This is a genomic window from Pleurocapsa minor HA4230-MV1 (genome assembly GCA_019359095.1).
In the GTDB taxonomy this organism is placed as follows: Bacteria; Cyanobacteriota; Cyanobacteriia; order Cyanobacteriales; family Xenococcaceae; genus Waterburya; species Waterburya minor.
The window spans coordinates 1-114542 of sequence record JAHHHZ010000027.1; the positions used below are offsets into that span (position 1 = coordinate 1).

Annotated in this window: 118 protein-coding genes, 2 tRNA genes, 1 pseudogene and 1 riboswitch; of the genes and pseudogenes, 63 read left to right on the plus strand and 58 right to left on the minus strand. The window is 39.6% G+C overall.

Annotation, left to right across the window (positions count from 1 at the left end; all coding sequences use genetic code 11):
* Nucleotides 1–368: 368 nt before the first annotated feature.
* The 3 genes from secA (at nucleotide 369) to KME09_18735 (ending at nucleotide 6996) form a co-directional block, all read left to right on the plus strand.
* Nucleotides 369–3218 (plus strand): preprotein translocase subunit SecA, encoded by a 2850-nt coding sequence (gene secA, locus KME09_18725; GenBank protein MBW4535975.1) that lies wholly within the window; start codon nucleotides 369–371, stop codon nucleotides 3216–3218.
* 343 nt (nucleotides 3219–3561) lie between these two features.
* Nucleotides 3562–5808, plus strand: a complete 2247-nt coding sequence (locus tag KME09_18730) for a glycoside hydrolase (protein MBW4535976.1) — start codon at nucleotides 3562–3564, stop codon at nucleotides 5806–5808.
* A 108-nt stretch (nucleotides 5809–5916) separates the two neighbouring features.
* Nucleotides 5917–6996 (plus strand): ATP-dependent 6-phosphofructokinase, encoded by a 1080-nt coding sequence (locus KME09_18735; protein ID MBW4535977.1) that lies wholly within the window; start codon nucleotides 5917–5919, stop codon nucleotides 6994–6996.
* On the opposite strand, the gene KME09_18740 is transcribed toward KME09_18735, so the two are convergent.
* Nucleotides 6993–7142: a hypothetical protein gene (locus tag KME09_18740; GenBank protein ID MBW4535978.1), complete on the minus strand. Its 150-nt coding sequence runs from the start codon at nucleotides 7140–7142 to the stop codon at nucleotides 6993–6995. The genes KME09_18735 and KME09_18740 overlap by 4 nt on opposite strands.
* A gap of 72 nt (nucleotides 7143–7214) precedes the next feature.
* On the opposite strand from KME09_18740, the gene KME09_18745 reads away from it, so the two are divergent.
* Both KME09_18745 and KME09_18750 read left to right on the plus strand, forming a co-directional pair.
* A complete protein-coding gene (locus tag KME09_18745; protein ID MBW4535979.1) occupies nucleotides 7215–7436 on the plus strand; it encodes a type II toxin-antitoxin system HicB family antitoxin in 222 nt (73 codons plus the stop codon).
* A 32-nt stretch (nucleotides 7437–7468) separates the two neighbouring features.
* The gene (locus tag KME09_18750) at nucleotides 7469–7681 is read left to right on the plus strand and encodes a type II toxin-antitoxin system HicA family toxin (GenBank protein ID MBW4535980.1); all 213 of its coding nucleotides are present in this window, start codon (nucleotides 7469–7471) and stop codon (nucleotides 7679–7681) included.
* 26 nt (nucleotides 7682–7707) lie between these two features.
* On the opposite strand, the gene KME09_18755 is transcribed toward KME09_18750, so the two are convergent.
* Both KME09_18755 and KME09_18760 read right to left on the minus strand, forming a co-directional pair.
* Nucleotides 7708–8367 (minus strand): Uma2 family endonuclease, encoded by a 660-nt coding sequence (locus KME09_18755; protein ID MBW4535981.1) that lies wholly within the window; start codon nucleotides 8365–8367, stop codon nucleotides 7708–7710.
* A gap of 89 nt (nucleotides 8368–8456) precedes the next feature.
* Entirely contained in the window at nucleotides 8457–9086 is a 630-nt protein-coding gene (locus KME09_18760) for a M23 family metallopeptidase (GenBank protein MBW4535982.1), read from the minus strand.
* Nucleotides 9087–9443: 357 nt separating this feature from the next.
* On the opposite strand from KME09_18760, the gene KME09_18765 reads away from it, so the two are divergent.
* Nucleotides 9444–9842 carry a hypothetical protein gene (locus KME09_18765; GenBank protein MBW4535983.1) on the plus strand — a complete coding sequence of 133 codons (399 nt, stop codon included), beginning with the start codon at nucleotides 9444–9446 and terminating at the stop codon, nucleotides 9840–9842.
* Between the two features lie 70 nt (nucleotides 9843–9912).
* On the opposite strand, the gene ndk is transcribed toward KME09_18765, so the two are convergent.
* On the minus strand, nucleotides 9913–10362 hold the full coding sequence (gene ndk, locus KME09_18770) for a nucleoside-diphosphate kinase (protein MBW4535984.1): 450 nt from the start codon (nucleotides 10360–10362) through the stop codon (nucleotides 9913–9915).
* A gap of 118 nt (nucleotides 10363–10480) precedes the next feature.
* Between ndk and KME09_18775 the strand changes: the two genes are divergently transcribed.
* A complete protein-coding gene (locus tag KME09_18775; protein MBW4535985.1) occupies nucleotides 10481–11149 on the plus strand; it encodes a CDP-alcohol phosphatidyltransferase family protein in 669 nt (222 codons plus the stop codon).
* Between the two features lie 4 nt (nucleotides 11150–11153).
* Here the strand turns inward: KME09_18775 and KME09_18780 are convergent, their stop codons facing one another.
* Complete coding sequence (locus tag KME09_18780; protein MBW4535986.1) at nucleotides 11154–12278, minus strand: D-alanine--D-alanine ligase; 1125 nt, start codon at nucleotides 12276–12278, stop codon at nucleotides 11154–11156.
* Nucleotides 12279–12373: 95 nt separating this feature from the next.
* A complete protein-coding gene (locus KME09_18785) occupies nucleotides 12374–13606 on the minus strand; it encodes a CCA tRNA nucleotidyltransferase (protein ID MBW4535987.1) in 1233 nt (410 codons plus the stop codon).
* Between the two features lie 95 nt (nucleotides 13607–13701).
* Here KME09_18785 and KME09_18790 point away from each other — a divergent pair, with 95 nt between their 5' ends.
* A complete protein-coding gene (locus tag KME09_18790; protein MBW4535988.1) occupies nucleotides 13702–13950 on the plus strand; it encodes a Ycf34 family protein in 249 nt (82 codons plus the stop codon).
* A 144-nt stretch (nucleotides 13951–14094) separates the two neighbouring features.
* Nucleotides 14095–14724 (plus strand): DedA family protein, encoded by a 630-nt coding sequence (locus KME09_18795; protein ID MBW4535989.1) that lies wholly within the window; start codon nucleotides 14095–14097, stop codon nucleotides 14722–14724.
* An 18-nt stretch (nucleotides 14725–14742) separates the two neighbouring features.
* Here KME09_18795 and KME09_18800 read toward each other — a convergent pair whose 3' ends face one another.
* From KME09_18800 to KME09_18810, 3 genes are all read right to left on the minus strand, one after another.
* A complete protein-coding gene (locus KME09_18800) occupies nucleotides 14743–15138 on the minus strand; it encodes an FHA domain-containing protein (protein MBW4535990.1) in 396 nt (131 codons plus the stop codon).
* A 211-nt stretch (nucleotides 15139–15349) separates the two neighbouring features.
* Complete coding sequence (locus tag KME09_18805; GenBank protein MBW4535991.1) at nucleotides 15350–15673, minus strand: phasin family protein; 324 nt, start codon at nucleotides 15671–15673, stop codon at nucleotides 15350–15352.
* Between the two features lie 94 nt (nucleotides 15674–15767).
* Entirely contained in the window at nucleotides 15768–16946 is a 1179-nt protein-coding gene (locus KME09_18810) for a transposase (GenBank protein ID MBW4535992.1), read from the minus strand.
* Nucleotides 16947–17175: 229 nt separating this feature from the next.
* Between KME09_18810 and KME09_18815 the strand changes: the two genes are divergently transcribed.
* Together KME09_18815 and KME09_18820 are read left to right on the plus strand one after the other, a co-directional pair.
* Nucleotides 17176–17496, plus strand: coding sequence for a TIGR03792 family protein (locus KME09_18815; protein MBW4535993.1), 321 nt, complete (start codon nucleotides 17176–17178; stop codon nucleotides 17494–17496).
* 200 nt (nucleotides 17497–17696) lie between these two features.
* Entirely contained in the window at nucleotides 17697–18062 is a 366-nt protein-coding gene (locus tag KME09_18820; protein MBW4535994.1) for a zinc ribbon domain-containing protein, read from the plus strand.
* A gap of 14 nt (nucleotides 18063–18076) precedes the next feature.
* Here the strand turns inward: KME09_18820 and KME09_18825 are convergent, their stop codons facing one another.
* The gene (locus KME09_18825) at nucleotides 18077–19300 is read right to left on the minus strand and encodes a TetR family transcriptional regulator (GenBank protein ID MBW4535995.1); all 1224 of its coding nucleotides are present in this window, start codon (nucleotides 19298–19300) and stop codon (nucleotides 18077–18079) included.
* Nucleotides 19301–19739: 439 nt separating this feature from the next.
* Between KME09_18825 and KME09_18830 the strand changes: the two genes are divergently transcribed.
* The 3 genes from KME09_18830 (at nucleotide 19740) to KME09_18840 (ending at nucleotide 22750) form a co-directional block, all read left to right on the plus strand.
* On the plus strand, nucleotides 19740–20582 hold the full coding sequence (locus tag KME09_18830; GenBank protein MBW4535996.1) for a fatty acid desaturase: 843 nt from the start codon (nucleotides 19740–19742) through the stop codon (nucleotides 20580–20582).
* 372 nt (nucleotides 20583–20954) lie between these two features.
* Nucleotides 20955–21947: a phosphotransferase gene (locus tag KME09_18835; protein ID MBW4535997.1), complete on the plus strand. Its 993-nt coding sequence runs from the start codon at nucleotides 20955–20957 to the stop codon at nucleotides 21945–21947.
* Between the two features lie 182 nt (nucleotides 21948–22129).
* Nucleotides 22130–22750, plus strand: a complete 621-nt coding sequence (locus tag KME09_18840; GenBank protein ID MBW4535998.1) for a precorrin-8X methylmutase — start codon at nucleotides 22130–22132, stop codon at nucleotides 22748–22750.
* 58 nt (nucleotides 22751–22808) lie between these two features.
* Here KME09_18840 and KME09_18845 read toward each other — a convergent pair whose 3' ends face one another.
* Complete coding sequence (locus KME09_18845) at nucleotides 22809–23507, minus strand: phosphate ABC transporter permease (protein ID MBW4535999.1); 699 nt, start codon at nucleotides 23505–23507, stop codon at nucleotides 22809–22811.
* 81 nt (nucleotides 23508–23588) lie between these two features.
* Entirely contained in the window at nucleotides 23589–24764 is a 1176-nt protein-coding gene (locus KME09_18850) for a cysteine desulfurase (GenBank protein ID MBW4536000.1), read from the minus strand.
* Between the two features lie 233 nt (nucleotides 24765–24997).
* Between KME09_18850 and KME09_18855 the strand changes: the two genes are divergently transcribed.
* Nucleotides 24998–26035, plus strand: a complete 1038-nt coding sequence (locus KME09_18855; GenBank protein MBW4536001.1) for a hypothetical protein — start codon at nucleotides 24998–25000, stop codon at nucleotides 26033–26035.
* 45 nt (nucleotides 26036–26080) lie between these two features.
* Here the strand turns inward: KME09_18855 and KME09_18860 are convergent, their stop codons facing one another.
* Entirely contained in the window at nucleotides 26081–26578 is a 498-nt protein-coding gene (locus KME09_18860; GenBank protein ID MBW4536002.1) for a hypothetical protein, read from the minus strand.
* Nucleotides 26579–26716: 138 nt separating this feature from the next.
* Nucleotides 26717–27565 carry an S-formylglutathione hydrolase gene (gene fghA / locus KME09_18865; GenBank protein ID MBW4536003.1) on the minus strand — a complete coding sequence of 283 codons (849 nt, stop codon included), beginning with the start codon at nucleotides 27563–27565 and terminating at the stop codon, nucleotides 26717–26719.
* Between the two features lie 295 nt (nucleotides 27566–27860).
* Here fghA and KME09_18870 point away from each other — a divergent pair, with 295 nt between their 5' ends.
* Both KME09_18870 and KME09_18875 read left to right on the plus strand, forming a co-directional pair.
* Entirely contained in the window at nucleotides 27861–29576 is a 1716-nt protein-coding gene (locus KME09_18870; GenBank protein MBW4536004.1) for an NAD-binding protein, read from the plus strand.
* Between the two features lie 271 nt (nucleotides 29577–29847).
* Nucleotides 29848–29991, plus strand: a pseudogene (locus KME09_18875) (hypothetical protein).
* A gap of 115 nt (nucleotides 29992–30106) precedes the next feature.
* Here KME09_18875 and KME09_18880 read toward each other — a convergent pair.
* The 3 genes from KME09_18880 to KME09_18890 form a co-directional block, all read right to left on the minus strand.
* On the minus strand, nucleotides 30107–30721 hold the full coding sequence (locus KME09_18880; protein MBW4536005.1) for an alpha/beta hydrolase: 615 nt from the start codon (nucleotides 30719–30721) through the stop codon (nucleotides 30107–30109).
* A gap of 110 nt (nucleotides 30722–30831) precedes the next feature.
* Nucleotides 30832–31554, minus strand: a complete 723-nt coding sequence (locus KME09_18885; GenBank protein ID MBW4536006.1) for a hypothetical protein — start codon at nucleotides 31552–31554, stop codon at nucleotides 30832–30834.
* A gap of 29 nt (nucleotides 31555–31583) precedes the next feature.
* Nucleotides 31584–32597, minus strand: coding sequence for a hypothetical protein (locus tag KME09_18890; GenBank protein ID MBW4536007.1), 1014 nt, complete (start codon nucleotides 32595–32597; stop codon nucleotides 31584–31586).
* Nucleotides 32598–33210: 613 nt separating this feature from the next.
* Between KME09_18890 and KME09_18895 the strand changes: the two genes are divergently transcribed.
* From KME09_18895 to recN, 4 genes are all read left to right on the plus strand, one after another.
* Nucleotides 33211–34239, plus strand: a complete 1029-nt coding sequence (locus KME09_18895) for an MBL fold metallo-hydrolase (protein MBW4536008.1) — start codon at nucleotides 33211–33213, stop codon at nucleotides 34237–34239.
* Between the two features lie 112 nt (nucleotides 34240–34351).
* Nucleotides 34352–35206 (plus strand): NgoPII family restriction endonuclease, encoded by an 855-nt coding sequence (locus KME09_18900; protein MBW4536009.1) that lies wholly within the window; start codon nucleotides 34352–34354, stop codon nucleotides 35204–35206.
* Nucleotides 35207–35232: 26 nt separating this feature from the next.
* Nucleotides 35233–36288, plus strand: coding sequence for a DNA cytosine methyltransferase (locus KME09_18905; protein MBW4536010.1), 1056 nt, complete (start codon nucleotides 35233–35235; stop codon nucleotides 36286–36288).
* 370 nt (nucleotides 36289–36658) lie between these two features.
* On the plus strand, nucleotides 36659–38416 hold the full coding sequence (gene recN / locus KME09_18910) for a DNA repair protein RecN (protein MBW4536011.1): 1758 nt from the start codon (nucleotides 36659–36661) through the stop codon (nucleotides 38414–38416).
* A 51-nt stretch (nucleotides 38417–38467) separates the two neighbouring features.
* On the opposite strand, the gene KME09_18915 is transcribed toward recN, so the two are convergent.
* Together KME09_18915 and KME09_18920 are read right to left on the minus strand one after the other, a co-directional pair.
* Nucleotides 38468–38863 carry a universal stress protein gene (locus KME09_18915; GenBank protein MBW4536012.1) on the minus strand — a complete coding sequence of 132 codons (396 nt, stop codon included), beginning with the start codon at nucleotides 38861–38863 and terminating at the stop codon, nucleotides 38468–38470.
* A 123-nt stretch (nucleotides 38864–38986) separates the two neighbouring features.
* A complete protein-coding gene (locus KME09_18920; GenBank protein ID MBW4536013.1) occupies nucleotides 38987–39238 on the minus strand; it encodes a PD-(D/E)XK nuclease family protein in 252 nt (83 codons plus the stop codon).
* A 47-nt stretch (nucleotides 39239–39285) separates the two neighbouring features.
* Between KME09_18920 and KME09_18925 the strand changes: the two genes are divergently transcribed.
* Both KME09_18925 and KME09_18930 read left to right on the plus strand, forming a co-directional pair.
* Entirely contained in the window at nucleotides 39286–39516 is a 231-nt protein-coding gene (locus KME09_18925; protein MBW4536014.1) for a hypothetical protein, read from the plus strand.
* A 143-nt stretch (nucleotides 39517–39659) separates the two neighbouring features.
* Nucleotides 39660–40094, plus strand: a complete 435-nt coding sequence (locus tag KME09_18930; GenBank protein MBW4536015.1) for a GNAT family N-acetyltransferase — start codon at nucleotides 39660–39662, stop codon at nucleotides 40092–40094.
* A gap of 107 nt (nucleotides 40095–40201) precedes the next feature.
* Here KME09_18930 and KME09_18935 read toward each other — a convergent pair whose 3' ends face one another.
* The gene (locus KME09_18935) at nucleotides 40202–40429 is read right to left on the minus strand and encodes a hypothetical protein (protein ID MBW4536016.1); all 228 of its coding nucleotides are present in this window, start codon (nucleotides 40427–40429) and stop codon (nucleotides 40202–40204) included.
* A 302-nt stretch (nucleotides 40430–40731) separates the two neighbouring features.
* Complete coding sequence (locus KME09_18940; GenBank protein MBW4536017.1) at nucleotides 40732–41361, minus strand: acetyltransferase; 630 nt, start codon at nucleotides 41359–41361, stop codon at nucleotides 40732–40734.
* A gap of 242 nt (nucleotides 41362–41603) precedes the next feature.
* Here KME09_18940 and KME09_18945 point away from each other — a divergent pair, with 242 nt between their 5' ends.
* Nucleotides 41604–43865 (plus strand): transglycosylase domain-containing protein, encoded by a 2262-nt coding sequence (locus KME09_18945; protein MBW4536018.1) that lies wholly within the window; start codon nucleotides 41604–41606, stop codon nucleotides 43863–43865.
* A 66-nt stretch (nucleotides 43866–43931) separates the two neighbouring features.
* Here the strand turns inward: KME09_18945 and KME09_18950 are convergent, their stop codons facing one another.
* Entirely contained in the window at nucleotides 43932–44666 is a 735-nt protein-coding gene (locus tag KME09_18950) for a hypothetical protein (GenBank protein MBW4536019.1), read from the minus strand.
* A 235-nt stretch (nucleotides 44667–44901) separates the two neighbouring features.
* On the opposite strand from KME09_18950, the gene KME09_18955 reads away from it, so the two are divergent.
* Nucleotides 44902–45837: an NAD-dependent epimerase/dehydratase family protein gene (locus tag KME09_18955; protein ID MBW4536020.1), complete on the plus strand. Its 936-nt coding sequence runs from the start codon at nucleotides 44902–44904 to the stop codon at nucleotides 45835–45837.
* Here KME09_18955 and pgsA read toward each other — a convergent pair.
* Both pgsA and KME09_18965 read right to left on the minus strand, forming a co-directional pair.
* Nucleotides 45786–46334 carry a CDP-diacylglycerol--glycerol-3-phosphate 3-phosphatidyltransferase gene (gene pgsA, locus KME09_18960; GenBank protein ID MBW4536021.1) on the minus strand — a complete coding sequence of 183 codons (549 nt, stop codon included), beginning with the start codon at nucleotides 46332–46334 and terminating at the stop codon, nucleotides 45786–45788. The two genes, KME09_18955 and pgsA, sit on opposite strands and share 52 nt — an antisense overlap.
* 65 nt (nucleotides 46335–46399) lie before the next feature.
* A complete protein-coding gene (locus KME09_18965) occupies nucleotides 46400–47074 on the minus strand; it encodes a sugar transferase (protein ID MBW4536022.1) in 675 nt (224 codons plus the stop codon).
* A gap of 419 nt (nucleotides 47075–47493) precedes the next feature.
* Between KME09_18965 and KME09_18970 the strand changes: the two genes are divergently transcribed.
* From KME09_18970 to KME09_18980, 3 genes are all read left to right on the plus strand, one after another.
* On the plus strand, nucleotides 47494–48201 hold the full coding sequence (locus tag KME09_18970) for a Crp/Fnr family transcriptional regulator (GenBank protein MBW4536023.1): 708 nt from the start codon (nucleotides 47494–47496) through the stop codon (nucleotides 48199–48201).
* Nucleotides 48202–48248: 47 nt separating this feature from the next.
* Entirely contained in the window at nucleotides 48249–49013 is a 765-nt protein-coding gene (locus KME09_18975) for a DUF2232 domain-containing protein (protein ID MBW4536024.1), read from the plus strand.
* A 126-nt stretch (nucleotides 49014–49139) separates the two neighbouring features.
* The gene (locus KME09_18980) at nucleotides 49140–49583 is read left to right on the plus strand and encodes a glyoxalase (GenBank protein ID MBW4536025.1); all 444 of its coding nucleotides are present in this window, start codon (nucleotides 49140–49142) and stop codon (nucleotides 49581–49583) included.
* Between the two features lie 46 nt (nucleotides 49584–49629).
* Here KME09_18980 and KME09_18985 read toward each other — a convergent pair whose 3' ends face one another.
* Entirely contained in the window at nucleotides 49630–50469 is an 840-nt protein-coding gene (locus KME09_18985; GenBank protein ID MBW4536026.1) for a response regulator transcription factor, read from the minus strand.
* A gap of 547 nt (nucleotides 50470–51016) precedes the next feature.
* On the opposite strand from KME09_18985, the gene KME09_18990 reads away from it, so the two are divergent.
* Entirely contained in the window at nucleotides 51017–51976 is a 960-nt protein-coding gene (locus tag KME09_18990) for a LysR family transcriptional regulator (protein MBW4536027.1), read from the plus strand.
* Nucleotides 51977–52011: 35 nt separating this feature from the next.
* On the opposite strand, the gene KME09_18995 is transcribed toward KME09_18990, so the two are convergent.
* The 3 genes from KME09_18995 to cysA are packed head-to-tail and all read right to left on the minus strand — an operon-like array spanning nucleotide 52012 to nucleotide 54501.
* On the minus strand, nucleotides 52012–52863 hold the full coding sequence (locus KME09_18995; protein MBW4536028.1) for a prohibitin family protein: 852 nt from the start codon (nucleotides 52861–52863) through the stop codon (nucleotides 52012–52014).
* 25 nt (nucleotides 52864–52888) lie between these two features.
* Nucleotides 52889–53479, minus strand: coding sequence for a Crp/Fnr family transcriptional regulator (locus tag KME09_19000; GenBank protein ID MBW4536029.1), 591 nt, complete (start codon nucleotides 53477–53479; stop codon nucleotides 52889–52891).
* Between the two features lie 11 nt (nucleotides 53480–53490).
* Nucleotides 53491–54501, minus strand: coding sequence for a sulfate ABC transporter ATP-binding protein (gene cysA / locus KME09_19005; protein ID MBW4536030.1), 1011 nt, complete (start codon nucleotides 54499–54501; stop codon nucleotides 53491–53493).
* A gap of 434 nt (nucleotides 54502–54935) precedes the next feature.
* Between cysA and KME09_19010 the strand changes: the two genes are divergently transcribed.
* The 6 genes from KME09_19010 (at nucleotide 54936) to KME09_19035 (ending at nucleotide 60351) form a co-directional block, all read left to right on the plus strand.
* Entirely contained in the window at nucleotides 54936–56456 is a 1521-nt protein-coding gene (locus KME09_19010) for an APC family permease (GenBank protein MBW4536031.1), read from the plus strand.
* Nucleotides 56457–56473: 17 nt separating this feature from the next.
* Complete coding sequence (locus KME09_19015) at nucleotides 56474–57169, plus strand: cadmium resistance transporter (GenBank protein ID MBW4536032.1); 696 nt, start codon at nucleotides 56474–56476, stop codon at nucleotides 57167–57169.
* 66 nt (nucleotides 57170–57235) lie between these two features.
* Nucleotides 57236–57859, plus strand: coding sequence for a cadmium resistance transporter (locus tag KME09_19020; GenBank protein ID MBW4536033.1), 624 nt, complete (start codon nucleotides 57236–57238; stop codon nucleotides 57857–57859).
* 102 nt (nucleotides 57860–57961) lie between these two features.
* Entirely contained in the window at nucleotides 57962–58585 is a 624-nt protein-coding gene (locus tag KME09_19025; protein ID MBW4536034.1) for a hypothetical protein, read from the plus strand.
* Nucleotides 58586–58765: 180 nt separating this feature from the next.
* Nucleotides 58766–59203: a DUF202 domain-containing protein gene (locus tag KME09_19030; protein ID MBW4536035.1), complete on the plus strand. Its 438-nt coding sequence runs from the start codon at nucleotides 58766–58768 to the stop codon at nucleotides 59201–59203.
* Nucleotides 59204–59709: 506 nt separating this feature from the next.
* Nucleotides 59710–60351, plus strand: coding sequence for a pentapeptide repeat-containing protein (locus KME09_19035; protein ID MBW4536036.1), 642 nt, complete (start codon nucleotides 59710–59712; stop codon nucleotides 60349–60351).
* A 71-nt stretch (nucleotides 60352–60422) separates the two neighbouring features.
* Here KME09_19035 and KME09_19040 read toward each other — a convergent pair whose 3' ends face one another.
* From KME09_19040 to KME09_19050, 3 genes are read right to left on the minus strand one after another with little or no spacing between them, the layout of a single operon-like run.
* Nucleotides 60423–61076: a phosphatase PAP2 family protein gene (locus KME09_19040; GenBank protein MBW4536037.1), complete on the minus strand. Its 654-nt coding sequence runs from the start codon at nucleotides 61074–61076 to the stop codon at nucleotides 60423–60425.
* 37 nt (nucleotides 61077–61113) lie between these two features.
* Nucleotides 61114–61911: a sulfite exporter TauE/SafE family protein gene (locus KME09_19045; protein ID MBW4536038.1), complete on the minus strand. Its 798-nt coding sequence runs from the start codon at nucleotides 61909–61911 to the stop codon at nucleotides 61114–61116.
* Nucleotides 61912–61953: 42 nt separating this feature from the next.
* On the minus strand, nucleotides 61954–62379 hold the full coding sequence (locus KME09_19050) for a hypothetical protein (GenBank protein MBW4536039.1): 426 nt from the start codon (nucleotides 62377–62379) through the stop codon (nucleotides 61954–61956).
* Nucleotides 62380–62635: 256 nt separating this feature from the next.
* On the opposite strand from KME09_19050, the gene KME09_19055 reads away from it, so the two are divergent.
* From KME09_19055 to KME09_19065, 3 genes are all read left to right on the plus strand, one after another.
* Entirely contained in the window at nucleotides 62636–64354 is a 1719-nt protein-coding gene (locus KME09_19055) for an ATP-binding cassette domain-containing protein (protein MBW4536040.1), read from the plus strand.
* Between the two features lie 205 nt (nucleotides 64355–64559).
* Nucleotides 64560–65021: a hypothetical protein gene (locus KME09_19060; GenBank protein ID MBW4536041.1), complete on the plus strand. Its 462-nt coding sequence runs from the start codon at nucleotides 64560–64562 to the stop codon at nucleotides 65019–65021.
* Between the two features lie 266 nt (nucleotides 65022–65287).
* Entirely contained in the window at nucleotides 65288–65830 is a 543-nt protein-coding gene (locus KME09_19065) for a hypothetical protein (GenBank protein MBW4536042.1), read from the plus strand.
* Between the two features lie 279 nt (nucleotides 65831–66109).
* Here the strand turns inward: KME09_19065 and KME09_19070 are convergent, their stop codons facing one another.
* The 3 genes from KME09_19070 to KME09_19080 form a co-directional block, all read right to left on the minus strand.
* Nucleotides 66110–66463, minus strand: a complete 354-nt coding sequence (locus tag KME09_19070) for a carbon dioxide-concentrating mechanism protein CcmK (GenBank protein MBW4536043.1) — start codon at nucleotides 66461–66463, stop codon at nucleotides 66110–66112.
* 229 nt (nucleotides 66464–66692) lie between these two features.
* The gene (locus KME09_19075; GenBank protein MBW4536044.1) at nucleotides 66693–67007 is read right to left on the minus strand and encodes a carbon dioxide-concentrating mechanism protein CcmK; all 315 of its coding nucleotides are present in this window, start codon (nucleotides 67005–67007) and stop codon (nucleotides 66693–66695) included.
* 51 nt (nucleotides 67008–67058) lie between these two features.
* Nucleotides 67059–67667, minus strand: a complete 609-nt coding sequence (locus KME09_19080) for a hypothetical protein (GenBank protein ID MBW4536045.1) — start codon at nucleotides 67665–67667, stop codon at nucleotides 67059–67061.
* A 166-nt stretch (nucleotides 67668–67833) separates the two neighbouring features.
* Here KME09_19080 and KME09_19085 point away from each other — a divergent pair, with 166 nt between their 5' ends.
* Complete coding sequence (locus tag KME09_19085) at nucleotides 67834–68061, plus strand: hypothetical protein (GenBank protein ID MBW4536046.1); 228 nt, start codon at nucleotides 67834–67836, stop codon at nucleotides 68059–68061.
* Nucleotides 68062–68214: 153 nt separating this feature from the next.
* Here KME09_19085 and ilvA read toward each other — a convergent pair whose 3' ends face one another.
* Together ilvA and KME09_19095 are read right to left on the minus strand one after the other, a co-directional pair.
* Nucleotides 68215–69726, minus strand: a complete 1512-nt coding sequence (gene ilvA / locus KME09_19090; GenBank protein MBW4536047.1) for a threonine ammonia-lyase, biosynthetic — start codon at nucleotides 69724–69726, stop codon at nucleotides 68215–68217.
* A 217-nt stretch (nucleotides 69727–69943) separates the two neighbouring features.
* The gene (locus KME09_19095; protein ID MBW4536048.1) at nucleotides 69944–70471 is read right to left on the minus strand and encodes a lecithin retinol acyltransferase family protein; all 528 of its coding nucleotides are present in this window, start codon (nucleotides 70469–70471) and stop codon (nucleotides 69944–69946) included.
* Between the two features lie 449 nt (nucleotides 70472–70920).
* On the opposite strand from KME09_19095, the gene KME09_19100 reads away from it, so the two are divergent.
* The 3 genes from KME09_19100 to mtnB are packed head-to-tail and all read left to right on the plus strand — an operon-like array spanning nucleotide 70921 to nucleotide 73209.
* Nucleotides 70921–71478, plus strand: a complete 558-nt coding sequence (locus KME09_19100) for an acireductone dioxygenase (protein ID MBW4536049.1) — start codon at nucleotides 70921–70923, stop codon at nucleotides 71476–71478.
* A 25-nt stretch (nucleotides 71479–71503) separates the two neighbouring features.
* Nucleotides 71504–72580 carry a 2,3-diketo-5-methylthiopentyl-1-phosphate enolase gene (locus tag KME09_19105; GenBank protein MBW4536050.1) on the plus strand — a complete coding sequence of 359 codons (1077 nt, stop codon included), beginning with the start codon at nucleotides 71504–71506 and terminating at the stop codon, nucleotides 72578–72580.
* Nucleotides 72580–73209, plus strand: coding sequence for a methylthioribulose 1-phosphate dehydratase (gene mtnB, locus KME09_19110; protein MBW4536051.1), 630 nt, complete (start codon nucleotides 72580–72582; stop codon nucleotides 73207–73209). The genes KME09_19105 and mtnB overlap by 1 nt, the downstream gene beginning before the upstream one ends.
* A 307-nt stretch (nucleotides 73210–73516) precedes the next feature.
* Here mtnB and KME09_19115 read toward each other — a convergent pair whose 3' ends face one another.
* Nucleotides 73517–75214, minus strand: coding sequence for a dynamin family protein (locus KME09_19115; GenBank protein ID MBW4536052.1), 1698 nt, complete (start codon nucleotides 75212–75214; stop codon nucleotides 73517–73519).
* A gap of 150 nt (nucleotides 75215–75364) precedes the next feature.
* On the opposite strand from KME09_19115, the gene csaB reads away from it, so the two are divergent.
* The 7 genes from csaB (at nucleotide 75365) to KME09_19150 (ending at nucleotide 81342) form a co-directional block, all read left to right on the plus strand.
* Complete coding sequence (csaB, locus tag KME09_19120; GenBank protein ID MBW4536053.1) at nucleotides 75365–76414, plus strand: polysaccharide pyruvyl transferase CsaB; 1050 nt, start codon at nucleotides 75365–75367, stop codon at nucleotides 76412–76414.
* Nucleotides 76415–76637: 223 nt separating this feature from the next.
* The gene (locus KME09_19125) at nucleotides 76638–77579 is read left to right on the plus strand and encodes a hypothetical protein (protein ID MBW4536054.1); all 942 of its coding nucleotides are present in this window, start codon (nucleotides 76638–76640) and stop codon (nucleotides 77577–77579) included.
* Nucleotides 77580–77956: 377 nt separating this feature from the next.
* Nucleotides 77957–78922, plus strand: coding sequence for a LysR family transcriptional regulator (locus tag KME09_19130; protein ID MBW4536055.1), 966 nt, complete (start codon nucleotides 77957–77959; stop codon nucleotides 78920–78922).
* A gap of 15 nt (nucleotides 78923–78937) precedes the next feature.
* Nucleotides 78938–79987: an anthranilate phosphoribosyltransferase family protein gene (locus KME09_19135; GenBank protein MBW4536056.1), complete on the plus strand. Its 1050-nt coding sequence runs from the start codon at nucleotides 78938–78940 to the stop codon at nucleotides 79985–79987.
* A 28-nt stretch (nucleotides 79988–80015) separates the two neighbouring features.
* Nucleotides 80016–80567 (plus strand): methylmalonic aciduria and homocystinuria type D protein, encoded by a 552-nt coding sequence (locus KME09_19140; GenBank protein MBW4536057.1) that lies wholly within the window; start codon nucleotides 80016–80018, stop codon nucleotides 80565–80567.
* Nucleotides 80568–80770: 203 nt separating this feature from the next.
* The gene (locus tag KME09_19145; protein ID MBW4536058.1) at nucleotides 80771–81058 is read left to right on the plus strand and encodes an RNA-binding protein; all 288 of its coding nucleotides are present in this window, start codon (nucleotides 80771–80773) and stop codon (nucleotides 81056–81058) included.
* A 101-nt stretch (nucleotides 81059–81159) separates the two neighbouring features.
* Nucleotides 81160–81342 (plus strand): hypothetical protein, encoded by a 183-nt coding sequence (locus KME09_19150; protein MBW4536059.1) that lies wholly within the window; start codon nucleotides 81160–81162, stop codon nucleotides 81340–81342.
* 282 nt (nucleotides 81343–81624) lie between these two features.
* Here KME09_19150 and KME09_19155 read toward each other — a convergent pair whose 3' ends face one another.
* Both KME09_19155 and KME09_19160 read right to left on the minus strand, forming a co-directional pair.
* Nucleotides 81625–82554, minus strand: a complete 930-nt coding sequence (locus KME09_19155; GenBank protein ID MBW4536060.1) for a phosphorylase — start codon at nucleotides 82552–82554, stop codon at nucleotides 81625–81627.
* 74 nt (nucleotides 82555–82628) lie between these two features.
* Nucleotides 82629–83573: a bifunctional riboflavin kinase/FAD synthetase gene (locus KME09_19160; GenBank protein ID MBW4536061.1), complete on the minus strand. Its 945-nt coding sequence runs from the start codon at nucleotides 83571–83573 to the stop codon at nucleotides 82629–82631.
* Nucleotides 83574–83697: 124 nt separating this feature from the next.
* Between KME09_19160 and KME09_19165 the strand changes: the two genes are divergently transcribed.
* The gene (locus KME09_19165) at nucleotides 83698–84909 is read left to right on the plus strand and encodes a hypothetical protein (GenBank protein MBW4536062.1); all 1212 of its coding nucleotides are present in this window, start codon (nucleotides 83698–83700) and stop codon (nucleotides 84907–84909) included.
* A 25-nt stretch (nucleotides 84910–84934) separates the two neighbouring features.
* Here the strand turns inward: KME09_19165 and KME09_19170 are convergent, their stop codons facing one another.
* The 3 genes from KME09_19170 to KME09_19180 form a co-directional block, all read right to left on the minus strand.
* Entirely contained in the window at nucleotides 84935–85750 is an 816-nt protein-coding gene (locus tag KME09_19170; protein ID MBW4536063.1) for an SDR family oxidoreductase, read from the minus strand.
* A 296-nt stretch (nucleotides 85751–86046) separates the two neighbouring features.
* Nucleotides 86047–87987: a glycoside hydrolase family 9 protein gene (locus KME09_19175; GenBank protein MBW4536064.1), complete on the minus strand. Its 1941-nt coding sequence runs from the start codon at nucleotides 87985–87987 to the stop codon at nucleotides 86047–86049.
* 88 nt (nucleotides 87988–88075) lie between these two features.
* A complete protein-coding gene (locus KME09_19180; GenBank protein MBW4536065.1) occupies nucleotides 88076–88444 on the minus strand; it encodes a hypothetical protein in 369 nt (122 codons plus the stop codon).
* Nucleotides 88445–88604: 160 nt separating this feature from the next.
* Here KME09_19180 and lpdA point away from each other — a divergent pair, with 160 nt between their 5' ends.
* A complete protein-coding gene (lpdA, locus tag KME09_19185; GenBank protein MBW4536066.1) occupies nucleotides 88605–90038 on the plus strand; it encodes a dihydrolipoyl dehydrogenase in 1434 nt (477 codons plus the stop codon).
* Between the two features lie 170 nt (nucleotides 90039–90208).
* Here lpdA and KME09_19190 read toward each other — a convergent pair.
* The 12 genes from KME09_19190 to KME09_19245 form a co-directional block, all read right to left on the minus strand.
* Nucleotides 90209–90281, minus strand: a tRNA-Ala gene (locus KME09_19190).
* Between the two features lie 53 nt (nucleotides 90282–90334).
* A complete protein-coding gene (locus KME09_19195) occupies nucleotides 90335–90517 on the minus strand; it encodes a hypothetical protein (protein MBW4536067.1) in 183 nt (60 codons plus the stop codon).
* A gap of 96 nt (nucleotides 90518–90613) precedes the next feature.
* Nucleotides 90614–91384, minus strand: coding sequence for an imidazole glycerol phosphate synthase subunit HisF (gene hisF / locus KME09_19200; protein ID MBW4536068.1), 771 nt, complete (start codon nucleotides 91382–91384; stop codon nucleotides 90614–90616).
* Between the two features lie 261 nt (nucleotides 91385–91645).
* The gene (locus tag KME09_19205) at nucleotides 91646–91984 is read right to left on the minus strand and encodes a ribulose bisphosphate carboxylase small subunit (GenBank protein ID MBW4536069.1); all 339 of its coding nucleotides are present in this window, start codon (nucleotides 91982–91984) and stop codon (nucleotides 91646–91648) included.
* 24 nt (nucleotides 91985–92008) lie between these two features.
* Nucleotides 92009–92413, minus strand: a complete 405-nt coding sequence (locus KME09_19210; protein ID MBW4536070.1) for a chaperonin family protein RbcX — start codon at nucleotides 92411–92413, stop codon at nucleotides 92009–92011.
* Between the two features lie 112 nt (nucleotides 92414–92525).
* Nucleotides 92526–93941, minus strand: a complete 1416-nt coding sequence (locus KME09_19215) for a form I ribulose bisphosphate carboxylase large subunit (protein ID MBW4536071.1) — start codon at nucleotides 93939–93941, stop codon at nucleotides 92526–92528.
* 645 nt (nucleotides 93942–94586) lie between these two features.
* Entirely contained in the window at nucleotides 94587–95240 is a 654-nt protein-coding gene (locus KME09_19220; protein MBW4536072.1) for a hypothetical protein, read from the minus strand.
* A gap of 116 nt (nucleotides 95241–95356) precedes the next feature.
* Complete coding sequence (locus KME09_19225; protein ID MBW4536073.1) at nucleotides 95357–97456, minus strand: ribulose bisphosphate carboxylase small subunit; 2100 nt, start codon at nucleotides 97454–97456, stop codon at nucleotides 95357–95359.
* 151 nt (nucleotides 97457–97607) lie between these two features.
* Complete coding sequence (locus KME09_19230) at nucleotides 97608–97916, minus strand: EutN/CcmL family microcompartment protein (GenBank protein ID MBW4536074.1); 309 nt, start codon at nucleotides 97914–97916, stop codon at nucleotides 97608–97610.
* 31 nt (nucleotides 97917–97947) lie between these two features.
* Nucleotides 97948–98286 (minus strand): BMC domain-containing protein, encoded by a 339-nt coding sequence (locus tag KME09_19235; GenBank protein MBW4536075.1) that lies wholly within the window; start codon nucleotides 98284–98286, stop codon nucleotides 97948–97950.
* Between the two features lie 122 nt (nucleotides 98287–98408).
* On the minus strand, nucleotides 98409–98720 hold the full coding sequence (locus tag KME09_19240) for a BMC domain-containing protein (GenBank protein MBW4536076.1): 312 nt from the start codon (nucleotides 98718–98720) through the stop codon (nucleotides 98409–98411).
* Nucleotides 98721–98818: 98 nt separating this feature from the next.
* On the minus strand, nucleotides 98819–99130 hold the full coding sequence (locus KME09_19245) for a BMC domain-containing protein (protein MBW4536077.1): 312 nt from the start codon (nucleotides 99128–99130) through the stop codon (nucleotides 98819–98821).
* A gap of 614 nt (nucleotides 99131–99744) precedes the next feature.
* Between KME09_19245 and KME09_19250 the strand changes: the two genes are divergently transcribed.
* The 4 genes from KME09_19250 to KME09_19265 all read left to right on the plus strand — a co-directional run bounded on the left by KME09_19250 (nucleotide 99745) and on the right by KME09_19265 (nucleotide 104978).
* Nucleotides 99745–101640 carry an NAD(P)H-quinone oxidoreductase subunit F gene (locus KME09_19250; protein ID MBW4536078.1) on the plus strand — a complete coding sequence of 632 codons (1896 nt, stop codon included), beginning with the start codon at nucleotides 99745–99747 and terminating at the stop codon, nucleotides 101638–101640.
* Between the two features lie 85 nt (nucleotides 101641–101725).
* Nucleotides 101726–103177 carry an NADH-quinone oxidoreductase subunit M gene (locus tag KME09_19255; protein ID MBW4536079.1) on the plus strand — a complete coding sequence of 484 codons (1452 nt, stop codon included), beginning with the start codon at nucleotides 101726–101728 and terminating at the stop codon, nucleotides 103175–103177.
* 75 nt (nucleotides 103178–103252) lie between these two features.
* Complete coding sequence (locus tag KME09_19260) at nucleotides 103253–104419, plus strand: CO2 hydration protein (GenBank protein MBW4536080.1); 1167 nt, start codon at nucleotides 103253–103255, stop codon at nucleotides 104417–104419.
* Nucleotides 104420–104537: 118 nt separating this feature from the next.
* Nucleotides 104538–104978, plus strand: coding sequence for a heavy metal-responsive transcriptional regulator (locus KME09_19265; protein ID MBW4536081.1), 441 nt, complete (start codon nucleotides 104538–104540; stop codon nucleotides 104976–104978).
* A 55-nt stretch (nucleotides 104979–105033) separates the two neighbouring features.
* Here KME09_19265 and KME09_19270 read toward each other — a convergent pair.
* Nucleotides 105034–105106 (minus strand) — tRNA-Phe (locus KME09_19270).
* 145 nt (nucleotides 105107–105251) lie between these two features.
* Here KME09_19270 and KME09_19275 point away from each other — a divergent pair.
* The 3 genes from KME09_19275 to ispG all read left to right on the plus strand — a co-directional run bounded on the left by KME09_19275 (nucleotide 105252) and on the right by ispG (nucleotide 107026).
* On the plus strand, nucleotides 105252–105416 hold the full coding sequence (locus KME09_19275; protein ID MBW4536082.1) for a metallothionein: 165 nt from the start codon (nucleotides 105252–105254) through the stop codon (nucleotides 105414–105416).
* A gap of 30 nt (nucleotides 105417–105446) precedes the next feature.
* Complete coding sequence (locus KME09_19280; protein ID MBW4536083.1) at nucleotides 105447–105695, plus strand: hypothetical protein; 249 nt, start codon at nucleotides 105447–105449, stop codon at nucleotides 105693–105695.
* A 113-nt stretch (nucleotides 105696–105808) separates the two neighbouring features.
* Nucleotides 105809–107026, plus strand: coding sequence for a (E)-4-hydroxy-3-methylbut-2-enyl-diphosphate synthase (gene ispG, locus KME09_19285; GenBank protein MBW4536084.1), 1218 nt, complete (start codon nucleotides 105809–105811; stop codon nucleotides 107024–107026).
* Here the strand turns inward: ispG and KME09_19290 are convergent.
* Nucleotides 106992–107495: a DUF2243 domain-containing protein gene (locus KME09_19290; protein ID MBW4536085.1), complete on the minus strand. Its 504-nt coding sequence runs from the start codon at nucleotides 107493–107495 to the stop codon at nucleotides 106992–106994. The two genes, ispG and KME09_19290, sit on opposite strands and share 35 nt — an antisense overlap.
* Nucleotides 107496–107731: 236 nt before the next feature.
* A riboswitch (TPP riboswitch) is annotated at nucleotides 107732–107825 on the plus strand.
* Nucleotides 107826–107832: 7 nt separating this feature from the next.
* Between KME09_19290 and thiC the strand changes: the two genes are divergently transcribed.
* The 4 genes from thiC to KME09_19310 all read left to right on the plus strand — a co-directional run bounded on the left by thiC (nucleotide 107833) and on the right by KME09_19310 (nucleotide 110810).
* A complete protein-coding gene (gene thiC, locus KME09_19295) occupies nucleotides 107833–109218 on the plus strand; it encodes a phosphomethylpyrimidine synthase (protein ID MBW4536086.1) in 1386 nt (461 codons plus the stop codon).
* A gap of 124 nt (nucleotides 109219–109342) precedes the next feature.
* Nucleotides 109343–109636, plus strand: a complete 294-nt coding sequence (locus tag KME09_19300; GenBank protein ID MBW4536087.1) for a nucleotidyltransferase domain-containing protein — start codon at nucleotides 109343–109345, stop codon at nucleotides 109634–109636.
* Nucleotides 109633–109965 (plus strand): DUF86 domain-containing protein, encoded by a 333-nt coding sequence (locus KME09_19305; GenBank protein ID MBW4536088.1) that lies wholly within the window; start codon nucleotides 109633–109635, stop codon nucleotides 109963–109965. The genes KME09_19300 and KME09_19305 overlap by 4 nt, the downstream gene beginning before the upstream one ends.
* A gap of 74 nt (nucleotides 109966–110039) precedes the next feature.
* Nucleotides 110040–110810, plus strand: coding sequence for an aminoglycoside phosphotransferase family protein (locus KME09_19310; protein ID MBW4536089.1), 771 nt, complete (start codon nucleotides 110040–110042; stop codon nucleotides 110808–110810).
* 412 nt (nucleotides 110811–111222) lie between these two features.
* Here KME09_19310 and KME09_19315 read toward each other — a convergent pair whose 3' ends face one another.
* A complete protein-coding gene (locus KME09_19315) occupies nucleotides 111223–112083 on the minus strand; it encodes a phosphate/phosphite/phosphonate ABC transporter substrate-binding protein (GenBank protein ID MBW4536090.1) in 861 nt (286 codons plus the stop codon).
* Between the two features lie 120 nt (nucleotides 112084–112203).
* Here KME09_19315 and KME09_19320 point away from each other — a divergent pair, with 120 nt between their 5' ends.
* On the plus strand, nucleotides 112204–113097 hold the full coding sequence (locus KME09_19320; GenBank protein ID MBW4536091.1) for a DUF3365 domain-containing protein: 894 nt from the start codon (nucleotides 112204–112206) through the stop codon (nucleotides 113095–113097).
* Nucleotides 113098–113103: 6 nt separating this feature from the next.
* Here the strand turns inward: KME09_19320 and KME09_19325 are convergent, their stop codons facing one another.
* A complete protein-coding gene (locus tag KME09_19325) occupies nucleotides 113104–114294 on the minus strand; it encodes a serine/threonine protein kinase (GenBank protein MBW4536092.1) in 1191 nt (396 codons plus the stop codon).
* Between the last annotated feature and the right edge of the window lie 248 nt (nucleotides 114295–114542).

The following is a 114542-nucleotide window of genomic DNA, read 5'->3' on the forward strand; positions in this document are numbered from 1 at the left end:
CGCCGTAAGGGGAAAGCTGTTATAGGTAGTTCCGTAACTAATAGTACCCTAAAGGAAGTTCTGACTGCCTTGCGAGGTTCTCAGAAGCCAGCGTTGTATGCGTAGCATCAACGTCTGGAGAAGTCACTATTTACAGGGTTTTGGGGACAACTTTCCTGGGAGCTAAATTTTATTGCTCACTTCTTACGAAGTTTGCGACGCAACTTCGCGCTGCTCACTGTTCATGGGTAGATATCCCTAAAGTCGTTGGCAAGAGGCAAATGGTAGAATTATTACGAGTTATTAAATATTGCGATCTAACTAGGCAATCAAAGATTAGAAAGCAAATATAAATCAATTAGGAATACGGATCATACATAAAAATTACTATGCTGAAAAGACTGTTGGGCGACCCCAATGCACGTAAATTAAAGAAATTTCAGCCTTTGGTGGCAGAAATCAATCTGATTGAAGAAGACATCAAAAATCTAGCTGACGAAGATTTAAAAGCCAAAACGAACGAATTTCGTGAACAGTTGGCGAAGGGGAAAAACGACGATGAAATCAAAGAAATTCTTGATGATATTTTGCCCGAAGCTTTTGCCGTAGTTAGAGAAGCAGCAATTCGTGTTTTAGGAATGCGTCACTATGACGTGCAGTTGCTTGGAGGCATAGTATTACACAAAGGTCAGATTGCCGAGATGAAAACTGGGGAAGGTAAAACCCTTGTATGTACCTTACCCGCTTATCTCAATGGTTTGACAGGTAAAGGAGTTCATGTCGTTACAGTTAACGATTATCTTGCTCGTAGGGATGCGGAATGGATGGGGCAGGTTCACCGTTTCTTAGGCTTATCTGTTGGTTTGATTCAGTCGGGAATGAGTCCTCCTGAAAGAAGAAAAAACTACGCTTGTGATATTACCTACACTACTAACAGTGAGTTAGGCTTTGATTATCTGCGGGATAACATGGCTGTTTCCATGGAAGAAGTGGTACAGCGTCCTTTTAATTACTGTGTCATTGATGAGGTTGATTCGGTACTAATTGATGAAGCCAGAACTCCTCTAATTATTTCGGGACAGGTTGAACGCCCCACAGAAAAGTATCTTCAGGCATCTCAAATAGCAGCCCAGCTAGTTAAACAGCAAGAAAATTACGATGAGGAATTAAATGGTAGTGAGGGCGTTGGTGATTACGAAGTAGATGAGAAAGCTCGTAATGTTTTGATGACCGACGAAGGTTTTGCCCGTGCGGAAGAAATCCTTGGGGTCAGTGACCTATACGACCCTGAAAATCCTTGGGCGCACTATATTTCTAATGCGGTTAAAGCTAAAGAACTCTTTACTAAAGACGTTAATTACATGGTGCGTAACGACGAGATTGTGATCGTCGATGAGTTTACAGGACGGGTATTAGCAGGCAGACGCTGGAGTGATGGTTTACATCAAGCTATTGAAGCCAAAGAAGGTGTGCCAATTCAGAAAGAAACTCAAACTCTGGCTAGTATTACTTATCAAAACTTTTTCTTGCTCTATCCTACATTGGCAGGGATGACTGGTACAGCTAAAACTGAAGAAACTGAGTTTGAAAAAGTGTACAAGCTTCAGGTAACAATTATCCCGACCAACTTGCCTTCTAAACGTGCCGATTTAGCTGATGTTGTGTTTAAACAAGAAATTGGTAAATGGCAGGCGGTAGCAGAAGATTCTGCCAATATGCATGAGAAGGGACGACCTGTATTAGTAGGTACTACCAGCGTTGAGAAATCCGAGTTGATTTCTAAGTTATTGCAAGAAAAAGGCATTGAACATAATTTGCTCAACGCAAAACCAGAAAACGTCGAGCGGGAATCAGAAATTGTGGCCCAAGCAGGTCGTAAAACGGCTGTAACTATTGCCACTAACATGGCTGGGCGTGGTACTGATATTATTTTGGGTGGTAATGCCGATTATATGGCAAGGCTCAAAGTTAGAGAATATTTGATGCCTAAAATAGTTGCTCCTGAAGATGACAATTTCATGGCGGGAGTGCCAGGTGTCGATTTAGGTAAAAATTCGCCTAAAGGTTTTGGCAACGGTAGCAGTAACGGTAAAAAAGTTAAAACTTGGAAAGCCTCACCCCAAATCTTCCCGACTGAACTATCAACAGAAACTCAGAATTTTCTTAAGGAAACGGTAAAATTTGCCGTTCAACAATATGGAGAACAAAGCTTATCTGAACTAGATGCCGAGGAAAAAATTGCGATCGCTTCAGAAAATGCTCCTGTAGAAGATCCTGTCCTACTGAAGCTCAGAGAAGCTTACAAGATGGTGCTTGAAGAGTATGAAGTGTTTACCAAGGCAGAACATAATGAGGTGGTTGCCAACGGTGGACTACATGTAATTGGGACTGAGCGTCATGAATCTCGTCGAGTAGATAACCAGTTGCGAGGTCGTGCGGGTAGACAGGGTGACCCTGGTTCAACTAGATTTTTCCTCAGTTTACAGGATAACCTGTTGCGGATCTTTGGTGGCGATCGCGTGGAAAAACTGATGAATATGATGCGGGTGGAAGACGATATGCCCATTGAATCTAAAATGCTCACCAACTCCCTCGAAGGAGCGCAAAAAAAAGTCGAGACTTTCTATTACGATACTCGTAAACAAGTGTTTGAGTATGACGAGGTGATGAACAACCAGCGTCGTGCTATTTATGCTGAACGTCGTCGGGTATTGGAAGGATTAGACCTCAAAGAACAGGTAATTCAGTATGCTGAAAAAACGATGAGTGAAATTGTCGATGCCTATATTAATCCTGAGCTACCCCCTGAAGAGTGGAAGCTAGACAAAATGGTTGATAAAGCCAAAGAGTTTATCTATCTGCTAGAAGATGTAGCACCTGAACATTTAGAAGACATGACTGTTAATGAGATCAAAAACTTTTTATGTGAAGAAGTTCGCAAGGCTTATGACATCAAAGAACATCAAATTGACAGTATGCAGCCTGGGTTAATGCGCCAAGCGGAACGATTCTTTATTTTGCAACAGATTGATACCCTCTGGCGAGAACACCTACAGGCTATGGATGCCCTACGAGATTCAATCGGACTGAGGGGTTATGGGCAAAAAGACCCCTTAATTGAATATAAACAAGAAGGATATGAAATGTTTTTGGAAATGATGATTGATATCCGTCGCAATGTTGTTTATTCTCTGTTCCAGTTTAAGCCACAACCTCAGCCACAACCCCAGGCAGTATAAATAAAACACTGTCTCTTTTCTTATATTTCTTTAAAGCCAGTAATCAGTGCTGGCTTTTTTTTAAGTATGTAATTTTATTCATATAGCCATACGTAAAAACGTTAGGACATTTTTGAAATACTACTTCCTATTTCCTATTTCCTATTTCCTACTTACGAGCCGATTAATATTAATGTCCTAATTTAACTTTGTACGGCTATATCTAACAGCGATCGCTTTTCGTCGAGATGAGATAATTTTCTTTTGTCTAAAGCATCTTATATTAGCGATAAAGATTTATATTAATCTTGAGTGTCTATACTCCTTCAACGGTTTTATTCTTCCTATATTTGTTGCTTAATCTATGTCTCATCCTCTCTACGTAGCTTTTGTCTGGCATCAACATCAACCTTTATATAAATCGAGAGAAGCAGACTCGGATGCTTGGGGACAGTATCGTTTACCTTGGGTCAGATTACACGGGACTAAGGATTATCTAGACTTGGTGTTGATGTTGGAGCGTTATCCTAAGCTGCATCAGACGGTAAACCTAGTGCCATCTTTGATGTTGCAACTGGAAGATTATGCCGAAGGAGAAGCGATCGATCCTTACTTGGCATTGGCTCTAACTCCCGAAGCGCAATTAAAGATTAAAGATAAGCAATATATTATCAAGCATTTCTTTGATGGTTATTTTCATACTTTAGTTGAACCCCATCCTCGTTATGCTCAACTGTATTATCAGAGACAAGATAAAGGTGCTGCTTGGTGTTTAGAAAATTGGACAGAACAAGACTATAGCGATTTGTTAGCTTGGCATAATTTAGCCTGGATCGATCCTTTGTTTTGGGATGATGCTGAGATTGCTGGCTGGCTCAAACAGGGTAAAGATTTCACCTTAAGCGATCGCCAAAGAATTTATTCTAAACAACGCTCAATTATCAAGCGGATTATTCCCCAACACAAACAGATGCAGAATCGCGGGCAGTTGGAGATTATGACCTCCCCCTACACTCACCCAATCTTGCCCTTATTAGCGGATACGAATGCGGGAAGAGTGGCAGTACCCAATCTGTCTTTACCTCAAACTCGTTTTCAGCGGACAGAAGATATCCCCCGTCATTTAAGTATTGCCTGGGAAATGTACCTCGATCGCTTTGAACAAAAACCTTTTGGTTTATGGCCTTCGGAACAGTCTGTCAGCCCCGCAATTTTGCCCTATATCAGCCAGCAGGGTTTTAAATGGATTTGTTCTGATGAAGCAGTATTAGGTCATAGTATTCAGCGTTTTTTCCATCGTGACGAAGCGGGTAACGTCTTTGAACCTGAGTTACTTTATCGCCCCTATCGTCTAGAAACAGAACACGGAGATTTGGCGATCGTCTTCCGCGATCACCGACTATCAGATTTAATTGGCTTTACCTATAGTGGGATGAATCCCCGCCACGCTGCTGCGGATCTGATCGGACATTTAGAAGCGATTGCCCGTTCGTTAAAATCTCATCAAGCTAATCCCGACACAGCACTACAAAAACCTTGGCTAGTAACTATTGCCCTGGATGGCGAAAACTGTTGGGAATATTATCCCCGTGACGGGATTCCGTTTTTAGAGGCTTTATACGAAAGATTGAGCCGTGATGAAGATATCAAGCTGGTAACGGTCAAAGAATTTATTCAACAGTTTCCCCCGACGGAAACTATACCATCCCAACAGCTACACAGTGGGTCATGGGTTGACGGCAGCTTTACAACTTGGATCGGCGATCCTGTCAAAAACCGTGCTTGGGATCTTTTGACCGCAGCCAGAGAAACCTTAGCTAGACACCCAGAAGCGACAGAAGAAGCTAATCCTGAAGTTTGGGAGGCTCTATATGCTGCCGAGGGTTCAGACTGGTTTTGGTGGTTTGGCGAGGGACATTCTTCTAATCAAGATGAAATGTTTGACCAGCTATTCCGCGAACATATTGCTGCTATTTATCATGCCCTTAATGAACCTGTCCCCAAAGAAGTTTATCAGCCTGTAGACAAACATGAAATAAAAGGCGATCGCCCTCCCCAAAGCTTTATTCATCCTGTTATTAACGGTCTTGCTGATGAACAATACTGGGATCGTGCAGGTAGAATCGAAGTTGGTGGCGCGAGGGGAACAATGCACCGTAGCAGTGCTATCCAACGGCTATATTATGGCTTGGATCACCGCAATTTTTATCTCCGTCTGGATTTTAAAGCAGGAGTCAAGCCAGGAAAAGATATTCCAGGAGAGTTACATCTACTTTGGTACTATCCAGGAGTGACAAATCATAATAGTCCTGCGCCGATCTCACTTTTACCCGATGAACCACCGCTAAACTATCATTTCCATCATCATCTAGGCATTAACTTAGTTACCGAATCTGTTTGGCTACAAGAATCCCACAGTCATGGTCAATGGCATATTCGTGCCTGTCGTGCTGAAGTAGCTTTCGACCAATGTTTAGAAATTGCGGTTCCTTGGGCTGATTTACACATAGAACCAGATTATCCGTTAGAAATACTGGCAATATTTGCCGATCATGGCGAATTTCATAGTTTCGTTCCAGAAAACAAATTTATTCGACTACAAGCACCTTGATTCAATGAGCAATGACTATTTGGTTTGTGGAATTTTGTTTAATTTTCTAGCCTTTATTACCATTGAACGAAAAAATTAGAGGGTAAATAGATATAAGTCTAAAATTAAATGCCAGAGAGAAAAAGGATTGGTATTTTAACCAGTGGCGGTGACTGTGCGGGATTAAATGCAGTGATTCGGGCGGTAACTCATTGTGCTGTCGATGTTTACGGTTGGGAAGTATTAGGAATTTGTAAGGCGACTCATGGCTTGATGACTCGTCCTCCTGAAGCAATTCCTTTAGATATTACCCAGGTCGATCGCCTCTTAACTATGGGGGGAACGATTCTCGGCACTACCAATAAAGGAGATCCCTTTGCTTTTCCCATGTCTGATGGTGAATTACGCGATCGCTCAAACGAAATTATTGAAGGATACCAACAACTAGACTTAGATGCTCTAATTGGGATTGGCGGAGACGGTAGTTTAGCTATTCTCAGGAAACTGGCACAGCAGGGAGGAATCAACCTGGTGGGTATTCCTAAAACCATTGATAATGACGTGGGTATTACCGAACGCTCAATTGGTTTTGATACAGCGGTGAATATTGCCACAGAAGCGATCGATCGCCTACATTTTACTGCTGCTAGTCATAGTCGAGTGATGATCCTCGAAGTTATGGGTCGAGATGCAGGACATATCGCCCTCAATGCAGGCATTGCAGGAGGAGCAAACATGATTATGATTCCTGAAATTCCCTATAAAATCGAAAACATCTGTGACCATATTAAAAAAAGACAGGCTAGAGGACAGGATTATTCGATCGCCGTTGTCTCCGAAGCTGTCTGTACTGAAGCAGGAGAGGTGCTAGAGCAAGGTCATTTTGCCGATTGTCGTCTTGGGGGGATTGGGCAATATTTAGCCGAGCAAATTACCCATAAAAGCGGTGCCGAGACGAGAGTGACTGTGTTGGGTCATACTCAACGAGGAGGAATATCTTCGCCTTTGGATCGCATTTTAGCATCGGCGTTTGGTGTAGCAGCAGTAGAGTTAATTGCCCAAGAAAAATACGATCGCATGGTTGCTTGGCAGGATCGACAAGTAACGAGTATTCCTATTGTGGAGGCGATTAAGAATTACCGCGCTGTAGATCCTCAAGATACGTTAGTGAAAACTGCTAGAGGTTTGGGCATTTGCTTGGGAGATTAACTAGACCAAGATTTTTTCTCTAAAACTGCAATAGTAAGATTTAAAGCGATCGCCGAGGTAGATAGCTTCGCGATCGCTTGTTTGCAACTTATCTTGATGTATTTCTGCATATAAGGCGATCGCATTTCGAGAATTTTAGGTAACAAGCTATTAACTATAGATTCATCAAAGCTCTTTATAATTGAAAATATGATTTTTATTTTTATATTGAGTAACTAATGAAGTCCCTACAAGATTATACGGTCGTTATTCGTCCCGACGATAATAATACTTTTGTGGCATACGTTCCTGCAATTGAAGGATGTCATGCTTGGGGGGAAACTTCCGCAGCAGCAAGAGCAGAATTAGATAATGTTTTCGCCATGATCCAAGAAGAATATCAAGAAATAGGGCGTTCTCTTCCTCAAGACTTTGAATTAGTAGTTAATAATGCCAGCTAAAGCTAAAGAAATAGAGCGAGTTGCCAAAAAACTTGGTTTTAAAAAAGTGGCGAGACCCCGCGTCGCCGAAAGGCGCAAGGGAATGCTCGCCAAGACAGAAAGGCAGTCATGCACGTTGGAAACATCCTGATGGGAGAGCAACTACTATTCCTATTCATGGTAAAGCTGAAATTGGTAGCTGGTTATTTCAAGAAATTTTAAAGCAAATAGGAATTACGGAAGAAGAATTTAATCGACTTCGATAATTAAGTAAAGCGATCGCCTTGATTTTTTATTTTATCTGTTGAATAAATTTTTGATGTTCGATTGTATTTAAACCTTGCTGTACTATTTTCAAAACTTCAGCCAGCTCATAATTTAATAAAGAATCAATCCCTAGCCATAAGCCAGGGAAAACTTCGCTTTTGAGCGTGTTTTTTTCGTCTGGTTTTAACTTAATGTACTCCCCGTCACTAAGACAAAACCAATCAAAAATGCGATCGCTGACTTGCCAAACTAAATATTCCTGTACCCCATTGCGACGGTATACCTGTAGCTTTTCCTGTAGATCGTAAGATGCCGTACTAGCAGCAATTTCCACAATTAATTCTGGCGCACCTCGAATGTAATCATCAACGTCTATTTGCGATTGTCCTCTTTCGATTCGTAGTAAAGCGTCAGGTTGGGGTTCGTTGTCTGCATCCAATCTCACGGTAGTATTATCGGCAAATTGTGTTCCTGGAGTGGCTGCACAATAAACTCCTAACCAAGTCATAATGTGTGCGTGAGGTTGTCCGTGAATGATTCTGACGGGAGATGCCATGTATACTCTTCCTTCAATTAACTCGGCTTTTTTAAGCTCTGGCATTGCTTGATAGCGTCGCTCAAATTCTATCCGAGAAAGGCGATCGCCATTTTCTAAAGGAAGTATTTTAGATTGATTAGTAACCATGACTATTACAAAGCATCTATTAGGTTTATTATATTCAAGCAGATAGTCTATGTTCTGCGTATTTGACCAATAGAATTAAAATAGAAATACTATGATGTGGAGGAAATAGTCTGACGCTTAAACATTTCCTTCAGTACTAAAGCTGGATCTACATAGCCGCCATTGTGCTTGAGTACCCAGTGTAAATGAGGGCCTGTGGTGCGTCCACTCATTCCAATACGACCAATTCTTGCACCTGCGGGAATTGTTTGACCCAAAGCGAGCCGAAGTCCCCCTTCGCGATCGAGAAGAAACCTGCTATTGCTAGAGTCTTCTACATAGCCTTCCATATGACAATAAACATGTTGCCATTCTCCAGATTGAATTGTGATTGATGTGCCACAGGCGGTATTGTCTGATAAGCTCGTGATTTTTCCACCCCACCAGCTCCGAATATAGCTACCGCGAGGAGCTGCTAAATCCAATCCATTGTGGAATTGACGCTCTCCAGTTACGGGGGAGATGCGATAGCCAAATGGGGAAGTATAAGATTGGAAGTTTTCTACAGGAAAAGAGCCACTTGCCCAAGCTGCGGAAACATTTTGAGAGATTAATGAATCTTTAGGTGATGCTTCTAATGGGATGTGTCCCCAGCCATTAAGTTTTAAGCTTATTAGACAAGTAGCTACAATGATAGTTAGCCAGCGAATATATCGAATTCTAAATAATTTATCGGTCATGAATAGTGGCTCAATTTAATAATAATTTACGCTTAACAGGACTTATTTAAGTCTAATTAGTCCTGTAGAGGGGATTTCAATATAAAATGTTTCTCAGGTTACAGTTAAGCAAAAAATAAATAATTTTTGAGTAATAACCAATAAATAAACTAATTAGATCAAAGATATTTTAATGAATACGAAATATTCCTACTAAAATATACTGTTAAATTATCTAAGGAGCAAGATAAAGGTAAGCGTTTATACGAAAAAATATCATAGCTTTTAATGGGGTATTGTTTATTAAAGTTTTTAAAAAGAGATTTAAACTTATTTCAGTTAACTAAGATACATTTAAAACAAGCGTTTAAAAAAATTATGCGAATCAATATTATTCCTTTTTCATTTGAAATAGATTCAGTCAGACTTGCTGGTAGCTGTATTTGGTCTCTAGCTCTTTATCTAGGTCTAGATTCAAGCAAAATGTGGATTGCTCATCAATTAGAAAGGTGGCTTAATTTCGCAGATGGATATTTGTATACTTCTACTAAGGAATTTGAAGAAACTCGTTCTGCTAGAGAGGCGCAAAATGCTTTTTATGCATCTGTGTTTAGTATTATTCCTTTTTTAATTGCGGGAGCAATAACTAATTGGGTTACTGAGATTAGCTTTGGGGGGAGTAGTTGGGCGATCGCTTTAGGGACTATGACCTGTATCATCTGCGGATTATTTGCCCTGGCTAATCAAGACTACGATCGGCATAGAGAAGAGGACTAAGATTCTGATTAACCATAATTAGTTTGCTCAATCCTCTGTTGCTCATGCGCTCTTTTAATTTATGTTTAATTTATTCGTAGAGCCAAGATTTTCTCACGGGTTCCCAATCTACTAATTCTGATTCATCAAACCAGAGTGCAACTTCTGCGGTAGCGGTTTCAGGAGCATCGGAGCCGTGAATCAAGTTACGTCCAATACTTACCCCCAGATCGCCACGGATTGAACCAGGTGCAGCAGAGACAGGGTTAGTTGCGCCAATAATATTTCTCGCAGCAGCAATTACATCTTCGCCTTCCCATACCATGGCAATGACTGGAGCAGAGATAATAAAATCAACTAAACCTTTGAAAAAAGGTCTTTCTTTGTGAACGTCATAGTGTTTTTCCGCTAGTTCACGGTCAACCTGCATCATTTTCATTCCTACCATGGTAAATCCCTTGGATTCAAAACGATGAATGATTTCTCCTGTGAGATGACGCTGTACGCCATCAGGCTTGATCATAATAAAAGTGCGTTCCATAATCTCCTCAATAATTGGTTACAAAATGTCACAAACTTTAGAGTAACCCAGATCGCTGTTGTTTTTAATTTTTTGTTGAGGAATTTAAAAACTCTGAAAAACTTTTAAAATAAAACAAATGAAAGATCTCAAACCACACCAAAGAGTAAATGATATTCTCTTAGCTCCTTTAGAAAGACCTGCTTTACAATGGCTTGTGGCCCATATGCCTGAATGGATTAACCCAGATATTCTGACAGTAATTGGTATTTTCGGAGCTGTATTAATCTTTGGTGGTTACTTTTTTTCCAACCAAAATTCAGTATTTCTTTGGGTTGCTAGTCTAGGATTTATAATCAACTGGCTTGGCGATGCTCTCGACGGTAGTTTAGCTCGTTATCGCAAAATTGAGCGCCCAAAATATGGTTTTTTTGTCGATCATACAGTGGACTCATTTAATGAAGTGTTAATTGTCCTTGGTCTTGGTCTTTCCCCCTACGTTAGTTTCAATATCGCTTGTCTGGGATTGATCGGTTATTTATTGATGTCGATCTTGGTCTATATTCGTACCTATGTAAGTGGAGTTTTTCAGCTTTCCTATGGCAAACTAGGCCCAACTGAAGTCAGAGTAATTTTGATCGTACTCAATACAACTATGTATTTCTGGGGGATCCCAGATATCAAGCTTCCTCTGGGATTAAACACCATTTATGATATTCCGATCGCAATTTTGGCGGTAGTTTTAGGCATCCTCTACACTTTTAGCTCAATTAAAGAAGCGATCGCCTTGGCTAAATTGGGAGAATAAATGATTAATTTCCATTCCCTTCTCGATAACGCTCCATAGCTAAATCAATCAAGCGATCGACTAGTTGAGGAAAAGTAATTCCTGTCGCTCCCCAAAGTCGGGGATACATACTGGTAGAAGTAAAGCCTGGGATAGTATTTATTTCGTTAATTAAAACTTCTCCTGTCTCTTCAACATAGAAAAAATCAACTCTCGCAAGTCCTGCTGCATCTACGGCTAAAAAGGCGTTGATTGCCATCTCTTGAATCTGTGAAATAACTGTATCGGGAAGATTGGCAGGGATATGTAGCTGAGCTGCACCCTCGGTATATTTAGTTTCGTAGTCGTAGAAATCGCTATCAAAGGTAATTTCCCCCACTACTGAAACTTGAGGATGATCGTTACCTAATACGGCACATTCAACTTCTCTGGCGTTGACTCCTGCTTCAACGACAATACGGCGATCGTAACTGGCAGCATTATCTAAAGCGGCTTCTAATTCTGAGCGCGATCGCACTTTGGCAATACCGACGGATGAACCCAGATTAGCGGGTTTAACAAAGCAAGGATAGCCCAATTTGGCTTCAATATCATCACAAAGTTTGGGGAACACACAAGGGTTAGAATAGACTTGGGATCTATTGACGGCGACATAATCTACCTGGGGTAATCCTGCTTGGGTAAACGCCATTTTCATCGCAATCTTATCCATACCCAACGCCGAACCTAGTACCCCTGAACCGACAAAAGGAACCTTCATCAGGCTAAGTAAACCCTGCACGGTGCCATCCTCTCCATTTGGGCCATGTAAGATGGGAAACCAGACATCAATCTCCGAATAGCTGCTTTGTCCAACAGGAGCCAGAGAAGAAAAGCCCGCCGTTGTTAGCTGACTGCTTTTTTGCTCTTTTTGTTCATCTGTAGTAGTGTCTTCTTCAAGTAGTAAAGGTATTCCTGAAGTTAATACTTGCTGAGCGAGTTTGCTGGGTTGCCAGATGCCCATTTTATCGATATATACGGGTAAGACATCGTATTTACTTTTATTATCCCCTTGTTCTAATGCAGAGGCGATCGCTCTTGCTGAAGTAATGGAAACCTCATGTTCTCCCGAACAACCACCGAATAGTAAACCGACTTTTTGCTTCACCATAGTTATATCCCCAAAATCTCACCAGTAATGCTACATCATCTTGCAGATTTTGGTTAGTCATACTAAATCCTGTTGATATAAAACAGGATTTAATATTACGTAAGGCTACAGTTGCTAGATTGCAACCTGAAATTAGCAAAGTCGATCGCCTGCTGGAAAGTAGCTATTTTGGACTCGATCTGGGCTACTTGGATTTCGGTTAATAGTTCGCCGATCGCCCTAGAAGGTTTGAGGTTTAATTCCCGCATCAGATCGTTGCCTGTAACTAAACACTGAGGATGAGCCACGGGATCTGTCGGATCTAAATAACGCTCAATTAAAGGATCGATGATTCTTCTGGGTATTGCTAAAGCGATCGCTCTTGCCATCAAAATGGAAAAAACATCTTTAACTGCTAAAAACCAAAAATACTGTTCTCTCAAGCTCATTTGCTGAGTCATCTGTTGTAACCCAGGCAAATGCTTGAGGGTTTTGGTTACGGCTTTAATTTGAGTACGGGCATACTTTAAATTAGTTAATTCAGCTTCTGCCATGTCTGCTGCGTTGGCAACTACCACCGATAATTTAGCTAAGATAGCTAACTGAGGTATTTCTAAACCAGATTCAAGGCAAAATTCAATTCCTCTAGTTATAGCGTTTAACTGTGCCAAATCTACTCCCTGACTATTTGGTAGCCAGAAACTGAACAAACCAGACTCTATCGCTGTGGCTAACCATCGATCTCCTTGGGGTGCAGTAATCAAGTAATTTAATTCTGCTTGGACTCTTTCTGCTGCAACCATTTTAAGTAAGTCAGCGCGATCGCCAATTGCTTTTTTTGTCTCTACTTCTAGCGTAAAATTTAGCTGTGCAGCCTGACGATAGGCTCTAAGTAGCCTCAAGGGATCGTCTTCCAGGTTTTTAACCGCAACCATCCGCAAGACACCCTGTTCTAAATCTGCTAAACCCCCTAGAGGATCGACAAGCTGTTGCGATTTAATATTGTAGGCGATCGCATTAATCGTAAAATCCCTACGGTTTAAATCTTTCTCTAAACTTGTCCCTACCTGGTTGGCTAAATCTAAAGTTCCTTGGTCAAATACGACTCTGGCAATTTCTCTGGCTTCATCCAACACCACAAACCCCCCATGATAGAGACGAGCAAACCGTTTAGCAGTGGCGATCGCTTTTTCGGGTAAGACAAAATCTAAATCTAGGGGGATTTTATAACGTTGCAACAGAGCATCTCTAACCGAACCTCCAACTAAATAAGCGCGATCGGGCAACTGAGTTAAATCGCCAGGGAAATCAACTTGTGCTAAATATGATTTGATTTTTTCTACGCTCATTTAAACTTATTTAACTAAACTTATCTAATCTATTGCTGTCTGAGCTAAATTAACAATTAAAGCATGAAGTCCAGTTAGAAAAACATCTCAACATTATGTGTATCTGTATTAACTGCCATTATGTAGATCGCTGCCAAACCTATAACGCAGTAGAAACCCAGCATCAACAACCGCACTTAACTGAAAATCCTACCTTTGAACCTAACGAACCTAGTATCAACGTCAATATTCGTACCGTAAGCGATACCATTGAAATGGAATGGGATGTAGTAGGTTGTAAAAGCTTTGTTCAAGAAGCTGGAAAATGGTCAAGTCTTCGCCCTGGTGAAGCCGTACCTACTTAAGTAATGGGTAATGGGTAATGGGTAATGGGTAATGGGTAATAGCCTGCCTACATGGAAACTTGATTAGTAATCACTAACACATTGACACTATTACTAAATCCACGTCATCATAGAGGATAATATTAATCTTTGTAAAGGCGTTGGATGTCATTTGAATTTTTCTCGTTAGACACTTTACAGGAACTGGCTCGCCTCTACGGTTACTGGGCAGTTTTTGTCGGAATTGCGCTGGAAAACATGGGAATTCCGCTTCCTGGCGAAACTATCGTCATTGTGGGCGGTTTTTTGGCTGGTAGTGGCGAATTAAACTACTGGTGGGTTTTAGGTAGTGCGATCGCTGGTGCAGTTTTAGGGGATAATTTTGGCTATTGGGTTGGTCGATTTGGTGGCTGGCAATTTGTCCTCAAAATCGGTCGCGTTTTTCGCATTCAAGAACAGCAACTAGAGCAAGTAAAAGACCGCTACAGCCAAAATGCAGTGCAGGCGGTTTTCTGGGGTAGATTTATCACCTTGTTGAGAATATTCGCTGGCCCCTTAGCGGGAATTACTCGAATGCCTTACGGACAGTTTTTAGTCTGTAATTTTGGTGGTGCTGCGGTGTGGTCAGCTACCATTGTCAGCATTGCTTTCTTTTTGGGTAAGGCAGTTTCTTTAGAACAAATTGTCAGTTGGGTGGCCCAAGTCGGGATCGTGGCATTGTTGCTCGTAATTATCTTACTGTGTACGCCCATCATTTGGGAATATGGGCAGAAAAAGTTTTTTGCCAAAGATTAATGTGGATAGATCGACTAATTATTCACTAATTAAAGTATCTTTAGCGCTTTTTGGTTGCCGTCTGATCCTTTCCTGACTATTTACATAATCAAATTGTTGTTGATTAGAACTTGACTCAATTTTAAGCAGAATTTTCGGGCCAGACTGTGCCAAGCGAACAATCATACCATCTAATGCAGTTGTCTTCTCAACGCGCTCACCATCAATATAAGTACCATTAGAGCCAACATTAACTACTTCCCAGTCGTCTATTGCTGATTTTCTAATTTCAACATGATGGCGCGATACTACGGCACTATAAAGAACTACTTCATTATCGGTGGCACGTCCAATTCTAATAATCGGTTCGTCTTCAAATTCCCAGCTTTGAACCGCTATTGCTTGAAGAGGATGTAATAAAGTTAGTGTAATCACAGATTTGTCTTAGTAAGGAAAGTTAATGGTCTAAAATCTCAAACAGCTGCATTTTGTTTTCGGTAGACTCAGGAAATTTTCCACATAGCGTATTTTAATTGATATAAATATAGGCTGGATCAATTTCGTCGTCTTAATACTAGCTGATGAAAACAATAGTGTCCTTTATTTGATTTAATTAAATCCAAAAACTGTGGCATGACAAAACTAACTAACGCCAGTTCTTATTTTCCAAGTCTCTAATCTGACGTTCCAGGCGATCGATCCGTCCTCTCAATTCATCCATTTCTGCTTGGCGAGGAACTCCCAAATCTTGGAGCATGTTTTTCATTTGTCGCTCTGCTTGTTTCTGAACACTGTCTGAACCAGTATTAAGCTGAGACATGAGATCATCGACGAAAGATTTTGCCTGTTCTGGGTTGATTTTGCCGTCTTTAACCCACTCTTCGCTAACTTGCTTAATTTTCTCGGCCACCATCGAAGTCGTACCTACTCCCAACATCATTAACTGTCTAAGCCAGTCGTTATTATCCATTTTTATAAATCTCCTAAATTTTATTTATTATCTTATTAGATCCTGACATCCTCCCGACTCTGATTGCTACGCAATACAAAGCGGGGTTCCCAACTCAACCACCAAACTTATCCAACAAGTTTTCACTTATCGAACAGAGGTTCAAATGTCCTTGGGCGTTCATTCGGGAGTGTCCCCCCCTACTCAAATGTTCCAATCCTTTTGCCAAAAGATTACGACTGGCGTTTTCGTCCCTGTCGAGAATACAACCGCACTCACAAGCGTGGGTTCTTTCAGACAAAGACTTGAGGACAATTCGATGGCAAGAACTGCATTCTTGGCTGGTGTACTGAGGTGGAACAGCAATGACAATTTTGCCAAATACTTGTCCATAATATTCCAACCACTCAAAAAACTGTCTCCAAGCCGCGTCACTTATACTGTTGGCAAGACGACGATTCTTGACCATATTACGCACCATCAGTTTCTCGAACACCACCAAATCATTAGATTTGACCACGCATCTTGCCAATTTCACGGCAAAATCTTTACGCTGGCGCGAGACTTTAAGGTGCTTTCTTCCCAGTTTGTTAATTGCTATCTTTCGTTTGTTAGAACCTTTAACCTTGCGACTTACTTGTTTTTGCAGACGTTTAAGAGCTTTTTCCGATTTTCTCAGATGACGAGGATTTTCAACTTTGTTCCCTTGATTGTCGGTATAGAAGTGTATCAACCCAACATCAAGAGCAATTACTTGCTCGGCTGGTTCGACGAATTCAAGTCGGTCAATGGCAACACAAAATTGAGCGTAATACCCGTCTGCTCTACGCACAACTCGAACTCTTTTAATTTGTTCAGGTTGATAGTAGTTGAGATCGTTTGCCCCAATCATGCGAAAACTACCAGCCTTAAAACCATCCGTGAAAGCGATAGATCGTCTATCCTCAGAGAGTTTATAGCCAGTAGTTTTGTATTCAACAGAGCGCGATTTTTTGAATCTGGGATAACCTTTTTTCTTGATAGCTGAATTTTTACAGTTGTCGTAGAAACGCTTAATTGCAGCCCACGCTCGTTCGGCAGATGCTTGACGCGCTTGAGAATTAAGCTTTTTTGCCCATTCGTATTCTTTAGCCAACACAGCACAGAGAGCAGACAGATTGTATTGTCCGACACCGCGATTGTCCATCCAATGCCGAATACAACTATTTCTGACAAAACCAGCCGTGCGAATCATCTCGTCAATGACCGCAAACTGTTTTGTCGAACCTCTGAGCTTGGCTTCAAGTACTAACAAGACCAAATATCCAAAATATCTTATGGAGTTATTTTACCATAAAGTCTGCTGGCGCAGGTTTGTTTGTTGGTGAGGGGCTGTGGTCGGAGGAAACCTCCGAGCTTTATACGCCCCGTCGAAATTCATCTCGTCGCTGAATCAAAGATTACTGCGCGAGCCTTCTTTCGACATTAAAGGTAAAATAACCCAATATAAATATTATCGATCTTTTTTCCTAATTAAGAATTGTATGGTTATTGAGTGGCTCAAGTTTATGGTAGATTCAGCAAGCCGAGAAGAGTTTATTCAGCAAGACGAGAAAATTTGGACGGCTTCGTTGTCTACTTATCCTGGCTTTCTGGGTAAAGAGGTTTGGATTGAGCCTAATGCAGCAGGTAAAGTAATTTTTACAATTCATTGGCAAACTCGTGAACAGTGGAAATCAATCCCCGTCAAAGATTTAGTTAAGATTGAACAAAAGTTCTCTGCCGCTATGGAAGAAATGAAGATTAAATACAAAATGATTGAAAGTAAAGAATATCAAATCCGTAAATTCCCCTCTAAGCAATGAACAATGAGCAGTGAGCAGTGAGCAATGAGCAATGAACAATGAGCAGTGAGCAATGAGCAATGGACAGTTCTCTGTAGGGTGGACAAAATTTACATTTAACCATACCCGATCAATCAGTTAATTTTGACCACCGCATTAAAATACAAGCTTCATCAGTAATCAGTAATCAGTAATCAGTAATCAGTAATCAGTAATCAATCATGCCTAGCTGTCCCCAGTGTCACAAGCCTGTAGATGCTCAGGCGCTTAGTTGTCCCTACTGCGATAACCCACTAAAAGCTTTTGGTCATCCTGGTATGCCTTTATACCAGTCATCAGATGGTACAAGTTTATGCGATCGCTGTACTTATCATTTAGACGATACCTGTAATTTTCCCCAGCGTCCTCACGCTAAAAGCTGCACCTTGTTTCATGATGCGTCTATTCCCTTGGTTGAATCTAAAGATATCCCAACTAGTCAACTAGGCTGGCGAGGAATTAAAAACTGGCTCTATCGCTATCGGGGATTAATGGCGATCGCTTTATTAATTTTAATTAGTGTCATTATTGCCCTAAGTTCAAGCTAATTAGTAATTAGTAATCAGGTCTTTTTATCTAAGCGTGCTGCTGATTCAAGTGCTGCTTTGTTTCTGGCTCTTTGAGCATATTGCTTGAGGTGTTCAATATCTATTCCGCTGAGAATGCTTAAATCTTCTAATGCTATACCTCGCATTAACATCTCCACACACCAAGTCTGCCGTGCTTGCTTTATTCCAGGAGGCTCTCCTTGAGGAGTAAGCAGATCGCTAGTTAGATTCCGCCAAATTGCCTGTAGCTCTGCTGCATTCATAGCTTCACCTACATCATTGATAAAAATTGCCGCCTGTTCATCCTTACGGCTTTTTAACCATTGAATTAAGGGATTAATAGTACTTGAGCCGTAGCGAAAACCCATAACCCATTGATTAAGGGGAACTTGTCGTTCATGGCCATAATTTACCTGAAGAAGATGCTGCTGTGGTTCTACGATAGAATGCGATCGCTCTAAATGCAAAACTTCAACTAAAGATAAACCCGAGCCAAACAGGACATAGATCAGAGCGTATTCTTGCTTGCCTGTTCTCTTGGCTTTTTTAAATAGCGATCGCACTAAACTAGCAGGTAAATCAGCGATTTCTGCTGGCTCAACTTTGACAATACTAGTTTCCGTTACTCTAGAGGTGTCTGAAGTAAAAGAACCCTGTAAAAATAAAGTTACTAAAGTATCGAGAAAGTTGTTGTGATCTGTCCAGTAATTATAGTCTTCTGTACTTGATTCGACGATGAAATAGCCAATTAGCGAGAAATTAAAGAGATTAACGATTTGTTCTGGGGTTAAATCGCTGGATAAGTTTTCTTTGGCGATCGCTTGTTCTAGATACTGCGCCACATAACGATTTGCCTCACTCAAGCCTTTACCTAACGCGATCCTATTTTCAACAGGGTAATTACCTGCTTCTCCTATAATAGAACGAACTAAATCGGGTGCTTTATTTAAAGTTCGTAAGCTTTCTTGCGCGTATTCTTGTAAAAAGTCGGCTACGTTATCTTCAGCATTCGCCTGTTCTACAAGAGCGTGAACTAGTTTAGCAAAGACCGCTGAATCTTGAATTACGGCTAAAAGCAAGCGGTACTTGTTGCCAAAATTACGAAACAATGTTACCTCATTCACCTGAGCGCGTTCGGCGACGGCTTTGGTGGTAGTTTCCGTTACTCCTCTTTCGGCAAATAAATCTAGAGCTGCTTCAATTAGACGTGCTTTGGTGGATTTTCGCGGAGTAGACATATTAAAGATAAGAATTGATATTTAGAAAACTGATGCAAAGCTTTGGTAATTTTGCTGGGTTCCACAGTTAATAAACGACAGTTAAATATGGGAATTTTTGCTGGGGATTTTTTAATTGTATTAGTACCGAGTTACTCAAACGGTTATATTTCAACTATTTGTCGATATTTTAACTAGATCAATTTTGCTTCTGTTCACAAGTTTAAACCAAAAGAATGTAAGTACCGCTTGCATTGTCAAAAATAAATTGTTACACTGAGATATGTAAGCGACACTTGCAAAAGGTGAGAGAGTCCGCGATGCTTAAAGAGCTAAGGGAACACTCTAGTTATTATTTAATACCTTTAGATATTAAGCCTAGTAAGAGTCCTACAGGGTTCGCCTCCAGCGTAACCACTCAAGCTTTGTAATTTTAAATAATCTTAGGACGAGTTTAGTAATGACACAGCAATTGATTGCTCCCAAGAGCCAGATATCGGCTCAGCCAGAAGAAAAACTACAGCTATGCTGGGTAAACATTATTTTCTTTGGTGCTTTTCATGTAATTGCCTTATCCGCACCCTGGTTTTTCTCGTGGTCTGCTTTAGGAGTAGCAATTTTCTTCCACTGGCTTACTGGTAGTATCGGTATTTGCTTGGCATATCACCGTATTTTGACTCACCGCAGCTTGGAAGTTCCCAAATGGCTAGAACGAATTCTAGTTACCTTTGGCGCACTAGCATTACAGGGTGGCCCGATTTTCTGGGTAGCAGGACATAACCTACACCATGCTCATACAGAAGATAATGACAAAGATCCCTACTCAGCAAAGAAAGGTTTTTTGTGGAGTCATATGGGTTGGTTAATGTACAAGCAAGACAAGTATTTTGACTACGATCAGTATAAAAAGAATGCACCCCGTGTCGATAGAGATCCCTACTACCGTTGGTTAAACAGCAACTTTATTCCCCTACAAATTGCTTTAGGTCTTGCTCTATATGCTTTAGGTGGTTGGTCTTGGGTTATTTACGGTGTCTTTGTTAGAGCCGTAACTCTATGGCACTGTACTTGGTGTGTCAATAGCGCAACTCACTTCTGGGGTTATAAAAACTTTGAATGTGAAGATGGTTCGCTTAATCTTTGGTGGGTTGGTATTATAGCTTACGGCGAAGGCTGGCATAATAATCACCACTTCAATCCCCGCGTAGCTAAAGCTGGTCAACGCTGGTGGGAAATCGATGTGACTTGGTGGGTAATTCGAGTATTACAGGTTCTCGGGTTAGCTAAAAAAGTCGTGTCTTAAGTAAATTGCTTAAAAATTAAATAAGATAGAGATATTAAGCGATCGCTTTATTGATTAAGGCGATCGTTTATCTTTTAGGGCTTTTTATTAGTTAGCGATAAAACTTCGATCATCAACAAATTAAAAGATGAGCTACCCATAAAGTCATTGTTTCCTTACATAGCTTGGAAGTATTGAGTTTTAGTATCAATTGATACTTAACAGCATCCTAGCTAGCAGTTAAGTTAGAGAAATAACATTTATCTATAGTTTTTTAATAAAGATAGGGATTTAGTTACTAAGCGAAGGCATTAAGATTTAAATCTTCAATTCTTGACTTAGCCCCGACTGAGGATTGGCAAATTTGTAGCTAGTAAAGGGTCTTAATTATCAATGGTAGCGATGGGTGTATTTCCAGCCATCTATTCTACTCTTTCACCCCAAGCCTTAATCGAAGGTGTATTGACAGAGTATGAACTAGGAACGATTAATCAGTGTCTATTCTGGCATCGAGGTCTGAGTGACATTTATCTCATCGAAACAGCGCATAAGTCCTATATTCTCAAGATTTCTCATCACCATTGGCGTTCTCAGTCAGAGATCCAGTTTGAGCTTGAATTTCTCGACTTTCTCAATCAACATAATTTGCCCATTGCTAGTCCTTTAAAAACTAAGTCAGATGCGTTGTGTGTCACTATTCATGCAGTAGAGGGCGATCGCTATGCTGCTCTCTTTCCCTATGCTCCAGGAGAAATTCCCCAAGGCGATCTCAACCTTGAGCAGAGTATCATCATGGGTGAAACTTTGGGCAGACTTCACCAAACCTCTCTTCAGTTTAGAAACAGAACTTCGCGTCAATGTCTCAACTTGAAATATCTATTAGACGACTCTGTAGCAACGATTAATCCTTATTTACGGAATCATACTCAGGACAAGTCTTATTTGCGAGAAACCATTTACCAGATTAAACAGCAGCTAACCTGTCTGGGAAAAACTGCCCCACTATGGAGTGTTTGTTGGGGAGATCCCCATAGTGGTAATGTCCACTTCACTACAGATAATCAAATTACCTTATTTGATTTTGATCAATGTGGCTATGGGTGGCGTGTTTTCGATCTGGCAAAATTTTTACAGGTGTCTCTCAGCGCAGGAATTAATCGTAAGGTAAGAGATGCCTTTTTTAAAGGTTACGAAAATGTTCAGCCATTAACTGAGGCTGAAGTAAATTCGCTGCAAGCTTTAACTCAAGTGGCTCATATTTGGGCTTGGGCAATTAGCATTAAGGCTTCCGCAGTTCATAATTGGTCTAGGTTAGATGACTTTTATGTTAGGCGACATCTAAACCAGCTTAAGAGATTAAGTAGTCAAGACTGGCAGTTGTTTTAAATGTTTAATTCAGTGTGAGCAAAAATTTTTGACTATCAATGTTTTTGACACGTTTTTAGATTTAGCTTAGATTAGCTTAAAATTATGGTTTAAAGTTTAATCATTAAAAAGCCGACGTATCGCTTAATATTGAGCTAGCCTATTAAACTGCTCTTTAAATAACACCAGCGACTTATAAACGGATGGATTTAGATTTTACTGACGCTTCTTCTTTAGCTATAATTGACCGCCAAATCGGCGAAATTGGAGAAAATATTACTCCTGCTCAATACGAAATAATACGTCAGGTTGTCTATTGCACTGCCGATCTGGAATATCAGTCTCTACTGAAATTTTCTCCTGGTGCGTTGGCTAAGGGTGCAGCAGCACTGACGGCAGTTACGCCAATTATTGTGGATGTACCAGAGATTCAGGTAAGTATTGTTCCCAAGCTGCAAAAGACTTTTATTAATCCCGTATACTGCTGTGCCACCACTAGTAGTCATGTGGCAAAAGATGGGAGTAAGGCTTCTAAGGGACTAGAGATTTTGGCTACAAAGTATCCCCAAGCTATCTTTATTATTGGTCAAGATCAAGCTGCCTTGTTGACCATGATAGATCTGCTCAAAAATAAAGTTATTGAGCCTAGTTTAGCGATCGCAACTCCACCTATGTTTATCAAGTTGGAAACTAAGCAAAAACTCAAAAACTTTGATTTTCCCTACATATATATTAATGACCAAAAAGGTGGTGCTAACATCGCTGCGACAATTTTTAACAGCTTGATTAGATTGGCATGGCAAGCAGAGAGAAGGAATTACTGATTGATTACTGATTACTGATTACTGATTATTTGCCCTAAAGGATTCACTAAAGGACTGATTAGCGATCGCGTCTTTTAATTCTCGGATTAGTTTGGCGACGTACTCTGGGGGGAGTTTTTCCGCCTAATTGACGGCTAACTTCGAGAAACACATCTCGTTGGATATAAGGATACTGTCCAATCCAAAGATCTTTTTGTGGAAGATAGGCATCGGAAATTTTGTTAATTTGACTGAGATCTAGTTTGTTTGACAACACCAGTAATTCAGCCGTCTGTCCTGGTTTTATTCCTTTATGAATACGCTGTAGGGGAGCTTGAACCTCAACCTCAAAACCTGTTTCATCCCCTAATGCCAAGTTGATCCAGCGTTCGCGATTCTCGACAATTACTAATTCCCCCCGTTGATTAACCGTTTCTTCCTCGCCAATCAATTCTTCTGTTAGATAGACATCTAAAACTTTGCCACGCCAAAAGCCAGAATACTTAAAACGACGACTGGCAGAATTGCGTAGGCTTGCTTGGTATACGGGACACCATAACCAGTAAAGAGCGACAATTCCGCCTAACAGTAGAATTAGAGCCTCTCCCTGATTGCCAACCAGCGCATTTAAAATTAAAACTACGACTACACCAATAAAAGAAATTAAAAGTCGATTTAATACATCAGACCACTTGCCCCAATAATAAGCATATTGTTGACCAGTAGCAATGAGGGGAATTAACTGTTCTGTTTTTTCCCTGGTTAAAGGCTTAAGCATTTGTAATTACAGTGAACAGTGAGCAATGAGCAGTTACATGGAGACTTGATTAGTAATCAGTAATCAGTAATCAGTAATCAGTTAGCTACAGCATACTAAAGGAGGCATTAAACGGCAGATAACCTGTTTTAACACCATTGCCGTCCAATCTATATCCGCCTCTGTAGTATCTCTACCCAAAGTTAAACGAATTCCTCGCTTTGCTGCTTCTGGGTTATAACCCATCGCCGAGAGAATGGGACTGGGATTTAATTTACCGCTATGACAGGCAGAACCTGCACTGATGCCAATACCTGCTAGATTTAGTTGTCTGACGATAGTTTTGCCCGTAATATCTTTAGCTCTATCAGCAAAGCGATCGCTTAAAATAAAACTCGCATGATGGGGAAGACGATAGATCCGATCTCCTGTAGTTTCTAAACAAGGATAGTCTGCCATGAGATCGAATAGGCGATCGCGCAGGCTAATTAGACGAAAAACTTCGGTTTGCATCTCGGCTGCTGCCAACTCTGCTGCAACACCTAAAGCAGCGATCGCTGGTAAAGCTTGTGTTCCTGAACGAATGTTGGCTTCTTGTCCCCCACCACCAAGTAAAGGTATAAGTTGAATTCCCTCACGGATGTATAAAGCGCCTGCTCCTTGAATGCCGTATAGTTTATGAGAAGACAAAGACAATAAATCTATCCCCAACTGAGCGACATCAACAGGTAAACGCCCTGCTACCTGTACCGCATCGGTATGAAATAAAGCGCCATGTTCTCTGGTAATGGCTGCTAATTTTTCGATTGGTTGCAGTGTCCCAACTTCACTTTGTCCATAAATGACTGATACTAAAACTGTATTGGGTTGTAATGATGCCTGTAAGTCTAAAGGATTGACCCGACCGTAGCGATTGACAGGCAGTTTAGTTACTTGCCATCCCCATTGTTTTAGCAGCTTTACAGGTTCATTAATCGCCGAATGTTCAATGCTAGAAATAACAACATGCTGTGGTGTGCTGTATTGTCTAGCTACCCCCATAATCGCTAAATTATTAGCTTCTGTCCCTCCAGAGGTAAAAACAATCGATTCAGGATTAAAAGCATTGAGTAGTCCTGCTACCTGCATTCTGGCTGTTTCTAGAACTGTTGCCGATCGCTGTCCCCAATCGTGAAGACTAGAAGGATTTCCCCACTGCTGTTCAAATACAGCTTGAGCTGCGGAGATTGCTTCTAGACGAGGTTTCGTCGTGGCACTATTATCTAGATAAATTTGCATACAGTTATTATTTACTCACTTCTCAATCTAGCTTAAAAAGAGCTATGTCTACTTCTGGTTATATTGTCTCTTGCTGAGGATATTTTAAACTATTCATTGAGATATATTTTTAATTTGCTATTAGTAGCTATTTATAAGTTGTGTTTTGCTTGCACAATGAAAATTATGGAAATTAACACAAAATATCCTGTTCATGTCGCAAAATATATAAAGCAGTCAATGGAGTTTGGAAAATGTTGTCATACGCCTTAGCGATCGCCGTAGCCATCAGTAGTCTAGTGCTGTTTTTAACCGCTTTTTTGATGTCTGGGATTCACCGCAAGGATGACTTTCTCTGGGGTGCGGTAGGATTATTTTATGCTTTAGTGCTGTGGTATTGCGCTCGAAACATTACAGGGGCAGTACTTTTAGGGCAGGCTGCTGCAACAGTGTTACTAGTTTCTTATAGTTGGCAAACGATCAAATTGAGACAAGCGATCGCTAATCCTCCAGAGGCTAATGAAATCCATAATTTCTCAGTTGTCGGCAGTATTAATGGTTTATTGAAGCGTAGAAAACCTCAAGTTCAGCCACCTGCTAAACCTCTCACCAAAACACCTACGCCCAAGGTAACAGAAGAAGATATTGCCATTCCTGAAACTCCTGTTGAGATTTCTGAACCAGCTACAACTACTACAAAAGCTCAAGATCAAGCTCAAGATATTAATCCTCCTGTTGCTAATGAACAAGTTAATGTTCCAGATGCTAAACCTTTATTTGAGGTAGTAGACAAAACCACCCCAAGTAGCACGGAAGATCCTAATAATCAAGTATCACAACCAGCAAAAACTGAACTATTGCCATTCCCAAACAAGTTACCCGAAGTTGTTAAAACAACCAAAATCGAATCAGTAGAGAACGAAACAGCTACGGATAATCTAGATAGTCAGCCTGTATTAGAAGATAGTAAACCTGAATTAGAAACTGACGATGTCTCTAAGGAAGCTGCTAACGAAGTAAAAGATTCAATTCCAGTCCAAGAAGTTGAGCCACAACCTGAACTAACTTCCCCAGAAACAGCAAAATCTACCAAACCTAAATCAGCTCTTGATTCTCTAGAAACAGTAGAAGTTGCAGAAGTATTGGAAGCAGAATCCGATCGTCAATCTAATAATAGAGAACCAGATCGATTTAACATTATTGAAGTAACTACTACCGAGATTAATGTTACTACCGAGGTCATCAAAACAGACCAAAATCAAGATAGCGACTCTAATTTTAAAGAAGTGTAACCAGTAAAAAAAGCCATTTAAAGAGTATCTGTTCACGATCGTCACCTACAAACGAGTTACATGGGCAGAACTCCTCGTTACCCAATAGGTAATATCATCTTTAGTAATTCTATTTGATGATTTTTCATCTTCTTGAGCTTGACGAATCTTCTTAAGTTGCGATGGGAACAAATTTTGTAAGAAAAAATTTACTGTATTAGGCTTAAGTAATCCCTGTTGAATAGCGGCATCGCCAAAACGCAATGAATTTGCGCGTTGTTCTCCCAGTATTTTTTGGATATCGGATTCGCTGAGTAACCCTGCTTTATTCAAGTAGAAACCAATTGGATGCTCGATTCTAGTATTAACTAATTTGAACCAATCTTGAACAAAAAAGTCGGCAGTATCTTGCTTAATCCAGCCTCGAAGGGCTAGGATTTCTCCCAGACGCATATCTTCGTAATAAGCTTGATCTCGAAGGGCAACTTCTAGCTGAGGAGTAGTAATTAGATCGGCTTCTTGTAGAATTGTGCCAATTGGTTTGAAAGTAATAAATTTAGACATCAGAGTTATTAAAAGTAGCAGTAAATTTAAAAGTTTTTTTAGCTCTAATTCTTAGTTTTAAATTAACTAATGATTAATTTAATTAAAAAAAGGTCAAATTAATCAACCAGAACTAGCTATTGAAACTTAATTACTTGGTTACATTAGATAAGCAGCATGATGCTGCATATGATCCTTTATAAAACTACTAATAGTAAAGTAGCTGTGATCGTATCCCTGTTGCCAGCGTAAATTTAGTTTTTGTCCGACTTGCTGACAAGCTTGCTCAAAATTTTCGGGCAATAATTGTTGCTGTTGATAAAACTGATCTTCAGTTCCCTGATCGATTAAGATTGTAGAGTTGAGCTGAGTATGTTTGACTAATTCACTCGCATCATATTCTGTCCATGTTTGGCGATTTGTCCCTAAATAAGCCGTAAACAGCTTCTCTCCCCAAGGACACTTCGTTGGTGCTGCAATGGGTGCAAAAGCGGACACAGATCGATACTGCTGCGGATTTTTGAGGGCGCAAATTAACGCTCCATGTCCTCCCATCGAATGACCAAAAATGCTTTGCCGATCGGATTTGACGGAAAAATTATGCGTAATTAAATCTGGTAATTCTTGAGTTACATAGCTATACATCTGATAGTGCTGTTGCCAAAGATGTTCTGTGGCATCGACGTAAAATCCCGCACCACTACCTAGATCCCAAGTTTCATTTTCTCCAGAAATACCCGTATTGCGCGGACTAGTATCGGGAACAACTAGCATAATGCCTAATTTTGCAGCATATTGCTGTGCGCCAGCTTTGGTGATAAAGTTTTCCTCATTACAGGTCAATCCAGATAAATAGTACAGTATTGGTACTGGTTGCCACTTCGCCTGGGGAGGAAGATAGACAGCAAAATTCATCTGGCAGTTACAGGTAGATGATTGGTGGGAGTAATAGGCAACAGTGCCATCAAAACAGCGGTATTCAGAATTAAGCTGGAGAGAATTAGGCATATAAGTAGGTAGGTCAAATTAATTAGAAGATGCTCTGGTAGGGAATTAGGGAATTAGGGAATTAGGGAGAGATAACTAATTACCACTAAAATCTATCTTGTTTTTGGTTTTATATTTAATTCCGCCTAGCTATTTAATTTAAAATCAAAAGTCTGATTATTTCGAGCGATCGCTAATAGTTGTCGATCATATTTATCAACTCGCTTTCAACAGTGTATTTCTATACAGTAGATATAATCTGCATTAGACACAATATATATTATCGGTTTCCCTCTGCATCCTAACTTTAAAATATATGCAACCCAAAATTATTATTTGTGGCTTGGGACGCACAGGCTCTAAAATTTATAGCCTACTGAAACAGCAAGGAGCAGAAGTAGTCGCAATTAGCAATAATTCGCTTCATCCTGCCAGCAAACAAATTATCGTTGGCGATCCGCGAGATAACGTTACTTTAATTAAGGCGGGAATCAGACAGGCAAAAACGTTAGTTTTAGTACATGACGATGATGCTTTAAATTTGGCAATCTTAACCCAAGCCAGGGTACTAAATCCTCAAATTCGGATTATCAATCGTTTGCTGAATCATACATTAGGCGATCGCCTTGACTTGACTTTACCAGACCACTTCACCATGAGCGTGGCAGCACTAGCCTCTCCGCTGTTTACTTTTGCTGCTTTGGGTAATAAGGCGATCGGTCAACTCCAGTTATTCAATCGTACCTGGCCAATTCACGAAGAAGTGATTGAGACCGATCATCCCTGGCTAGGCAGAAAACTCGAAGATTTGTGGGTAGACCCCAATCGGATGTTGATCTACTATTTACCCGTTCACGAAGAGATCGATCTAGTTTCGGCAATTACCCAAGAAAAATGTCTATCGGTGGGCGATCGCCTAATCGTCGGGACAAGACCCCAAATGCTGACTAAACGTCGTTCTTGGCGCAAGAAACTATCCAAGGCAATTTTCAATCTTCCTCGCTATCAGCAATATGCTCGTCCTGTAACTTTAGTCAGTTTGGCATTACTAGCAGTTATTTGTGCTGCAACCTTAATCTATGTCAGCATTAATCTCCAGACATCCTTCGCTGATGCCCTTTATTTTTCTGTAGGTATGATTACGGGAGCAGGAGGGAAGGAAGAAGTTGCCGAAAATTCAGCAGACTATATTAAAATCTTTACAGCAATCATGATGATCGTCGGTGCTGGAGTAATTGGTATTTGTTACGCCCTAATTAATGATTTTGTCTTAGGTAGTCGGTTTCGGCAGACTATCGACGCTGCCAAAATTCCCCGACATAATCACCATATTGTCTGTGGTTTAGGTGGAATGGGTATTCAAATTACTCGTCAGCTTCATGCCCAGGGACATGAGGTAGTGATCATCGAATCCGATCCTAATAACCGTTATATTCGTGCTGCGCGTTCTCAAGGCATCCCCGTAATTATTGAGGATGCAAGTGTACCCTCCAATTTAAAGGCGGTGAATGTGACCAAAGCTGTAAGTTTAATTGCCGTTACTAGCCATGACACCGTGAATCTAGAAATCAGCCTGACTGCTAAAGCTTTGTCACCATATTTAAAAACCGTGGTGCGTAGCGGGGATCCCCAGTTTGCTCAATCAATGCAGGACGTGTTTGAGTTTGACCACGTATTGTCACCTGTCGAATTAGCTACCTATTCCTTTGCTGCTGCTGCTTTGGGAGGTAGGATTCTCGGTAATGGTATGACTCAAGATCTACTATGGGTAGCTTTAGGCACCATGATTACCCCCAAGCATCCTTTTTATCATCAAACAGTCAAAGATGCTGCCATGAAAAGCGATTTCGTGCCTTTGTATCTAGAAAGACAAGGCTACACTCTGCATGGCTGGCAATTACTCGAAACTCGCCTGCAACCCCAGGACGTTTTATATTTAACCATGCCTGCCAGTGGTTTAGACCAACTGTGGCGCACTCCTAACTCCGACGATGAACTACTCGATCGCCTTGAAGATAGTTTAATCAATTAATTATTTTGGTAACGAAAAGAAAGCGATCGCTGAAATTGAAAACCTGTCATCAGGACAACAAGATGCGATTACGCATTTGCGCACCCTACAAGTTACGATTATTTTGTATCCAAGTTAGGAAAAATAATTTATGAGCTTTATTTTAGAGCGTGAAACACCGCTTTAGCTTGGGCAGCAAATAATGAACGTATGTCTGGATGTAAGTGATTGAAGCCTTGCTATACTGAGCATCATCAATTATCAAATTTAACAACCTAAATTTAGCTAAAATATGCAGCCTACTGACCAAAGTAAGTTTACTGAACAAGCGTGGGATGCGATCGTAAAATCTCAAGAAGTTGCCAAATTATTTCAGAATCAAAACTTAGAGGTAGAGCATTTAATTTTGGCAGCGATCGAACAAGAAGAATTGGCGATCGCCAATATGTCGAGCAATGCTATGATATAGTCTGCCAACAGATGCAACAGGAACTAGATCGATTAGTTCAAGATAAATAAGTTTCTGGCTTCAAGCCAGGTTATTACTAAATTCAGTCTGTCTGACTAAAAGCATTTTTGACCGTCTTTTGGACTATGGAATCGTTCATCATAAAGCTATGAAAAACTGGTAGCTGAATTATCCGATCTTGATGAGATAATCGAGTTTCATTGAGGGCAACTATACCGTCATTAAGCTCATCGCCAAAGGGACTCCAGAAACCCCGTAACCCTCCAGTTCCCGCCACAATTGTGTAAGGAGATTCAATTCTTGGCAAGGATGTAAAGAAGTCTGGATTAGTTAAATTCAATCCACATTGACCTGTCCACCATCTAAATGGTGCTAGTCTCCAAGCGCGTAGGGCAAGACGGGGTAGTTGATTTGGTGTGCCTAACATGACAATATGTTGAGGCATTGCTAGAGAATTCAATCCCAAAGCTGCTCGTACCAGTAACCCGCCTAGAGAGTGGGCAACAATTCCATAATCACCTTGACTTGCCAAAGTTTGCAGACGAACTCGTAGACGTTCCACAATGCAATCAAAGGTTTCACTGACGGCTAAATAGCTAAACTGCTCCGTTGCCCATCCTGACTGTTGTAAGAACCATTCAAGACTAAGTAATGATAAAGATGTTCTACTCAGACCATGAATTAACAATATTTTCATCTAACGTTTTGATCGATCAGTAGGAAAAAAGAACTACTTGCTTGCATACTAATAGATTCGCGAGCGCATCTGGGAGTTTCCTGACATTTTTTAAAAAACTATTATTGCGGTCACAGTAAGTAAAATTCGATTGAAGTCTTATTTTTATTTACGTAGTTTTTTGCGTGCCACATCTTCCTTGGATGATTTATATCATGACTTGTATTTCGTGTTTTAGCAATTTCTGTGTCAGATTCTAGAGTATTAACTTTCTTTGTATTATTTTTTTCTACTTTCGTATATTGTTGAGAAAATATTTTATTCTGAACTTCACCTAAAAGAGAAGTTACGATATCTTGTTCTGAACTCATTAATACAGACATAAAATGAGTTAACCGTTCTTTGCTATATTCATCCCCTCGATCAACGCGAACAAGATTACGGCTAAAATAGTCTTGAGAAATAGAGATCGAATTCTCATTTAACTGTTTTAGAACATAGTTAGTCAAAACAACCGCTTCCTTAAATTGAACCAAAATCTCTAAGGAAGGGTTTTTATCAATTGATTCCATAAGAGAAATCAGTTCGTTCTGTAGTCTAACAGCTAAATGGAGTGCATCTTTTTCCATTTCCGACTCAGCTAATTTAAGATTTAGATCTTTTATCTGCTTTTGACTTCTGTTAGAAAGTTCGTAATAACGTTGCTGTAACTTATCCCGACTGTTAATTAATTCTGTATTAACTTTTTCATATCGTTTGACAGCTTGTCGATCTTTTTCGTTAACTGCTTGGGTTGTGAGTACACCTGCGACTGCGCCAGCAGCAGCGCACGCTGCCATAATTAGAGGTAACATAAATGACTCCTTAATTTATTTCTTTTTCGTTAACTTGGTGGTAAAAGATTTTGCTTAGAAGCTTTGAGTGATTGATGTGGTAGGTTTTGAAGCGACTGATAAATTTGTCGAGATTCCATGTATCGTTGCATAGCAGCCTGTACACCTGATTCACGAGGACGATTGACAATCACATCAGTCAATTGCTGTTCTTCATCTAAAACAGACATGCTTTTTTCATGTTCATAGATTAAATCAGCTTCCACTTGACTGAGATACTGCAATTCTTGCTCAGTCATGGATTCGTAATAAGCTCTGACTTCTTTTTTGTGGTCATCAAGAATCTTGAAAAATTCGTAAGTTAAACCAACACCTCCCGCCACCCACAAAGCAGGAGAAATTGCAGTAAGAGCGATCGCAATAGGGGGATAAGCTGTTGCTACAGTTGTGACAATAAAAGCAGTTCCACCACCGACACCACCACCAATCAGTGTTTCTTTACCCGTTTCTTTTGCTGCATCTTGAGCAGAAATTTCCCCTCTAACAACCCGAAGTCCATTTCTTAGCATCGAAAAGGGAGCAGTTGTAATTGCGCCTATGGCTGCGCCTTTCGGTGCTGCCTGACAACCTGCTTTAATTGCTCCAGTTAAATTTTCCAATTGTGCTGTCAAATCGAGTTTTACTTGTTCATGAGGAGTCATATTGCGACTGCCACGAGCGCGATTAATCGAATTGTTCTCCCACTTGATATTATCTGGATTACTAGAACCGCCATGCTTGTGAGACTTTATGTGACTGGCATCTTTATCTGATAAATATTCCTTGACTTTGTGAGCAGCAGATTGTCCATCTACGCCTGCTCGTTGAGATGGCGGAACTTTATCCAACATTTGTAGTGTTTCAGCATCAGTGCGTCTGTATCCTGTACCACTACGTATTCCGCCTCTACGTAAATGATTTATTTTTTCGGGAGTGAACTGAGCGATATCTTCTAACTGAGCATGATAAACCTTAGAATTAGCAGCAGTATTAAACGCTGAATTGCGTTGAGAATCGTTTGACATTTATTTAAAACTGTTATTTTTTCTAGTTAATCCTCTTTATTGGCTGAAGCGTGTGATTTAAGTCGTCAGTTAAGGAATATTTTGGTAACTAAAGATTTAGTGATTTTTTTAATAGAACAGGGAACACTAATTAAGAAAAAAGAATGAAGATTATATATGCGAAATCAGACAAATATTCTAATAACACTTATTTTACTTGGTTCAATAACTGGATGTAAACAAAATTAGAAAAGAAGAAGCTTTTTTAATAAATGAATGGGGATTTATCTATACTAAATTTAGCGAAGTTTGGCGTCCCGATAACTGTTGATAAAGTTTATTTAAGAATTTATATTTTTTAATTAATCGTTCATATTCGCAACTTTTCAAAAGCAATTGTAATTGTGTTTGCCATCTTAAAGTGCGATCGCTAGATATATCAATCCTAAAATATCGGCTGATGTTTATTTATTTAGCAGATTTTTCCCTAAATCGCTAAATCTAGAAAATGCGATCGCACTGCAAGTATCAAAGTAAAATAGCCCTAAAGGACAAGCGATCGCTTTTGTTTTCAACTTAAATTTATTCGTTACAATTGCAACTTGTTTTATCTCAACAAGATTTAGATTAACTTATGGTCTTTGCTTTCGACAAAATATCTAAAAAATGGCGACTTTTGCTGTTAGCCATCTGTACTATGCTGTTTCTAATCTTTGGTGCAGCTTTTAAATTGAGTAATAGTTCCCAAGTTATTGCTCAAACTCAAGCAACTAATACCCAAACTAATGCTGCTGTTTATCACTTCAAAATCGGCAAGTTCAACGCCATGACTGTAAGTGATGGTAATTTAAATATTGCTCCCAGTTTCTTTCTTCCTAACGCCGATCCTGCTGAAGTAGAAAACTCTCTTGACAATAGTTTTTTACCGACTAATAGCGACTATTTATTTTATGTTAATGTTCTTTATGTCGATACAGGAGAGCATAAAGTCCTGATTGATAGTGGCGCAGGAAAGGCTTTTGGCAATACTGCTGGTTTTTTGTCGCAAAATCTTCAAGCTGCTGGGATTGACCCAAAAAGCATCGATACAGTCTTAATTACTCATGCTCACGGCGATCATATTGGCGGATTGGTTGCAGCCGATGGTAGTTTCACTTATCCTAATGCGGAGTATTACATTTCTCAAGCAGAATGGGATTTTTGGACAGATCCTCAAGTTAGCTTGCCTAATTCTTTGGTAGACGACAAAACTAAGCAATCTGCGATTCAAGGAGCGCAAAAGACGTTGAAGGAAATTGAAAATAAGACAAAGTTCTTTGAATTTGGAACTGAGATCATTCCTGGAATTCTTGCCACAGAAACGACTGGACATACTCCAGGACATACATCATATTTGATTACTTCAGAACAGAATAAACTAATCGCCACTGGGGATATTTTCTACAGCGATCCGCTAAATTTGGAACATCCTGACTGGGAAGTAGCTTTTGACGCTGATGCTGCCAAAGGTTTAGCTACTAGAAGCAAGTTTCTCAACGAAGTTAGTGAGTCCAGAGTGGAATTGTTAGTCCCTCATATGCCTTTTCCAGGTTTAGGTCATGTTAGCGCGGAAGCAGATCGCTATGCTTGGACACCTTCCTGGTGGAAATTCGATCCTGCTTGATAAATAACAGGTAATTGGAAATAAGAGCGATCGCTTTAATTTAGATAGCGATCGCGTATTCTAACGAACAATTTTAAGTTGTACACTATGTAAAACAATATTGGTATAGTACGTGAGTAATATTTTACAGGCGATCGCAAATATCGTTGCTCATCCCATTCCTGATATACTTAATTACTACAAAAATATTAGTAACAATCGGATTAACCAAGTTGGTGATGCACTAGAAGCGTTTATCAAAGATGCTTTTGCTAATACTATTAGTGAAGTTAATCTCGCCAATAAATCAGATATATACAGCGAAACTTTTTCTTGGGTAGGCAATTCTAACAACATACCAGATTTAATTCTCAAAAATGGTGATGCTGTAGAAGTTAAGAAAATTGAATCATTAAACTCGCAAATTGCTTTGAATAGCTCTTATCCTAAATCGAAGTTACTGAGTGACGATCCGATGATTGCTAGTGATTGCCGAACTTGTGAAGACTGGACAGAAAAAGACATTATTTATGCGATTGGAGTTTTTAAAAATAAAAAACTGCATCTTCTATGGATGATCTATGGAGATTGTTATGCAGCAAAAGCTGATTATTATCAAAGAATCAAAGATAAAATTTCGACTGGTGTGAATGAAATACAGGGTGTAGAATTTTCTGCTACCAAAGAATTGGGTAGAGTAAATAAAGTAGATCCATTAGGAATTACTTATCTAAGGATCAGAGGAATGTGGGGTATTGACAATCTAATCAAAGTTTACAACTATCTTCCTTTGGAATATGAACCTGATTCTGATATTCAAGTGATTTCCATAATATCAGAAAATAAATACCTTTCATTTCCTGAACAGAGTAAAATCATGATTGAATCAATATCTAAACCTAAATTTAAAATACAAGATGGTAAAATTCAGTCTCCTAATAATCCAGCTAAGAAGATTAATGTTAAAATTATCAGCTATGCAAAATAATTTTTAAATAAATAGATAAATAACGAGTGAATATCATATCTTTATTTTCTGGTTGTGGGGGGTTAGATTTAGGATTCAGCAAGGCTGGATTTAACGTTATTTGGGCTAATGAATACGATAGATCTATTTGGTCAACTTATCAATTTAATCATTCAAAAACTAAACTAGATAAAAGAGACATTAGAACTATAAAATCAAACGAAATTCCTGATTGTATCGGCATAATAGGCGGGCCCCCTTGTCAAAGTTGGAGTGAAGCAGGTGCAGGAAGAGGAATTAATGATACTAGAGGTCAGCTATTCCACGATTATATTCGGATCGTTGAAGCAAAACAACCTCTTTTCTTTTTGGCAGAGAATGTTAAGGGAATTTTAGCCAATAAACATACCCAAGCATTTACCAATATATTAAATCAGTTTAGAAATTTAGGTTACGAAGTTTCTTATCAGCTTTTAAATGCTAATGATTTTAATGTTCCCCAAGATAGACAAAGAGTTATTATTGTTGGCTATCACGAAAAATTAGGCGGTATATTCAAATTTCCGCGTCACAATAATCCAGGTTTATCTTTGAAAGATGCTATTTATAATTTACGCCAATTTGAACCAATAAAAGTCAAAGATAAAATTAAAAATGCTAATAATATAGTTCCTAATCATGAATATTTAGATACAAGTTTTTCTAGTATTTATATGTCGAGAAATAGAGTTAGAAGTTGGTCTGAACCTTCTTTTACTATTCAAGCAGGAGGAAGACATGCTCCTATTCATCCTCAAGCTAATAAAATGATTTTTATTGAAAAAGATAAGCGTATTTTTGATCCTAATTCTTTATCTCCTTATCGTCGATTATCAGTTCGAGAGTGTGCCAGAATTCAAACATTTCCTGATGAGTTTATTTTTAAGTATGATTATATTGCTCACGGATATAAAATGGTAGGTAATGCAGTTCCAGTTAACTTTGCTTGGATAATAGGCGAACAAATTTACAGAGATATTAAAGAATATTTAACAATAGGTTCATGTAGTAATGTTAGAGATACTAAGTTAGTGAATCAGTTGACATTACTTGCTCCTGATTGAGAGAAAAAAGTATAAAAATCAAAATTAACTCTAGATCATTTTTATTCAAATAGGCAATTCGCCAAAGGGTGTCTATAATCCGCGCCAACCTCCAATTCTTGCCATAATTGTGTAAGGAGATTCAATTCATGGTACGGATGTAAAGAAGTCTAGATTAGTTAAGTTCAATCCACATTGACCTGTCCACCATCTAAATGGTACTAGTCTCCAAGCGTGTAGGGCAATTAGCAATATTTTCATCTTCTTTGACTATTGATTTATAAAAACCTTAATAAAAAAATACTGATGATCTGTGGCTACGTTCGTTAAACTGCTGGTAGTGATTATTTTATTTATTATTACAGTTACGGATAACCTTCACTTTATATAGATGCTCGTTAATCTGAAAATCAATAATTTTGCTCTAGTTGATTCCTTAGAACTTAATTTAGACAATGGGTTAAGCGTTTTAACTGGGGAGACAGGAGCGGGGAAATCGATTATTCTCGACGCAATTGATATGGTGTTGGGAGGTAAGGCAACTAGTCGTATGATTCGCACAGGTAGCGATCGCTCTACGATTGAAGCTACTTTTCAAGTTAGTCCTAGTTTAACTAGTTGGTTAGAGGCGCAGGAGATCGATCCCCTGGAGGAAGATACTTTAGTTTGCAGTCGCGAGATTGTGGTTGGTAAAACTAATTTGCGATCGCGCAGTCGTGTTAATGGAGTATTGGTAAATCTTCAGTTGATGGCTCAATTGCGATCGCGGTTGGTGGAAATTACGGCTCAGGGGCAAACGGTAAACTTGTTGATTTCTGAGCAGCAACGGCATTTATTAGATGCCTATGGTGGCAAGGCGATAGGTAAGTTGTTAGTTCAGGTTGCCCAGGCTTATGAGACAACACAGGAGGCAAAGAGGGAGTTAAATAAACGGATTCAGTCGGAACAAGAATTGCTGCAACGACAAGATTTAATTAAGTTTCAGCTTAAGGATTTAGCTGAGGCGGAATTAACTAATGAGCAGGAATTGGATGAATTAGAACAAGAACGCGATCGCTTATCCCATGTGGTTGAGCTACAGCAATTGGGTAATCAAGCCTATCAAATGCTATATGAAGGAGATGACGACGCACCAGCGGGAGCGGATTTGTTAGGTAAGGCGGAATCTTGTCTGATGGAGATGGTGGAATATGATTCTGAGTTAAACCCAATCTTGGAAATGGTGCAGTCAGGATTAGCGCAGATTGTCGAAGCAGGACAACAGATTAATAGCTACAGTGAAGGTTTAGAAGCCGATCCAGAGCGTTTAGAGGAGATTGAAACCAGAATTAGGCAGTTAAAGCAGGTTTGTCGTAAATATGGCCCAGATTTGGCGGATGCGATCGCCCTTGAGCAACAGCTAAAGTCAGAATTGGCTCTAATCACAGGGAACGGACAATCGATTGCAGCTTTGGAGGAAACCTATCAAGCCGCTTTGACACAGTTAATGCAAGAATCTGAACAGCTTACTCAATTGAGGCAAAAGGCAGCGACTAAATTAGAAAAGCAGCTAGTCAAGGAATTAAAACCTTTGGCAATGGATAAGGTGGTGTTTGAATGTCGCCTGATTAAATGTTCGCCGACAGCGATGGGTGCAGACAAGGTTGTTTTTTATTTTAGCCCCAATGCAGGGGAAGCGATCCAGCCTCTATCCGTCATTGCTTCGGGTGGAGAAATGAGCCGTTTCTTACTGGCATTAAAAGCCTGTTTTACGGGTGCGGAGGAGAGTTCTGGGACTTTAATTTTTGATGAGATTGATGCGGGAGTATCAGGGAAAGTAGCTCAAGCGATCGCCGAAAAACTATATCAGCTTGGTAAGCAACATCAGGTGTTGTGTGTAACTCACCAGCCATTAATTGCCGCAATGGCAAACGGACATTTTAAAGTCGAGAAAACTATTATTGAAGAGGCTAGCAAATCTCAACCCCACAACGGCAGCAGCATCGCCGATATTCGGACAGTAGTACGAGTCAAATCTTTAGGCAATCACCAAGTACGAGCAGAAGAGTTAGCTCAAATCACAGGAGGACATTCCGCCGAAGATGCGATCGCCTTTGCTGAGTCTCTACTAACTAAAGCTGCAAAATATCGCGCTACTCAAGGAAGGTAGGTAGTAGGAAATAGAAAGTAGGAAATAGGAAATAGGAAGTAGTATTTCAAACTAACTTGTAACCAATACAGGGCAAGAAGAGAGATTAATTACGCGGTTGGTGACGCTTTCCGCAGCAGCTTCTTCATCGATTAAGCCTAAACCCCGACAACTCATAATAATCAAGTCGGCATTAATTTCATCGGCAACATCGCAAATGGTAAAAGCGGGTAAGCCTTCTCTTTCCAAAGTTTCGGCAGAGATTCCCTGATTAGCAAAAAATAATTTGGCTTCTTGTAGCAGTTTTGCTACCTGCGGTTCTGAACTCATCACGCCATCCTCTTTGGTTTCGACTACAGAAAGAATAGTTAGTTTACTTTGATGAGTTTTAACCATATCCGCCGTCAGTTGAATTCCTTGGCGCGCTTCTCTACTTAATTCGATGGGGAATAAAATATTTCTGAACATAAAAAAATATTAATACTAGGTAATGATACTGCTGCAATGAATCATTGTGTCAGAAAAGCCTCTGCTGATTCAGAAAATTTACCAATTTTAATTATTAATGTCAGTCTTAATCTCAGTTTAGCTCTACTTACGGCTTAAACGATCGCCTTGGCGACAAATTAAATCGTAATCGCAATAACGACAGGCTTGACGATCTGTATCAGGAGCAACGGGATAATGTCCTTGGGTGAGATGACTTTTTACCTGTTGGGCAAAAGCTGCTAACTCGGCGGGATCTTTTTTTGGACGACTAATAGTTTTTTGTTGTGTAAGTGAATAATAGGCTGCGGTGTCAATCACTTCATCGGGATATTGCTGGGCGATCGCTTCTGCCAAAACTCAGAACTGATAACCTAGATAATATAAAGTTCGCTTTTCAATCAATGATTAAAACCATAACTGCCACCTTTGACGGCGAATATTTACTTCCAGATAATCCTGTAGACCTTCAGCCCAACCAACATTATCTAATCACCATTCAACCAGAAACAGAAACTCAGACTCCTGAAAGCGGTTGGTCAGCAATAGAAGCTATGGCTGGAACAGTAGAAGCTCCTGCCGATTGGTCGATAGAACACAATCACTATTTATACCGTAGTCCAAAACAAAACTAGTTAGCTTGCTTGGTCACTGTTTACTTAAGATATATCTGCCCATATTTTTCAAAGATCACAGATAAGAGGATCGAGAGATTTTAAAAGCAGATTCGTGAATTTGCGCAAATCCGCCAGCTTTCCTATTTATACATTTAATTAGAATGAATCCTCAACCTTTTGCCACAATTCAATTAGCAATTGCTGTCGCTGAAATCGAACAATGCTTTCCTGTAATGTCACAATTGCGATCGCATCTTGGTGCCGATAATTTTGTTCAACAAGTGCAAATTCAGATGGAGACTGGTTATCAACTGGCTTATATCCATGATGCTCAAGTAATAGGGGTAGCAGGGTTTGAGATCGGTACTAATCTAGCTTGGGGAAAATATCTTTATGTAGCAGATTTAGTAGTAGATGATCGAATGCGATCGCAAGGTTATGGTGAAGCATTATTTATCTGGCTAATCAAATACGCCCAGAAGTATGACTGTCAAGAGTTTCATCTTGATTCAGGAGTCCAAAGATTTGCTGCTCACAGATTCTATATCCGACACAAAATGAACATCTCTAGTCACCATTTCTCTCTTAAGCTTTAGCAAATTAAATAATATTTTTGCCAAAAGCATCCTTTAGGATAATATTTAATTGCCACCACGTTACAGGATCGTGATTGTTCCTTGTTTCCGAGGTGGCTTTTTTTTGTTTAGGATTTGATATTGATTAATGTTCCCATGAGCAAGATAATGATGCTGGAAAACACTCCATAGAGAATTTTAATCCATTTACCATCGTTGACTAGTACGGCTTGACTAGTCTTAATATCGTTAATTTCTTGTTTGATAGACTTGATATCTTCTTTAATCTCTGCGAAATCGCTAGAAAAAGTATTGAGTTTGTCTAAAACTTGTTGTAATTCTTCAGTGTTAGTCATTTATTTTTGATTGGTGATTGTTTTTGTTTCTAGAACAAATTTCTTGGTTCTAACTCTATGTTAGCAACATCTTTTGTGACGACCAATAGCTAGCTGCAAACCACGAACTATATAAAACTTTGACATCACCTGGGATTTAAGTCACATGACGTTTCTATATTATCGAAATATTCTGGGTTGCGTAGTATATTTAAACTAATTAAAATATGCCCAGAAGTACAGAAGTCAAAAGTATTTACCTACTTCCTACTTCCTACTTCCTACTTCCTACTTCCTATTTCCTACTTCCTACTTCCTATTTTCTAAAAAACAGGTGGTTTTCTCATTTTAATCACCCTGGCTGGATTACCCACCGCCGTCGCATAATCGGGAATATCCCGAATAACTACTGTCCCTGCACCGATGGTACACCACTTACCGATACGGATCGAAGGAATAACCACTGCACCAGCGCCTATATGCGTTCCTTCTCCCACTTTGACATGACCACACAAAGTTGCATGGGGAGAAATATGAGCATAGTCGCCAATTTCATTATCATGATCGATGCTAGCTGCTGTATTAACTAATACATGTCTACCTACTTTAGCTGCGGATTGGACGATCGCTCCTTGTAAAATTACTGTTCCCTCACCAATAGTCGATTTAGCCGAGATAATCGCTGTACCGTGGATTGCTTGACCATATTCGGCATTAGTCCGTAACATCAGGTCTAATTCTGCTCTTCGTTGGTTATCGCCGACGCTAATAATTAAAGGTGCGTCTAATTTCGGAAACGTTTCTCCTTGAACTCTAATCCCCGAATCGATCGCCATAGTGGTCAATTTTGCCCCCAGGGGGAGATCGTCAAACACGCCCAATACTTCTACCCCAAGACTGTTAAGAATATCGGTAATCACCTTAGAATGACCACCTGCTCCGTATAGATACATAAAAGATTATTTTTAAAACAGACAAATATGAAGATTAACTGACAAAATCAACCTGTAATAAAATTTCTTACAATTTAAGATATTTAAAATATTAGCTTTAAGCGTGGTTTAATTGCCCACCTTCTTTAAGTGGGATAAGACAGAGTGGGGATTAAATCCTCTACTATGTAAGCTTATAGCTTTGCGGTTTAAGATATTTAAGCTAATTTACCATTCTGGTGTTCTTGAAGCGAGATGACTTAATGAATAGTAAACCTCCTACTAATGGTGACAATTCCAAATCACCCGTCAGTAAAGCTGTTACTCAAGCAGTGCAAAAAATTCAGTCTAAGGTTAATTTTAATGCTGCCAATTTTAAATCAGGGACAACAACCCCAGAATTGAGAATTAAGGAAGCGAACGGCAAAAAACAAAAGTATCCATTAGTGGGCGATCGCTATACTCTAGGTAGAAGTTCTCGCTGTGATATTAGTATCCGCAACCCTGTAGTTAGTCAGACTCATTTAACTCTCAAAAGAAACCGTAAAAAGCCCCGTTCCTTTATTATTCAAGACGAAAAATCGACTAACGGCATCTATCGCGGTAAGCGTCGGCTGCAAACGCTGTCTTTGTTTCATGGAGAAAGTTTTACTCTAGGGCCTCCAGAATTGGCTGCTGGGGTTACTGTCGAGTATTTTAATCCGCCTCCTTGGTGGATCTACATAACTCGCTACGCTCTTTATAGTTTAGTGGGCATGTTGGGGCTGTTCCTATTGTTCCTCAGTATCGAGTGGATTAAAGTACCTGTCTATCCAATTCCCCAAGAATCTACTCTGCCGATTGTGGTTTATGCCCAAGATGGTGAAACCCCCATTAATCCTACTGCTAGCAATAATACTCACCACGAGCTAAAAAAACTCTCAGATTTTTCTGCTTATTTACCCGATGCGCTGATCGCTTCGGAAGACAGTCGTTTTTATTGGCATTTTGGTGTCGATCCCATTGGCGTGACGCGGGCATTATTAATTAATTTTACATCTTCTGAATTACGTCAAGGCGCAAGTACCTTAACTCAACAGCTAGCCCGTAGTCTGTTTCCTGAAGTGGGCAGACAAAACACAGCGGGACGAAAACTGCGCGAAGCTCTAGTCGCTTTGAAACTTGAAACTTTTTATAGCAAAGATTTTATTCTCAAAACCTATCTTAATCGAGTCTATCTGGGTATTGGTAGCTATGGTTTTGAAGATGCAGCCCAGTTTTATTTTGACAAGTCGGCAAAGGATCTAGATCTTTCAGAAGCAGCAACCCTAGTGGCTATTTTACCTGCACCAAATGCCTATAATCCTGTCAAAGATTACGATACTGCCATTGCCTTGCGTAACCGCATTATCGATCGCATGGTTAAACTTGGCATGGTGGACAAAGAAGAAGCAGATCGGGCAAGGCGATCGCGCATTGAAGTAAGTCCTAGCGCTCGTGAAAGTTTCTCTAGTGCCGTAGCTCCCTATTTTTACAGTTACGTGATTGATGAACTGCAAGAATTATTAGGCTCAGACGTAGCGAGGGAAGGTAATTTCATTGTCGAAACAGCCCTTAATCCGACATTACAAACGCAAGCGGAACAATCTCTAGAGTCTTCTATCAGCAATGATGGCGATCGCCTGAGCTATTCTCAAGGGGCATTAGTGACATTAGATCGCCAAAACGGTAATATCTTGGCTTTAGTTGGCGGTGTAAACTACGGAGAAAGTCAGTTTAATCGAGTAGTGCAGGCAAAAAGACAGCCTGGTTCAACTTTTAAGATCTTTGCCTATGCAGCAGCGTTAGAAGAGGGGATAGATCCAAATACAGTATATTCTTGTGCGCCTCTTTCTTGGCAAGGACAGGAGTATCGGGGTTGTGAGCGCAGCAGTGGCGATATCGATCTGTACGAGGGTTTAGCCCAGTCGGAAAACGTTGTTGCCCTGCGAGTGGCTCAAGATGTCGGACTATCAAAGGTTATGGATGTAGCGCAACGATTTGGCGTAGCCTCTCCCCTCACAGAAGCTCCTGGTTTGGTTATCGGTCAAAGTGAAGCTACGGTTTTAGAAATGACTGGCGCTTATGCCACGATCGCTAATGACGGTATTTGGAATAAACCCCATGCCATCAACCGTATTTTGGATGGTAGTGACTGCAAAGATCCCAGGAAAAAAGATACCTGCCGACCAATTTATACCTACGAAGATGACCGAGAGACTTATCATGATGCGATCGCTCAAGATGTCACCGATCAACTGACAGAAATGTTGCAGGTGGCAGTAGAAGAAGGTACGGGAAAAGCTGCTTATATCGATCAGGGTGAAGCAGGCAAAACTGGGACAACCGATCAAAACGTCGATCTTTGGTTTATTGGCTATTTTGAAGATCAAGACTTGGTAACAGGAATTTGGCTAGGGAATGATGATAACTCCCCTACTAGTGGTAGTAGCTATCAAGCAGCTAGTCTGTGGGGAAAGTATATGAAGCAAGCCATTATTAATTAACTCCTAAGAAACAAATTAATCTGCTGAGGTTGGGAAAAGGGAAAAGGGAAAGTAGTAGCGATCGCTCTACAAGTAAGGTTTAAATTTATTTAAGTAGTACAAAAAAGAGGAACTATAACTAACTCTAAACTTTTCTGTAGGATTTAATTCCTTATTTGGCTCAACTTTATCGAAATGTTCACGCCACTTTAATCCCCAGTTCTCTAATTCTTTCGAGTTGAACTTAAATGGAGTATAGCTGAAACTATAGTCCATAAAACCATCTGAAAAAGAATACTTTATATATTCAAATTCTGACTTATTTTGATTACTCTTTTCTGTAATCCTAACTCCATGTTTGATATAATTTGCAATTTCTGAAGCCAAAGTCAATATTGGTAAAGCGAGATCATAGTTTAAAAAAATATTTTGAGAAATCATATGTTCTTCAGTTAGCAAATAATTTTTAATATATTCCTCTGGAGTTTTGGCTGTTTTATAAGCTGTAATATCTATGTCTTTGCTCCAACCAGCTTTTCTAAGACAAGCTAGGGGAAAAACATCTTTAATATTGTTTTGTTCTAACTCTCTACTATATAATCCCAAAAATTCTAATCTATCTGATGAATCAAATAATACCCATGTTGAAGGATAAAAAAGTAACTGCCTTTTATGAAAATATCCACTTATAAGTGTGATGTCAGTCATCTTTAAAAGAGCAATTTTTTTTGACAGAGCGGGGTTTATTTTGAGTCTATCCAACTCTTTTAATATAGCTTTATTACCATTACAATCTTTTTCCCAAGGAGATTCAACAATCATTCTAATATTTTACTATTTTCAAAAATTCTACAACTTATCTAAATTACCAAGATATATATCCGAATCACTTGGATTCTGACCTTTTTCTTACACCCTATAATAGCGATCTCATTAGTTAATCTTTACCTATCCAACCTCGTAAAGACGGTAAAATAAGAGCTAACTAATCGAAAACGTAGTTGATTCAACCAGAAACGGCTGTAGGATGTAGTGTTAGTACTAAAAGAGGTAGGTCATGCGAATTTTAATCATGGGGGGGACTCGTTTTATCGGAGTTTATCTCACCAAAGTTTTGGTTGAACAGGGACATGAGGTGGTCTTGTTTAATCGGGGTAATCATCCTACTCCAGTGGCAGGAGTCAAACAGATTCAGGGCGATCGCCAAAATATTCATCAGCTTCAGGAAAAACTATCAGCAGAAAGCTTTGATGCCATATTCGATAACAATGGTCGAGAGTTAAGCGACACTCAACCTCTGGTAGAAATCTTTAATGGTCAGCTTCAGCATTTTATCTATGTAAGTTCGGCAGGGGTATATCTCCCCACTGAGCAAATGCCCCACCGAGAAGGCGATCCTGTCGATCCCAATAGCCGCCATAAGGGTAAACATCATACCGAGGCTTATCTGGCTGAATCAGGTATTCCCTGGACATCGGTACGTCCTTGTTATATCTACGGCCCTCAAAACTATAATGATCTTGAAGCCTGGTTCTTCGATCGTATTGTTCGCGATCGCCCTTTGCCTATCCCAGGTAACGGTAAATATATGACTCAATTTGGTCATATTCAAGATTTAGCGATCGCTATGGCGCAGATTTTAGGTAATAAAACCGCGATTAATAAAATTTACAATCTTTCAGGCGATCGCTATTCAACTTTTGACGGATTAGCTTATGCTTGCGCTGAGGCTGCGGGGAAATCTCCAGAAAACATCAAGTTAGTTCATTACGATCCTGCTCAGTTTGACTTTGGTAAACGCAAAGCTTTCCCGATGCGTCAACAGCACTTCTTTACTGATATCCAGCAGGCACAAACCGACTTGGATTGGCAACCAAAATATGACCTGGTATCTGGTTTAAAAGATTCTTTCCAACATGATTATCTGGCATCAGGCAGAGATCAATCTGAGATTGACTTTTCTTTAGATGATGAAATATTAGGCAAAATATAAATCCAGCCAGAAATTAAGCTTAAAATTACCGCCAGCCAAAACAAAATACTAGTTGTCGTCTTCCACTCAGCAGAGAGAGGCGCAATCAAAAAAGCGATCGCCATAATTTGCATGACGGTTTTGAGTTTTCCCCAGATATTTGCCCCTGAAATGCTGGCATTACCTGTTAATTTGGGGTTAACTCGCCAGCCTGCGATCGCCAGTTCTCTGGCTAAAATAATAAATACTCCCCAAGCAGGTACTAGTTGTAATTCAATCAAAGCCAAAAAAGTACCTAATACCAACAGCTTATCAACCAAAGGATCGAGGAATTTGCCTAATTCAGTCACCTGATTAAGTTTACGAGCCAAATAGCCATCGACCCAATCTGTTCCTGCTGCAACGACAAAAATCCCCACACAGATCCAACGGTTGTCTGTTGTGGGGTAGTTGAGTAGGTAAAGAATAAAAGGCAGTCCTAGAAGACGAGATAGAGTAATCCAAGTTGGTAGATTCATAAAGTATTGACCAGTTGATGAGTAAAACCTGGAAGTTTCATCATAGTGTGTTCCAGATTCCAAATTCAACAAGCTCCTTTACGTGCCAAAACAATAGCAATAGTTTGGAGAATCAACTGAAGATCGTAAAAGAAAGACCATTTTTGCTGATATTCAAGATCCAGTCGCACAATATCTTCAAAGTCTAAGATTTCTGAACGTCCTCGAACCTGCCATTCACCCGTAATCCCAGGCTTTACCTTTAAGCGCTCAAAGTGATGATCTTCGTACATGGCTACTTCAGCAGTTGTCGGTGGACGAGTGCCGACTAAACTCATATCGCCTTTAAGTACATTCCAAAATTGCGGAAATTCATCCAGACTAGTACGACGTAAGAAATAACCAACTTTTGTAACCCGAGGATCGTTCTCATTTTTAAAAATATGTCCCGTTGCTTGATTCTCAACCAGATGTTTTTGCTTTTCAGCGTTAGCAATCATTGAGCGAAACTTCCAAATTGTGAAAGGTTTGCCGTTAAAACCACAGCGGGTTTGACAATAAAATACCTGGCCTGGATCATCAAACTGCATAGCGATCGCAATGGGAATAGCAATCAAACCTGTCACCATCAAGCCGATGATTGCACCAAATATATCTAAGGCTCGTTTAGCTTTGCTAACCACCGAAGGATGAACTTGGCGTTCGACGCGAAAAGGTATAACTCTAATATTTCTGGGATAAAGATTAGCAGGGGAAGTCATAAAAAAAATTCAATAAAGTAAGTTTAATTATCAAGACAGTTTGATAATGCTCTTAATGCAATATTATTGGTTCAAGACCCTTGAATACCAGGAAAAAAGCATCTCTTTACCAAATCTTTACCAAATAATATCTGATTTTTGAAGTCCTGATGTTTTTCAGGCTAAATAATCTTTGAATTGATTGCTATCAAGTCTATTTACTTTGGTAATAAAGTATACCAAGGTGAATTTTATAAGTGTATTTAAAGCTAATTAAAATAGTTATATTTAACTTAAAACTAAAAAGAAAAAGATTAAATTTACTTTATATTACTGATATCAAAATTAATCTTGGTTTCTTCTAGCTATATTTACTCAAGGTATGATTCTGTTTCTAATGATACAAAGGAGATATTTATAGAGAACTGTAAGTCCAATCTATGGAAGACCAATCTCGTTATTTAGAGTCCAATATCAATCATGATGAACTAATTCAATTAGTTCCATTTATGTCTGATTTACCAGAAGATAGTATTCATAAAATAGCTGCTCATTTCGTCACAATTTCTCATCCACCTAATCAGGTACTTTTATTAGAAAATGATTGGGGTGGCTCAGTGTATTTTATCCTCGAAGGATGGGTGAAAATTCGTACTTATAATCTTGATGGCAAAGAAGTTACCCTCAATATTTTAGGTAGAGGAGAAATATTTGGTGAAATGGCAGCAATGGATAAAATGCCTCGTTCTACTGATGCGATCGCTCTAACCAAAACGTTGATTGGTAGAATCCCCGCCGAAGACTTTGTTAACTTAATTAACACTGAGCCGATGGCAGGAGTCCAATTAGTTCAGCTCATGGCAAAGCGCCTGCGCCAAGTAAATCGACGGTTGCAACTACGAGAGGCTAGCAGTATCTCTAGAGTTGCTGATGCTATCTTATTTCTGGTCGAAGGACAAGGAACTGAAGGAGATAAAGGTACAGAAATCCCCAATTTACCTCACCGTGAAATAAGTAGCCTCAGCGGATTAGCCAGAGAAACTGTAACCAGGGTTTTAACTAAGCTAGAAAAAAAAGGATTAATTGAAAGGAATGCTGATTCAATGCGTATTCCTGACTTACCAGCGTTAGAAGACACTATCTGTTAGTATATTCAAACCTCTAATATTTCTTTGGTTTAGCCAATCAAATTTCTATGTCCAGAGAAGACTATCAAGATTCATTGTCTGACGTAACAAACCAGGTTGATGAAGACGAAATTAACTGGGTCGATCAAGAGGATTCTGAAGTGGCTCATACCGATCCAGTTTTCTCTCGAACCAAAGTTAGTAAACAGACTACAGTTACTACTAATACAGTGGTGATGGTCGAAACTGCTTTTCTCGCTAGTACAGCTAGTTTGATTTGGCTAATAAATTTCTACTTTCCCGTAGGGCCATTTCTCAAAATTTTCTTTCCCATTCCCATCGCCTTGATTTATTTAAGGCGAGGTAATCGTGCTTCTTGGATGGCAGCGATCGTCTCTTCTTTACTGCTGTTAGTTTTAATGGGGCCTATTCGTAGTCTGTTTTTTTTGATGCCCTATGGGTTGATGGGGGTAATATTAGGAACATGTTGGCAGCGTCGCTTTAGTTGGCTATTCTCCATTGCCTCAGGTGCTGTTATTGGTTCACTAGGGTTGTTTTTTCGGTTTTGGCTCAACTCTATTTTAATCGGAGAAAATCTCTGGGTATATGTAATTACTCAAACTACTAATTTCCTAGATTGGGTATTTTTTCAATTAGGAATTTTGGCACAACCAAATTTTGCTTTAATTCAAACATTAGTGATTATCTCAGTTTTAATTCAGAATCTAGTTTATTTGTTCGCTGTCCACTTAGTTGCATTAATGTTGCTAGATCGCTTGGATAATCCCATTCCTCGTCCACCTGAATGGGTTAGAGTGTTGCTAGATTACTAACACTTTCAAAACAATAATTTCTCGTCACATCCTAAAAAGTTCCTTGATTAAATGCTTCAGTCAGGCAAAAAAATCGTTAAAATATAAGCCTAAACTACAATTAAACTAGTTGTTAGCTTTAAAATTATGATGACCACAGCTATTTTTCATTTAGCTATTCCCATCAGTAATGTGACTCAAGCTAAAGAATTTTATGCCGACAGTTTAGGTTGTGCAGTTGGTCGTGAAAACAAATCAGCGGTGATTTTTAATTTTTACGGAACTCAATTAGTTGGTCATGTTACCCAAGAACTACTGAGCAGACAGTCGGGAATTTATCCCAGACATTTAGGTTTAATTTTACCGACCAAATTAGCTTGGCAACAACTAGGCGATCGCGCTCAAGCAAAAAATGTCACTTTTTATCATCCACCAAAGTTGCGTTTTCCCAATCAGCCATTAGAGCATTACTGCTTTTTTCTCGAAGATCCATTTTATAACTTGCTGGAATTCAAGTATTATACTCAGCCAGAAGTAATTTTTGGTGGCAGACAATCAAGCTTAATCGGCGACACGGCGGTAACTAACTAAAGGATCAAAGCTCTAAGCTTTTTGATCGAACAGTAATATATTATATTTACCCTACTAGCATAATAATAAATAAGAGAAAAAATACGCTGATCACCCCCAAGAAAAAACTACTAATAAACAGAAGATGCTGGTGATTTTTGATCTGGCGCTGGATGAATCTAGGGCCATAAAGAGTGAAACCTAAATTTTGGTGGAGCGATCGCGAAGGGGAGTCTAATCGCCTTTTTCTTAATTTCTGGTTAATTTCATGTTGAACCTGAGAATATTGATTAGTCAAGCTCACAATCGTGTTTTCTTGCAATTTAATTGTTTTCTGTAATTGCAACAGCTCTGAACTGAAGTTAGATAGAGTGTGGTTCATCTGCAAAGTTTGAGGAGTTTCTACAGGATAACCAAAATCATGAGGTATGATGGCAGTTGCGCCGACTTCTCTAGTTATTTCTAACTCTCTGGCGCTCGCTTGAGTAAGGTTATGTAGAGTGCCATCCCAGTTACCAAATATAGGGCCAATTTGAAAGAAGCCTTTTTCTGCTAAACGAATAATATTAGCCAGATCTTTAACACTAGTATTTTTGAGAATATAGCCTCTGGAGCCTGCTTTTAAAGCGCGTTCTAACTGCTTTTGATCATCTTGGCTAGTCAATAATAAAATCTTACTCTGGGGGAAACGGCTGACTATTCTCTCCGTTGCTTGTATCCCATCGATCTCCCCTGGCATATTAATATCCATCAGAATAATATCTGGCTGATGTTCTTCTACCTGGGAGATCGCTCTTTTGCCATTATCGGCTAAACCAACCACCTTAATATCTGGTTCACTAGATAAATTGATTTTTAAAAATTCTCTAATACTATTTAGGTCATCAACTATTAACACTGTAGTCATCGCAATAAAAATAATAAATAGATCGATAAAACTAAATTAAATTAGTTTTATTTAAAAATAAAATCCAAAAGATTAATCTGAAAAAGGATATAGACAGTCGATTCTGGGAACTAAGCGGTTGTTAAATACACTATTTATAACTATTTATTTTGCTTGTTTTTTACTTAATTACTGTTTTCTTTAGATATATAATACTATCTAATTGCTGTAGATATTACGCAAGAGTTTTTTATGGCATATTTATGACATATCTTACTATCTTTCAGGCTAATTTGATAGTTAAAAAAAGAAGATCAACAGAGGCGTAATCAATAATATTTCTGATCCTTTAAAGATAATTATTACTTCTCAACGAGTTTAGATTTCAGTCTTACTTTCTTCCTGATTTTCATCGAACTACTGTAACGTTCCTAAATTAATTATCAATTATTATCTTTTTTTCATCGTTTGAGGAAAAATTTTTGCCAGATTAATTTGCATTTTAATCTTAATTAAACTACAATTCATTTGTAAATGGTCTGCAAATGAATGGAAAAGTAAATATCTTATGACACTAGAGCAGTTAAGAATTTTTTTGGCTGTAGTAGAACATTTACACTTTACTCGTGCTGCCAATGCCCTTTATATTACTCAGCCTGCTGTTAGTGCTGCAATTCAAAATTTAGAAGGAGAGTACGGGGTCAAATTGTTTCACCGAATTGGTCGTCATATTGAAATTACTGAAGCTGGAAAGCTTTTAGAAATAGAAGCACAGATAATCTTAGACAGAGTAACAATAACTCAACGAGGATTAAAAGAGTTAAATGATTTGCAAAAAGGAGAGTTGAAATTAGGAGCAAGTTTTACCATTGGCAACTACTGGCTACCTGAGAAAATTAGCAAGTTTAAACAGATATATCCCAATCTTTCAATTAACTGTACTTTGGCTAATGCTGACAAAATTAGTACAGGAACAGTAACAGGACTTTATGATTTAGGATTATTAGCTGGAGAAATTAAACCATCACTACAAAACAATCTCGAACAAAAAATAGTAGGTAGCGATCGCTTACAAATTGTAGTGGGAAAATCTCACCCTTGGTATGAGCGTCAAACAATTAATGTCCAAGAATTAACCACAACCAATTGGATTATGCGCGAACCTGGTTCAGGGACTCAACAAATTTTTGAACAAGCTTTACTTAAATGGGGAATTGCGCCTAGTCAACTCAAAGTTATTTTTGTTTTAAATAGTAGCGAAATGATCAAAACTCTCGTTGAAAAAGGTATTGGCGCAGCGGCTGTTCCCGAATTAATGGTTAAAAAAGAAATTCAATTTTCGACGATTCATTGTGTCAAAATTGAACATCCAACTCAAGATATAACTTTTGATATTATTAGACCTATTTTACTTACTAAGCATCGTCAACGTTTTCAGACTAAAATTTCTAAAGCTTTTGAAACAATGTTAATGAAACCAGACAAAAATCTGGAACTTTTAGTAGAAAGAATTGGCAATGTAGAATAGGAAACAGAATGAATTATCAAAAACCCAAGCTGTTCCTAATTTTCCCTTAAATCATCTAATTCTAGCTCTAACACTTTGTTAGTATCATTACCCATAACTAAAGGTAGTTTACCGTCCCATTTTTCGATTGTTTGTTTTTTAAGAAGTTCATTATTTAAGGTAGCCTGAATAAGTCCTTGTGCTTCAGCTTCTCCTCTAGCTAAATTTACTTTGGCTTCGGCTTCTTTTGCTGCTTTAATTGCCATAAATCCTGCCTTCTTGGCTTCTTGTTCGGCAATTTGTTTGGTTTCTACAGCTTCGCCAAATCTCTCAGAAAAGTGAACATGAACTAGAGAAATATCATCAACTGCAAGATAGTATGGAGTGAGTCTTTCAGTCAAAAAATTATCTACTTCTGCTTTAACTTGTCTTCTTTTAGTAATAATTTCTTCGGCGGTATATTCAGCCATAACTGCTTTAAGCACTTCTTCTACAGCAGGCTCAATAATTCGATCGATTATTGCACTTTCATTACCAATTTGCTGAAAAATTAAATTAGTTTTTTCGGGCATAATATGCCAGTTAAGAGCAACATCGGTAAAGACATCTTGAAGATCTTTGGAAGAAGCTTCTGCTGATTCTTCTTGTTTTTGTACCCGAACACTTAATTTTTTGACGGTATTAACTAAAGGTATAATCAAATGAATTCCCTCTGATAATACTCGATCTTGTACTTGACCAAATTTAATTAATACGCCTCGTTGCCCAGGATTAATAATTACAAAAAAACTGCAAAATATTACAATTAATGCTAAAGACAAAAAGATTTTACTAGCAAGTAAAGTATCTTTACTAGTTTGACGATTTGATTTTAAGTTTGTATTTTGCTCATTTAATTTTGTATTCATAAAATAGGTGGAGTTAAATTTGATTTTATATTTCGTAGTACCATACTTCTTCTTCTCGCACTATAATTCGACTAAGAGGAAGACGCTCAATAATTCCTTGCTTTTGTAGTTGTTTGAAAGCACGAGTAATACTAATCCTAGTTACACCCAAGATTTCGGCTAGATCTTGATGAGTAAGTTTAAAATCAATTAAATATCCAATTTCTATTTGACGACCAAATTTTTTAGCTAGCCAACTCAAAAACTTGATCAATGCTATATCAAGTTTTTTAGAACTACGAATAATACTTAATTCCTCGAATTGCTGAATTTGATTAAGTAAATTAGTTGTTAATTGATGTTCATCTTTCCAAGCAAAACCAATCACTTCTACTGCTGTCAGACACTCTATAGTATAGGGATCTACTTTGGATAAAGCTTGCCCAACCAGATCTCCTTGTCCCCATAAACCTAAAGTGATCATTGAACCATCTTCCAGCCAAGTTAAAGTGCGTACTATTCCTGTTTCAATTTTCCAAAGCTTATATGTATTAATGGGAAATGTCGCACGGCGTTGAAAGCAATAATAATTGCCTTGAGCAACCAGATTAGATAAAGAATAGTTGGAATTATACATGGATAAATAATTTAGGAACGAACAAATGATTTTGCTTCTTTTAGTTGAATAAATACTTGTTGTCCTGGGTGTAAAGCTAATTTAAAAAACTTATCTCGACTTAAATGAACATTTAAGAGCAAATTTTCTTCGGTTACTAATTCAGCTTGGACTTGATGGCCTAAATTTATTACTCGTTGTAATTTACCAGTTGCTACTTTTTCATGAGGAGAAGTTAGAAGTTCAATATCGTGAGGACGTATAAAAAATTGATGTTCATCATGGCTTTTTAAACCTAACTTTTGGCAAAAATCGCAGTGATGGGGCAGAATATTTACATCGCCAATAAAACCCATGACAAAAGGATTAGCAGGGCGATCGTAGATTTCTGCACTTGTTCCTACTTGTTCGATTTTACCTCGATTCATAATTACAATTTGATCGGCTACTTCCATAGCTTCTTCGCGATCGTGAGTGACTAAAATGGTCGTAACGCCAACTCGTTCGTGAAATTTACGCAACCATGTACGCAGTTCTTTGCGGACTTTGGCATCTAATGCACCAAACGGTTCATCTAATAATAAAACTTGGGGATCTACAGCTAAAGCACGAGCCAGAGCAACTCTTTGTCTTTGTCCGCCAGAAAGCTGATTAGGATAGCGATCGCTCAATCCTGATAACTGAATTAATTCTAATAGTTCTTTTACCTTGTTTTTTATATCTAAAGGGGAATATTTGCGAATCACTAATCCAAAGGCAATATTTTGCGAAATGGTTAAATGTTTGAATAGAGCATAGTGCTGAAAAACAAAACCAATGTTGCGCTTTTTAATATCGAGATAAGTAGTATCTTGTTCGTTAATATAAATTTTACCTACATCGGGAGGTTCTAACCCTGCGATCGCTCTCAATAAAGTTGATTTTCCCGATCCCGAAGGCCCTAATAAAGCTACTAGACTACCTGAAGCTATGTTTAAATCGATCTGATTTAAAGCTTGAAAATTTCCAAATTGCTTTGATATTTTCTCAATGACAATACTCATAAATTTTTTTGGAGTCAGCGAATGTTGTCAGTTGGATCTATTTTTTTAAATTAAAAACCATCTAAAAAATTTAGCTAAATTTCAGTTTTAATAAGTATTTTTTGACTTTTAAAACCTAGAACTTATTTTTGGTAAAACAGATATTTTTGCTCATTTGATAAATTACAACTTCTTGTGGCTACAGAATGTTAAGCAGTAAAAATTGAACCCGTAAACTTTATCTTACCGTAGATTTTGATTTAAAAGCCGTCAAAAGATATTCGATAAATTTTATTTATTAAATCAACAAAAAAGAATATTTGATTTTATTCAAAACTTTTCTTAAAGTGAAATAGTCCTTGGAAAGTAAGCCGGCAAAAACTGAAAAAGGTCAAAAAATTGAATCTTAAGTTCTTGAATCCAATTGAGAGAACCATGAAATAGAGAATCTACTTATGACGACCAGAATCCAACATAGGCAGAATAGTCAGGGTTTAAAGCCTGATTGCCTATCTTTCAAAGAAGTTTTAGCTCAATCTTTCGCAGTTATCGCACCCACTACTATACCAGCATCTAATTTAGGTCTAATAGTTGCTCTCTCTGGCAACGGGACTTGGCTTAGTTTTTTAATCGGCTTAGTCGGCTTAATTTTAGTCAGTATCAATATCAACCAGTTTGCTAGTCGTTCTGCTTCTCCTGGTTCGCTTTATTCCTATATCGTTCAAGGATTGGGAGCAACCGCAGGTGTTATTTGTGGTTGGAGTTTGGTAATGGCTTATCTGTTTACAGGTATGTCGGTTTTGTGTGGATTTGCTAATTTCAGTGGCGTTTTATTCGGTCATTTAGGGATTCATTTTTCCAGCATAACTTGGTTGTCCATCGGTGCGGGTATTGCTTGGTACGCTGCTTATAAAGATATTCAATTATCAGCTAAAGCAATGTTCTGGTTAGAAGGAATTTCGCTATTGCTCATCTTATTATTGGGTTATTTCATTTGGCAATACCAAGGTTTTGCCCTCGATATGTCGCAATTAACTCTACAAGGAGTTACACCAGGAAATTTAGCTACAGGCTTAGTTTTAGTAATGTTTGGCTTTTCTGGTTTTGAAAGTGCTACTTCTTTGGGACACGAAGCCAAAAAACCTTTAAAAACTATACCGAAAGCGGTGATGGGTAGTGTGATTTTGGCAGGTATATTCTTTATTCTCATGACCTATGTTGAAGTTCTCGCTTTTAATAGCGCGGGAATATCTATTACAGAAGTTGAAGAACCTCTGGGTTTTTTGTCTCGTCAATTAGGAATGGGTTGGCTAGGAGAATTAATTGGTATTGGAGCTTTATTTAGCTTTTTTGCCTGTGTTCTAGGTTGTATTAACCCCGCAGCTCGAATTTTTTTCACAATGGCGCGTCATGGTTTATTTCCTGCTTCAATGGGGAAGACTCATTTGGCTAATCGAACACCACACGTTGCTGTAACGATTTGCTCTTTCTTGGTCTTTTTAGTTCCTGCTTGCTTATGTTTATTCGGGGTTAAATTATTTGCCAGCATGGGTTATTTAGGCGCAATGTGTAGCTATGGATTTTTAACTGTTTACACTTTGATTTCTCTGGCTGCACCGATTTATCTACACAAAATTAAGCAACTACGGTTTCAAGATCTAATTTTTTCTGTAGGCGCGATCGCTTTTATGATGATCCCTGTATTAGGTTCTGTAGGAATTCCTGGTAGTCAAATGTTTCCACCTCCAGAAGCTCCTTACAATGTCTTCCCTTACTTGTTTTTAGTTTATCTCACCCTAACTTCTGGTTGGTTTATCTGGCAGAAATCCCGTTTCCCAGGAATTACTAGATCGATGAGACGAGGTATGGAAGAAATCCAAGAACAGTTTGCTACCCCCGAAAAAGTAATCATCCCTTCCATCTCAGGAAGACAGCTACGCTCCCAGACAACCAGAATTTATCAAAATAAAGATTAAGGAGCAAAAATAAAATAATGAGTGGAATAGTTACAACAATTCCTACAGGTTTAACTGCCTTTTGTGCGACTAACTTAGATGATATTCTCGTGCTGTTGGTCTTGTTTTCCCAGGTAAATAAATCTTTTCGTCGCCGACATATCGTCGCAGGTCAATATCTTGGCTTTACAATTCTAGTCCTAGCTAGTTTGCCTGGGTTTTTTGGTAGCTTAATTTTACCTAAACCTTGGATCGGCTTATTGGGGATTGTTCCCATCGTTATCGGAATCAGTCGTTTGCTAGAGGAACAAACTGACGATCTCGAAGAGGACGAAACAGAAATAGCTTCAGAATCTTCTGGCTTAAGTTTTCTATCTCCTCAAACCTATGGCGTGGCAGCAGTTACTTTTGCTAATGGAGGTGATAATATCGGTATTTATGTACCATTATTTGCTAATAGTACTTGGTCTAGTTTATTGGTAATTGTGGGAGAATTCTTTTTGCTCGTAGGAATTTGGTGTTACGCTGCTTATAAACTGACGAAAACCAAAGCGATCGCCGATTTAATAACCAGTTATGGCAATAATTTAATTCCTTTTGTTTTAATTGGTTTGGGGGTTTTAATTTTGCTCGATAGCCAAACTCTTTTAGATCCAACTTTAACCGTTATCGCTTTACTGGTAAGCAGTTTTGCTTTGATGAGTTTAAGTAAAAATTTAGAAGCTAATAGCTGATAGCTGATAGCTAATAGCTATGAACTAGTAAACTTAAACGAAGCTAATTCACATCAAGCGTACATTATGAGTTGGTGGATACAAGCAGCGATCGCAGGAAGTACAGCATTCATCGCAACTAATATCGATGATATCTTGATCTTGATGTTGTTCTTCTCTCAAACCAATAGCTCTTTTCGTCGTCAACACATTGTAGTTGGTCAGTATTTAGGTTTTATAGCTTTAGTCATAGCTAGTCTACCTGGCTTCTTTGGCGGTTTGATTATACCGCGAGCTTGGATTGGATTATTGGGAATTTTACCAATTGCGCTCGGTATTGTTAGTTTGGTTAACAATAAAGAAGATGAGCCAGAAATTCAAACAGTCTCAGATACAGCAGCCAAAAATCTATTTGTCATAATCGCACCCCAAACCTATAAAGTTGCAGCCGTCACCTTTGCCAATGGTGGAGATAATATTGGTATTTATGTACCTTTATTTGCTAGTAGTAATTTAGCCGAATTAGCAGTTATTTGCTTAACTTTCTTGGTCTTAATTGGAGTGTGGTGTTACGTAGCTTATCGCTTGACTCGCCATAGAGCGATCGCACATATCTTAACCAAATACGGAGAACGTATTGTTCCCTTTGTTTTGATTGGGTTAGGAATCTACATTTTGCTAGAAAACGATACCTACCAACTGTTCCTTTAACTTCAATTTAAGTAAGTCAAAATTTTTCCCTGTTCAAGTGACATTGTTTTTGTCGCCAATAAAGAATGACTAACAACTAACAATTAAATTAGGAGAAAATCCATGAAACTCTGGAAAACTATTTTATTAGGTTTATTGCTTTGTTTAAATTTGGCGATCGCTCCATCAGCGTTAGCCGATCAACCAAATTTTCAAAAAAATCCCGATTATATTGAAATAAGCGACAATCTCACTAAGTTATTTGAGGCACAAGCTAATAAATCCTTACCCGAAGGACTAACCTCCAGCCAAGTAGAGCAAAAAATTGCGCGACTACAATTGGCAAAATATATTATAGAAAATGGCGAAGGTAATACAGAATGTCGTAACGAAACAGGAAAAAGTATCGCAGTTTACGGTTCTAAAAGCAAAAAAACTGATACTAATTACGATAATGCTCTTTATCTTTTGCCAGATGGTCAGACTACTGACGAAGACTGGAATTGTGAAGGAGTTTATTTACCTAATGATGCCAAGGTAGCAGGTTTAGATTTAGATAGTGCAGCAGCAGTTAAAGTTCTCAATGGCACTAAATTAATAATCAAAGTCAACCCCGACACTGGGGTTTATGAATTTAATCTTCCTCCTACCAAAATATTTAAAGCTGGCGAAGCAAACTGGGATATTCCCGATCTGACTCAAGCAAGTCTTGATGTTCAATATCCCAAAGCACCAGTTGACGACTAATCAACATAGAGGCGCAAGTAATACTTGACAGAAGTAATAAGTAAAGATTTATGAGAAACATATACGTTTCAACTAACAGCTTTATTTATGCTGTAGTTTACAAGGCTTGCGCCCTTTAATTAGCTTTTAACTTTTCCTGTCAAGCAGGACAATGTAACTTTTAACTTGAGAGTTTTATTGATGCTGTTACCATTCAAATCGATCAAACCAGAAAAAAATTACGACTCTTCTGAAAAACCAAGACGCAGAAATTCTTCTCGTATCAGAGATCATTTAGCCAACGAGCGCACTTATCTGGCGTGGATGCGAACTGCAATTTCTTTAATGGGTTTTGGGGTGGTTATCGTACGCCTACGCTTTTTTAGACCACCTGTAGCCACTAGCCCTGGTAATGGCTGGAAGTTAGGATTAATCTTTTCTTTAGTGGGTTTGGTGACAGTATTGCTTTCAACTCGTCATTACTTTTCCGTGCGTCACGATATCGATGAAGATACTTATGAACCAGCAGATCGTTGGATATTGGTTTTTAGTCTCGCTGTAGTACTTTTGGGTGCAGGTATTATTTACTACGTCTTTACCTTACCTCTTAATCCAATTAATACTCTCGTATTTGAATAATTGAGAATTTAATCGTTTGTAAGTGTCTAAGAGGATGTCTGAGAACTCAATTTTGTTATGCTTAGACCCTAGCAGATCCCCCCTAGCCCACGGCAGTCGCTACAACGGAGGAAACCTCCGCAACGCGCTGCCTCCCCTTAACAAGGGGGGAATCGGAATCAAAGTCCCCCTTAACAAGGGGGATTTAGGGGGATCTACCCACTGGAAACGGAGCAATTAGACTTTTCAGATATCCTCTAAGCAAAATTAATTCAAAAAGGCGATCACATCCCATTTACGTTCAAGCGCTCGCAATTTATAAAAATTTTTACAATCACTTCTATTTATCGTTTTGAAAAAGAATAATATTTGTTCTTATTAAATAGAAATTATAGTATTAAATTAAGCAACTACTTAAGATATCTGACGAAGAGCGATCGCTTTCAAGGAGCCTAAACATTCAGAAATTATCTTGAAAATATGTCAGCTTATTTAAACATTTGCAGAATTAATTAAGGAGTAATCTAATGAACCTACAATTTCTTCAAAATCCAATTAAAGTACTTTCAACTATACTTTGTTTAGTATTGGTCGTGACATTTTCTCTTTTTAATCAGGCTAATGCTAATGCCTTAACAAGATTGCCAGAAAAATCTTATTTTCGCAGTGAATTTTCTGCTCCCCAAACAACTATTAAATCTACTGAACCTACAGCTACCGAACTAACTAAATCTCCAGCAATAACACCTCAAGAATCTTTCCCTAATGACTTAACCCGTTTATTAAAAACCAATGAGTGTGTTGGTTGTAATCTAGCTGGTGCAGCTTTAAAAGACACTAACTTACAAGCAGCTAACTTAGAAGGCGCAAATTTACAAGGCGCAGATTTAGAAAGAGCTAACTTACAACAAACAAACTTGCTGGGTGCAAATTTACAAGGCGCAGATTTAGGTAAAACTAATGTTGCTGGAGCAAATTTAGCTAACGCCAATCTATTTGATGCAGATTTAGAAAAAGCAAATCTCCAAGGCGCAAATTTAGAAGGGGCTAACTTACAAGGCGCAGATTTAGAAAAAACTAACTTAGCATCTGCCAAAATACAGGGAGCAAATTTTAAAGGCGCAGATTTAGAAGATGCAATCTTACCAACTGCAATGATAATTCGCTAAATAAAAGCTTTAAGCTCTAAGCTTTTTTATAAGAGAGAAATTAGCTTTTTCTCTCTTTTTTAATTGATTCTTCAAGATTTTTCGCTAATTAACTGTGTTAAATAAAGCTTTCCTATCAACAAAACTACCATTGACCAAGCGATCGCCATCATCCAACCACCAAGAATATCACTAGGATAATGAACCCCTAAATAGAGGCGCGTCCATGCAATAGCGATCGCGAATAAACTACCAAAAATTATCATCAACCAACGCCAGGAACTATTCCAAGTCAAAATTATTAAAACAAGGGCAAAAGACATACTAGACATGGCATGACCACTGGGAAATGAGTAATCTGAGCCGATTTGATAAACTAATTCCCACAAATGAGGTCTAGCTCTATGTACTATAATTTTACCTGTATAGCTAATAGTAATAGCGCCTAAAAAAGTAATAATAGTATAGAGCGAATAATTCCACCGTTTAGAGAATGAAAAACTCAAAGCCATTCCTACAATTACAGGGGTAGTTATTTTAAAACTACCTAATCTAGTTAACGTTTCTGCTAATAAATTTAGTTTTTCTCCCGTTTGGTCGTGAATTGTATATAGGATCGGTAATTCCCAACTTAAAGCACCTTCGTGGTTTTGTACTGCTAATAGAAGGATGACAAAAATTTGTAATGGTAAATAAATTCCAATAAACAGAAGGGTTAAAGGGTGATTTGAGCTTTGTTTAAGCAAAATATTTAAACCTATAAATAAGTTTTTAAAGATTAATTTACACAGGAAAAACTAACTTCCAACTTACTAATTCTAAAATTATATAAGTTCCAAATCTTAGTAGCCCTTGAGGTAATATCTGACAGAGTTTCGCTCCTAAGATTATTCCTGGTATCGATCCCAAGCAGATAGGTATAACTAAACTCCAGCTAACTGTGCCTAAACCAAGATGTCCTAAAGAAGTAGAAGTTAATAAGATTGCTGCTTGAGATATATCTGTTCCCACCAGTTTTCTAGAATCTAGTTGAAATAAGGAAATTAGAACTAATGCAAACATTGAACCAGAGGAAACACTAGTTATTCCTACTAAACAGCCTAAAACTGCGCCAATACTAATTGCGCCAAAACGTCCCCAATTACTTTCTAGATCAAACTTAGGTAATGAGGGTAATTTTAATTCAGGCAAAAATTTTAATAATAATAACTGGGCGATCGCTATAGATGTAACAATTAAAATCATAATTCCCAGACTATAAAGCAACAACGAATCTAGTCCATCACTGTTATTTGCTCTCAACAAGTGTAAAATTCCTATTCCTACTAACGAACCAGGAACACTACCACAGGCTAGCCATTTGACTACTTGTCCATCAATTGTCTGTTGTTGCCAATGTTTAACACTACCAAATATTTTCATGAACATTGCAGCGACAACATCAGAACTAATGGCGACTGAGGGGGGAACTTGAAATACAAAAACCAACATGGGTGTCATTAAAGATGCTCCCCCTACTCCCGTCAAACCAACCAGAGTTCCAATTAGAAAGCTCAGAGATGATAGCAATAAATAATTCATACTTTAATAAAGCTATAAGCCATAAGCTACAAGCTAAAGAGTTTAGTTAATTGGCAGAAAGGATTTAAAAGTTAAAGACTCCCCTTGAGTAAATAAATCGGGAGTACTGAGGATGTTGAATTGTAGTAAAAGCAAGATGATTATCGTGTAAACAGTTGAGGAAGCCAATCCCATCAACAACTCTTTTTTGAAATTACGTTCTTTAGATTGTTCTTGAACTACATCCAATACTCCTAACTGCATCAAGAGAATTCCCAAGACATTAGAAAGCCAGTAGCCTGCGATCGCACAGGGTAAAAATAAGTTGGCAGAAAATTGAGCGCAGATATAGCCAAAGAAATAAGCGATCGGCAGATTGAAAAATAAATCATTCCACCAAGACAAGGGTGAGAGCAGAAATCCCAATCCCACAAGTATTAAACCTTTGAGTTTCTTTAAAGAATTAATCGTATTAAAGTTTTGCAGCATTTGTAATTACATTTTTAATTAAATTATATTTAAATTCTAAATGCATTTCAATACAATGGCAATTTTATTTCAATTCGCCTGTAAAATACTAGCTCAACGAAGTTTAAAAATAACTGAGAAACTAATTGAGGGGAAAATAGTTAAACATTTCAATTCATCAACCATATAATATAAATTAGACAAAAAATGTAACAAAAATAAATATAAAGCAAAGTACTTTGCCCTACTACATTTCACTCATTACAGGAGATCATCCATGTTGCGACTTGAACATATCAGTAAGACTTATACGACGGGGGAAGTTCTCAAAGACGTTACTTGGGAAGTTAAACCTGGAGAAAGAGTAGGGTTAGTTGGGGTCAATGGCGCAGGAAAATCGACTCAGCTTAAAATCATTAGTGGTGAAATTGAAGCTACATCAGGGGAAGTGATTCGTCCTGCCAGCCTCAAGATTGCTTATCTTACCCAAGAATTTGAGGTAGAGCCAACTCGCACGGTTTACGAAGAATTTTGGACGGTTTTTGTCGAAGCCAACGAAATTCAGCAGCAGATGAATCAGGTGCAGCAGGATATGGAGACTGCTGATGCCGAACAATTAGATCGCTTAATCAATAGATTAGATAAGCTACAGCGTCAGTTTGAAGCTTTAGAAGGTTATACCCTTGATGCTCAAATCGAGAAGATTTTGCCTGAGATGGGGTTTAGTTCAGAAGATGGCGATCGCCTAGTAAGTTCTTATAGTGGCGGTTGGCAAATGCGCATGAGTTTGGGAAAAATTTTGCTGCAAGAGCCAGATTTGCTGCTACTGGATGAGCCGACTAACCACCTAGATCTAGAAACAATTGAATGGTTAGAAAACTATTTAAGAAGGATTAATACGCCGATGGTGATTGTCTCTCATGACCGTGAGTTTCTCGATCGCCTTTGTACTAAAATCGTGGAAACGGAACGAGGTGTCTCCACCACCTATTTAGGCAATTATTCCTCCTACCTGCAACAAAAAGCCGAAGCTCGAATAGCTCAGGGTTCAACTTACGAACGACAGCAAAAAGAAATTGCTAAACAACAAGAATTTATCGAGAAATTCCGCGCCAGCGCCACCCGTAGTACCCAAGCTAAAAGTAGAGAGAAGCAGCTAGATAAGGTTGAGTTAGTTGAAGCACCCGTAGCCAACCTGAGAACTCTTAAATTCCGTTTTCCCCCGTCTCCCAGAAGTGGAAGAGAAGTAATAATTATTGAAGATTTAGTTCATGCTTACAACAATAATATTTTATTTTTGGGGGCAGAATTAACCATTGAAAGAGGCGATCGCATTGCGATTTTGGGTCCGAACGGTGCAGGGAAATCGACTTTGTTACGTATGGCGATGGGCATGGAAAAGTTTGACGAGGGTAAGATTGAGTTAGGTAAACATAACGTGATTCCTGGCTATTTTGAGCAGAATCAAGCCGAAGCTCTAGATCTAAATAAAACCGTTATAGATACGATTCACGATGAAGTCCCCGACTGGAAAAACGAACAGGTACGGACTTTATTAGGACAGTTTTTATTTAGTGGGGAAAGTGCCTTTAACAAAGTTGAAGCTTTAAGTGGTGGAGAGAAGGCGCGATTAGCTTTAGCGAAAATGCTCCTCAAGCCTGCTAATTTGTTGATTTTAGATGAGCCGACTAATCACTTGGACATTCCTGCCAAGGAGATGTTGGAAGAAGCTTTGCAGCATTATGATGGCACAGTGCTAATTGTGTCTCACGATCGCTATTTTATTTCTCAGACGGCTAACAAGATCGTCGAAATTCGCAATGGAGAATTAGTTGCCTATCGTGGAGACTATCACTATTATCTCGATCGAATTGCCGAAGAAAAAGAGAAAGCTCGACAACAGGCTGAGGCAGACTTAAAGGCAGCTACAAAACAAGCTAAACAAGCCAAACAAGCTGAGAAAAAGAAAAACAAGCAGAAAAAAGCCAAAGCGTAATCTTCGTCGCAACCTTACTGGTTGAGTAATTCTCTTTGATCGAGCGAAAGTAGAATTATATCAAGTCCGCTTAAATTACTTCTAATAAAATCTTAGCGTCTTAGCGTCTTTGCGACGCGAAGCTAGTCCTTTAGGGCGCGAGTTTTAATTGGAATTGTTTAAACGGACTTCATCTTACTCAACTTTAACTAATTACTAAAAACTTATGACCCTGGAGCAACAGTTACAACTAATTATCGACGATGCAGCAAATTATGGTGTACCCAGCTCAGTTGTCGAAAGTGCGATCGCTCCCGTACTAAAAATATTTGCCGAGCAACTACAACATCTCGAATACTACATTCTGCAAAACTTAGCCGAAGATTGGGTTTTAACCACTATTGCTAATCCCCAACTACAGCAGTCAAAAAAAGTAATTTATGCCTTTATCTCCGTTCAGGATGCTGCAACTTTTCAGGGTACAGCCAATGCAGATTTGATCGCGATGCCAATTGATGTGGTGCAGCTTTTATTTCGACTCTTTTCGCTACAGGAAGTAGACAGTATCATCTTTCTAGAAAATTCGCTAAATCTCAATCATGGGGTTGAAATAGAACGCGATCGCTTATCCCAGCTAATTCGACAGCAGATTGAGCAGTTAGGCAAAATTCCGCCGAATATAGCTTAAATATCTGCAACAAAAGTTTATTTTGCAAATTAATATTGATATTTATATCGAAAATAGTTACGACTAGTCAGCAGTAATAGTCAGCTAGCTATAATTACAATCTAGAATTAGTCATAATGATCACAGTTGATGTGGGACAACATTTTGATCGCTTTACTTCGTCGATACGACCAAGCAATCTCTTGTCTATCTCCATGCCACCTAGCAGCTGGATGATCCTCATAGCTAGCAACACGGTCACAAGTATCACGGCATTATAAAGTTATATGTCTAACGTCCATAAATTTCACCGCTCACTACACTCTGGCACCGATCTTTTACAACAAGAATGGTCAGAATTCAATCGTTTTCACCCTCAAGGAACATATCCTTGTCCTGTCTGTCGTCATGGCAAAATAGCAGAAATGCCCTTAATGGAAACTTTTGCCTGTAGCTTTTGTCAACATATCTTTACTACCAACTTTGACCAACAATTGCTCAAGATGGTAGACAGCCAACTACCTTTAACTTGGTATTGGAATGGCAAAGTTTGGAAAGGGATTTATCGAGAAGGTGCAGAAGTCGGCTCGGTTTATATTCTACTGGCGATCGCTTTTGTGCTAATTCCCACAGCAATTATTGCCTTGGGGGTATATTTATTTCCACCCATGAATGGCAGCTTGTTATCCTGGTTTCCTTTGCTGTGGACAACTCTAACTTTCTGCGCTCATCTGTTTTGCGTAATCTGGCTCATTATTGAGTACTATCAATTTCCAATTTTCCTCTATGTTAGAGCTTTAAAAAGAAAACTGCTGAGTAGAATGAGTTAGCTCTTAATCATCAAAGGGTTTAAATTTAGCCAAATAAGTCAAGATGGGTAGAAAATAAAGTCTAACCCATCAAAAACTTACAAGCTTGAGAAATATTAATCTCTGATATCAAGTCCGCTTAAGTGTTTCTAATAAAATCTTTGCGCCTCTGCGTCTTTGCGCGAGTTTTAATTGGAATTGTTTAAACGGACTTCATATGGCAAAGTGGAGTTTGAAGCCATGAAAATAACAACGCCACTAAATTAAATATCGCATTAAATATCGCTATTTTAGCTAGTTTTAATTATTAGGTGCGACGGGTAAAGTTCGACCTTCTACTTGATCGAAATAAGGCATTACTTCTTCAGTGTAGTCAATTGGTAGAACCGCACAAACATTTTCATGGGGGCGAGGAATAATTACCCAGGATTCTAAAGTAGCTCCTTCAGCTTTTTTAACCGCCTCAATACCCGCAGCCATAGCAGTTTTGACTTCTGAGACATCTCCGCGAATATTGACGCTAAAACGGGCGCTACCGACACGAATATAGCCAACTAGAGTTACTCTACCAGCTTTTACCATAGCATCAGCAGCGGCTAAAATACCTGGAAATCCTTTTGTTTCGATCGAGCCTACAGCAGATTGAGATGGCATAAATTTGCTCCTTAAATTATTAATTACAAATACAAATTAAGTAATCTTAAATTACTTTTACGGCCTGGAACATGGTCGGGAAACCCGTCCTAAAGGATTAGCTCCGCGTCACCGTTTCCGCCTTACGAATACTAATCTTAGCCGACTAAGGGTAGTTTTAAAATACAGCTTTAAAATGCAGTTTTAAAATGCAGCTTTAAAATAGATTTAGCTACTTACGAATCGTCACCTAAAAGCGATATTGTTCTACTTCTTCGGTATAGCCGATTGGTAAAACAGCAACGACATTGTCTGGAGGGTTCGGGACAATATAGTGAGTTGTCACCTCACCGCCAAAAGTATTTTCGGCTGCTGCAATTCCTGCCGCCATCGAAGGTCTGACTTCAGAAATTGGCCCGCGAATCGCAATTACAAAAGTAGCACTTTCGCCCTTATCAAAATACACTAGGGTAACGCGAGCAGCTTTTAACATGGCATCAGAAGCTGCTAAAACAGCGGGAAAACCCAAGGTTTGAATTACCCCTACTGCGTGTTGTTGAGACATAAATTTCAGTTCAAAAAATTCAAGTTAATCAAAGCATATGAGCTTAGACTACTATATCTTGATTGCGCTCGGTTCCGATACCGTAGCAATAATGCGATCGCAACCCGATTTTGGCTTTGCCCATTGATACTGAGATTCTTTGGGATCGCCCCAACACAAGCCTAGATAAATTTCAGTACGGGCAGCATCAATTTCTGCCCATTCTGTTTGACCGATTAACTTCCGCAGATAATCGCTAGATATTTTTCGGTGGTGATTACCATACTGGTTTTTTTGATGGTTAACTAACCAAAAATTCATCTGACAAGTAACTCGCTCCCAAAAATTTAAGATTTTAGTTCGAGCAGCAATCAGGATCTCTTTATCTCCCTCTACAGGAATCAACTGATTGTGGATTTCAGGATAGGTAATGCTTTGTTGCGCAAAACTGCAAGAACGCCAAATTATCCCCGAAACTCCATGCTGCTGTTGATATTCATGGATTTGGCTGCGAAAATCACGATAAGCAAAAACCTTGTTTACCTGATCCATATTGAGAGCTTTGGCAACTACGGGATCATTAATGCGCTGTGCCGAGGATAAGACTACACGCCTACCTTTCCAATTTTCTTTTAGCTCACAGTCTAATATTTTAATTAGTTCTTCGGTGGTATATGTCATCAATCCAATGCGACTAAGACGGCACTATTTGCATTGTAGCGCTGCTTTGTCAATGCTCGATAATAAAATAGATCGACTTTATTTTTGATTAAGATCTGGTGTAATAACTAGCATTCACGACAAAAATACGTATGATAGGAAGGAAATCAATAGTTGGTAAGGTTTTATGTCGTCAGAAAACATCGAAATTTGCCCCGTTTGTCAAGTTCAAATCAAAGACGATCGCGAGGTGATTTTTAGCTCTGGTAAACCAGGCGATCGCACTAGGCTTTGGGCAAGAGTCTGTCAATATGTGGCAGGCAAGCGAGAAGGCTGCATTAATCAAAATGCGGAGAAAATTTCGGCGATTCAGCCGACGGATAGCTACCAGCCAGCTACTTTTAAGCAAGAATGATTGGTAATTACTGATTACTGATTATTTGCGACGCGAAGCTAGTCCTTTAGGGCGAAGCTTATGCTAAAGCACTAGCTACGCGTCGTCCTTTAGGACTCATTACTGAGGTTGTCCAAAAGATACACCTTCGGATATACCTTTTGGTATTACTGATCAGCTGAGGAATAGTTTGTAAGAAGGGTTTGAGCTTTCGTCCCAGTGGCGATAGCCGATGGAGTTGAGGAACTTTTGCCATTCAGCCATTTCATCTGGTGGTACTTGCATCCCGACGGCTATACGCCCATAATCAGCACCGTTGTTACGATAGTGAAAGAGACTAATATTCCAATTAGGACTCATACAGCTTAAGAACTTAACTAATGCTCCTGGGCGTTCGGGAAACTCAAAGCGATAGAGGAGTTCGTTTTCTGATAAAGGCGATCGCCCGCCAACCATATGCCGTAGGTGCATTTTAGCTAGTTCATCGTCTGTCAGATCGATAGTTTCAAACCCTTGCGCCACAAAAGTCTCCACGATGGAAGCTGCATCAGCGCGATTTTGAATTTGAATACCGACAAAAATATAGGCTTTGTGTTCGTTAGAAATGCGATAGTTAAATTCGGTTAAATTGCGTTTACCGATGCATTCACAAAATTTAAGAAAGCTGCCCCTGGCTTCGGGAATAGTTACGGCAAAAATTGCCTCGCGACGTTCACCAAATTCGGCTCTTTCCGAGACAAATCTGAGACGATCGAAGTTCATGTTTGCCCCGCAGGCGATCGCTACTAGGGTTTCTCCTGTAATATTTTCCCTTTCTACATAAGCTTTAGCTCCAGCGATCGCTAATGCCCCAGCAGGTTCTAAGATCGAGCGGGTATCTTGAAACACATCTTTAATCGCAGCACAGGTATCATCTGTATCGACCAAAATAATTTCGTCTACATAGTCTTGACATAAACGAAAAGTTTCCTCTCCCACTTCCCGCACTGCCACACCATCGGCAAACAAACCGACTCTAGGTAGACAAACGCGATATCCTGCCTTGAGGGATTGAGACATGGCATCGGCATCTACAGGCTCTACCCCAATAATCTTAATTTCTGGACGTAAACGCTTGATATAGGCAGAAATTCCGCCAATTAGACCACCACCACCAATGGCAACAAAGATAGCGTGGATTGGCTGCTGGTATTGTCGTAAAATCTCCATGCCAATTGTTCCTTGTCCAGCAATCACATCAGGATCGTCAAATGGATGAATGAAGGTCAAACCCTTCTGTTGACATAGTTGCTTGGCATGGGCGCAAGCATCATCATAGGTATCTCCCCACAACACTACATTTCCGCCACGGGCTTTGACTGCATCTATCTTTACCTGGGGGGTAGTTACAGGCATGACAATAATTGCCGTTGTGCCTAAATGCTGGGCAGCTAAAGCGACACCTTGAGCATGATTGCCAGCAGAAGCTGCAATTACGCCTTGCTGGAGAACATCTGGGGGCAGTTTTGCCATTTTGTTATAAGCACCCCTGAGTTTAAAGGAAAATACTGACTGCATATCTTCTCGTTTCAGCAGCAGTTTATTATTGAGCCTAGCTGACAAATTAGGCGCGTATTCTAACGGAGACTCTTGGGCAACATCATAAACGCGGGCATTAAGAATCCTCTCCAAGTAGTCGGATTTCATTGGCGGAGTTGCTATGTATAGATAATCCTCAAATTTTACCAAAAATTCTTCTCTATTCAATCGGAATCAAAAATCATTAATATTCAATTAGATGCGTTAATAGTTATTGATAGTTGTTGGGTTTCACTTCGTTCTACCCAACCTACCAGATCGGCGATCGCACTTATTGAGGGGATTTGGACAATATCGCGGATGCAAATCTTATATAGAGAGCGTTTTAATACTTTCTATCATCTGACTCTGAAAATATTTTGGCAATCCCAAATATTGCGCCTCCTACTGCAACTGCACCTACAGCTACAGCTGCAAGTGGTAATCCCACTGTAGTTGTAAAGCCTATAGTACCTAATATACCCGCAGCAGGAACAGTCGTTTCTACTAGTGCTAATCCAGCACCAGCAACAAAACCAGCATTACAAGCAGCACCAGCGTTTCGGACTTGCTGACTATCTGGTTCACCAGAAGTACAGCAGGTAGCAAAGTGTTCACAGTTATTAAAAAACAACCTGTAATTTGGTTCATGTAATCTTCTTTCTGCTCTTCTAACTATTGCATCAGGCGAATATTTATAAGAATAAGATTTAACATAAACTTGTTTTCCTTGAGCAAATTCTCTGTAGGAAGTTTTAGTAATTTTTCCTCCTTCTTGTTTTCCCCTGTAATGAATTACAGTTCCGTCTCCGCAATTAATACCATGATGAGTAATTAACCCTGCATGAACGTAAATATGATCGCCTTTAGTCATAATAGTAGTTAAGAATAAATTGTTAACTATTATTATGTTTTATGGTAGTGGTCAATGTAAATACAAAACAATAATTATTATATAAAATAGCAATACTTTTATGTAAAGTTATAGAAAATTTTTAAAATTAGATCTTACTATCTTCTCTAGGGTAAGCTCATCTCAATCACTCTTGACAGAAGGTATTGAGAACCGTCACCATGTAATCATTGTTCATTAGAGCTTGTTTTCGTTTTTGGCAAAGACTACGCTTAAAAGGATGATCGCAAGTGCTTAAGCAAATTCTCCGCGATTAAATTCCAGGCAGGTTCTGCACGGTTTTTGGAACTTGATATTTTTTAGCGATCGCTTTATCTTCTTCGTCTAAGTACAGGACAGGAAGAACGCAAAGTCAGATAATACGTAAAGATAAAAGTTAACAAGAATTCTATAGTTACAAACAGAACGTCATGGCAAGTTTAAAATTAGAAGATGGCACAATATTAACTCAACCTCGTGATATTGCGCGCGAGTTAGCGCCTTTAAATATTGAACTCCAGCATTGGTCGATGGGTGAAAATTCCCAACTGTTAGCCTTGTTGGCTCAACCTCAACTGAGGGAGTCTGAAAAAGCAGACATTTTGCAATATTTAGATCACTACTTCCATGAACTACAAGCTAAAGATTGCTATCAATCTCGAGATTTAATTGTTGTGCATCCAGAACTTCCTCAACTCGATCGGATGTTGGACAAGTTCGATCGCTGTCATACCCATGCCGACGATGAAGTACGTTATATCATTGATGGCGAAGGAATTTTTGGCTTCGTACGGCTTGACGCTTCCCAAATAGAACTGACTGTCACAGCCTCAGAGTATATTAACGTACCTGCTGGTACTGAACACTGGTTTTACCTATCTCCTAGTCGTAGGATCAAGGCAATACGATATTTTATCGATACGACGGGTTGGGTACCAGAATATACCAATACCCCGATTCGGTTTCGGCAGTCTGGTACGCTGGTATAGAGATCGAAACGCAGGTCTAAAAATCATGTTGATTGAAGTTGATTATCTGTTTCCGCCCGATGTAGATGCGGAAAAACAAGCCACTATTATTGCCGTTGGTCAAACTGCTGGTACTTGGAGTCAGCGTTATGCCGATCGAGCTGATTCTTTACGCTCCCACTTAGCCACAGTGGTGGATGTTAAAGAGCGATCGCTAGGTAAAGTTGCTACCATCCGTTTTCCTCTGAGTAATGTAGAGAACGACATCCCCAGCTTGCTGGTAATGATTTTTGGTAAATATTCCATGGCGGGGGTAGCTAAGGTAATCGATATTCGGCTACCGAGTGATTACGGGCAGCGTCCGAAATTTGGCATTACGGGTATTCGCCAACATCTAAAAGTTTTCGATCGCCCGCTAGTAATGGCTATCTTTAAACCAGCCTTGGGTTTGAGTGCCAGCGATCACGCTACCATTCTTCAAGAAGTTGCTGGTGCTGGCTTGGACTTAATCAAAGATGATGAAATCATGGGCAATTTGAACAGTGCGCCTACCCTCGAACGTTTGAAAGCTTGTCGAGTTGTCATCAATGATCTCAAACAGCAAACAGGGAAAGAACTACTCTATGCTGTTAATGTTACGGGTAGAGCCGATCGCCTGCTAGCCAATGCACGGGAATTAGTAAGGGCTGGTGCCAATGCCTTGTTGTTAAATGTATTAGCCTATGGCTACTCCGTGCTGGAAGCGTTGGCTGCCGATCCTGAAATTAACGTTCCCATCTTTGCCCATCCCGCTTTAGCTGGAGCAATGTGTGGCTCACCACATTATGGCTTAGCCTATTCCGTTGTTTTAGGAACGCTGATGGCTCATGCTGGTGCTGATGCCGTACTATATCCAGCCCACTATGGGAGTCTGCCCTTTGCAGCTACTGAAGAAGCGCGTATTCGCGATCTTCTGCGCAGCCGTAATTGTTTTCCAGTACCATCGGCGGGTATTAAACCCGAGATCGTACCGCAAGTACTAGCCGATTATGGTCAAGATGTTATTCTCAATGCAGGTACTGGTATTATGGATCATCCCCAGGGTTCTGCCGCTGGGGTGCAAGCTTTTCGCCAACAATTGTAATGAACGAATCAGACCCTCGTCCCTTTTTGATCGATGCCGCCCAGCAATTTTATCAACGACGATGGATGTACGGTACGGCGGGGAATTTATCCGCCAGATTGAACGATGGTAGTTTTTGGATTACAGCCAGTGGTCGTGCCAAAGGAAATTTAACCGAACGCGATTTTGTCCGTTTAGTCCCCAGTGAAAACGATTTGATTTTGGCTATAGAGCAACCACAGCCACCACCTTCCCCTTCGGCAGAAACCAGTATCCATCAGGCTATTTACCAGCTTTTCCCCGCCGTCCGCGCTTGCTTTCACGTTCATTCGATTGAAGCAAACTTAGTAGCCAACCAGGCAGTAGCGGGCGAACTGGCTTTACCACCCTTAGAAATGCTCAAAGGCTTTGGTCTGTGGCAAGAGCATCCCCAAGTCGCCATACCTGTTTTTACCAACCATTTAGAAGTACCCAAAATCGCCCAGGAGATTGTCGATCGCTTTTCTACTCTGCCACCGTCAGTCCCTGCCCTACTCATTGCCAATCATGGGGTCACAGTCTGGGGAGATTCGCTGCTGGAGACCTTTCAGCGACTAGAGATTGCTGAATACATTTTTTCTTACATGGTCTTACAGAAAAAAAACACTTAATACCATTTCTCTTTAAAGTTGCACTTAATATTTTGATTGTAAGTCTCGCGCAAAGACGTTTATCCCGCTTAGTTTGGGGCAAAGACGCAAAGGAGTCAGATCTGATTTAATGCATTGTCATAGAGAATTGGTATAAGCTCGCTACGCATAGATAGTCCCCGACGCGAAGGACGGACGCGTCAGCTGACGCGAAGCTAACCCTTTAGGGAATCCTTTAGGACAAGCCCCCAATCCCCCGACGCGAAGCTAGTCCTTTAGGGCAAGTCCCCAGGTCTTTGATTTGTAGCAAACATTTGTAGATTTCATCTTATAACTGTGCTGCCTCTTGCTCAATTTGCTTAAACTGATCTACTAACGGTATCACCTTCTGCTCTTCTTCCCCAACGTAACTATAGATATTGGCAAAGTTGCGTTCAATTTCTTCGTAGATAATATCTAACTTGGAATTCAACTTAGCAGATAGTTCGCTTTCAAAACGGGTTTTTTCCTGATCCAGTTTTTCTTCAAACTGTCTAATAATCTTGCGCTTTTTCAACACTAAAGTTCCGCCAGCAAACAATAAGCCCACTCCAGCAAAAGCAGTGCCGATAATGTCTAATAATACTATCTCTGTTAAAGCAGCGATCGCCGTACCCGCAACGGTAGCTGCACCACCACCCAAGAATCTAGGGGCAACACTGGCATTAACTGATTCAATCGAATGAAGAAAACTTTTATCGTCTAGTAAGGTAGCAACTTTTTGCTGCACATCTTCAACTATTTCTTGGCGACTTTCAATCGTGTTAACGGTGATGACATTCGTAGTTACGTGGTTGACTTTGATATCGTGCAAGTCATCTACTAGACTGTGGAGTAAATCTTTAATGCCCCCCACAAAATGTTTAATGCCATCCTGAGATATTTCACCCAGAGAAGTTTTAAGCTCATACTCGCAGCTTTGCTTCAGCTCATCCATCCAAGTTGGGGCAGATTTTTGAGTCCGAAAGAGTACGGCAAATGAACCCTTGACTAAAGTAAAGAGCGATAGCTGTTCGCGAAAATCTGCTTTGACTCTGGCGGTAATTGTATCGTACTTAGTCAGGAGTCGCTTAATCAAAGATTCTAGTTCAAAGCCTGACTGTCGTTTATTTTGCAGTAACTTAGTTTTAATCTTGCTCACAACCGCCTGATCTTTAATTAACTGCTGCTGCACCGTAACTAAGTCTTTTCTCAATAAGTCAATAATTTGCTCACTAGTTTTCTTGACTCCCTGAAGCTTTAATCTTTTAGTACTACCATCTTTAAGAGTTTGCTGAATATAATTTCTCACCTCTTGAAAACCACTAAGATCGGTTTCCCCGTTTATTTCCCACTCAACGGAAGTAGCAAACACGACAGGAGAGGGGATACCCTTTTGCACAGCTAATTCTACGAGCTTTTCTTTATTTTTGGCTAATTCTTCGGGTTTAGCTAAATCTGCCTGTTGCAAGACAAATACGACTTTTTTACGCCACTCTTTATTTACGTAGTTTAATAATTCCCAAGCGCTACGAGTATAAGGATTTTTGGCAAAAAAGACAAAGAAAATTAAATCACTATTAGGAATAAAATCTTTCGTAATCTCCTGATGATTTTCCACAATCGTATTTGTCCCAGGAGTATCCACTACGGATAAAGTTTTGAGGATTTCGTTAGGCAAGCCAATCTTGCGCAAATACTGATTTACGGGTTGCTCAAACTGTTCCTTACTATAAATAAGTTGTTGAATAACATCGGTGCAGGGATCGGCTGCGGTTTTACAAATATCTGCCTGCAACAAAGCATTGATAAAGCTACTTTTTCCCGCCTTAACCTCCCCCACCACGACAAACAAAAATGGCTCATTAATGTTGACTCGTAAATTACGAATAGTCCCCTGTAGCTGTTGATTATTAATTTCGGTGGCAAATACCTGTAGTTGTTTTAATAAACTGTCTAAACTCGATTGATATTGAACCAACGCCCGATCGACAAGAAGATTATCCATTGTAGGAAATTAACAAATAATTAAGTAATAAATTGTAAGAATATAAATCTAATATTTGGCTAAAAGCTAAAAGCTAAAAGCTAAAAGCTAAAAGCTAAGAGCTAAAAACAATGCTATCTTCAACTCAACATTACAAAGTTAACAAAACAAATGAGTCATACTAAAGCAGTATTGTGTGGATATTATGGCATGGGTAATGCGGGAGATGAAGCATTATTGGTGTCACTGCTACAAATGCTGCCCGCAGAGGTTGAGCCAATCGTCTTGTCTGGTAATCCGCAAGCTACGAAGAAAAGTTACGGTGTGGCAAGTTGCGATCGCAAATCTACTTTTGCTCTGTTAAAAGTTCTGCAACAGTCTGATGTTTTTATTTGGGGTGGTGGTAGTTTGATGCAGGATGCTACTAGTATTGCTAGCCCTATTTACTATGCAGGCTTGATGGCGCTGGCGCAACAAAGAGGTTTGACAACTATTGCCTGGGCGCAGGGAATTGGCCCTTTAAACAAATCTTTGACTCGCTGGTTAACTAAACAGGTTTTATTAGGATGTAATGTTATCAGCGTTCGCGATCAAGCCTCGGCAGAACTTCTAAGTAATTGGCAGATCAAACCCCTAATTGCCCCCGATCCTGTTTGGGCATTACGCAGCCAAACCCCTCCAGCATTACCCGATACCGATAAACCAATTGTGGCAGTGGTATTGCGATCGCATCCTTTATTAACCCCGAACCGTCTTCAGACTTTAATTCAAGCAATTCAAGACTTTCAGACTCAAAGTAACAGCTTCATCTTATTAATTCCTTTCCAACCAGCTCAAGATCTGGCGATCGCCGAACACGTTGCTGCTCAGTTACAACAAGATTATGCGATCGTGTCGATTCCTCATCCTCAACAATTAAAAGGATTATTTAAGGAAGTAAAAATGGCGATCGGGATGCGATTACACAGTTTAATTATGGCAGCCGCCGAAGGCTGTCGCTGTTTTGCCTTAAGCTACGATCCTAAAGTTACTCAACTGATGTCGGAACTCAACCTGCCAGGATACGAGCTAAGGGATCTCCCCAATCAGCCAGAAATAATTAGTGCTGCTTGGTTAGCACAATTAGAGCAGCATGGGAGCGGCTCTGAACAGATTCAATCGCTAGTAGATCGAGCTTTAATACATCAACAACTATTAAGAAAAACAATTATCAAAGATTAACAAACCTTGGCATTTTTTGACTCAAGGTTTAAGCTATATCTAATCAAATCTAAAGCAAAAGCAAAAGAGAAAACTATTATCTCATTTTATATTTATACTACATTTAAAGTCTTACCAAATTAAGCAATTAAATAATAAATTGATACAGACCAATTGCGAGAAAACACGCACATAATTTAGCTCTAATTGCTCTATTCTGAATCAGTAGAAAAGTACCAAAACTATGCACGAAGCCAACCAAAATACCAATTCATTCGATGCTGAACCAACTTTTTCTCCTCAAGGCGATCGCCTCAAACAAAATGAGGGAGAATCTGTGCGTGAATCAACCATAAAAGAGCCAGCAGAAAACAAGACTGATTCAGCAGCAAATGAATCATCAACGGGAATTATGGATTGGCAAAGAGTAGCTCATAAACTGCGGGAATACAACCGCAAGTTACTTAAAAAAGTGTTTCGTCTCGAACAAGAATTAGCCGAAATTGACAATAAGTTTAATAAATACGTTGAGAAGTCGCAAAATAGCGATGTACTATTAGCTCGTCAAGCGGAAGAATTAGAAAGCTATCAAGAAAAAGTCGCCCTACTGCTCAAGCAATTAGCAGGCTCTCAACAGCAAATAGAAAATCAAGAACTGCTCATTCAGCAAGTATCTCAACAACATGAATTTTCTCAACAGCAAACAGCCCAGCTAGAGAGAGAATGTACTCTTTTGCAGGAAAAATATAACCAGAAAGCTTTTGAATTAGCGACCAAAGAACAAGAAAGCGAAAGATTAAAAAGTGAACTCAGCCAACAACAAGACAGCGTGTTGCAACAAGAAGCCAAATTAAAAAAATATCAAGAGGCAGCATCACGTAAAGAAAAGGCTGTTAGTCGTAACCAAAACTATCCTCATAATCGCTTTATTCAGCCTTGGTCAACCTCAATTATTCCTGAGCCGAAGATTGCTCTACCCAAAAATAAGTCTCAATCTACTAAAGTTCAAAAGACTCTTGGCAACACAGCCGAGACAATCCAAACAGCAGCTAAGGTCGCTACCTGGTCAGCCACCACAGCTCGTAATAAAGCCGAGCAGACTCAAGTGGCCACCAAGCATAACCAAAGTAAAAAGCCTCAGTCTTTGGCAGCAGTCGATTTACCAACTTTTCCTCGTCCTCAGTAGCTAGCATCTTAGAGGATATCTGAAAAGTCTAATTGCTCCGTTTCCAGTGGGTAGATCCCCCTAAATCCCCCTTAACAAGGGGGACTTTGATTCCGATTCCCCCCTTGTTAAGGGGAGGCAGCGCGTTGCGGAGGTTTCCTCCGTTGTAGCGACTGCCGTGGGCTAGGGGGGATCTGCTAGGGTCTAAGCATAACAGAATTGAGTTCTCAGACATCCTCTAAGTAGAAATACTAATGAAATATTAATAAAGGCTAATAGAACAGATTTGGAATAAATTAATGTTGCGATTTATACCAAATATACCTCGCTCAATCAGCTATGTTCAATTATTAAGGCAAGTTGTTCATAAAGTCTAGCTGTTTGCCAAAAGAGAAATTATGCGAATCGAGCAGTTGCAAGCCTTTTTAGCAATTACGGAAACAGGGAGTTTTGGACAGGCAGCAAAAAAATGTGGCGTAACTCAATCTACTATTAGCCGTCAAATACAGTCGCTAGAACAAGATTTAGGATTAATGCTGTTTCACCGCAGCACTCAAGCAAAATTGACCCTGGGTGGGGAGAAACTTTTACCTCGCGCTCAAAGAATTTGTCAAGAATGGCAAAAAACTACTAAAGAATTTGCTGAACTTATGGCAGGAAGGCAACCTGAACTTTGTATTGCTGCCATTCATTCCGTTTGCGCTCATTATTTACCGCCGATTTTGCAGCAGTTTTGTCAAGACTATCCAGAAGTCCAGTTAAGAGTTACGGCATTGGGTAGCGATCGCGCCCTAAAAGTACTGCGGGATGGTTTAGTTGATGTGGCGATCGTCATGAACAACCGTTTTTTAACCAACTCAGCCGAAATAGAGCTAGCCGTATTATATGAAGAACAGATTGATGTTTTAATGGCCGCTGAGCATCCTTTGAGTAAGCAATCGCATATTTCACCTTTGGAGCTAGTTAAATATCCTCAAGTGGTCTTTAAAGACGGCTATGGTATGCAAAGATTGGTACAGGAATGGTTCGATCATCAAAATGTGCAGTTCAAAACGGCGATGGAGTTAAATACTTTAGATGCCTTTCGAGGAGTAATTCGCGCAGGAGAGATGATTGCTTTGTTGCCTCATAAAGCTCTGACTGACTCCTACAACGATCCAACTTTAGCGATCCGACCACTGCGATCGCCTGAATTAACCTCAGACAACAATGGATTTGAGTCGAATAGTATTCTGACTCGCCAGGTAGTAATGGTGACAACTAGCGATCGCCTCCTAATTCCTCCCATTGGTCATTTTTATAATTTAGTTCAAGATTTTAGTAAATCGTCAAAAATAGAAAAATCACGGTTAGTTAATAAGTAATTTTTGGTAGTATCCATGAGCAATGAGTTTCGAGAATTACTGAAAAGAGTCGGCAGCGGGACTCATACTAGCAAAAACTTAACCCGTGCCGAAGCAGCCACTGCTACAGAAATGATGCTGTTACAGACAGCCACCCCCGCTCAAATAGGCGCATTTATGATTGCCCATCGGATCAAGCGCCCAACACCAGAAGAATTAGCGGGTATTTTAGATACATTCGATCGATTAAGTCATAAGCTAGAAATTTTTCCTGCTCATCAATATCAGCCTGTGGTTTTAGGTACTCCCTATGATGGGCGATCGCGTACCGTTCCTGTAACCATAATTACGGCGCTAATTTTGGCTACGGCTAATGTCCCTGTAATATTGCATGGTGGCGACTGTCTGCCAACCAAATACGGCATTCCCCTAGTTGAAATTTGGCAGCAGTTGGGAGTAGATTTTTCCAGCTTAAATCTAGCTCAGGCGCAGAGTGTTTACAATCAAACTAATCTTGGTTTCAGCTATCTCCCGCAACATTTTCCTGCTGCTCGCAGCTTTGTTACTTTTCGCGAGCAAATTGGCAAACGTCCTCCTTTTGCCACCGCAGAACTAGTCTGGTGTCCGATTGCTGGGGAGGCTCATCTAGTAGCTGGATTTGTGCATCCCCCCACAGAAGAGCGTTTTCGAGAAACTTTTAAGCTTAGAGGAACTAAAAACTATACTTTAGTCAAAGGCTTAGAAGGTAGTTGCGATCTTTCTCAAAACCGCACGGGAATCATGGCCTTAAGTCAGCCAGAGGGAGATTTTGAACGTCTTTTGCTAGATCCCCATAAATATGGCTTGAGCGGTTCTGATCTGACATTTGAATCAAATGCTCAAGCGATCGCTTTAATTAAAGAAACTATTCAAGGTGAGAAGAATCAACTATTATCTGCCGCAATTTTAAATGGCGGTTTCTATCTGTGGCGTTTTAAAATTACGCCTACTTTGGAATCAGGCTTTGCTTTAGCGGAACAGATGTTGACCACCGCAAAAGTTGCCCACAAACTATCTGAGCTTCAATCAGTAAGCAATGAACAGTAATCAGTAATCAGTAATCAGTAATCAGTAAATGCGATCTCCACTTAGGCTAAATCTCCTCAATCCATCATCAGGAAAAGCAGTTGATGTCTGCGTAGCATCTCCCCACCAGTTTGCGATCGAACATCAACAACAGCTATTACCAGATTGGGAAACTCCTCTAAGCTATTTAATTTTAGTTTTACAACAATCAGCTATTTCTCTGCAAGAATCTACTGTCTTAGTTGCAGCAGAAAAGGAGCGACTACGAGCAGAATTTATATGTTTTGGCTGTAATGTAATTTTCACCTTACGCGATCGAGGATATAGCAGCGATTTATTCGATCCTCGTACTGGTTATCCCCTACTAGCTCCTCAAGACATGACCTGGGATGATAATGCAGCGGTCAAAGCTCTACTTAACTATCCTGTAGTAAACCATCAACAATGTTCTTTAATTACCCATCCCATTTGGGAGCATCATGTATATCCTTCGACCATTGCCACCACTGCACCTCAAGCTCTGCTCATCTCAAGTTTGAAACAAGCGATCGTCAGTCAAAATTGGCAGCTTCAAGAATTGCTAACTGACCAAATCATGTGAAATTATATTAAATTTTGTAAAAGATATTGCTTTTGTCAGATGTTCCTTTTTTAGAGCATAAAGTGTTAGGATTCATATTGAGATAAAGATCGGCAACCCAGTTGTATTCAGTATTGATAGGTTTTTCCATATAGTATTGATTTGGTTTTTTTCCGAAATTTAAACTCCCTACATCTAATGTGCATTCAGGAGACATTCAGTCCATGTCAATTTACGTTGGTAATCTCAACTATGAGGTTAGCCCAGAAGATTTAAGCGAAGTATTTTCAGAATACGGTAAAGTTAAACGAGTTCATCTTCCTACTGATCGTGAAACAGGTCGCAAACGCGGTTTCGGCTTTGTAGAAATGGAAACAGAAGCAGAAGAGGATAAAGCAATTGAGACTCTAGATGGAGCAGAATGGATGGGTCGCGAGATCAAAGTCAATAAGGCAAGACCTCGCGAAACCAGAAGTTCTTTCGGTGGTGGTGGTCGTCGAGATCGCTTCTAAACTGCAAAACTGAATCGAAATTGCGCTTCTGGGGGGCAACTAGATTATGATGCTAGAGACTCTCAGAAGCGTTTTATTGTGTAATGAGGAATCATACCTAAATGGCTAAACGTCGTAACGCGAAAAAAGAAAAAGCTGCTCGTAATAAGATCAATGCGCGCAAATTCCGTAAGCAAACTAGTCGCTACGGAAATAATCGTGGCAAAAGAAACTACAACGGTAACAGCGATAACAAAGAGACAGCAGACGCTAACAATGGCGACTCTGATTCTGGAGATAATTAGTCGGTTAAATCCGTCTCTATTTTTATTTCAGCTCTACTAATGAAGGTTAGATAACTTCTTGGTAGAGCTTTTTTTGGTCGTAGGGAGTAGAAAAGACCTATATATGAAATCTACAATTGTTTGCTACAAATCGAAGACTTGGGGACTTGGAAACTTGGGGACTTGCCCTAAAGGACTCCCTAAAGGGTACACCTTCGGACGATGCGAAGCGAGTGCTTTAGTATAAGCTTCGCGTCGGGGACTATCTATCTGTATCATTCTTATTTGTATTTCATCTAAATTTTAAGTTAAGGCAACTTCAGTGAGTAATTTCAGAGGAGTTAGCTCTTTAAGTAATTGTAGGGAAGATTGATCGCGGACAAACAAAGAGCCAGCAAAGCCAAGGGAATTAATCGGAATATTTTGGAAGGATTCACGCGATCGCGGTACGATCATCATCCATTCTCTAGTTGCTAAAAAGTTATATGCTCCAGGTTGTTGCTGAGTCTGGGGATCGATCTCAAACCCCACATGATTTAATAAAGCCTGATATCTTTGCAGCATAATTTCTGCTGCTACTGTGGGGGAATGATGGTTCGAGATATTTAAAGTCGCAATTCCATGACGAAAGGGAAAACTGTCTAATTGACCTAAAGAATTTTTAAATGTGATGTTGGCGATCGCCTCTTCTAAAGGTCGATGCATTACATTGGGGAGAAAAGGCAGGGGAATCAGCTGTAAATGCTTATGACTTTGGGACGCACCAGCGGTTTTGCCACCGTTGAAAAATGCCAGTCCATCTATTTCCTGTAGACAATGCCACAACGCAGTAAAATCCTGTAGATTAAGCAAATCTGTTTGGGATTCAAAATCGCGAGTCACAATCAGCAAATGATTATTGACCACATTAAACTTGTTCAGCAAGCAAAGATGAGAAGGAGAAAGATCGCCGACAAATAGATCGCTTTCATAAGGCAAAAAAGGATCTATTTTCTGACCAGTTTGATGTTCCTGTTGATGCTGTTTTTTACTTGCTTGTTCTTTGCGAGCTAAATTAGATAGAGTCCGAACTACAAAAGAGATATCTTGCTGCTGGATCAAATGATACTCAGTTTCAATAGACTTGAGCGCACCACATTGACGAGCAAGTTTCGTCTGCTCAGTAGTTTTTGACCATAAAGTACCAGGCTGTAGTAAAAATCTAGCTGTGGGTTGATTTACAGATTTTTCCATAGTTTGCCCTATTTATTTAGCGATCTTAATCTGTTATCTCAATAATTATGCCAAGAGTTAAGAAATTGATAATTTTAAGAGCTTTCTAACACTAATTGACAATCTTGTTTAATTTGCTGCTTCAATGCTTCTAATGAATCGAACTTTTGTTCTGGTCGAATAAACTGCATCAAGTTTACCTTAAGAGACTGACCATAGAGATCTCCCGACCAATTGAGCAGATGTACTTCAATAGTTGGAACTGCTCCTGCTACGGTAGGACGACAACCAATATTCATCACGCCTTTAATTGTGGTTTGCTCGGTTGTTTGCTCGAAAAAAACATCCACGGCATATACTCCAAAGCGCGGTAAGAACTTTTCGGGAGCTAACTGTAAATTTGCTGTAGGAAAGCCGATGGTACGACCTAGCTGTTGTCCTGTAACTACTTTTCCCCATAGACTATATGGTCTATCTAACATCAAGTTAGCAGTTTTCATGTCTCCTGCTGCTAATGCCTGACGAATCAAAGAGCTACTGACACGAACTTGTTGCTGATAGCGATCGCCATATTTATGTAATGAATTCAGCTGTACTTCAATGCCATAATCAGCAGCAATATTTTTCAGATCTGTTCCAGTGCCTTTTCTTTGATAGCCAAAACGAAAATCTACACCAACACTAATAAAAACAGCTTGTAGTTGTTTGACTATAATCTGTTCGACAAACTGTTCGGGAGTCAGGGATGCTAAACCGCGATCGAAGGGTAATAAGACTAATTGCTCAATACCTAGATCTGATAATAATTCTGCTTTTTGCGGAATGGGGGTTAATAGCTGTAATTTTCCTCCTGTAAAGAACTCGCGGGGGTGAGGAGTAAAACTAACTACAGTCGGATATATATGGGGTTGCTGCGTAGACTTAAACGAATTAATAATTGGTCGCAAGACAGCGCGATGTCCTTGATGAATACCATCAAAATTGCCAAGGGCGATCGCTGTAGGGGTTTTGATTTGTTCGATTGAGGATGTTATAAACACGCTTTACATTTTTACATATTTTTACATAATTTTATGGCTAGATGAATCATCAGGTGAATTGGGAATAGTAAATGTTGATTATTGAATGGGAACTATAGCATTAGATAGAGTTTTTAGTAATACTATGGTGAAGCTGCAACATATTTCTTGGGCAACAATTTTACTGATCTTAAGCCCAACTAACATTGATATTTCCTCTGCTTCAAATATTCCCCTCAAAGCCGAATCAACTGCGATCGCGATGGAAACATATCAATTGGCGCAACAACAGGAAGGCGATGATGAAATGGTTGATGCCTCGACAAAAACAGAATCGAAATATTTATTGCCTTCATCGATGGTACTTAGAATGCTTGCTATTGGCTTGCCAGCAACAATTTTGGTCTTTCTAATCGGTCAACCAATAGTAAAAGGAATATTTAAAAGTAATGAACCAGAAACATTGGATCGACCTTCCGTACCCGAAGGCTCGATAAATCTGCACTCTCACTCTTTTAAAGAAATTACTCTTATTGGTAACAAGGTAGAGAAAATTAAGAATGACAAGTTTGCTAGCAAAGAGTTTTTACTTTTGCTCAGAATCAAGATCAATATGGCTAAAGAAGCAGAGGGTTATCAGGGTTTAGGTAGCTGTGTCGATCTAGTTCAGGCAGGGATCATTGCGCAAAAAAGTTTTTTGCGTTTAGAACAGACTGAGTTACGCTACCGTAGCCGTAAACAACAAGATTTTTATCGCTACGTTGCCGAAAATCTTGAAGGTGAAATTGACAAGGAAGCTTTTGCTCAAAACATCAAACAGAAGAAAACGGAAATCTTACCTTCGATCGCCACCGAAGAAGGAAGAGATGCCATCGATGCTTATACTAAAGAACTGAATATTCTCAGTCAATATAAACTAGGTTTAAAGCTACTATCTTTGTTCAAGCAGTATGAATTAAAGGATTTTTCCATTCTTAAAAAAATTGCCGACATAGTTGAAGCTTTTGGAAACAAAGATTTAGTCAAGAGTGATGATTTAATCTCTCCCGTATTAGAAAACTACGAAAGCTTTGAAAAACTCGGCCCAATTATCGGCATGTCTCCAGCGGAAAGTACGCCTCAAGCCTATGCCAGAATCTTACAGGTAATTGGTTTAACCAATCGTCACGGCAAAGCATATCTCGAATTTGAACAGCTAGTTCAACTCCTGAAAAAATGGGAACAACCCTATAAGGCGATCGCTTTAGTACGGAAAGAATACACGGAAGATAAATACAGTATTCCTGCTGAGTTTAAGCAAGATATTCCAGGCTGGAACACCTATCAAAAATATGCTGAGTATCTCCCCGATTTGTAATTGCCACTCACATTATCCAGATCATCTAAATTAGATTAGATTTCGTAGTTAGCTGTAATATTCCTTGAGTGACACTGGGAAACAATCGATGCAAGAAAGAGGGGACTTTTGCCGAACCAACTATTACTTCGGCTTGAGGATGTTTAACTGCATCCCAAATAGCTTGAGCAACATCTTCTGGTTTACTAGCTAAAGGACTAGTGAGCATCTTTTCCATTGCTTGACGACGCTTTTGTTCTGCTTGAGGATCGCGATCTCTAAAAACTGCACGTTCTAGAAAATCGCTATTAGTGACGCTAGGATGTATCCCCGAAACATGGATACCTTGAGGTTGCAATTCTAAACGCAAAGTTTCGGTTAAACCCGTAATAGCATATTTGCTAGTACAGTAGGCGGTCATATTGGGTAAGGGAACTTTGCCCCCAAAAGAGCCGACGTTAATTATATTGCCCTGCTTTCTAGTTATGAAATGGGGTAACAATGCTTTGATGGTGTAAATATATCCCCAGAGGTTGACGTTAATAATTTTTTCCCAATCTTCAATACTAGTCTCGGCCATCGGCGCATTCATGCATATCCCAGCGTTATTAATCAAAACATCGATCGCCGAAAATTGTTTGATGCCCAAATTGACTAATTCTGCTACCGCAGAGCGATCGCTTACATCTGTGGTAACAGCTAATACTTGTCTGCCATAACTTTTTATTTGTTCGGCAGTAGAATCCAATTTATCTTTAGTTCGGGCGGTAATAATTAGATCGTAGCCATTTTTGGCAAACAATAAAGCGGTAGCTTTGCCAATCCCTTGAGATGCACCAGTAATTAAAGCAGTAGAAGACATATTTTCAGAGCGTTTTTAGAGCGAAACTAGATAATAAAGCACAAGTCAAAAGCAACTGTGTACTTCCTAAATCTTAGGAATGATCGACTGCTATCTGCATCAATAGAAAGACATATAGCCGTACAAAGTTAAATTAGGACATTAGCTAGGAGGGAAGTCAATACTTCTGGTTTAAGCTTTGTTATTGATTAGTTAAGTAGTAGGTAGTAGGTAGCGTTACTCGTTACTCGTTACTTTTCTAGCCTCATAGATTAATCCGCATTTGTTAAACGAGAAGTATTGGGAGCGAAGTAAGGTTACAGTTGTGATTCCCAGAGTAGTTCGTCGCGATCGAACAAAGAAATCTTGGTAATTTGCATCGGCTTAGTAAATATGCCGCTCAAGCTACCAAACCAACCGCCATTGTTACCTGATTCATGGGTGAGTTTAACCATAATTTGCTTTTTGTAGTCTTCTTCTCCCCCTGGATAAATCACTGTGCCTTCACAGCTTACTTGAGTCGAGAAAGTACCATCTTCTAGCTTGACTGGTTGAGCTACAGAATTAACAGGACAGTTTGGGGATAGTGCAGATACAGATATATTTCCTGGCTGTTGAGACTTGGCTTGGTAAAATATCCGTAAGACAGGATTTTCAATCCCTCTAGCAGGAGCATGGGACTGATTGACAATCGAAAGAGTTAATTCAGTGGCTGATTCAATTTCTTTAATTTGAGATTCAACATAAATTTCTGGTTGATTTACTGCGGGAAAAGTTATTTCTGCTAGCGGTTCTTGGCCAAATTCAGCATACATCTTAGCTAAAGCCCCTGTAAAAGCTGCATTGTACCCTACACCTACTTCATTCATAACCCAATCAGTGCGATCGTCTGACCAGTTATCTTGCTCATCTGGGCCACCTACCAAAGCACCCATCAAGAGGTTACGAGTTTCTACTGGGTCAGACATATTGTTGAGCCAGCTTCCATGAGCAGTGCGATGGTGAGGGTTTTGAGGCGAATTTTTACCATAGCCGATTTGGTAGCTGCGTTGGGCAGGATTTTGACCGAGTATATAGTCAATTTGACTAACGCCAAAATCAAAATAACGCTGTGCTTGCTCGATTTGCCCTTGGGATTTGAGCCAATCACTATAAATAAAACCGACAAAACTAGTATTGGCACTTAAAACCAGAGAAGCCCATTTAACTAAGAAAGCTAAACCACCTGGAGTATAGGTGATTTTCTCGCCCTGATAGCCGACAGTCCAAAAATCCAACCAAGCTTCAGCTCGTTGCCGATATTCTTCCTTGCCTGTTAATTGAGCGAGTAAAACATAAGTCCCATAAGATTTATCATCAAACTGATAAGTATAGTTATAGGGTTTGCTCATCTGGACATACTCAGACTCCGCCTTAGCTAAATATTCTGAATCCACACCTTGAGCTTGTTTGGCTTTATATAACCAAATTGCCCCCCAAACTAACTCATCTTGATAGCCATTGTTAGAGGTATAAAAAGGATTAGCCTCTTTAAGACAATCAGAATATTTACCCCGATAGGTATTAGCAAAATCGAATAGTCGTTCGGCTTTTTGCACTAGTAGATTAGCATATTCCGTCTCACCATTATTACGAAAGAAAATAGAGCTAGAAGCTAGAGCAGCAGAAGTTTCCGCCGCTAAATCCGTCCCAGGACAAGTGGTATCAATTTTGTAGGCTGGGCGCTCCATTTCGTAATGCACCACCTCTAATGGCCCCCACCAGTTGTGATCTAGCTCACCATTACCCACCTGTCCATAAAGAACATATGACCCAGGATTATCATTAGCAAAAGAACTGAGTAAATAATCCGTAGCCCATTTAATATTCTGCGATAAATGCTCTAGCTGACCAGATGCTTGATAAGCAGAGTAATATTCAATGCCACCCCAAGCTAAATTAACCACCGCAAACGCCAAAGGAAAATTAAACTTGACGTTATCCCCTGCATCAACCCAACCGCCAGTGAGATCTAAGCCAACATCCTCCCCATCTTTGGGAGTAGAATCTCCCCGCCAGGGAAAACGATTCCACTCTGGTAGTTTGCCCGTCTGTTGTGCTTCATAAAATAAAATCGATTTTTGTAGTGCTTCGCCATAGTTTATGCTCTCTGAGCTGACGCTCGGTAACGAGGTCAAAGCAACCAAGACAAACGCCATCACTCCCGCTAATATTTGCTTGAATTTGGGTTTTTTGCTCAAGTTGAAGTTTAAATACATCAGTAAATATATAAAAATGTTCTAATTTACTAGGCTAACGTGCAATATGTCATATAGCCGATAAACTACCAAATTTTCATATTTGAAGCTAGAAAATTTTAACTTTGTTTGAAGATAATTCTTCTTGCAAAAAAAGATGGCGATATTTAGCAGTTGTGGCGATCGCTAGTAGCTTAATATTTTGAATGTTGCTTAAATAATTAGTAGCAAACTCTCTTGCCAGATTTAGATCGAGAAAAACTCCATTCCAACCATATCTATTTTGTTCAAACCATTTATCTGCTTGACCTTGCAGTAACTTAAATTCTTCAATAGTTAGTTTTAATTTTCTGCGGTATCGCTCTGGCTCTTTATCTCCAATGTCATTGATCCAGGTCAAAATAGATAAATCGGGATGGTGAGAACAAATACAAGTACTGAGACTATAAAATTTTTGAGGTATGAGAGAGTTGTTCATCCAACTTTTGCAGGGTGAACTCTCAACCAGATAATAACCGCCTAAAAAATATGTTTCTGTCCTAGACTACTTTTGTTCTTCGAGGTGTTGATTCTATCCTCTATTTAATCGCAGATAAACTTTACAATAAGAAATTGCAGCCATTATCGAAGAAATAGCTATGAGTGAGTTTGATTACGATTTAATTATTATTGGCGCGGGGGTTGGTGGTCACGGTGCAGCACTACACGCGGTTAAAAGCGGTTTAAAAACAGCAATTATTGAGGCGGGTGACATGGGTGGTACTTGTGTCAACCGTGGCTGTATTCCTTCTAAAGCCTTACTGGCTGCTTCTGGTAGAGTTAGAGAATTGGGCGATCGCCATCACCTCCAAGATCTGGGAATTCAACTGGGAGATGTGCAGTTTGAACGTCAGGCGATCGCCGATCATGCTACCAATTTGGTTAATAAGATTCAAGGGGATTTAACTAACAGTCTCAAGCGTCTCAAGGTGGATATCATTCGTGGCTGGGGGGAGCTGGCAGGAACCCAAAAGGTTAAAGTATCAAGTGATGCTGGGGATCAAACCTATACAGCGAAAGAAATTATGCTTTGCCCTGGATCTATCCCTTTTGTCCCTAAAGGTGTCGAAATTGATGGTCAAACTGTTTTTACCAGCGATAATGCAGTCAAATTAGAGTCCCTTCCTAACTGGATTGCGATTATTGGTAGTGGCTATATTGGCTTGGAATTTTCTGATGTATATACAGCTTTGGGTTGCGAAGTAACCATGATTGAAGCCCTGGACACTTTAATGCCTGGTTTCGATCCTGATATTGCCAAAATTGCCAAAAAAGTGCTTCTCGATCAGCGAGATATTGAAACCTACAAGGGTGTCTTTGCCACTAAAATTACGCCTGGTACACCTGTCCAGATTGAATTAACCGATGCCAAAACTAAAGAGGTAGTAGAAGTCTTAGAAGTAGATGCTTGTTTAGTCGCTACTGGACGTATTCCCGCCACTAAAAAACTCGGTCTAGAAACTTTAGCTGTTGAAATCGATCGACGAGGCTTTATACCCGTCAACGATAAAATGCAGGTATTACGTGACGGCAAACCTGTACCTCATCTTTGGGCGGTAGGAGATGCTACGGGTAAAATGATGCTGGCTCATGCTGCTTCAGGACAAGGAGTAATTGCGATCGAAAATATGTGTGGCGCAGACAAGGAAATAGACTATCGTTGTATTCCCGCTGCTGCCTTTACTCATCCTGAAATTAGCTATGTGGGCTTAACCGAAGCACAAGCTAAGGAAGAAGGCGAAAAATCAGGCTGGCAAGTAGCTACAGTCAAGTCTTTCTATAAAGGTAACTCCAAAGCTCTAGCCGAAGGCGAAACTGAAGGTGTGGCTAAAATTATTTATCGTCAGGATACAGGAGAATTACTAGGAGTACATATCATTGGTATCCATGCTTCCGACTTAATTCAGGAAGCAGCAAATGCGATCGCCCAGCGAGAATCTGTGCAAAATCTCTCTTTTAATATTCATACTCATCCCACCCTCTCGGAGGTACTCGATGAAGCCTATAAACGCGCTCAAGTAGTTGGTGTTTAGGCTAGTTGTTGGGGTATGCTCTTTAGCATTCCCTACCCTCACAAAGCTTATACCATTTGCGCAGCTTATGCTAAAGTACTAGCTACGCGTCGTCCTTTAGGACAATGGTATATCCGAAGGTGTATCCTTTAGGACTTCCTACTTCCTACTTCCTATTTCCTATTTTTTAATGGAGCATAGCGGATTTGAACCGCTGACATCTTGCATGCCATGCAAGCACTCTACCAACTGAGCTAATGCCCCTAATACCAAAATAATACTACCACAATTAGTGCAACTAGGTCACTGTAGGCAATTTAACTAAGACGACCTAAGCAACTATTAATTATAAAGTAAACCACCAACATGGCTGCTGCGGACGCTCCAACCAGTGTTCCTGCCAGCATTAGAGAGAACTCTTGCCGTTCCAAAGCCGATTGCATCAAGTGCAACGACCATGCCACTAGGGCAACATCAAATATGAGAATTGGAATCAGCATACTTTACGAAATGTAAACATGTATCTATCTTAGTATACAAGTTTTGGTTTTTGCTAGGTAACCTAATTAATTTAAGCTTTGCTAAAGATCGAGAGCTTAGGTCATGCGGATGGGAACTTGACGCTCCTGTAAATATAATTTGATTTCTTTGACGCTTAGTTGACCAAAATGTAGTAACGATGCCAACAAAGCAGCTTCGGCTTTTCCCCGATCAAAAGCGTCATAAATATGTTGACAGCTTCCCGCTCCACCAGAGGCAATTACAGGAATTTCTACGTGTTCGGCAATAGTTCGGGTCAAGTTTAAATCGTATCCTGCTTGAGTTCCATCAGCGTCCATGCTGGTTACCAAGAGTTCTCCAGCTCCCCGTTGAGCCATTTCTGTCGCCCAAGCGATCGCGTCTATACCCGTATTTTTGCGTCCTCCACGGACATAAACATCCCAGCCAGGATTATTACGATCAACTCGTCTACGAGCATCAATTGCCACGACGATACACTGTTTGCCAAAGCGATCGCTTGCATGATTAATTAACTCTGGCTGGCGAACTGCTGCGGAGTTGATACTCACTTTATCTGCACCAGCTCGTAACAAAATTTTAATATCTTCTAAGGATTGAATTCCTCCACCAACAGTCAGAGGAATAAACACTTGTTCGGCAGTGCGATATACAACATCAACAATTGTTCCTCGATCTTCATGGGTAGCTGTAATATCTAGAAAGACTAGCTCATCTGCTCCTGCATCATTGTAGACTTTAGCTAGTTCGACAGGATCTCCCGCATCTTTGAGATCGACAAAATTAACCCCCTTCACCACTCGCCCAGCGTTTACGTCAAGACAAGGTAAAATTCGTTTAGCAAGCATAGTTCAATTAGTAGTTGAGCAAAATATCTGTGGAGTTAATATTTAACAAGATCAATTGATGGATATTTTAAGGCGATCGCTAATATTTATCATTTAGTCTAGCAAAAGAAGCGCAATTGTCTAAACCAGAATTTTTATCCGCTACACAATAAAAAAGGACGAGACTAGCATCGATTGCTAGAATCATCCTTAATTCTCTATTAGTAATGCGCTCAGATTCACTATTATCTGAACACCACTAACAATTAAGTTCTGTGTTTCTTAGTAACGATTTTGACTGTTAGGCTTGTAAACAATAAAGCTAACAGTTTGGCATTGCTTGATGTTGTCAAAACCAACTACTCGAATATAACAATCAGAGTATTCAGAACGGCACTCGCGCACTTCGTTTAATACTTCTTGAGAACTACGAGCATCAAATAAAGGCAATTTCCACAAAGTCCAGTGGTGCAACTCGGGAGTAGGATCTTTTTCAAATTCTACACCAGGGATATAACCTTGATCGATCATAAAATCGATCTGTTTAGCGATTTGCTGATCTGTTAAAGGTGGTAGATATGAAAGGGTTTCGTAACGACGCTCTTTAGGTAAAGTTTTCATGTTTTCTTTGTCTGTATGTATGTTCTAATCAGAATCTTCGGTTTCTTCCGTTGCTTCTGAAGCATCTTGATTTAATGCTTCATCTGATGTTTGGGTAAGACGTTCCAAAAGATGACGACGATGAGCCAAATTACTTTCTTTAATTCCAACTGCGACTATTTCTGGCAAAAATTCGAGAGTTTGCTCTGCTATATCAGCACGAACAGTCATAATCCGTAGAGCAAGTTCTTTGCCTCTAGGTTCGGACATAATCTCCTGAATATAGGCTTCGGCATCTCGTAATTTTCCCCCTGAAGAATACTGTCTGAGCCAGATAGATTCTTGAGGATTAGTTTCGGCTAATTGGGCAATGACTAGCTGCACTGCTTTAAAGGTTAAATAGTTTTGGATAACTTTTGCCGTCTCTTTGGCAATATCTTGAGGTTGCATTTAGTTTTGATAGTTATTCTGAGATTTTAAACTTGACCTATTTAGTTCCTCATTTTCAATCTCAGAATTAACTACTTGCTGTTCACAAATAACTATGCTCTAAGCTCTAAATTTAGAGAGTATCTACTGCATCAAACTCGAACTTAATTTCTTTCCAAAGTTCACAAGCAGCAGCTAACTCAGGACTCCAACGACAAGCTTCGCGGATAACATCATTACCTTCACGAGCTAGGCTACGTCCTTCATTACGAGCTTGAATACAAGCTTCTAAAGCAACACGGTTAGCAGTTGCACCAGGTGCATTACCCCAAGGATGTCCTAAAGTACCACCACCAAACTGGAGACAAGAATCATCGCCAAAGATTTCCACCAGTGCAGGCATGTGCCACACGTGGATACCACCAGAAGCGACAGGCATGACTCCAGGAAGAGAAGCCCAATCTTGAGTGAAGAAGTTACCGCGAGAGCGATCTTCTTCTACATAGTCTTCACGCATTTGGTCAACAAAACCTAGAGTGATATCGCGTTCACCTTCAAGTTTACCAACCACAGTACCTGAGTGGAGGTGGTCACCACCAGACAGACGCAAACATTTAGCCAAAACGCGGAAGTGAATACCGTGATTTCTTTGACGGTCAATTACAGCGTGCATTGCGCGGTGAATGTGGAGTAAGACACCGTTACGACGACACCATTTAGACAAAGTAGTGTTAGCAGTAAAACCACCAGTCAGGAAGTCATGCATAACGATAGGAGTACCAATTTCTTTGGCAAACTCAGCACGTTCCATCATGTCTTCACAAGTAGCAGCAGTCACGTTTAAATAGTGACCTTTTACTTCATTTGTTTCAGCCTGAGATTTTTCAATCGCTTCTTGTACAAATAAGAAGCGATCGCGCCAACGCATGAAAGGTTGTGAGTTAATATTTTCGTCATCTTTGGTGAAATCCAGACCACCACGAAGACACTCATATACTGCACGACCGTAGTTCTTAGCAGATAGACCTAACTTAGGTTTAATAGTGCAACCCAATAAAGGACGACCATATTTATTTAACAGGTCTCTTTCTACAGTAATTCCGTGAGGAGGCCCTTGGAATGTTTTGAGCAAAGCTACAGGAAAACGAATGTCTTCTAGACGCAAAGCACGCAAAGCTTTGAATCCAAATACGTTACCTACCAAGGAAGTCAGAATGTTGGTTACAGAACCTTCTTCAAACAAGTCCATGGGGTAAGCAACAAAACAGAAGTATTGATTATCTTCACCAGGAACAGGCTCAACTTCATAACAACGACCTTTATAGCGATCGAGATCGGTTAAACCATCAGTCCATACTGTTGTCCATGTACCAGTAGAAGATTCCGCAGCTACAGCAGCAGCACACTCTTCAGCAGGAACACCAGGTTGGGGTGTCATCCGAAAACAAGCCAAAAGGTCTGTATCCTTCGGTGTATAGTCTGGGGTGTAATAAGTTAGTCGATAGTCTTGTACACCAGCCTTAAATCCAGCACCTGTCTTAGTTGCCATCTTTGGTCATTCCTCCATAAATAAAACGCTTATTTTTACTTTCTCTATAGAGCCACTCGTGATGACAGGCTGATAGCCATGCCACGCAAAGGTTTTTAAATTAAGACTAAATCTTGCTTTGATCAAACCCTATTCAGTTCATTAAATCTAGATCTCACAGGAGTGGCAGATAAATTAGTTGGTGACTCTATATACCGTTAAAAAAATCAGTAGAAAGATGTTTTGTAGTCTCAAAAAAACCGTTGCTATAAATAGCAGAGTAAGCTATTTTTCTTCAGTAATTTCTTATCTTCATAGAATATCATGAATGTTAATACTTAGTCAGTATTTTTAGCTCTGTTTTGATTGGTTTATTTTTTATAAAGCATAAAATAAACTAATCATTTTTCAATGATAATCATTAAAATTAAGAATTATTAATATTTTCTTTATTTGGTTGCTTACAAGATACTCTGTCGAAGCTTAAATTTAAACTCATAAGTATTTTTACTCATCTATTTTTAATTAGATATCTTCTGAATTTGATTAATAGTTGCTTAAATAAAAAAACCAATACAAATAACTATTTGTATCGGCTATCTAAGGTAGGAAAAATGTGTCAGTATTTCTCGTAGATTCGTCATATATTTCATCTTTAGGAAAATTTTATGGGCTTTGAGAACCAGAATGATGAGTTTTATTGTGAGGAAAGAGAGTGATTAAAAGTTCATTAATATAAAGCTGACCGACTACTGGTTTTTTATTCTGGTTAAGAGGATTTTGAGTTGCCGTTTCAACTGGAGTAACCGAAGGTGAATCTGGAACGGAATGAGAATTTTGAACTGATTGATGCTTCGGTTTATCTACGCTATCAGACTTGCTATCATTGACCCCGACGTGATTGACGTTTTTGCTATTTTTGCTTGATTGAGTTTGGGGTTGCGCATGGCTATTTTCTTCTACCTGACGAGAACCATCACCGATAATCGAGCCAGGTTCAATTACAACCATTGTCGCCACATCTGATTGAAAAATGGTAGTTGAAGTACCAATACAACAATTACTTCCAATCTTACTCGCTCCAATAATCAGTACCCCAGCACCTAAAATCGCTCCACTACCTATTTCAATAGAACCTTGAGCCGCATTAATAATCGCTCCCATGCCAATGCAAGCATCTGCACCAACAATAATCTTATGCTCAGGTGCAGCCTGCAAGATTACTCCTGGAGCCAAGGATGCTGTAGGATGAATCTCGACATCGCCACTAATGCGGATATCTTTATTTATAGTAGGTTGTGGAGGCGGGAGATAAATCATGGAGAAAAATAAACAGATTGATGGACGCAGGAGCAGTTTTGGTCGTCAATATTGATTGTTATTTATACAACAACCGCTCCATTGCCCGCGATCGCGATCGCCACCTCTAAGTTGGCTTATGGTCGCTGAATAATAGTTTCGGCGACTCTTTTTTTACTTTTAGGATCGATACCCAGCAGCCTGACATATTCACCAGAATGTTCGGCTAAACATACTTCTAACAACGCTACTACGTCTAGCTCATGACGACTATCGATAGTAGAGCAGCTTTTCCAAGATTGAGCTTTAAAACGACGTTTATCAGCGTGTTCTGTCCCGATTTTATAACCAGCAGCTAATAAAGAACGTACTTCCTGGACTGCTTCATCGTTTAAATGCTTTGTACTGAACTGATTGTAGTTAGGTGAGCGACCCTGGTGTTTGGAGCCACTGGTATAGTCAGAAACAAAATATCCTCTGCCATTGCCATTGCCATTACCATTGCCATTGCTGCTATGACCATTGTCACTACGGCCGTTTTGATAACTGTCTTCTGGACGTTGAATAATAGTTTCGGCGACCCGACGTTTTGCCTGATCGTCAATACCCAACATCCGAACATATTCGCCAGAATGTTCTACCAAACAAGCTTCTAAAGCAGCAATAACGTCTGATTCACGACTACTTTCAATTGGGGAGCAACTTTTCCAAGATTGAGCCTTAAAACGCCGTTTATCAGCGTGTTCTGTCCCAATCTTAAATCCAGCAGCTAACAAAGAACGAATTTCTTGGATAATTTTAGAACCAAGTCTGCCGACCCCATTACTGTTACCATAACTGTAGCTTTCTTTATTACTACTATAGCTATGGTTGTTGCCATTACTACCACTGTAGCTAGAAGAACTACGATTAGATTGAGTGGGATTATCGCCAGGACGCTGAACGATAATCTCAGCGACTCTTCGTTTGGCATTAGCATCTACTCCAATCACACGAATGTATTCTCCTGGGTAATCAGCAACAGCCTGCTCGATCGCATTGAAAACTTTATTGCCGCTTACCTGTCCGATGGTAAGCCAGGATTTAGTTCTAAAACGGCGTTGATTAGCATGTTCGATCCCAATATTACAGCCTTGAGCAATTAAACTATTGATCTCTTGTGCAGCACCGTTCCCTAAATTACCGCTAGGCTGACCTGTACTACGATTTCTGCCACTCCGACTTTTACTAGAAACATGAGTTGCCACGCTTCTAACAGTTCCTTCTCCTGGAGTGTCTTCAGGACGCTGGATCACGACTTCGGCGACTCTTCTTTTGGCTCTGGGGTCAACCCCAATTAATCTGACGTATTCTCCTTGGTATTCATGAAGTATAGACTCTAACCTGGCGACAACTTGATTCTCATTTCTGCCGTCAATTTGACCAATCGTTAACCATGATTTGGTTTTAAAACGACGTTGGTTTGCATGTTCAGTGCTGATGATACAGCCTTGCGCTAGTAGCGATCGCACTTGGGTTTTAATATCTGAACTTAAACTCATATTACTTACTGAATTTGTATATTCACTTTGGTCGTTAATATCGGAATTTTGCTCTGCGTCTGTTCCTTTCGATACTTTATATACTTGAGGATTAACGCAAGCCTCATCATCGGCACAGCGATAACCAGCTAAAAGAGCCTCGTTAATTTCGACTACATGGTTGGCAAAATCGCGATCGCTATCAATTACATTAGGAAGGCGTTCTGCCTGCTGCTGGTTGACGATCACTGCTCCTGAAGGAACATACTTCCCAGGAGGAATCTCCACGTCCTGAATCAAGGCGTGCATCATGATAATGCAACCATCCCCCACCTTGGCATTGAATACGGTGGAGCGAAAACCAATAAAGCATTCATCCCCAATGTATGCTGGCCCATGAATAAGTGCCATATGGGTAATACAGGTGTTCTTGCCAATCCAGACTGAGTATTCTTGGCGATCGTCACCAACTACTCGACCCTGTTCTAGACCATGAATTACAACACCATCTTGAATATTGCTGCTTTCTCCAATGAAAAAAGGCGTTCCCTCATCGGCTCGAATGGAACTACCTGGGGCCACAAAAACATTCGCGCCAATCCGCACATCACCAATTAAACGCGAAAAAGAATGTACGTAGGCAGTCTTATCCACTTTTGGTTTTGCTAAATTGTTCGACCACGGAGTCGGGGGAGCCGCCTTGGTGCGGGCTGCCATTGTTTCAATTCCTCCTAAACTAAAACTAACTTAACGAGCGACCCTGCTGACGAAACGCCAGCTAAGGCTTTAATCTGGCTTGACCGTGAACTCGCGAGCTGATTATCTGTCAAATTGATCTTGATCTAACTGTATTTTATGTCAATCAAGTCTATGACAGCCGTTCAGCTTCTTTCTTGCTATAAAGGGCATTGCGCTCAACATTGACCGTATCAATAATGCCCACAATGGTAGCGTCAAGAGGTTTTAATTCTTGACCAGCTTCGATTCTGGCCGCGCTACCGCGACTAACTAAGACCCATTCGCTAACACCAGCCCCAATCAAGTCTCCAGCAACTTCATACTTAGGAAGAAGCTGCCCTTCTTCATCAATATATTGAACTAGAAGCAACTTAATCCCTCTCATACTGGGGACTTTATGCGTGCTAACTACCGTGCCGCGAACTTGGGCTATCTGCATAACATGTTGCCTAAATTAATTTTAGGTAATTTTAGGGTCTTCTTAAAGGACGAGGATTAACGCTTTCTCTGAATTGCTCCACCGCTTCGGTGTAACGAATTGGCAGAACATATTCGAGGTTTTCGTGAGGACGAGCAATAATGTGAGTAGACAACACTTGACCGCCATTTACTCTGCTAACATTCTCAGTACCTGCTGATACAGATGCTTGGACTTCGGATACATCGCCACGGACGATTACTGTAACGCGACCTGTGCCGATTTTTTCGTATCCGACTAGGGTTACACGCGCTGCTTTAACCATGGCATCTGCTGCTTCTACTACCGCAGGAAAACCCAAGGTTTCGATCATTCCAACTGCAATTGACATAACTATTTTGCTCCTGATTTTTTTTAAGAATGTTCCGCCTGGGCGGAACATGGTCATTTAATTGCTTAATCTGCTATTAATTTTGTGATGAACTTCGTTCAATCTGCTCTTTTAATAATTTATTAATAGGTGCGGAACTGCTCGACTTCTTCGGTATAACGAATTGGCAGAACGTATTCGAGGTTTTCATGAGGACGGGCAATGATGTGAGTAGAAAGTACTTGACCACCATTTACTCTAGTTACGTTCTCAGTGCCTGCTGCTACAGACGCCTGGACTTCAGATACATCGCCGCGGACGATTACTGTAACGCGACCTGTGCCAATTTTTTCGTATCCGACTAGAGTGACGCGCGCTGCTTTAACCATAGCATCTGCTGCTTCTACTACCGCAGGGAAACCCAAGGTTTCGATCATTCCAACTGCAATTGACATAATTTTTACTCCTTTACAGCTAGCTATATTGCTAGCCACGTTTTGCTAAATTTACTAGTGTTTAAGTATTGTGATTACTAATTTGAGTTACTAACTTATTAGTAGGAGCGAAACTGTTCTACTTCTTCGGTGTAGCGAATTGGTAGTACATATTCGAGGTTTTCGTGAGGGCGAGCAATGATATGAGTAGAAAGTACTTGACCACCATTTACTCTTTTTACAGATTCAGTACCTGCTGCTACAGATGCCTGTACTTCTGACACATCGCCTCGCACAATTACTGTAACGCGACCAGTCCCAATTTTTTCGTATCCTACTAGGGTGACACGGGCTGCTTTAACCATAGCATCTGCTGCCTCTACTACTGCTGGAAATCCCAGAGTTTCAATCATTCCAACCGCAATTGACATTTTTTTTCCTCTTCAAACCAGATATACACACAACAAACATGTCTGACAGTTGGGGTAAAAAACTTACCTTGCCAACCAGCCGTGCTTTATCACTCCTAAATGTGGCTTGCTAAATCCAACCTGAATGGCTCATAGAGAACTATCAACTGTAGTATAGTTATCTACTTTTCTTTTGGGGTTGAACATAAAGATAGCTGAAACCGCATCATTCAAAAAACCATCATTTCGTTAGCAATAAATAAGCCAATGCTAATTTATTTACTCCTACATCAAGCATAAATAACCATGACGCCTTTGACAATATAAAACATGATTATATTTTTTAATTTGATTGTTAATGAGAATTAATACCTGCTTAAAAAAGCGACACAATATTTGACAATCAATTGTACCTATTGATGCTATTGATATTTTTTATAATTTATTTATAAGTGATAGTCTGCACTGAAAATAAATAATGGTTCAATTTAAAAAAGAATAGAGACGTAATAGCTGATAAAATAGGCTTTTAATCAAAAAATAAATTTTACGGTTGAGCTAAGAGAAATTAGCAGCAGTCAGCTTTAAGATTCGCAATTATAAATTTTGGCATAGTAAATTATTAAACAGTTTGGATGACTGACTTTTTATTAGAAAATTTTTGGTTCATACCTATATATAGCTTAATAGGTGCATTAATCACCTTGCCTTGGTCTTTAGGTATTGTGCGCCAAACAGGGCCTCGTCCGGCGGCATATATTAATATCCTCATGACGATAGTGGGTTTTATCCACAGTTCGATTATTTTCCATCTCACCTGGAGTAGACCAGCACGACAACTAGTTTTTCATTGGCTACAGGTTGCAGACCTTGATTTAACTTTGTCGTTTGAATTGTCTCCTGTCAGCTTTGGTGGATTGGAGGTGGTGACGGGTATCAGTTTATTAGTACAAATATATGCTCTGGGGTATTTAGAAAAAGACTGGTCGTTGGCGCGCTTTTTTGCTTTGATGGGCTTTTTTGAAGCTGCCCTGGCGGGTATAGCTATGAGCGATTCTTTGCTTCTCAGCTACTGTTTATTAGAAGCATTGACTTTATCTACTTATTTACTAGTCGGTTTCTGGTATGCTCAACCCTTAGTTGTTACTGCTGCCAGGGATGCTTTTTTAACTAAAAGGGTAGGGGATATTGTTTTGTTGATGGGTATTGTCGCTCTTTCTAATTATGGAGAGGGACTAAATTTTTCCCAGTTAGAAACTTGGGTCAGAGGAAATCAGCTGGCACCGTCAGTAGCAGCTTTATTAGGTCTGGCTTTGATTGCAGGGCCGATTGGTAAATGCGCTCAGTTTCCGCTTAACCTTTGGCTAGACGAAGCAATGGAAGGGCCTAACCCAGCAGGAATCATGCGGAATTCGATTGTGGTTTCGGCGGGAGCTTATGTTTTGATTAAGTTAGAACCTGTGACGACGCTCTCTCCAGTCTCTGCCTATGTTTTGATTATTGTCGGGGCAATTACCGCCATTGGTACGTCTTTAATGGCGATCGCCCAAATAGATATTAAGCGCGCTTTGTCTCATTCAACCAGCGCCTATATGGGTTTGGTGTTTATTGCTGTCGGCTTGAGGCAGGTAGATATTGCCTTTTTGCTCTTGTTTAGTCATGCGATCGCTAAAGCACTATTGTTTATGAGTGCAGGATCGGTCATCTTAACCACCAATAATCAAAACGTTACGGAAATGGGTGGCTTATGGTCAAGAATGCCAGCAACCAGTCTATCTTTTCTAGTTGGCGCAGCAGGACTGATTGCTCTTTCCCCTCTAGGAATGTTCTGGACATATGACCGTTGGTTTAGTGGCGCTTGGGATGTAGATTGGTGGCTGCTGCTGATTATCATGTTTGTTAACGTCTTTTCCGCAATTAACTTGACCAGGCTATTTAGAGTGATTTTTCTCGGCCCACCTAAAGTCAAAAGTCGTCGTGCGCCCGAAGTTCCCTGGCAAATGTCAGTACCAATGGTATCCCTAATAATAGTTACTTTAATTACTGCCTTTGCCCCCGCACAATGGTCACTGTGGTTGAGTCCCAATACACCTTTAGCTCTAGAACGACCAGAATTGGTTATTCAGTATGCAACACCTTTATTAATCGCCTCTGGTGCGCTGGGATGTATTATCGGTTCAACGATCAAGGTACGTAAAGCCTGGGCGCGGTCAAGTAACCTTACATTGCGCTTTTTCCAAGATTTACTGGCTTATGATTTCTATATTGACAAGCTGTATGAACTGACGGTGATCGCTGCGGTATCCAACTTAGCTAAATTGACCTCGTGGATAGATCGCTACATAGTAGATGGAGCGGTTAATTTTGTGAGTTTGGCAACCATTTTTAGCAGTAATGCTCTCAAATACAATACTTCTGGACAATCCCAGTTTTATCTTGCCACGATCATTATTGGGGTGGGATTACTTTTGTGGTCGATGATTAATGGTCAGTGGTCACTGGTAACAAATTATTGGTCGTCCATTATGTAACAGCGCTATTTTAATTAGCAATTTTAAGCTGCAATTTTAGACTGTAATTTTTAATCGATTTTATTCAATTCTTTGAGATAGCATCATGCTTAGTGCTTTAATCATCATTCCTTGCTTGAGTGCAGCCATCATGGGGTTACTGCCCGCAAAAGGCAATAGTCCACGCCAGATCGCGATTGTTACAGCGATCGCTGTTTTCGCTGTTAATCTCATTCTGGCTTGTCAGTTTGATTTTCAACACGAGAGTTTTCAGTTTGTGGAAGATATCGCCTGGATTCAATGGATCGGCTTGAACTACCACTTAGGAATTGATGGTCTTTCTTTTCCGCTGGTGTTGCTCAACAGTTTTTTAACCTTAATTGCTATCTTTAGCACTAATCCTCAGATTCAGAGACCTAGACTGTATTATGCCATGTTGCTGTTGTTAAGTGGCGGTGCAGCTGGGGCATTTCTGGCTCAAGACTTACTCTTATTTTTCCTATTTTATGAACTGGAAATTGTCCCTCTCTACTTCTTAATTGCCATTTGGGGTGGCCCCAAAAGAGGTTATGCAGCAATGAAATTTCTGCTCTATACTGCTCTTTCGGGAATTTTGGTTTTAGCTTCTTTCTTGGGACTAGTTTGGCTAACTGGGGCAACTAACTTCGATTATTTACCTCTGCGATCGCACGATCTATCCCTAGCCACTCAGTTATTACTTTTGGCACCTTTATTGGTGGGAATTTTTATCAAAATTCCGATTTTTCCTTTTCATACTTGGCTTCCTGATGCCCACGTTCAAGCATCCACACCAATCTCCGTCTTATTGGCAGGAGTACTGTTAAAACTAGGTACTTATGCTCTATTACGTTTTGCGGTCGGTCTATTCTTCGACGGTTGGTTATATCTTGCGCCTTGGCTAGCGATTTTAGCTGCCATTAGTGCTTTATATGGCGCTTCCTGTGCGATCGCTCAAAAAGATATGAAGAAAGTAGTAGCCTATTCTTCTGTGTCTCATATGGCTTATATTCTTCTGGCAGCAAGCGCTACGACTCGTCTCAGCATGACCGCTGCGGTATTCCAGATGGTGAGTCATGGCTTAATCTCTGCTTTTCTGTTTCTACTGGTAGGCATGGTCTATAAAAAGACTGGCTCACGAGATGTTGATGTTCTCAGAGGTTTGCTCAACCCAGAAAAAGGACTTCCTGTGACGGGAGGCATGATGATTTTGGGAGTAATGGCAAGTTCGGGATTACCAGGAATGGTGGGTTTTATCTCCGAATTTCTCGTATTTCGTGGCAGTTTTCCCATTTTTCCGATTCCGACTCTACTTTGTTTAGTGGCAACGGGTTTGACCGCCGTGTATTTTCTGTTGGTAGTTAATAAAGTGTTTTTTGGCCGCTTAACTGAAGGATTAGCGCAGATTCCCCCTGTGCGGTGGCAAGAACATGCTCCTGCCTTTGTCTTACTACTGCTGATTATCGCTTTTGGTCTTAAGCCAGATTGGGTAACTCACTGGAGCGAGGTACAGGCGATCGCACTTTTGCCAGGCAGTTAAGTCACCACTATTTTTAATCTAATTTAATTTAAAAGTTTAAATCTTGAATTCAACTACTGTATTAAATAAATAATCATGGCTCGTATCTCTAAAAGCTCTAAATCCTTGTTGGTAGAGGAGTACATCACCAGATTAGAACAAGGATCGGCGTTACTTGATGATTCTCCACAGAACTTGCTCGAAGTTGTGGGCATTCTCAAAAGCTATGGGGTAGTTTTAGATGCTTACTCCATAAATTTAAACTATATTGCTGATACTCAATTTCTGAAACTGTTTCCCTTTTTTAAATACTTCAACGGCAAGGTGAATGCGAATACTGTAGCCAAGTTTATAATCCACGATCGCATTAACTACGAATACGCGGAATATTCCATGAAAGCAATGTTTTGGCATGGTGGTGGTGGTGTCGATGCCTATCTTGATACGCCAGAATTTACAGCAGAAACAGAACGATTGATTAAAGCCTATTATCGCTATAATCCCTTGATGTTGGCGCTCCACAAAGCATTCCCCGACTTTGTACCTGAGCAAATGCGTCAAATGGCTTATTACAGTGCTTTAGGTCAGTTTTGGCGAGTAATGAGCGATATCTTTCTTAATTTGTCAGATAGTTATGACCAAGGGAAGATTAAATCTATCCCAGATGTGGTGCAGTTTGTGCTTGATGGTTTAGTTGCAGATGCAGCACGTCCAATTACCTATACGGTTAAGCTGCGTGGTCAAGAATACGACATTATCCCTAAATCAGCAGGAATAACTTTTTTGGTGGACACTGGTGTTCCTTATATAGAGGCAATCTTCTTCCGTGGTACTCCTTTTGCGGGAACTGTTTCCTATAACGCTCAAGCCTACGAAATTCCTTACGATCTAGGAATGTTTAATTATGGAGCTTTATACGCCGATCCTTTGCCTATCGGTGGTGCTGGCATTCCCCCAACCTTATTGATGCAGGATATGCGCCATTTTCTACCAGATTATCTTCATCAACTTTATCAAGTTAAAAGCGTCCGTGGACTAGGCGATCTGCGAGTGCAAATTTGCGAAAGTTTTCAAAAATCAATGTTTTGTGTCACTACTGCTGCTGTCAAAGGATTAGCTCCCTATCCCTTGGATACAACAAACCCCGAAGAAAAGCTAGCTAATCGTAAATATCTAACGGGGTGGCTCAATCGAATTTTAGAATCTCAACTAATTAAGGTGAATAATGAGACTCAAAGTCAGTCGGCACTGAAGCATAGCTAGACAGATAAATTTTTTCCAGCGGAAAGTATAGTTGCAATGTTACAGGAAATAGGAAATAGGAAATAGGAAGTAATTAGAATAAAGTTAGACTAAAAAAAAATTCAGAAGTTAATCAATTGTGAGTAAGCTAACTCAACTTAAAATTGGCGAATTGGCTAAACAAACAAATCTTTCTGTGGGAACTTTACGCTACTACAGCGATCTAGGATTATTGCAACCAGTACAAATAGGTGATAACGGCTACCGTTATTATGCTCAGGATGCACAGAAACAAGTTGAATTTATCAAAAAAGCTCAGACTATTGGATTTACCCTTAAAGAAATAAAACAAATTTTAGATGTGCGCGATCGCGGTGAAATACCTTGCAATTTAGTACAAGATTTACTAGACAACAAGATCGAGCAGCTAGAAATTCAAATTAAGAAAATGAGTCTATTTCAGCAAGAGTTACAAAAATATCGTCTTAGCTGGAGCGATAACTCTAATCTTCAATCTGACTTACAAGAGGTTTGTCCTCTGATTGCTAGTGTGTCTATCGACTTAGCGCCGACAAATTGATTAGTAATTACTGATTACTGATTACTGATTACACAATAAATATTTGTTATTTAAATGCCGGGACGCAGACTTGAACTGCGGACACATGGATTTTCAATCCATTGCTCTACCACCTGAGCTATCCTGGCTTGCGTTTTTTTGCGCTTAATCAATGTAGCAGACTGAATGTCTAATTTGCAACCCTATTTGCAAAATAATTATGCTGCTTGTTATATTTCAACAGATATTCACACTATAATAAACGTAATTTCTAGTAAAAAAGAGGGCCATCCTATGACAAATGCCACTGTAGTAAAATGCGCTTGCGATCGCTGTCATTGCGAAATTTCTTTAGAGAATGCCATCAAAAAGAACGAGCAATATTATTGTTGTGAGGCTTGCGCCAACGGACATACTGAGGATCAAAGCTGCAAAATGTCAGATTGCCACTGTGGTTAATAATTAGTAATTAATCATTAATAATTAATTATGTCCATAGCACCAGATCAATATCTATCTCCTGAAGAATCAGCCGATATTGATGCGGCATTACTTTCTAGTAGCGAAAAGTTTCTCACTCGCCTGACTATTTCCTCTCAAAGGTTATTGCAGGCGATCGCTCAAGATTATCAAATAGGAATTGCCGAACTAACCCACACTCAGATTATTCAATGGTTTGAAAATGATAGTAAAGCCAAACGAGAGCAAGGAGATGATGCAGGAACTCTAAAATGGTAGTTAAACCCAGCCTTAATCAACAATAGACGACAGCTGATTAAAGTCATAACCCCTTAGCTTTACAATAGAATCTAGACTAAATAAATTCTTAATAGAGCAATACTTGACTCGTTATGCAAACTCTGGATAATCTTAATCTTACTAACACCCCAGCTTTTGATACCACTATCCATAGGCGAAAAACGCGAGGGGTAAAAGTTGGTGACATTACTATCGGTGGTGGCAATCCAGTGGTAGTACAGTCGATGATTAACGAAGATACTTTAGATATTGATGGCTCAGTTGCCGCAATCCGCCGTCTGCATGAAATTGGCTGTGAAATTGTCAGAGTGACCGTCCCCAGCATGGCTCATGCTAAAGCCTTAGCTGAAATAAAGCAAAAATTAGCCCAGACTTATCAAGCAGTCCCTTTAGTCGCAGATGTCCACCACAACGGCATGAAAATCGCCTTGGAAGTGGCTAAGCATGTCGATAAGGTGCGAATTAACCCAGGTTTATACGTCTTTGAAAAACCCAAAAGCGATCGCACTGAATACACTCCCACCGAATTTGCGGAAATTGGTAGCAAAATTCGTGAAACTTTAGAACCTTTGGTTGTCTCACTGCGAGATCAAGGTAAGGCGATGCGCATTGGGGTTAACCATGGCTCTCTCTCAGAAAGGATGCTGTTTACCTACGGTGATACTCCTGAAGGGATGGTAGAGTCGGCGCTAGAGTTTATTAAAATCTGTGAATCACTAGAGTTTTACAATATTGTTCTGTCTCTTAAAGCTTCTCGCGTTCCTGTCATGCTGGCAGCCTATCGCCTCATGGTACAGCGCATGAATGAGTTGGGTATGGAGTATCCCTTACACTTGGGGGTTACAGAAGCGGGAGATGGCGAGTATGGCAGGATTAAATCTACGGCGGGCATTGGGACTCTCTTAGCTCAAGGCATTGGCGATACAATTCGCGTGTCTTTAACTGAATCACCAGAGAAAGAAATCCCTGTTTGCTATAGCATCTTGCAAGCATTGGGACTCCGCAAAACAATGGTAGAGTATGTTGCTTGTCCTTCCTGTGGTCGAACTCTATTTAACCTCGAAGAAGTGCTGCATAAAGTACGCGAGGCAACCAAGCATCTAACAGGTTTAGATATTGCTGTAATGGGCTGTATTGTCAATGGCCCAGGGGAAATGGCAGATGCCGATTATGGTTATGTTGGTAAGCAGCCTGGCTATATTTCTCTTTATCGTGGTCGAGAAGAAATTAAAAAAGTTCCTCAAGATCGAGGGGTAGCGGAATTAATTAATTTAATCAAGTCTGACGATCGCTGGGTTGAACCAGATTAGACTCAGTTACACGCTCTCGATTGATAATAAACCAGCCAACTAATATAGACATAACACCTGCACCAATAAAGCCTAAATCCCAAGCGAGTTGGTGCGCGCCTGGTTTTACATGGTGAATTTGCAAAATATGATGGCTAAGAATCCCTTCTACAACATTAAACATTCCCGCACCGATACAGAATGCACCAATGAAAACTGATGTAGATAACTCAACGTCATCCCGTTTAACTGCTATCCACAGAGTAATTATGCCAGTCAGCGTCATAATCCAGTCAAAGAGGTGAAACAAACCATCGCCTAAAGTATTTAATTCTAAACCCGCCACAGTGTTGCTACTTTCAATGTTGGTAAACATATGATGCCACTGTAGTAGTTGATGAAAAAAAATACCATCAAAAAAGCCACCTTGTCCTAAACCTAAGAATATTCCTGCCAGAAATAAAGAGCGATGATGATTAATAATATTCATTGTTTCTATGCTAATTAAGATTCAAATGTTGTTGATTTACAGCTGCTGATTGAAGAATTATTAAACTAGGTCGTCAAAAAAAAATAGCGATCGCTTTGCGCTAATCTTTAAAGAGCAATTATGGCGTTCTTAATTATTATTATTACAAAGGCTTTTTAAGAAATAATGCTTTGGGTGAAGAAATAATTACTTCGGTTCTCAGCAGAAATTGTCACTGGTAAATAATGTTAGAATTCCCATGTAGCTAGGGGTGCCTAAAGATTGGCTGAGATATACCCTAAGAACCTGAGACTGGTTAGCACCAGCGGAGGGAAGCTGTTTATTAAGGGAAAAAAATATGAGAAGCGAATGGATTGCCAAGCGTCGAGGACAGGGCAATGTGTCTCAGATGCATTATGCACGTCAGGGAATTATTACCGAAGAGATGCATTACATCGCTAATAGAGAGCGGTTGTCAGCAGACTTAATTCGGGATGAAGTGGCTAGAGGCAGAATGATTATTCCTGCCAATATTAATCATCCAAACCTAGAGCCAATGTGTATTGGTATTGCTTCTAGCTGTAAGGTGAATGCCAATATTGGAGCTTCTCCTAACTCTTCTGATATCAATGAAGAAGTAGATAAGCTCAAGCTGGCGGTTAAGTACGGTGCTGATACTCTGATGGACTTGTCCACAGGTGGCGGTAACTTAGATGAGATTCGGACTGCTATCATCAATGCCTCGCCAATTCCCATTGGTACAGTACCAATTTACCAGGCACTAGAAAGCGTCCACGGTGATATCGAAAAACTTTGTGCCGATGACTTTCTGCGCATTATTGAAAAACACGCCCAACAGGGTGTGGACTACATGACGATTCACGCAGGTATCCTAATTGAGCATCTGCCTTTAGTCAAAAACCGCTTAACAGGTATTGTCTCTCGTGGTGGGGGAATTATCGCTCGTTGGATGCTACACCATCATAAGCAAAATCCTCTCTATACTCATTTTGATGAGATCATTGAGATTTTCAAAAAATACGATGTTTCCTTTAGCTTAGGAGACTCATTACGACCTGGATGCGCCCATGATGCTAGTGATGCAGCTCAGTTAGCAGAATTAAAAACCCTCGGTCAACTAACTCGTCGCGCTTGGGAACATGATGTTCAGGTGATGGTGGAAGGGCCTGGTCATGTGCCAATGGATCAAATTGAGTTTAACGTCAAAAAGCAAATGGAAGAGTGTAGCGAAGCACCTTTCTATGTTTTAGGGCCTTTAGTCACAGATATTGCTCCTGGTTATGACCATATCACTAGTGCGATCGGTGCAGCAATGGCTGGCTGGTATGGTACAGCAATGCTCTGTTATGTAACTCCTAAAGAACACCTTGGTTTACCCAATGCTGAAGATGTGCGTAATGGTTTAATTGCCTATAAAATCGCGGCTCATGCTGCGGACATTGCTCGTCATCGTCCAGGTGCGAGAGATCGAGATGATGAACTTTCTAATGCACGCTATAACTTTGACTGGGAGAAACAGTTTGAACTGTCTCTAGATCCAGAAAGAGCAAGGGAATATCATGATGAAACTCTCCCCGCAGATATTTATAAAACTGCTGAGTTTTGTTCTATGTGTGGCCCTAAATTCTGTCCCATGCAAACCAAAGTTGATGCCGATGCGATCACAGAGCTGGAAAAATTCTTAGCATTAGAAGAAGAGAAGAAAGCTGTTGCTCAAAGTTGATAGGTTAGTCAATAGTAATTATGGAGTAAGTATTCACTTACTCTTTTTTTTAGGCAAAAAAGCTGCTACAAAAAATGCCGATCTGAGTCGTTAAAATTAATCTAGATGACCTTGAGGTGCGACCATGACTCTCGATGATTTGACTCCAGCCCTAAAAGAAAAAATTAAAGAAATTGCAGCTCAACATGGAGCTTTTAACGTGCGGATATTTGGTTCTGTCGCCAGAGGACAAGCCGATCAAAACAGCGATCTAGATTTGCTAGTAGATTACGATTTAAATAAAATTAGCCCCTGGTTTCCCGTGCGGCTAATACGAGATCTGGAAAATTTACTAGGCATTAAAGTGGATGTAGTAACCACCGAAGGACTAAAAGACAGAATCCGCAAAGAAGTTTTGCAAAACTCTTTAATCCTATGAGAAATGATCGAGAAAGAATAGGAGATATTCAAGAAGCAATTAATAAAATTGAAAAGTACGCAATTAAGGGAAAAACAGAATTTTTTGCCAATGAACTTATACAAAGCTGGATAATTTTACAATTACAAATCATTGGTGAAGCTGCGCGAGCGATGACTCCTGACACCCATCAACAATATCAAAAAATTAACTGGCGAGACATAATAGATTTTCGCAACTTATTAGTTCACGAATACTTTCGGGTAGATTTAAAAATTATCTGGCAAATAATCGAGCAAGAAATACCAACTCTCAAAAAAGAAATTGATTTAATTCTTAAACAAGACTAATCCAAGCAATTGCTTTACTCGCATTAGCTTAAATATACGATCGCACTAATACTTTTTCTACTTTAACCAAGTTAATGAACTTTTCTGATGACTGGACTCCTCTTGTTGGAGGAAATGTAAATTTAGTTGCCCTCAAGGGTAATGTAGTTCGACGTAAGCTTACACCAGTTAGCCCTGCTATTCACCAACTACTAAAATATCTAGAAGCCAAAAATTTTCTATCCGTTCCTAGGCTTCTCGACAGTGATGACGAATATGAATATTTTTCGTATTTTCCTGGCAAAGCAATTTTTAGACCTTGGTGTGACGCAATTAAAACTGATGAATTTATCGCACAATTAGGTGAGTGGCTCAAAAATTATCATGAGGTTGTGGTTGATTTTAGGTTAAAAGGCGATGTTCATTTTAATTGGGGATTTACTTTCCCAGAGGCTGATATGATTGTTTGCCATGGGGATTTAGGCCCTTGGAACTGTATTCAAGAAAATGGTAAATTTCAAGGTATTATCGATTGGGATTTAGCGCATTATGGCTATGTAATGGACGATATAGCCGAGTTTGCGTTTGAATTTATTCCTTTTCAGCCCAATCTTCCAGAAATAACGGGAGAAGAGTTATCAAATGCAAGTCTTATTGAGCGTTTAGAAGTTTTTTGTCAAGCCTATGGAAATCTGAAACCTGGCAAAATTTTGGAGCATATTCCTGTTTACCTTACTCGGATGAATGCAGATTTGAGAAAACAAGCAAGCTTAGGTATTGAACCTTTTGTTTCTTTTGTCGCAGGAGGTATTGCTGATAAATTAGATCGGCATAAAGCCTATGTATTGTCGCATTGGTTAAATTAGTAGAATAATACATCTTGTGTATAAAATTATTCGCCTTACATTTGGTAATAATTTCAGGAATTTGTAGGTCGATAAATTCTACTCAGAGGATGTCTGAGAACTCAATTCTGTTATGCTTAGACCCTAGCAGATCCCCCCTAGCCCACGGCAGTCGCTACAACGGAGGAAACCTCCGCAACGCGCTGCCTCCCCTTAACAAGGGGGGAATCGGAATCAAAGTCCCCCTTAACAAGGGGAGCCACTGCGGTCTTGGGGTCTCCCCAAGTAGAGCAAGTGGCATGGATTTAGGGGGATCTACCCACTGGAAACGTAGCAATTAGACTTTTCAGATATCCTCTCAAACTGCGATCGCTTTTTCCTAAGCAATATAAGTTCGACAAAATTAAACAACAGTATCAGGTTTGGTTAAGCTCTATTGAAGTACCATGGAGGATTTTGCTAAAATCTTCTGTACTCGTTCGATAACTGTGGTTAAATACGCGTAATCTGGCAGTGGTTCATTGGGTAGATAGCCAGCACTAGAGGCAATGAAAGAGGGAGTATCGCGTAACGCCAATCTAATTTGCTCCTGTTGATTCCGCTCTAGGCGATCGCTAATGAGAATTGCTCCTGAAGGTACGTTGTGGCGATCGAGGTAAATAACCTTAAATTGGTTAGGTTTGTAGTCTTGCTTGAGCAGATTAAAGTCTTCTAGAGATAAAGCACCTGCGGTAATTTGATTTTGGTCGAGCAGTTGCAAAATATCTTTGGGAGTAGAAGCGAATAGTACCTTTTTAAAATTCAGTCCATATAAATTAAAGATTGGTAGATAATATCCTGTAGCCGAGCCTTTCTGTCCTAAAGCAATAGTTTGTGCTGCTAAATCCTGACGACTTTTGACGATTGAATCTTGTTTGGTAACAATGACTGAACGACTCTGATCTTTACCTTCTAGGGGAACTAATGGTTCGTAGTTATATTGCGTAATGGCGATCGCTGCTAATCCTGGAGGTGCGAAGACTAAATCCCACTTTTTACCTGAAATTTGGTTTAAAGCACGGACTTCATTATAGGCTGGCTCAAGCTCAATTAAACTATTTTGCTGTGTTCCTAAATACTCTTGAAAATCTTGATATTGTTGGAGCGATTTTTCATTTTCACCGTAGCTAACTACACCGACACTAAGCTTATCAATGCTAGTCTGCTTGGGGCGATTATCCTTGGGATCTGCTCCGCGATCGCAAGCTATCAAAGTAAATATAATTATTGCTAATACAGTATGTTGTAAGCGCATATTATTGAGATTTCTTGCATAATGAGCGATTTTCTTTTACTTTTTTTATTAAACCAATATTCAGTATGTCAATACAATGTAAACAGAAAATTTTAAACTATAAAAACTGCGATAGATCAAATGTATAAAAATCTTAAATTAGGGTTTAAGCTCAATATTCTTTTAGCAATAATTTTATTATCGCTGACTATAGCAATGGGACTTGTTTTATCTAGAACTCTGCAAAATTATGCCGAGCAGGTGATTGTCGATGAAGCGTCAATGCTAATGGCAACCATGAATTCAGTTCGTAATTATACTGATACCCAGGTTAATCCCGAACTGTCAGCTCGTCTGGAAACAGAACAAATTTTTTTACCCCAAACAGTTCCTGCTTATTCTGCTAGAGAAGTTTTTGAGCATTTACGTTCTGAAGAACAATATAATCAATTTTTTTATAAAGAAGCAACCCTTAATCCAACTAATCTTCGAGATAAGGCAGATGAGTTTGAAGCTGAAATTATCCAGTCTTTTAAAGATACTTCTACTAAACAAAAACAGGGTTTTCGTTCAATTCCTGGAGGAGAAATTTTTTATATTGCTCATCCTTTAAAAATTGAAAAAGAAAGTTGTTTGCGCTGTCATAGTACACCAAATATAGCCCCTGCAAGCTTAATTACCTCTTATGGTAGCGATAATGGTTTTGGTTGGAAACTTAATGAAATTGTGGGAGCACAGATTATTTCTGTACCATCTAGTCAGGTTTTTGATGAGGCTAGGCAGCTGCGTTATTTGTTAATTGGTAAGGTAGTGATCTTTTTGCTGCTAGCTAGTATTCTACTTAATTTATTTCTCAAATTTGCGATTACCGACCCGCTAAAAAAAATGTCTTATTCTTCTAAACAGCTTAGTATGGGAGATATGGAGATTGAATTCGAGCAAAAGACTAACGATGAGATTGGTATCTTAGCAGCCTCCCTTAATCGCTTAAAAGTTAGTTTAAAAATGGCAATGGAAATGTTAGAAAATCAATAGCTTTGACTAAATCAACCGCTGTTTAAATTCTTTTGCCTGCTGAGAATTAGGTATAGTTTCGGCTAATGAATTGCAAAATTCGCTTTTGCTCATGTTCGGATTTTGCTTAATTATACGTTGACATATAATATTTGCCATGGGACCAATAAACTCGGTTAATTCTTGACGACAGCGTGCGATAAACTCAGGAGTTACCTTGACGTTAAAGCTAGACGATAATATTGTCGTAGTAGCAGTGTTAGCCAATGATTTTTCAGCTAGAGAATGGTCGGAAATCTCATCAAACTTCTCATCTAAAACCTGTAAGCTGGAATCGATCCCAACCGCTGCTTGAAAAATTGCTCGACTATCAGAGGGTCGTTGCGCAGGAGAAAATGCCATCATGCGATCGATTAAATCAACAAATTCTGGAGCAATATCTGGTACGGCAGAATCCCAAATCAATTTTTCTTTAATTGAATCATAAAATGTAGCTGGGTTTTGAGCAGTCAAAAGGTAGATCATCGTACCACCCAACGCATAAAAATCTGATTGCAGTACTGCTTTGCCTCTCGCTTGCTCAATCGGCGTAAAGCCTTGGGTGATAACTTGTGTAATTTCTCCTTCTACCATCTTCTGTAGGTAGCTTTGGGTTACTTCCCTAGCCGTACCAAAATCAATTAAAGCTAGACAGCCATTGGAACGCAACATAATGTTTGAGGGTTTTATATCTCGATGAAAAAAATTTTTGTTGTGTACTTGTTCCAGAAGTAAAGCTAATTCCGCTAGCCAACGTAAAGCTCTTTTTGGTTTAATCGGCAAATTGCCACGTTGTTTGATATATTCATTAAGGTTTAATCCCTCAATTTTCTCCATCACCAAACAATGTAAAGGTTCTTTTCTACCTACGGCAAAATAGATAAAATACCCATCTAAGTCCGTTTTAGGTATACCAGGATGATTGAGCATCCCTAACACCTGAGCTTCCTGTTTAAATAGCTCTACATATTTAGGATGATTGTCAATTAATACTTTGAGTACCCAAGGACGAGAATTTAAATCTAATATTTCATAAGTTGTGCCAAATCCACCTTGACCCAGTTCTTTAACTACACGATATCTTCCGTCCAACAGTAGTTCTGAGCTACATTCCTGGCAAAAAATTAGGGTGTCTGAATTATGTATTTTTTTACATTCAGGATTAATGCATAGACTCATGAGCTTTAGTTAAAAATATTAAAGAAATATATTTTAGTTGGTTGAAATCTAAACATAATCAGCATAAACAAGAAGTTTAATTCCATGTTACCAAAAGCCAAAAGTTCAATTAATCATGAGAATAACTTTTGAGGCTGTTTAAGAATAGATCTAGATCAAGCGATCCGTAGGCTAGGCGCGTCCTAAAGGATTAGCTCCTAACGTCGCGTCACGCGGAGCTAGTGCTAAAGCACATTGTACCCTTGTGG

What these genes read in the sequence shown, in the direction of transcription:
- KME09_18995 (MBW4536028.1), bottom strand. Translation starts at nt 52,863, where the DNA reads ATGAATACAAAATTAAATGAGCAAAATACAAACTTAAAATCAAATCGT.
- KME09_19010 (MBW4536031.1), top strand. Translation starts at nt 54,936, where the DNA reads ATGACGACCAGAATCCAACATAGGCAGAATAGTCAGGGTTTAAAGCCT.
- KME09_19275 (MBW4536082.1), top strand. Translation starts at nt 105,252, where the DNA reads ATGACAAATGCCACTGTAGTAAAATGCGCTTGCGATCGCTGTCATTGC.
- KME09_18795 (MBW4535989.1), top strand. Translation starts at nt 14,095, where the DNA reads ATGTCATTTGAATTTTTCTCGTTAGACACTTTACAGGAACTGGCTCGC.
- KME09_19230 (MBW4536074.1), bottom strand. Translation starts at nt 97,916, where the DNA reads ATGCAGATAGCCCAAGTTCGCGGCACGGTAGTTAGCACGCATAAAGTC.
- thiC (MBW4536086.1), top strand. Translation starts at nt 107,833, where the DNA reads ATGAGAAGCGAATGGATTGCCAAGCGTCGAGGACAGGGCAATGTGTCT.
- KME09_19085 (MBW4536046.1), top strand. Translation starts at nt 67,834, where the DNA reads ATGTCGTCAGAAAACATCGAAATTTGCCCCGTTTGTCAAGTTCAAATC.
- ilvA (MBW4536047.1), bottom strand. Translation starts at nt 69,726, where the DNA reads ATGAAATCCGACTACTTGGAGAGGATTCTTAATGCCCGCGTTTATGAT.
- KME09_18985 (MBW4536026.1), bottom strand. Translation starts at nt 50,469, where the DNA reads ATGACTACAGTGTTAATAGTTGATGACCTAAATAGTATTAGAGAATTT.
- KME09_19305 (MBW4536088.1), top strand. Translation starts at nt 109,633, where the DNA reads ATGAGAAATGATCGAGAAAGAATAGGAGATATTCAAGAAGCAATTAAT.
- KME09_18735 (MBW4535977.1), top strand. Translation starts at nt 5,917, where the DNA reads ATGCCAGAGAGAAAAAGGATTGGTATTTTAACCAGTGGCGGTGACTGT.
- KME09_18850 (MBW4536000.1), bottom strand. Translation starts at nt 24,764, where the DNA reads ATGCAAATTTATCTAGATAATAGTGCCACGACGAAACCTCGTCTAGAA.
- KME09_18965 (MBW4536022.1), bottom strand. Translation starts at nt 47,074, where the DNA reads ATGACTTCCCCTGCTAATCTTTATCCCAGAAATATTAGAGTTATACCT.
- KME09_18765 (MBW4535983.1), top strand. Translation starts at nt 9,444, where the DNA reads ATGCGAATCAATATTATTCCTTTTTCATTTGAAATAGATTCAGTCAGA.
- KME09_18805 (MBW4535991.1), bottom strand. Translation starts at nt 15,673, where the DNA reads ATGGATAATAACGACTGGCTTAGACAGTTAATGATGTTGGGAGTAGGT.
- KME09_18975 (MBW4536024.1), top strand. Translation starts at nt 48,249, where the DNA reads ATGTCCAGAGAAGACTATCAAGATTCATTGTCTGACGTAACAAACCAG.
- KME09_19135 (MBW4536056.1), top strand. Translation starts at nt 78,938, where the DNA reads ATGAGCAATGAGTTTCGAGAATTACTGAAAAGAGTCGGCAGCGGGACT.
- KME09_19255 (MBW4536079.1), top strand. Translation starts at nt 101,726, where the DNA reads ATGCTTAGTGCTTTAATCATCATTCCTTGCTTGAGTGCAGCCATCATG.
- KME09_19260 (MBW4536080.1), top strand. Translation starts at nt 103,253, where the DNA reads ATGGCTCGTATCTCTAAAAGCTCTAAATCCTTGTTGGTAGAGGAGTAC.
- KME09_19205 (MBW4536069.1), bottom strand. Translation starts at nt 91,984, where the DNA reads ATGAAAACTTTACCTAAAGAGCGTCGTTACGAAACCCTTTCATATCTA.
- KME09_19140 (MBW4536057.1), top strand. Translation starts at nt 80,016, where the DNA reads ATGCGATCTCCACTTAGGCTAAATCTCCTCAATCCATCATCAGGAAAA.
- recN (MBW4536011.1), top strand. Translation starts at nt 36,659, where the DNA reads ATGCTCGTTAATCTGAAAATCAATAATTTTGCTCTAGTTGATTCCTTA.
- KME09_19155 (MBW4536060.1), bottom strand. Translation starts at nt 82,554, where the DNA reads ATGGAAAAATCTGTAAATCAACCCACAGCTAGATTTTTACTACAGCCT.
- KME09_18830 (MBW4535996.1), top strand. Translation starts at nt 19,740, where the DNA reads ATGACACAGCAATTGATTGCTCCCAAGAGCCAGATATCGGCTCAGCCA.
- KME09_18860 (MBW4536002.1), bottom strand. Translation starts at nt 26,578, where the DNA reads ATGTCTAAATTTATTACTTTCAAACCAATTGGCACAATTCTACAAGAA.
- KME09_19105 (MBW4536050.1), top strand. Translation starts at nt 71,504, where the DNA reads ATGTTGATTGAAGTTGATTATCTGTTTCCGCCCGATGTAGATGCGGAA.
- KME09_18915 (MBW4536012.1), bottom strand. Translation starts at nt 38,863, where the DNA reads ATGTTCAGAAATATTTTATTCCCCATCGAATTAAGTAGAGAAGCGCGC.
- KME09_19175 (MBW4536064.1), bottom strand. Translation starts at nt 87,987, where the DNA reads ATGTATTTAAACTTCAACTTGAGCAAAAAACCCAAATTCAAGCAAATA.
- KME09_18815 (MBW4535993.1), top strand. Translation starts at nt 17,176, where the DNA reads ATGGTTATTGAGTGGCTCAAGTTTATGGTAGATTCAGCAAGCCGAGAA.
- KME09_18935 (MBW4536016.1), bottom strand. Translation starts at nt 40,429, where the DNA reads ATGACTAACACTGAAGAATTACAACAAGTTTTAGACAAACTCAATACT.
- KME09_19220 (MBW4536072.1), bottom strand. Translation starts at nt 95,240, where the DNA reads ATGATTTATCTCCCGCCTCCACAACCTACTATAAATAAAGATATCCGC.
- KME09_19180 (MBW4536065.1), bottom strand. Translation starts at nt 88,444, where the DNA reads ATGAACAACTCTCTCATACCTCAAAAATTTTATAGTCTCAGTACTTGT.
- KME09_18885 (MBW4536006.1), bottom strand. Translation starts at nt 31,554, where the DNA reads ATGTTACCTCTAATTATGGCAGCGTGCGCTGCTGCTGGCGCAGTCGCA.
- KME09_18785 (MBW4535987.1), bottom strand. Translation starts at nt 13,606, where the DNA reads ATGAGCGTAGAAAAAATCAAATCATATTTAGCACAAGTTGATTTCCCT.
- cysA (MBW4536030.1), bottom strand. Translation starts at nt 54,501, where the DNA reads ATGAGTATTGTCATTGAGAAAATATCAAAGCAATTTGGAAATTTTCAA.
- mtnB (MBW4536051.1), top strand. Translation starts at nt 72,580, where the DNA reads ATGAACGAATCAGACCCTCGTCCCTTTTTGATCGATGCCGCCCAGCAA.
- KME09_19215 (MBW4536071.1), bottom strand. Translation starts at nt 93,941, where the DNA reads ATGGCAACTAAGACAGGTGCTGGATTTAAGGCTGGTGTACAAGACTAT.
- hisF (MBW4536068.1), bottom strand. Translation starts at nt 91,384, where the DNA reads ATGCTTGCTAAACGAATTTTACCTTGTCTTGACGTAAACGCTGGGCGA.
- KME09_19315 (MBW4536090.1), bottom strand. Translation starts at nt 112,083, where the DNA reads ATGCGCTTACAACATACTGTATTAGCAATAATTATATTTACTTTGATA.
- KME09_18895 (MBW4536008.1), top strand. Translation starts at nt 33,211, where the DNA reads ATGGTCTTTGCTTTCGACAAAATATCTAAAAAATGGCGACTTTTGCTG.
- KME09_19280 (MBW4536083.1), top strand. Translation starts at nt 105,447, where the DNA reads ATGTCCATAGCACCAGATCAATATCTATCTCCTGAAGAATCAGCCGAT.
- KME09_18775 (MBW4535985.1), top strand. Translation starts at nt 10,481, where the DNA reads ATGAAAGATCTCAAACCACACCAAAGAGTAAATGATATTCTCTTAGCT.
- KME09_18980 (MBW4536025.1), top strand. Translation starts at nt 49,140, where the DNA reads ATGATGACCACAGCTATTTTTCATTTAGCTATTCCCATCAGTAATGTG.
- KME09_19020 (MBW4536033.1), top strand. Translation starts at nt 57,236, where the DNA reads ATGAGTTGGTGGATACAAGCAGCGATCGCAGGAAGTACAGCATTCATC.
- lpdA (MBW4536066.1), top strand. Translation starts at nt 88,605, where the DNA reads ATGAGTGAGTTTGATTACGATTTAATTATTATTGGCGCGGGGGTTGGT.
- KME09_19225 (MBW4536073.1), bottom strand. Translation starts at nt 97,456, where the DNA reads ATGGCAGCCCGCACCAAGGCGGCTCCCCCGACTCCGTGGTCGAACAAT.
- KME09_19310 (MBW4536089.1), top strand. Translation starts at nt 110,040, where the DNA reads ATGAACTTTTCTGATGACTGGACTCCTCTTGTTGGAGGAAATGTAAAT.
- KME09_19210 (MBW4536070.1), bottom strand. Translation starts at nt 92,413, where the DNA reads ATGCAACCTCAAGATATTGCCAAAGAGACGGCAAAAGTTATCCAAAAC.
- KME09_19320 (MBW4536091.1), top strand. Translation starts at nt 112,204, where the DNA reads ATGTATAAAAATCTTAAATTAGGGTTTAAGCTCAATATTCTTTTAGCA.
- KME09_19150 (MBW4536059.1), top strand. Translation starts at nt 81,160, where the DNA reads ATGGCTAAACGTCGTAACGCGAAAAAAGAAAAAGCTGCTCGTAATAAG.
- KME09_19240 (MBW4536076.1), bottom strand. Translation starts at nt 98,720, where the DNA reads ATGTCAATTGCAGTTGGAATGATCGAAACCTTGGGTTTCCCTGCGGTA.
- KME09_19300 (MBW4536087.1), top strand. Translation starts at nt 109,343, where the DNA reads ATGACTCTCGATGATTTGACTCCAGCCCTAAAAGAAAAAATTAAAGAA.
- KME09_18880 (MBW4536005.1), bottom strand. Translation starts at nt 30,721, where the DNA reads ATGAAAATATTGTTAATTCATGGTCTGAGTAGAACATCTTTATCATTA.
- KME09_19030 (MBW4536035.1), top strand. Translation starts at nt 58,766, where the DNA reads ATGCTGTTACCATTCAAATCGATCAAACCAGAAAAAAATTACGACTCT.
- KME09_19070 (MBW4536043.1), bottom strand. Translation starts at nt 66,463, where the DNA reads ATGCCATCTCAATCTGCTGTAGGCTCGATCGAAACAAAAGGATTTCCA.
- csaB (MBW4536053.1), top strand. Translation starts at nt 75,365, where the DNA reads ATGAGTCATACTAAAGCAGTATTGTGTGGATATTATGGCATGGGTAAT.
- KME09_19100 (MBW4536049.1), top strand. Translation starts at nt 70,921, where the DNA reads ATGGCAAGTTTAAAATTAGAAGATGGCACAATATTAACTCAACCTCGT.
- KME09_19025 (MBW4536034.1), top strand. Translation starts at nt 57,962, where the DNA reads ATGAAACTCTGGAAAACTATTTTATTAGGTTTATTGCTTTGTTTAAAT.
- KME09_18745 (MBW4535979.1), top strand. Translation starts at nt 7,215, where the DNA reads ATGAAGTCCCTACAAGATTATACGGTCGTTATTCGTCCCGACGATAAT.
- KME09_18820 (MBW4535994.1), top strand. Translation starts at nt 17,697, where the DNA reads ATGCCTAGCTGTCCCCAGTGTCACAAGCCTGTAGATGCTCAGGCGCTT.
- KME09_19125 (MBW4536054.1), top strand. Translation starts at nt 76,638, where the DNA reads ATGCACGAAGCCAACCAAAATACCAATTCATTCGATGCTGAACCAACT.
- KME09_19290 (MBW4536085.1), bottom strand. Translation starts at nt 107,495, where the DNA reads ATGAATATTATTAATCATCATCGCTCTTTATTTCTGGCAGGAATATTC.
- KME09_19115 (MBW4536052.1), bottom strand. Translation starts at nt 75,214, where the DNA reads ATGGATAATCTTCTTGTCGATCGGGCGTTGGTTCAATATCAATCGAGT.
- KME09_18730 (MBW4535976.1), top strand. Translation starts at nt 3,562, where the DNA reads ATGTCTCATCCTCTCTACGTAGCTTTTGTCTGGCATCAACATCAACCT.
- KME09_18890 (MBW4536007.1), bottom strand. Translation starts at nt 32,597, where the DNA reads ATGTCAAACGATTCTCAACGCAATTCAGCGTTTAATACTGCTGCTAAT.
- KME09_18940 (MBW4536017.1), bottom strand. Translation starts at nt 41,361, where the DNA reads ATGTATCTATACGGAGCAGGTGGTCATTCTAAGGTGATTACCGATATT.
- KME09_19130 (MBW4536055.1), top strand. Translation starts at nt 77,957, where the DNA reads ATGCGAATCGAGCAGTTGCAAGCCTTTTTAGCAATTACGGAAACAGGG.
- KME09_19060 (MBW4536041.1), top strand. Translation starts at nt 64,560, where the DNA reads ATGACCCTGGAGCAACAGTTACAACTAATTATCGACGATGCAGCAAAT.
- KME09_19250 (MBW4536078.1), top strand. Translation starts at nt 99,745, where the DNA reads ATGACTGACTTTTTATTAGAAAATTTTTGGTTCATACCTATATATAGC.
- KME09_19055 (MBW4536040.1), top strand. Translation starts at nt 62,636, where the DNA reads ATGTTGCGACTTGAACATATCAGTAAGACTTATACGACGGGGGAAGTT.
- KME09_19195 (MBW4536067.1), bottom strand. Translation starts at nt 90,517, where the DNA reads ATGCTGATTCCAATTCTCATATTTGATGTTGCCCTAGTGGCATGGTCG.
- KME09_18755 (MBW4535981.1), bottom strand. Translation starts at nt 8,367, where the DNA reads ATGGTTACTAATCAATCTAAAATACTTCCTTTAGAAAATGGCGATCGC.
- KME09_18970 (MBW4536023.1), top strand. Translation starts at nt 47,494, where the DNA reads ATGGAAGACCAATCTCGTTATTTAGAGTCCAATATCAATCATGATGAA.
- KME09_18945 (MBW4536018.1), top strand. Translation starts at nt 41,604, where the DNA reads ATGAATAGTAAACCTCCTACTAATGGTGACAATTCCAAATCACCCGTC.
- ndk (MBW4535984.1), bottom strand. Translation starts at nt 10,362, where the DNA reads ATGGAACGCACTTTTATTATGATCAAGCCTGATGGCGTACAGCGTCAT.
- KME09_19145 (MBW4536058.1), top strand. Translation starts at nt 80,771, where the DNA reads ATGTCAATTTACGTTGGTAATCTCAACTATGAGGTTAGCCCAGAAGAT.
- KME09_18760 (MBW4535982.1), bottom strand. Translation starts at nt 9,086, where the DNA reads ATGACCGATAAATTATTTAGAATTCGATATATTCGCTGGCTAACTATC.
- KME09_18930 (MBW4536015.1), top strand. Translation starts at nt 39,660, where the DNA reads ATGAATCCTCAACCTTTTGCCACAATTCAATTAGCAATTGCTGTCGCT.
- KME09_19325 (MBW4536092.1), bottom strand. Translation starts at nt 114,294, where the DNA reads ATGAGTCTATGCATTAATCCTGAATGTAAAAAAATACATAATTCAGAC.
- KME09_18835 (MBW4535997.1), top strand. Translation starts at nt 20,955, where the DNA reads ATGGTAGCGATGGGTGTATTTCCAGCCATCTATTCTACTCTTTCACCC.
- KME09_19245 (MBW4536077.1), bottom strand. Translation starts at nt 99,130, where the DNA reads ATGTCAATTGCGGTTGGAATGATTGAAACTCTGGGATTTCCAGCAGTA.
- KME09_19165 (MBW4536062.1), top strand. Translation starts at nt 83,698, where the DNA reads ATGGTGAAGCTGCAACATATTTCTTGGGCAACAATTTTACTGATCTTA.
- KME09_19050 (MBW4536039.1), bottom strand. Translation starts at nt 62,379, where the DNA reads ATGCTGCAAAACTTTAATACGATTAATTCTTTAAAGAAACTCAAAGGT.
- KME09_18825 (MBW4535995.1), bottom strand. Translation starts at nt 19,300, where the DNA reads ATGTCTACTCCGCGAAAATCCACCAAAGCACGTCTAATTGAAGCAGCT.
- KME09_18855 (MBW4536001.1), top strand. Translation starts at nt 24,998, where the DNA reads ATGTTGTCATACGCCTTAGCGATCGCCGTAGCCATCAGTAGTCTAGTG.
- pgsA (MBW4536021.1), bottom strand. Translation starts at nt 46,334, where the DNA reads ATGAATCTACCAACTTGGATTACTCTATCTCGTCTTCTAGGACTGCCT.
- KME09_19000 (MBW4536029.1), bottom strand. Translation starts at nt 53,479, where the DNA reads ATGTATAATTCCAACTATTCTTTATCTAATCTGGTTGCTCAAGGCAAT.
- ispG (MBW4536084.1), top strand. Translation starts at nt 105,809, where the DNA reads ATGCAAACTCTGGATAATCTTAATCTTACTAACACCCCAGCTTTTGAT.
- KME09_18955 (MBW4536020.1), top strand. Translation starts at nt 44,902, where the DNA reads ATGCGAATTTTAATCATGGGGGGGACTCGTTTTATCGGAGTTTATCTC.
- KME09_19045 (MBW4536038.1), bottom strand. Translation starts at nt 61,911, where the DNA reads ATGAATTATTTATTGCTATCATCTCTGAGCTTTCTAATTGGAACTCTG.
- KME09_19170 (MBW4536063.1), bottom strand. Translation starts at nt 85,750, where the DNA reads ATGTCTTCTACTGCTTTAATTACTGGTGCATCTCAAGGGATTGGCAAA.
- KME09_18950 (MBW4536019.1), bottom strand. Translation starts at nt 44,666, where the DNA reads ATGATTGTTGAATCTCCTTGGGAAAAAGATTGTAATGGTAATAAAGCT.
- secA (MBW4535975.1), top strand. Translation starts at nt 369, where the DNA reads ATGCTGAAAAGACTGTTGGGCGACCCCAATGCACGTAAATTAAAGAAA.
- KME09_19065 (MBW4536042.1), top strand. Translation starts at nt 65,288, where the DNA reads ATGTCTAACGTCCATAAATTTCACCGCTCACTACACTCTGGCACCGAT.
- KME09_18790 (MBW4535988.1), top strand. Translation starts at nt 13,702, where the DNA reads ATGTGTATCTGTATTAACTGCCATTATGTAGATCGCTGCCAAACCTAT.
- KME09_19095 (MBW4536048.1), bottom strand. Translation starts at nt 70,471, where the DNA reads ATGACTAAAGGCGATCATATTTACGTTCATGCAGGGTTAATTACTCAT.
- KME09_19235 (MBW4536075.1), bottom strand. Translation starts at nt 98,286, where the DNA reads ATGTCAATTGCAGTTGGAATGATCGAAACCTTGGGTTTTCCTGCGGTA.
- KME09_18870 (MBW4536004.1), top strand. Translation starts at nt 27,861, where the DNA reads ATGCAACCCAAAATTATTATTTGTGGCTTGGGACGCACAGGCTCTAAA.
- KME09_18845 (MBW4535999.1), bottom strand. Translation starts at nt 23,507, where the DNA reads ATGCTTAAGCCTTTAACCAGGGAAAAAACAGAACAGTTAATTCCCCTC.
- KME09_18840 (MBW4535998.1), top strand. Translation starts at nt 22,130, where the DNA reads ATGGATTTAGATTTTACTGACGCTTCTTCTTTAGCTATAATTGACCGC.
- KME09_18990 (MBW4536027.1), top strand. Translation starts at nt 51,017, where the DNA reads ATGACACTAGAGCAGTTAAGAATTTTTTTGGCTGTAGTAGAACATTTA.
- KME09_18925 (MBW4536014.1), top strand. Translation starts at nt 39,286, where the DNA reads ATGATTAAAACCATAACTGCCACCTTTGACGGCGAATATTTACTTCCA.
- KME09_19080 (MBW4536045.1), bottom strand. Translation starts at nt 67,667, where the DNA reads ATGACATATACCACCGAAGAACTAATTAAAATATTAGACTGTGAGCTA.
- KME09_19035 (MBW4536036.1), top strand. Translation starts at nt 59,710, where the DNA reads ATGAACCTACAATTTCTTCAAAATCCAATTAAAGTACTTTCAACTATA.
- KME09_19015 (MBW4536032.1), top strand. Translation starts at nt 56,474, where the DNA reads ATGAGTGGAATAGTTACAACAATTCCTACAGGTTTAACTGCCTTTTGT.
- KME09_19075 (MBW4536044.1), bottom strand. Translation starts at nt 67,007, where the DNA reads ATGTCTCAACAACACGCAGTAGGGGTAATTCAAACCTTGGGTTTTCCC.
- fghA (MBW4536003.1), bottom strand. Translation starts at nt 27,565, where the DNA reads ATGCCTAATTCTCTCCAGCTTAATTCTGAATACCGCTGTTTTGATGGC.
- KME09_18780 (MBW4535986.1), bottom strand. Translation starts at nt 12,278, where the DNA reads ATGGTGAAGCAAAAAGTCGGTTTACTATTCGGTGGTTGTTCGGGAGAA.